The following is a 111573-nucleotide window of genomic DNA, read 5'->3' as shown; positions in this document are numbered from 1 at the left end:
TCGGGCGGAGTGACGATCGAATTGTGAACCGTGCACTTGCGCGCGACGGCCAGGAGCGCGTCGCGCCGAGCGGGCGGAAGGTCCGTGGCCAGCCGGATGGTGAGGCTGATGCGGTCGACCCGGGCGGGCTTGGTCGCGAGCCGGAAGGATGCGTCGACGGCCAGGCCGGTGGTATCGAGCTGGTGCCGGTGCAGATAGCGGCGGGCGTAGAAGGCGACGCACGTGGCCAGCGACGCGACGAAGAGCTCGGTCGGCGTCGGGGCGGTGTCCTCGCCGCCGGCGCCGACTGGTTGGTCGACCGACAGCACGTGGTCCCGGACATGGATCTCGAATCTGTCGCCGGTTCGGTGGTGGACCTTGAGCACGGACGGGGCGTCGTCCGTCGCGACCGCGGTGCCGTGCCGGCGTCGTAGCCAGCGGAGGTGCTCATGGTCGCCGAGCAGGTCGAGGCGACGCCACAGGATGCCTGTCGGCACGGCTTGGGACGCGTAGGCAAGGCTCGCCATGCGCTGCCGGTGCCGGTCGACACGAAGCACCAGATCTATCTCGGCGGGTTCGTGTCCGGTGAAGCCGATACCGAACTCCTCATTGAGGTGCTGGGCCACCGTGCCGGGCACCGTCCATCCGAGGACAGGTAGATCGGCACGCCGCGCGGCGGCCAGCGCGGCGGCGGTGGCGGCCACGTGGTCGGGATGTCCGCTGACGCCGGACGGGTCGAAGACGACCAGGCCATCCGCTGGTGACGCCTCGAGCCGGGCGAGTACGTCGCCTGCCAGCGTCATCATCTCCACCCCGCCCAGCCCGCCGTCGGGATGGTCGAGCAGTACCGCCGAGTCGACCCCGAGAGCTTTGGCCGCGAGCTGCAGTTCGGCAGTCCGCAGTGCACGGAGGTCTCCCGATGCGCCCAGTTTCGGGGCCGTTCCGTGGGTCAGGCACAGGACGGAGACCCGGGCGCCGGCGCGGCCGAAGCCGTCGAGGATCGCGCCCAGTCCGAACGCCTCGTCATCGGGATGGGCGACCACCGCCAGCACGGAGGACCACCCAGGCAACGTGCCGGCCCGGTGAACGGCCGTTTCGACATCAGTCATCGTCTACCTCCACAGTCTCGGCAACTCGCCACCGGACTCGTCATCCGTCACGGATCGACGTCAGGGCAGCTGTACGTAGCCGTGTTGCATCTTCCAGAGGAAGTACTTCTCGAAGCCGAGCTTCATCAGGTGGGCCTGCGGCCCGGGGATCAGGACGCCGTGCTTGCGCGGCGGCAGCATCTTGTCGGCCAGGATGACGACGCCGTTGTTGCCCGCGTCCAGCACGCAGACGGCCCGGATGTCACCGAAGGCCTTCTCGTGGGCCGGCTGCTCGCCCCGGATCTGGGCGGCGATGTTGGCGGCGGCGATGTGGGCCATCGTCTCGGTCGGGAAGCCGGTCTTCGGGACACCGACGGGGGTCGGCGTGTGCCAGGGCGCCTCGACCGCCGCGGCCACGCCGACCGCGTAGATGTCGTCGTACTTCTCGGTCTGGTAGGTGTCCCTGACCGCGACGAAGCCCTTCTCGTCGGCCAGTCCGTTGGCCGCGCTCAGGTATCGCTGCCCGAGGAACGGCGGGACGACCATGCTGAACCGGAAGGGCAGCTTCTCGCCGTCGGCCAGCACCATCGCGCCCTGGTCGATGTGGTCGATACCCACCGAGACGCGGGCGTCGATGCCCTCCTTCTTGAGGAACGTCCCCAGCAGCTTCTCGCCGTGTGGCAGGCCACCGATGCCGAAATGGCCGAGGAAGGGTTCCGAGGTCACATAGGTGAGCTTGACCTGCTTGTGCAGCCCGGCCTTGCGCAGCTGGTGAGCCGTGTTGAACAGGAACTCGTACGCGGCGCCGAAGCAGCCCGCTCCCTGGGACGCGGCGACGACGATGTCACCGGGGTGATCCAGGAACCGGCGCCAGGCGACGGCCGTCCGCTCGGCGGCAGGGAGCGTGGTGATCGTGTTGGCGTTCTCCCTGAATCCGGGAACGACGTCGTTCTTGTTGCGGTACCCCGTTGCGATGACGAGGTAGTCGTAGCGCAGCTCCCGGCCGTCGTCGGTGGTGACCTTCTTCGCGACCGGGTCCAGCTTGGTGGCCGCCGCGTGGATGAACTCGATGCCGCGGTGGTACAGGGTCGGCTCCACCAGGAAGGTGATGTCGTTGCTGTCCCGCTTGCCGAACGGCAGCCAGATCAGGCTGGGATTGAAGAGGAAGTGGTCGCTGGCCGAGACCACTCTCACGTCTACGTCTCCGTGCAACTCGTGGCGGACGGCCAGCGCTGCGGTCATCCCTGCGAAGTTGGCGCCCAGGACCACTACCTTCTTGCGCATTGCAGCCTCCTCGGTCGGCATCCCCTAGTTCGGGTCTACCGGCCGGGTGCCCACGTCAAGAGAGTCGTGCGACCCGGCACGGAGGGCCAGAGGTCCCCACGTACCGGTGTCGCCCGACCGGCGGACCGCGGGTCCGATCGGTACAGGTCCTAAGACTCTGTGGCGGCGTCCCGCATCGGCTGTCCACTGAACGCGTGTGGGCGTCCCGGTGTTTCGTCCACGGCGAACCGTCACGAGGCAGTAGAAGGAGGACCGGATGCGCGAGGTGCTCGTCGTCGACGACGAGCCGGAGATCCGCCGGGTGCTGCGGGGCTACCTGGAGGCCGAGGGCTTCCGGGTCGTCGAGGCTGCCACTGGCACCGACGCCGTGCATTGTGTACGCCACCGAGAGCCTGCCGTGGTCCTGCTGGACGTCATGCTGCCCGACCTGGACGGTCTGGAGGTACTTCGCCGGATCCGGACGTTCAGCCAGGTGTTCGTTTTGCTCGTCACCGCCCGGACCGAGGAGGTCGACAAGCTGGTCGGTCTCGGCCTGGGTGCCGACGACTACATCACGAAGCCGTTCAGCCCGCGTGAGGTCACGGCTCGGGTGAAGACCGTACTTCGGCGGAGCCGGACCGCTGCGGACGAGGACCGGCACGTCTTCCCTGGGCTCACCGTGGATCTGGCCCGTCGTGAGGTGACGGTCCAGGATCAACCGGTCCAGCTGACCACACTCGAATTCGATCTGCTCGTCGCACTCGCGGAATCACCCGGCCGCGTGTTCTCCCGTCGCCAACTGCTTGAACGGGTATGGGGGTACGACTTCTACGGCGACGAGCGGGTGGTCGATGTGCACATCCGCAACCTGCGTCAGCAGTTGCACGACGACGCGGCCCGGCCGGGCATCATCGGCACGGTCCGCGGGATCGGCTACAAGTTCCTTCCGGGTCCGGTATGAACCGGCTGTCGGTCCGCTTGTTCGTCTCGCACCTGGCGGTCGCGGTCATCGGTGCGGTGTCGACGTACGCCGTGGTCCGTCTGCTGGCGCCGGCGTTCTTCGATTCCGGCATGAGAATGATGGGTCGCGCCGGCGGGCAGCCGGGTGAGCTCCGGGCGACGTTCGTGTCGGCCGTGAACAGGTCGCTGGTGGCCGGCCTGGTGCTCAGCGCGGTGGTCGCGGGAGCGGCTGCCGCCCTGGCCGCACGCCGGTTGCTCAGCCCGTTGCGGGCGGTCCGGGCGGCCACCCGGCGGCTGGCGGACGGTCACTACGACGAACAGGTGGCGCTACCCAGGGAGGCCGAGCTCGCCGACCTCGTCCAGGACGTGAACGACCTGGCGGGACGGCTCGCGGACACCGAGGGACGCCGGGTTCGGTTGATCTCCGACGTCGCGCACGAACTCCGTACTCCGCTGACGGTCGTCGACGGGTACGTCGAGGGCATGGTCGACGGGGTGTTTCCACTGACCGTGGAGACGCTGCAGCCGGTGATGACCGAACTGCATCGCCTGCGGCGGCTCACCGACGACCTGAGCACACTGTCGCGAGCGGAGGAGAAGCTGCTGGATCTACGGGCCCGGGCGGTCGATCTCTCGGCGCTGGTGGAGCAATCCGCCGAGCACTTGCGCCCGCAGTTCGACGAAGCCTGCGTCCGGCTCGTCGTGACCGGCGATCCGGATCGGGTCCGCGTCTGGGGCGATCCGGACCGCCTGGCGCAGGTGGTGACGAACCTGCTGGGCAACGCGTTGCGGGCGGCCCGGTCAGGCGGCACCGTCGAGGTTCGCACAGGACAGCAGGACGGCCTGGCCAAGGTCTGGGTGATCGACGACGGCGAGGGTTTGGCGCGCGACGACTTGGAGCGTGTCTTCGAGCGGTTCTACCGGGTACCGAACCGCTCTGGTGACCACGGGGGCGGTCCTGGTTCTGGGATCGGGCTGACCATCGCGCGCGGAATCGCCCGGGCTCACGGCGGTGACATCACGGCTTCCTCACCTGGGCTCGGTGCGGGAGCGACCTTCACGGTGACACTGCCCGCGACCGCAGCCCGGCCGGATGAATCGTTACCGGAACATTCCTCCGTGACCCATCGGCCCTGATCCGTTCCGCCGCCCGTGATCGCCGAAACCGGACCCGTCATCGGTGCCCCGGCCTCGGTCGTCGAGGTCCCACATGGTGCCCATCCGCGGACATCCGGTCCCTGACACGTCACCTTCGGACACTGCGGTGAAGGCGGACAGATGGTGTCTGGAGGCGGCCAGCAGATGCGTGTAGAGCCATTCGACGTCGGCTGGGTTGTCCTTGGCGGCCAGCCGCTCCAGGTCCGCGATGTCCCGCGTCTCGAGGGCGATCGCGGCCTTCAGCGCCTCGTCGGAGGACTTCAGGCCCTGGGCCTTCCAGCCGTCGTACAGTCTCTGGATCGTCGCGTCGGTGTAGACGCCGGCGGCCTTGCCGGCTGACGGGTCCTGGACGTCGTACCGAACGAGGACGTTGCCGACCGCATCGAAATGCCGCTGCTCGCTGCGGCTGATGGTCTCGAAGATCGGCACCGCTTCGTACCGATCGGCGAGCAGCCGGTAGAGATCGAGGGCCATCCGCTCCTCGTCGCGGGTGAAGCGCAGATCCTGCTGTTGTTGCGGTGTGACGGTTGGTACGCCGACGTCGGCGGTCGGCGACCGCCCCACCGCGATCGCGGCGAGACCACCACCGAACAGGATCACGACTGCGCTCGTGGTAGCGAGGATCATCTTGCGCCAGGTACTCATGTTCGCGGCCTCCTCAGGTATCCACACCTTCAGTGGACCTCCGCGGTATGAAGGAACCGCGTCGCCGTTCGTGAAGTTGCCGTGACGGCCGTCGGAGCCGCGAGGACCGGCTCCGACGGATCAGCCAGGTCGGCTGTTCGTCCCGGCCGTGTGTCAGCGGCCGAAGAGCCGGGAGAACCAGCCGCCTTGGCGCTCGGACTTGGGGTGGCCGGGGCACCCCTGGTCGGAGGGGACGATCGCTTTGACCTGGGCGATGTGCTGGCCGCAGCCTGCCCAGGTGGTCTTGGCGCAGGTCTTGCAGGTGACGGGTCGGCACATGGTTGGTACTCCTTTTGCTGGGCCTGGAATCGGCGGTTGAGATCAGACGAGGGCGGGGATCGCCCGGGTCGCGGTGTAGATCGCGACGACGAGGACGAGCACGGTAAAGGCTGCGGACAAGCGGGCAGTGCCGACCCTCGCGGTCAGGCGAGCGCCGACGACGGCCGCGGTGGCCGCGACTGCGGTGAGCATGAGCACGACTCCCCAGTCGGGGCTGGTGCCGGATCCGGCGCGGGCAGTCAGGGCCGCGGCACTGGTGATGGTGATGACGACCAGGGAGGTCCCGGCCGCGTACCGGATCGGCAGACCGAGAGCGAGCAGGAGCGCCGGTACGACGAGGAAGCCGCCGCCGACACCGAGGAACCCGGTCAGCAACCCGACCGCCGTGGCGGTGACGAGGACTTTGAGCGCTCTCGGACAGGCGCAGGCAAAGGTGGGGGTGAAGGTGATGATCGGATCATCGAGGGCCGGTGGGCTCACGAGCCGGGGGTTGCGGGCATGGCGCAGTTGACGCCACGTCATCAGACCGCCGACGACGAGCATGAGAACGGCGAAGCAGGCCATCAGTACCGCCGGTGGGACCCGGGTCGAGGCCTGAGCGCCGAGCACCGCGCCGCCGATCGCCACGAGTCCGAAGGCGATGCCGCGTCCTGGCAGGACGTTGCCTGAGCGATAGGCGGCGATCGCGCCGATGAGCGAGGTGACGCCGACCACGACCAGAGAGCCGGCGGTGGCCTGGACGGCGGACTGGCCGAGCAGGTACACCAGCACCGGTACGGCGAGAATCGAGCCGCCGCCACCGAGCGCGCCCAGGCTGAGCCCGATCAGCGCACCGGCGACGATGGCGAGAAGGATCGTCACTGCTCGGTCATGCCTGCGGTCCGACGACGTCGAGCCCGGTCTTCGCGGCGTTCTCGAACTCGTCGTCGACAGCGACCGGTCTGCGGCCGGCTGCGTCCAGGAAGGACGCGGCGATCGAGGCGCGGTAACCGGCCGCGCAATGCACCCAGATCTCACCGAGCGGCACCTCGGCCAGCCGTCGCGGCAGCTCGTGGATCGGGATGTTCACCGCGTCGCGGATCCGGGCCGACTCGTGCTCGTCGGTGCGGCGGACGTCCAGGACGACCACCTCGCGATGGTGGAGAACCTGCGCGAGATCGGCGAAAGAAGCGGTCGGGAAGGACACGGGAGCGCCGGTACTCCAGTTCTCCGGCCCTCCGGTGGCGTGCGCCGCGGGGCGGTCGATCCCGATCCGGACGAGCTCGCGCTGCGCCTGCGCGACATCCTCGGCCGTGCGGCCCAGCAGCGTCACCGGCGTACCCCAGTCGATGAGCCAGCCGACGTACGTCGAGAACGCGCCGTCGAGACCGAAGTTGAGGGTGCCGGGAGCGTGGCCGGCCGCGAACGCGGTGCGGTTGCGCAGATCGACGACCCACTCGCCGGCCTCGATGCGGCGGCGTAGCTCGGTGGCGTCGGCCCTCTCGGGCAAGGTCAGGTCGGGCGCACTCGGCCCGGCCGAGTTGGCGGGGGCCATGTGCACGTAGTACGCGGGCCAGGCGTTCAGTCCGGCGAGCAGGTCACGGACGTAGCTCTCCTCGTCCTGGGTCAGCACCGGATTGGCTCGCTTCTCCTGCCCGATCGTCGACGACGTTGCCTCGGACTGGGTCGCGGAGCAGAAGGACCCGAATCCGTGGGTCGGGTAGACCTCGGTGCCGTCGGGCACGGTGTCCGCGAGCTTGTGCGCGGAGGCGTGCTGGTGGCGCACCAGAGCGTCGGTGTGGTCGGGGCCGAGCAGATCGGGCCGCCCGGTCGCGCCGTACAGCAGGGATCCGCCGGTGAAGACCGCGACCGGCTCGTCGACGTCGGTCAGCGCGTACGACAGGTGGGTGAAGGTGTGGCCAGGGGTGTGGATGACGCGCACCCGCATCCGGTCGCCGATCCCGACGACGTCGCCGTCGTGGATCGGGGTGCGATCGAAGGAGACCTTGTCGTCGGCGTTGACCAGGTACTCCGCCCCGGTCGCCTGGGCCAGCGCGAGGCCGCCGGTGACGTAGTCGTTGTGGATATGCGTCTCGAAGACGTGAGTCAGCCGGACCTTCTCGGCCTGGACGAGCTCCAGGACCCGGTCGAGGTCGCGCTGCGGGTCGATGACGAAGGCCACCTCACCGTCGTGGACGAGATAACTGCGATCACCCAGCGAGGGGGTGTCGATGACGCGAATGGTCAGGCCGGCGCCGGCGTGGCCGGGTGTTGCGATGCGTGTGCTGGGCTCTGTCATCGTGGCCTCACTTGTAGGTCTCTCGCCCGGACCGGGTCCAGGCGGACGTGCCGCCGGCGACGTTGTGGGCGTCGAAACCGGCCGCGACCAATACGTCGGTCATCGCCGACGAGCGGTTGCCGGTGGCGCAGACGACGTAGACCGGTGCCGAGCGGTCGAGCTCGTCGAGGCGGCCGGTCAGCCGGCCCATCGGAATGTTGATCGCGCCGGGGATGTGGCCGCCGGCGAACTCACGGGGCTCCCGGACGTCCACGACAGTGGCGCCGGAGTCCAGCGCGGCGGCGAGCCGGGCGGTGTCGATCTCCCGCATCAGCGGTTCCTTCCTCAGACTGCAGTGCTCTAACAGCATCCCCCCGGGGGGATATAAATCAACATAACACATCCCCCCGGGGGGATATACTGTTTGACCGGAAGACCAGCTGAGAAGGAAGTCGCCGGTGAGCCGCTCGGCCCGATCGCCGCCGACGCGCGCGAAGGCCTGACCGCGGCCTCGGCCGCCCTCGATGAGACAGAAGGAAACTGATGGAACTCGACCCGACCGACATCAAGCCGATCATCACCCGGATGAAGCGCGCCCACGGGCACCTCGGCAGTGTGATCCGGATGATGGAGGAGGGGGCGGACTGCGAGTCGGTCCTCACCCAGCTCGCCGCCGTGAACAAGGCGCTCGCGCGTGCCGGGTTCGCCGTCGTCGCGACCGGTCTGCAGCACTGCCTCACCGACGAGGACAGCGATGTCGACGTCGCCAAGATGGAGAAGCTCTTCCTCGCCCTGGCCTGACCGCCGCGCCGGCCCGGCCGAATCCGTTGCCTCAGGCTACTAATTTGGTTGCCTGGTGCAATCGATAGAGAGGTGGCGTGACAGTTCGTGTACGGATTGTCACGGGATACTCACTGTTTGTTTGCGGGTGCGTGCAGATGTTCTGGGTGACCTAGCGGTCGATGGAGTGGACGCCGGAGTCTCTGTGGAGGAAGAGACATCGGGAAAACCACTGACGACGTGATCGCGCGGATACCTACCGGGACTGCGTGGGCCGGTCGACTACGGAGGTTCCGGACGCGTGCTCGAGACCTATCGCGGTATTCCGCACCTGCTGGACACCTGGGTCGTGCTGACCGGGATGGCGATTCCGATCGCCATCTCGTCGGTGCGCCGGCCCGGTGATCTCGTCCCCCGGGTCGCGGCGCTGCTGATGCCCGCCGCCTTCGCGCTGATCCTCGCGGCGACGCTCAGCCCGACCAGCCACCGATTACCCGGGATCGGTACCTGCGGGACGCACCTGACCACCACCGGCGGGCTCACCTCGCTGCAAGGGCTGCTCAATGTTCTGCTGTTCATCCCGGCCGCCGGGCTGCTGACTCTGGCGAGCGGCCGGCCCGCGGACGGGATCGCGGCAGGGATCGGGATGTCCGCGGCCGTTGAGGCGATCCAGGCGCTGATCCCGCCGCTCGGCCGCTCGTGTCAGCTGCACGACCTGATCGCGAACACCCTCGGCGCCTTCGCCGGCGTCGGCCTGGCCGCCGGTCTGCAGGTCGCATTGCAGGCCGCCACTCGCCCGATCACCCTGACGAACCCGGGGTACGTCGTGGAGCACAGCGCGATGCTGGTCAGACGCCCGGCAGCCCGCCACCGCCGAGCCGAACTGGCCCCCGCGCTGGCCAAGGCCCGACCGGTCGCCAGGGCGCGATGAGTCGAATAGTTATCCACAGGTTGTGGGTAAACCGGGGGATGACGGGTCATAACCCTGGAGATATCCACAGGCTGCGACCAGCGCCGGCCCCTGGAGGTGGCGTGGATCACTCGGGTCAGGGGCGCACCTCCAACCCGAGGGAGGTGGTGATGACGATCGCCTGGGGTAGGTCGACGATCGCGTCCTTGAGCGTGACGCTGAGTGGATCGAGCGTCGAGAGGTCGGATCCGCGCAGGTCCGCGCCGGTGAAGTCGGCGCGTTGCATCGAGGCGCCGGACAGGTCGACGTTCCGCAGTACCGACTTGCCGGCTCGCAGACCGGTGAGATCGGCCTCGCGCAGCTTCGTCCCGCTGAGCTCGACGCCGGTCAGGTTCGCCCCGGGCAGGCCGACGAACGACCAGTCGCCGCCCTCGACCTTCATCAGGTTGTAAGTGCAGTCGTCGAACATGCTGCCCATCAACTTGCACCTCGTGAAGGTGCTGTCGAAGAACGAGCACCGGACGAAGGTGCAGTTCACGAACGCCGCCTCATGGTGCACCGACGCGTTGAACCGGACCCCGCGGAACACGCACTCCTCGAACACCCCGCGATGGTTGTTCACCTCGGTCAGGTCCGAGTCGACGAACAGCACCCGGCTGTACGTCTGCCCGGACGGATCGGCGTCGTCCCAGTCGCGGATGGTCGATTCGGTCTTGGGCGCCGACCGGCCACCCATGCGCTCTGCCATGACACTCCCCTTGGTTTCCCAGCAGTTTGCCTCGGACCACCGACAAAGTTCAGACCAGCCAGGAGGATGGACGATGTGAGCGGATCAGAGCGAGTGATGGTGTTCGGCGCCGGCGGCTTCCTGGGGAGCGCGATCTGCCGGTTGCTGGCGGAGCGCGGGATCGAGCATCGCGGGTTCACGCGGTCGACCGGCGATCCGCATCGGCGCTTCGACCTGGCCAGCGGGCACTGCTATGCGCTGGACACCCAGCTCGGTGCGTACAAGCCGACGGTGATCGTCAACGCCGCGGCCGCCACCCATGGCGATGTCCTCGAGCTCACCCGCGGCAACGTCGTCGCGGTCCAGTCGCTGCTCTCCTCGATGAACGGGCACGCGAGCAATGCGCGCTTCGTCCAGATCGGTTCGGCCGCGGAGTACGGCGGTGCGCCGCGCGGTACGAGCCAGGGCGAGCAGACGGAGCTCCGGCCGGGAGCGGCGTACGGGTTCACGAAGCTGGCCGGTTCCGAGCTGGTACTCCGTGCGCAGCGCAACGGCGCCGACGCCGTCGTGTTGCGGTCCTTCAACATCACCGGGCCGGGGTCGCCGCCGAGCACCCTGTTCGGGCGGGTACTGCGACAGCTCGGTACGACCGACACGATCCAGCTCGGGTCGCTCGAGGCGTGGCGGGACTATGTCGACGTACGGGATGTCGCCGAGGCCGTGCTGGCGGTCGCGACGGCGGAGGGCAAGCTGCCGCCGGTACTCAACGTCGGCTCCGGCAAGGCGACGCTGGCGCGCGACGCGATCAACAAGCTGATCGAGGTCAGCGGCACCAGGACGAAGATCGTCGAGGGTGAGGCGCATGCCGGCCACGCGGGCTCCCCCGCCGATGCGGTCGCCTGGCAGCAGGCCGACACCAGCTTGATCAGCAAACACCTCGGCTGGTCCAGCAAGATCCCGCTGGACCAGTCCCTCACCGACACCTGGACCGCCCGCCCCCGAGAATGAGGTTGTGGATATCTGGTCGGTTTGTGAGCCGGCGCCGGATCGGGTGGGGCCGAACGAGGATCTGGTGGTGAGTGGGCCGGACTTCGTGGTGGTGCTGGATGGCGCGACCGCTCCGAAGGGGATCGAGTCGGGGTGTGTGCACTCGGTGGCCTGGCTGGTTGCTCGGTTGGGGACACAGTTGGCGCTCCCCCTGCTCGGGCGGTCGGAGGCGCCGCTCGCCGATCTGCTCGCGGACGCGATCACGGCAGCGCGAGGTGAGCATGCGGACACGTGCGATCTGGCCAACCCCGAGAGTCCGTCATCGACCGTCGCGATGGTGCGGGTGGGTGACGAGCAGGTCGAGCATCTCGTGCTGGCCGACTCCCCGATCGTGCTACGCGCTCCCGATCGGCAGGTGACGGTCGTCGCCGACAACCGGGTCGACCTGCTGCCGGAGTACACGTTCGAGGCCGTACGCCGGTTGCGCAATCAGCCGGGTGGGTTCTGGGTCGCCAGCACCGAACCCAAAGCGGCGTACGAAGCAGTCGCCGGTACTACCGAACGCACAGCCATCGAGCTGATCGCCCTGCTCACCGACGGCGCCTCCCGCTACTCCGAGCGCTACGGCCACCCCTGGGAAGACCTGGTCGACACCCTCGCGACAGCGGGCCCCCAAACCCTGATCGACAAGGTCAGACGCTACGACGCCGATGCCCCCGCCGGCACCTTCCGCGGCAAACGCCACGACGACGCAACCGCCGTCCTCTGCCGGCTGCTACGGCGGAGGTGAAGGTCAGGGCTGCCGGGGCGATGGCGCGTAGGGCGTGGAGGACGACGGCGGATACGGCGCCGGCGACGACGGCGGGTAGGGCGCGTACGACGGGAAGTCTGGTGGGCGGGGAGCGTATTGCGGGGGGCCGGGCGGGGTGTCGGTGAGCGGGGGTGCCATCCGCTCGTCCTGCCAGGCGTTGGTGCGGAACATCAGCCGGACGATCGCGACCCCTGCGACAGCGAGCAGGACCGCGGCGACGGTGAAGGCGATATTCACGCCGAGGGCGGTCCGGACCATGAAGCTCTGCAGGTCGTAGATGTCCACATAGTCACCGGTCGCGTCGGCGAGCTCCTTGCGATGGACCAGCCGCACCACCCAGACGACGAAGCTGACCAGTGCGAACCCACTCCCGCCGACGATGATCAGCCAGAACGTCGTCCACGCGGCCCACCAGCCGTAGAGCAACCCCCGCGACGACTTCGCCTGACCGGGCCGGCCCGGCGGTTCGCTGGCGCGAATCACGTCCTCGACCACCTGCAGCGGATACCAGAACTGGACGATCGGGCAGATCCAGCTGCCGATCACCCACCCCTGCTCGCGCCGATGCACGCCGTCGCCGAGCCGCTTCGCTCCTTGATAGGTGACACCGCCGGACGGCGCGAACACCTCTGTGTTCTCCCGTGCCCTCCACAGCCAGATCACGAAGAAGACGCCGGTCGCCGGCACCAGCAGGCTGATGAGGTCGAGCAACGGCCCGGCATTGCCGATCGATTCCACCCCGCGAGCGAGCTCGTCCTCGGACAGCAGCCCATACACGAGCCGCTTCACCTCGTCGTACGAACGCCACATCAGCACGGCCTGCAGGATGGCGACGAGCGTGGTCAGCACCATCAGGACGAGAAACACCACGGTGATCTGCCGTAGTGGCTTGTACGTCCGCACCGACATCCCCAGATACGGCGCCGGGTGATAGCCGGGCGGCCCCGGATACGGCTGACTCACCGACCTCACCTCCCCACAGACAAGTTAACCCGCTCGCAGGACCGCAGAGGAGTTGTCCACAGGGCCAAAAGCGGCAAACCTCAAACCGCTGCGAACGCCTCCCGAGCCGCCGGCAGCGCCAGCGCCCGATCTGTCGCGGACAACCCGATCCGGGTCCGCCGGTCGAGCAGGTCGTCCTCGGTGAGTGCCCCTTCATGCCGTACTGCGAAACGCAGCTCCGCGTGCGTCGTCGCCAGCCCCGGCGCGATCGGCGCGAGCAGCCCCGGCTCGACCGCGATCACGTCCGTCGCCTCCACGCCGTACCGCTCGACGAAGCGCGCAGGCGCCCGCACCGCCGCCAGTTGCACCCGGCTCGCGGCCCCCACCAGCGGAAGCCGATGTGTCAGACATGGCCGCCGCACCTCGACGCCAGATTGATCCAGTGCAGTGTCGAGCGTGTCCTGCGCCATCCGCCGGTACGTCGTGAGCTTGCCGCCCACGATCGTCACCACCCCGTCGGGACTCGTGATCACCGCATGCCGCCGCGAGATGTCCGCCGTCTTGTCCAGCCCCTTGTGATGACCGGTGTCGAGCAGCGGCCGAAGACCCGCGTAGCTGCCGAGCAGGTCGTCACGCGTCAGTGGGACCCGCACAGCCGTGCTGATCGTCGACAGCAGGAAGTCGATCTCGGCCTCCGTTGCACGTGGAACATCGCTCACCGGACCAGGCGCCTCTTCATCCGTCAGCCCGACGTAGACGCGACCATCAGGTGCGGGGATCGCCATCACGACCCGCCGCAACTCCCCCGGCACCGGCACGGTCAGTACTGCGGACAGCCCGCCGAACGCGGATTGCGGCAGCACCAGGTGCGTCCCCCGGCTCGGCCGCAGTTTGATGCCCGAGGCAACTTGATCGGCCCAGATACCGGTCGCGTTGACGACGATGCCGGCGTCGAGGTCGATCCGCCGGCCGGACAGCTGATCCACCAGCACCGCTCCCCGACCGGTCACCTGTTCGGCGGCGCAGTGCGTGATGATGCGGGCTCCGTACGACGCTGCGGTGCGCGCGATCGCGACCACGAGTCGCGCGTCGTCATAGAGCTGGCCGTCCCAGGTGAGGAAGCCGCCGCGGAGACCCTGCGGGCGGACGGTTGGCGCGTACCGCAGTACCTCGGCTGAACTCACCCGGCGGGAGTGCGGCAGGTAGTCGTCGCTGGTGCGGGCGAAGGTGCGGAGTACGTCGCCGCCGAGGAATGCGCTGCGCAGCAAGGCCGCCTGGGCGAGACGCGCCTCCGGAAACCAGGGTGCGACCTGCGGCACCGGATGGACGAGATGAGGTGCGGTCGTCTTCATCAGGATGCCGCGCTCGACTGCGCTCTCGTAGGCGATGCCGACATGTCCGGAGGCGAGGTAGCGGAGGCCGCCGTGGACGAGCTTCGAGCTCCAGCGGCTGGTACCGAAGGCGAGGTCGTGCTTCTCGACCAGCGCGACGGTGAGACCGCGGGCGGCCGCGTCGAGAGCGACGCCGGTGCCGGTGACGCCGCCACCGATCACGAGGACATCGACCCGGCCGGTCGTGTCGAGCCACTCGAGCTCGCGAGTCCGCCGGGCCGCGTTGAGGCTGGCGTTGCCGACCGCGATCATGGCGTCAGATACCTGGTGAGCATCACCCGCAGCTCCTCGTTGAGCTCGGGGTACTCCTTCGGCTCGGCGAGCACCGGTCCGGAGACCGCGGAGGCGAGCGAGACCAGGATGATCTGCCGGGACAGCCAGTCGGAGTCGCCGTCGCGGATCGAACCGTCGGCCTGACCGGACTCGATGCCGGCCTTCACCAGCGCGAGGTGCGCGACGGTGCTGCTGCCGCGTCGCTCCAGCAGGTACGGCGTGAGGAACTCCGGGTCGAGCTCGATGATCTTGCGCATCAGTGGGTGGGTGCGGGTCTTGGCGACCACCTCGACGACGCCCTCGACCAGGCGGGAGCGGCCGTCGACGGCGTCGGGCTGGAAGGCGGAGACGAGCGCTGTCGTCCACTCGCGGGTCATCAGGGCGGCGACCACCGCCTGTACGTTCGGCCAGCGGCGGTACAGGGTGGCGCGGGAGACCTCCGCGTGGCGGGCGATGTCAGCCATCGTCATCCGGCGCATGCCGATCGCGAGCAGCAGCTCGTACGCCGCGTCCAGGATCCGCTCCTCGCCGATCGCGTTCGCCGGCGTCGGGCGCGACGATCCGGTGGAGCTGGAGGAGGTATCCGATTCGCTGCTACGCTGAGACATCACACGTCAGAGTGTATCAGCGACTTCGCCGACTGCAAGAGCCCGCAGTCCCTCCGCGACGCTACCTCCGAACACCACAGATGGGGAGCCACCATGACCGAGTCCGACCTCCCGGTGGCCAACCTCACCCCCGGCCGCTGGGGCGACCCCACCCAAGCCGTCGAACTCCCCGCCGCAGCACTCGAGGCACTCAAACACCTAGGAGTCCGCCGCCCGACGCCGCACGGCGCGGTTGGAGAGAGCGGCTCGGCTGCACCGGAGGGGGCGGGCAAGGCTGGCGGGCCTGGTGGAGCGGGCGATGCCGGCGGGCCACTGGCTGAGGCGGTCTCACCCACCACGGCCAGCGCTTCGGGCGAGGGGGCGGTGTCCGCCGTCGGGTCCGGTGCGGTGGGTGGAGGGCGGGAGCTTGGTGGGGAAGGGCTGGCAGTGCTGGTGGGCGTGCTGGGGCCTGAGCATGTGCTGACTGACTTCGAGAGTCGGTGGGCGCACACCAGGGGGTACTCGACTCCTGATCTGCTGCGGCATCGCATGGGTGACACGACCGACATGCCGGCCGCAGTTGTCTACCCAGGGTCGCATGAGGAGGTGCAGCGTCTCTTGGGTGTTTGCTCGGAGCAGGGCATCGCGGTGGTGCCGTATGCGGGTGGGACTTCTGTGGTGGGTGGGTTGGCGCCGCAGGGGACTGCGTTTGTGGCGGTTGATTTACGGCGGCTCGACAAGCTGGTGGAGATCGATGAGGTGTCCAGGACGGCGCGCATCGAGGCTGGGGTGAGGGGGACGGCGGCTGAGGCTCTGCTTGCCGAGCGGGGGTACACGCTGGGGCACTTTCCGCAGTCGTACGAAGGCGCGAGTATCGGTGGGTATGCGGCGACTCGGTCAAGTGGGCAGGCGTCGGCGGGGTACGGGCGGTTCGATCAGATGGTCGTGGGGCTGACCGTGGCTACTCCGCGCGGGACGATCGAGCTGGGGCGGGCGCCGATGTCGGCGGCTGGGCCGGATCTTCGGCAGCTCTTTCTTGGGTCGGAAGGGGCGTTGGGGATTATCACCAGCGTCGTGGTGAGGGTTCGGCCTCGTCCGACGGAGCGGTCGTTCGAGGGGTGGCGGTTCGCATCATTCGACGAAGGGCTCACCGCGATTCGCCGGGTGGCTCAGGATGGGCCGGTGCCGACGGTGTTGCGGCTGTCCGATGAGGCTGAGACGGCGATCAACCTGGCCGACCCCAACGTGCTCGGCGGCGGCTCCGGTGGAGTGCTCGCGATCGTCGGCTTCGAGGGCGCCCGTACGCCGGTACGCCGCGCCGAACTCGCCGAGGTCCTCACGGCCGCCGGCGGCACGTACCTCGGTGAGGGACCCGGTGACACCTGGCGCCAAGGACGGTACCGGGCCCCGTATCTCCGCGACCCCCTCCTCGACGAAGGCGCGCTGGTCGAGACGCTCGAGACGGCCGGCTTCTGGTCGACACTCCCCGCGCTGAAAGCCGGTGTGACCGAGGCGCTGGTCAACGAGCTGACCGCCCAAGGCACCCCGCCGATCGTGCTCTGCCACGTATCGCATGTCTACGAGACCGGCGCCTCGCTGTACTTCACCGTCATCTCCGCCCAGACCGGCGACCCGGTCGCACAGTGGCGCCGGGCGAAGATCGCGGCCAACGACGCGATCGCCAAGGCGGGCGCCACGATCACCCATCACCACGCCGTTGGCACTGATCACCGCGACGCCTACGCTGCCGAGATCGGCCCGCTCGCGGTCGAGACGCTGCAAGCGGTCAAGCGCGTCCTCGACCCGAACAACATCCTCAGCCCCGGCATCCTGATCCCGCCCAGCTGACCCGCCCGCGGAACCCCAAGCTGAGCTGTGTCGGAAATTTGCAATAGGTAGTCGAACTATTGCGTAACGTTAGCTCCTTCCTTAAGGTGTGGCGCACATTGCCCTCCGGCCGGTCTGACCGGTCCGCCCCCAAGGAAGGCGCAACTCATGCCTGCACGCCCAAAACCCACCCGACTGGCCGTGATGGCAGTCGCCGCCGGTGCAGTCGTCGCCGGCGCAGGACTCTCTGCGATCCCGGCCCAATCAGCCCAAGCAACCCAAGCCGCCCCGGCCGCGATCCAGGCGGCCGGCGCCTCCCTCCCGTTCACCATCCTCGAAGCGGAGAGCTCGGCAACCAACGGCAGCAAGATCGGCCCGAGCTACAGCCAGGGCACCCTCGCCGCCGAGGCCTCCAACCGCCAAGCGGTCACCCTCAACGGCGGCCAGTACGTCGAGTTCACCGCCCCCGGCACCACCAACGCGATCAACGTCGCCTACTCGATCCCGGACGGCCGTACCGGCACCTTGTCGGTCTACGTCAACGGCCAGAAGCTCAGCCAGCAATTGCAGGTGACTTCGAAGTACAGCTACGTCGACACCGGCTGGATCGTCGGGTCGCGGACCCACAAGCTGTACGACCACGCGCGGCTGCAACTCGGTCAGACCGTCAACGCCGGCGCCAAGATCAAGCTGCAGGTCGACGGTGAGAACACCGCCGGGCCGTACACGATCGACGACGTCGAGTTCGAGAACGTGGCCGGTCCTGCCGGTCAGCCTGGTGGCTCGATCTCGATCACCGACCGCGGCGCCGACGGAAGCGGCACCAACGACTCGACCGGCGCCATCCAGTCAGCCATCGACAGCGCCCGCGGTTCTGGTGGAACCGTGTGGATCCCGGCCGGCCGGTTCAAGGTCGGTGGCACGATCAACCCCGACGGCGTGACCATCCGCGGCGCCGGCCGCTGGCACTCGACCCTGCTCAGCAGTCACCTGATCGACCGCACCAACGGCGGCGGCAACGTGAAGCTGTACGACTTCGCGGTGATCGGCGAGGTGACCGAGCGGAACGACAGTTCGCCGGACAACTTCGTCAACGGCCAGCTCGGCCCGAACTCGATCGTCTCCGGGCTCTGGCTGCAGCACCTCAAGGTCGGCCTGTGGCTGACCGGCAACAACGACAACCTGGTGGTCGAGAACAACCGGTTCTACGACATGACCGCCGACGGCCTGAACCTGAACGGCACCGCGTACAACGTGCAGGTGCGGAACAACTTCCTCCGCAACCAGGGCGACGACGCGCTGGCGATGTGGTCGCTGCACGCGGCGAACCGGAACAGCACCTTCGCCAACAACACCATCGTGCAGCCGAACCTGGCGAACGGCATCGCGATCTACGGCGGTACCGACCTGACGGTCCGGGACAACCTGATCTCCGACACCAACGCGCTCGGCGGCGGGATCGCGATCTCGAACCAGTCGTTCGGCTCGCCGTTCTACCCGCTGGCCGGAACGATCACGGTCTCCGGCAACACGCTGGTCCGCACCGGCGCGATGAACCCGAACTGGGGTCAGAACCACCCGCACGGCGCGATCCGGGTGGACGCGTACGACACCCAGATCAACGCCCAGGTCCGATTCACCAACAACCGCTTGGTGGCCAGCCCCTGGTCGGCGTACCAGTTCGTCGATGGCGGTGGCGCCGGACGGGCGGTGCAGAACGTCAGTGTGGACGGCGGCTCGATCGAAGGCGCCGGTACCTTCGCCTTCCAGGCCGAGACGACCGGATCCGCCACGATCAGCAACGTCGCGGCCAGCGGTATCGGCCGGGCCGGCGTCTACAACTGCGCCTACCCGAGTGGCTCGTTCGCGCTGAACCGTGGCTCCGGCAACAGTGGCTGGGACTCGACCTGGAGCGGCTGCAACTGGGTTGAGCCGGGCAGCGGTACCGATCCGGGGCAGCCGACCGGAAACCTGGCCGTGGGCAAGTCGGTGACAGCGACCAGTACCAACCAGAACTACGTCGCGAGCAACACCGTCGACGGCAACTCGGGCAGCTACTGGGAGAGCGCCAACAACAGCTGGCCGCAGTCGCTGACCGTCGACCTGGGGAGCAAGCAGAACATCAAGCGACTGGTACTGAAGCTACCGCCGGGTTGGGGTACGCGGACCCAGACCATCGCCGTGCTGGGCAGCACCAACAACTCCACCTACGACCAACTCGCCGCGGCGGCCGGCCGGACCTTCGACCCAGCCTCCGGCAACGCGGCCACGATCACCCTGCCGTCGACGGTGAACACGCGCTGGGTACGCCTCACCATCACCACCAACAACGGCTGGCCGGCGGCCCAACTGTCGGAGTACGAGGTCTACGCCAGCTAGCAATCTTCCCGCTTACGTCCGAAGAAGTGGTGGGACGTCAGCTCACTTCTTCGGACGTAGGCGGTGTGGAGGTGTTGACCTCAAGTGAGCTTGAGGTATGAGGGTGACGGGCATGACCAACGTATCTCTGACTCGTCCTGTTGCTCTCATCACCGGCGCCAGCGCGGGGCTCGGCCTCGCGCTGGCGCATGGTCTGGCCGACCGTGGCTGGGCCCTGATCATCAACGCCCGGGGCGCCGATGCGCTCAAGAACGCGGCCGACGAGCTGGCCGCCAAGACCGACGTGGTGCCGCTGGCCGGCGACGTCACCGATGCCGAGCATCGGGCCGACCTGGTCGATGCGGTCGGCGAGCTCGGCCGGCTCGATCTCCTGGTCAACAACGCGAGCTACCTCGGCGCGAGCCCGCTGCAACGGATGGCGGGGACCGATCTCGACGAGTTGCGGCGCGTGTACGAGGTCGACGTGATCGCGCCGATCGCGTTGAGCCAGGCGTTGCTGCCGGAGTTGTCGGCGGCGGCCGGGATCGTCATCAACATCAGCTCGGACGCCGCGGTCGAGGCATACGAAGGGTGGGGTGGCTACGGGTCGGCCAAGGCGGCGCTGGATCACGCGAGCGCAGTACTGGCCGCAGAGCATCCGGGGCTGGCTGTGTACGCGGTGGATCCGGGTGATCTGCGGACGGCGATGCACCAGGCGGCCTTTCCCGGGGAAGACATTTCTGATCGGGCCGAGCCTGCGAGCGTCGTACCGGCGTTTCTGCAGTTGCTGGACAGCAGGCCGGCGAGTGGTCGCTACCGGGCTGCTGAGTTCGCGCCGGCGGTGACTTCGTGAGAGTCCATCCACAGACGAGGTTCACGCTTCCCGACGAGTTGAACGCGGTCGAGCCACCGGAAGCGCGCGGGCTCGCAAGAGATCAGGTGAAGCTGCTGGTCGCGGAGGGGTCGACCGTCACGCACACCAGGTTCGACCGGATCGGTGAGCACCTGCGGCCCGGCGATCTCCTGCTGGTCAACACCTCGGGGACGCTGGGCGCCGCGGTCGACGGTACCTGGATCACCGGCTCGGGCGTCGCTCCTGTGGTCGTGCACTTCTCGACTGCGCTGGACGACGGCACCTGGGTCGTCGAGCTGCGCAACGGTGGCCTGCCGATGTTCGGCGGCGCGGCAGGCGACCGGGTGGAGATGCCAGAGGGAGTATTGACGCTGCTGGAGCCGTACGAGCCGAGCGGTCAACGGTTGTGGAAGGCCAAGCCGCCAGTGGCCGACGTGGTCAACTACCTGTGGCGGAACGGGCGGCCGATCACCTACAAGTACGTCGGGAAGCAGTGGCCGCTCGCGCTCTACCAGACGGTGTTCGCGAACCAGCCTGGCTCGGCGGAGATGCCTAGTGCGGGCAGGCCGTTCAGCTTCGAGCTGGTGAGTCAGCTGGCGGCTACCGGAGTACTGATCGCTCCGATCCTGCTGCACTGTGGGGTGTCGTCACTGGAGAGCCATGAGCCGCCGCTGCCCGAGCGGTTCGAGGTCACCGAGCACACTGCCCGGCTGGTGAACTGGGTGAAGGCCAACGGCGGCAGGGTGATCGCAGTCGGTACCACGGCGGTCCGTGCGATCGAATCGGCCGCACAGCCCGGCGGTGTGGTCGCAGCGAGGGGCTGGACCGACCTAGTGCTCGGGCCTGATCACCCGGCGACCGTGGTGGACGGGCTGATCACCGGCATGCATGCGCCGGAGGCCTCGCACCTGCTGTTGCTGGAATCGGTGGTCGGGGGCGACGTCGTGCAGCGTGCTTACGACGCCGCCCTCGAACACTCCTACCTGTGGCACGAATTCGGCGACGTCAGCCTTTTGCTCCGTCAGTGAGCTCGGTGGCAGCCGCCTCGGATTCAGCCGGCTCCGAGGCTTCGAAGTCGGCAGTGGTGAGAGGTGGACCGGTCGGCGCCGGGGTGGTCTCGTTCCCGGGCCGGGCCCGCTTGTCGACCGCCCGCGGGCTCACCTCGGCCGCCATCCGCTGTTGTTGGGCATCATGAATGTCCTTACCTGCAAGGTCCCCCGTTGGGACTTCACTCCTTTGACGAGTGATCAGTGCCCAATGTCATGCGCCGAAGCGAAATTGTGGCCTAGGCCTTTATTAGTTCGTCTTTCAACCGTCGCCGGCCGGGCGCCACAACCGTGCAGGAAGGTATGGACGCCGCTGGTCACCGTCGCACGGATCTCGTCCGTCGTCAGCCGGCTTCGCCGGTACGCCGTACCGCCGCCGGAGATCAGCAGCGAGAAGTGCAGGGCCGCCCGCATCGGGTCCTCGAAGTCCAGCAGTCCTTCGTCGGCGAGCGTGTTGAACCGATCGGCCAACGCTCGGTGGACGGCGAGCGGGCCGGTCTGCTGCCAGGCGTCGATCGCCTCCTCGGGGATGTGGCCGGCATCGGCGTCGACCTGGCGGACCAGCGCGGCGTGCTCGGCGTAGTCCGGCATCGGGGTTCGCCAGGCGATGCCGAACTCGACCAGGTCCGCCTCGAGGTCGGTGATCCTGCGCAGGTACCGATCGACGATCTGCAGTTGCGCGGCCGCGACCCGCTCGGCGCTGTCCTGGATCACGGCGCGGAACAGTCCGGCCTTGTCCTGGAAATGGTTGTAGATCGTCCGCGTCGAGACCTGCGCCTCGGCGGCGATCACGTCGATGCTCGCCCGGGCGTAGCCGTCCCGCGCGAACACGGTCAGCGCGCCCGCGAGCACTGCTTGCCGCTTGTCCATGGGAGTCAGCCTCTGGTCGGTGCAACGTTCGTTGTACAACTACAACGACCGTTGCACCTCCGGGTCATGACAACCAGGTCAGCGTGGTCGGCAGCGCCTCGGCCAGCGGAGGGAGGTGCGGGTGCCACTTGAGCTCCCACTCGAGGGACAGCCAGTAGTCAGTGCCCTCAAGGGTCTGCAGGAGGTCGGCGATCGGGTAATCGCCCGCGCCGATCGGCACCGGCCGGTAGCCCTGGGTCGAGTCCTCGTCCTTGATCTGGATGAAGTCGATCCAGGGTTTCAGCAAGTCGAAGGCCTCGGCCGGAGTCTCGCCGTGGCTCCAGGTGTGGGCGCTGTCCCAGATCACCTTGGCGTTGTGGCCAGGCGCCTCGGCGTCGAGGAGCCGGCAGAGCCGGGCCATCTTGCGGCCGGCCGAGTGCGAGTCGTGCGTCTCGAGCAAGATCCGCGAGTCCTTGGGGGCGGACGTCACGCGATCCAGCGCGCGGATCTCGCCGGCACTCGGACCATGCGAGGCGTCGGTGTCGTCGCCGGCGTCCTCTGGGTCATCGCCGGGGAAGACCCGGACACCGCGGGCGCCAAGATCCGCCGCCAGTTCGAGATGGGCTTCGAGGGGTTGGTCCTCGACCGCGCAGAGCTTCACGTAGCTGTTGACGGCGAGGATCTCCAGCCCGGCGTCCTCGATCCGGGTCCGCAGTTCCCGCCGCTCGGCCGTGGTCAGCCCGAGATGGGTGAACTCGTCGTCGGCCGTCCGGAGCTCCAGCCCGGCAATATTGTTGCCTTTGGCAAGCGATAGGACCTGGTCGAGGGGCTCGCCGGGGCACCCGAGGGTGGAGAAGCCGAGCGGGTGCACTCAGACCCAGCGCCGGCGCGGGTGGGTGCGGGGCGCCGTGGTCTCCGAGTCGTCCTGCTCCGGAGCGGCCGGAGTGGTCGGTGCTGCCGGAGTGGTCGGTGCTGCGGGCGCCTCGTACGAGTACGGGGACGACTGCTGGTAGTCCGTGGCCGGCTGGTCGGAGTAGCTCGTGCTGTAGTCCGACGTGTAGTCGCTGGAGTAGCTCTCCTGCGAGTACGTCGGGCTGTAGGTGCTGTCGTAGCTCGAGCTGCTGTAGTCCGTGGCCGGTGCCGTGTAGGAGGTCTCAGGGGCCGGCGTGTACGAGTCGTAGCCCGTGTTCGAGCTGTATGCGTCGTACGAGGACTCCGACGAGTAGCTGTCGTAGCTCGTGTTGCTGGTGTAGTCCGAGGTGTACGTCGGCTCCGGTGTCGTCGGCTCGGTGTAGGACGAGTAGTTCGACGAGTAGTCCGAGGTGTACGACGTGTCGTACTCCGGGGTGCTGATCGGGGCCGCCGGGGCTTCGTACGGCGCGTAGGTCGGGTCGGGCGTGTACGTCGGAGCCGTGTAGCTGGTCTCCGGGGTGTACGACGGCTCGGGACCGAACGACGGCACGCTCGGGAGCGGCTTCGACGGGGTCAGGTAGTCGTCCTGCGCGGGCAGCGACGGGGCTGCCTGGTAGTAGCTGTCCGAGTCGGACACAGCGGCCTGGACCGTCGACGGGCTGTCGACCGCGACCCGAGCGGCCCTGCGACCAGCGCGCGCAACAGGCGCGGGCTCAGGCTCGGGTGCGGGCTCTGTGGAGGTCAGGTAGTCAGAGGTGCTGGTGCTCTCGTACGAGTAGGGCTGGGAGTACGAGCTCGACCAGGACGGCTCCTCGGTGCTGCGGGCGGCCGGCTGGTACGCGTACGGATCGGGCTGCGGCGGGGCGACGGTCTCGGCCTGCCAGCTCGGCAGTGGCGCGGAGAGCAGGTCGTTGCTCGGGGCCGGCGTGTACGGGTTGGTGGGGGTCGACCAGGTCGGCGTCTCCAGCCCGGAGGCGGTCTGCTGGTACGACGGCAGGGCCTCGATCACCTGGCCGGTGTCCTCGCGCCAGCTCTCGATCGGGTTGAACTGCTCGGTGGCCGGGCCCGCGTCGTCCCAGGACTGTGCGGCCGGGGTCTCGGCGACCGGTGCGAACGGGCTCCACTTCGGAGCCTCCTCGGCGGCCGGCGCGCTGGCGGCGATGGCCAGCGCCGGCTGGCGCTGCTCGATCCGCGGCGCCGCGATCGGCTCGGAGATCGCGGGCTGCTCGGAGGTGTCGTCGTCGGCGGCGACCCGGTACGACGGAACGGCCACCAGCTTCGGCTCGCGCTGGTCCCACCAGGGCATCCACTCGCGGGTGGTCTGCATGGTGTTGATCTTGCGGATGATCAGCGTCGCGGCGACGGCGGAGACCGCGGTCAGGATCAGCGACGCGGTCCCGGCCAGCGCGATCCCGCGCAGCGACCCGACGGTCGCCTCCATCCACATCAGCGCCCGGCGGATCACCACGTCGAACACGAGAGCGCCGACCCAGGCGACCCACCACACGTTCGTGAGGAGGGGCTTCCTGAGCCGGCGCAGGTCGTCGGCGTACACCGGAGTCTTCGGATCGCTGGCCAGCCAGATGTCGTCGACGATCTGTTTGGGATAGATCAGGTTCGGGCCGGGGCAGAACCAGCTGGCCAGCACCCAGCCGTGGCTGCGGCGATGATCGGCCTGGCAGAAGACCTCGGAGTTGACCCGCACCCGCCACAGCCAGATCACGAAGACCACGGCGGCGGCGACGGAGATGATGACGTTCGGGATCGAGGTGATCCGGGAGATGCTGTCGGCGCGGTTCAGGTCCGCGTCGTCGACGTTGGGGCCGCCACCGAGGTAGCTGTGCACGACGCCGTAGGTGTTCCAGTCGGACCACGTACAGAGCAGATGAGTGACCGTGGACGCACCGAGCAGACCGATCGCGATCTTGCCGACCGTACCGACCTGCTGGAACTCCTCGGCGGCATGTGGCTGCCACTCATCTTTGTCTTCAACAGCAGAAAGAACTGCTCGTTGCGGGTGGCTCACGTCGTGCGTCCCTCGCGTTGCTGGAACTCCGTCTGTTCGGCGTCTCGGTCGAATCCTGCCCCCGCGTGACCGAGCCACATTGATACCACGAAGTAAGTACGCCTGTGGAGTCGATGCCAGCACGGAGGGTATCGACTTAACACGGTCTTTTCGTACGCCCATCACCACTTGTAACGAGGTACTCGACCGTGTGTAACGGTTTGGTTTACAGCGCAGGAGGTTGGTACCCCCGGTCGACCGGGTATCCGGCCTGGTCCTGGGCCCACCACGGGGTCCACGGCCGGCGTAGCTGGAGTTCGTTGACGCGCTGAATCAACATCACTGCGAGTACTGCCGCGGCGGTCGTGCTGACCGCGGAAATGCCGGACATCACAGCATTCGTCCGAAGTTCGGAGAGCTGCGGTGCACCGTCCAGCACACTGCGCTGAGCGAGGTTGTCGAGGACCAGTCCGACCACCCAGGTGATCCACCAGGCCCAGACCAGCCGGGTGCCGGGGATGCCGCGCAGTGTCGCGATCCCGGTCGGGGTGCGCGGGTCGCTGGCGGCGACGATGTCGTCGACGACCTGCTTGGGGTACCAGAGGTTCACCACCGGGCAGATCCAGCTGCCGAGCACCCAGCCGCGGGAGTACCGGTGCTCGCCGCGGCAGAACATCTCCGCGTTCCAGCGGACCCGCCACAGCCAGATGATGAAGACCGCGGCGGCCGCGAACAGAGCCAGTGCGGCGACGATGCCGAGCGAGCCGGAGATCAGATCGGCCTGGGCGAACTTGTCGTCGTCGTCGGGATAGCGCTCGAGGGTGCGGTAGGAGTACCAGTCGGACCACGCGGTGGCCCAGCCCAGCACGGTGACCACGCCGATCAGCACGGAGGCGGCCAGGCCCATCGCCTCCTCGGAGCTGAACCAGCGGTCCATCGGCGGCTGACCGGTCACGTACACCTCCTCGGGATCGGCGAGCCATCAGAAATAGCACACAGACAGTGATCGGGCGAGAACCTTGCGTGCGGCATCGATGGTGTCGTCGCGCGAAATTCCTCCTGCCGGACCGGGGAAAAGTGTCGGTGCCTGGGTGGACGATATGACCATGCGCTGGTCTGTGTTCGATTCGCCCATCGGAGAGCTGTCGGTCGCCGTCGACGACGACGGTCTGTGCCGGCTGCGGTTCGGCGCCATCGAGCTCGGCCCGGACCGGGTCCGCGACGACCTGCTGATCGCCGCCGAGGAGCAGTTGAAGGCGTACTTCGCCGGCGAGCTGACCCAGTTCGACCTGCCGCTGTCCGTGCGCGGTGGGTCGCAGTTCGAGCGCGCGGTCTGGGAGCGGCTCAAGCAGATCCCGTACGGCGAGATGCAGACCTACGGCGATGTCGCCAAGGCCGTCGGTGATCCCGGGGCGGCGCGGGCCGTCGGGGTCGCCTGCAACCGCAACCCGATCGCGGTGATCGTGCCCTGCCACCGGGTGGTCGGCGCCGGCGGCAAGATGGTCGGCTTCGGCGGCGGCATCCCGTTGAAGCGCCATCTGCTCGAGCTCGAGGCACGGGTGACGATCGAAACGCAATGGCTCTGAACACTCTGTGAAGAAGTTCGGGCCGGAATGTAAAGAAGTTTCCGACCGGCCGTTGCGATGGCAGGTATCGGGCACTCAAGCGCTAATGTCGCGTTGTGCGATCGCGCTGACACAGTTCGATCGGACGTTTGACCAAGAGCTCCGGTCTGTATGCCGATGCCGCGGTCGCATCCTGGTTCCGCCCCGACCTGCCCGGAGACGAAGAGATGACGCAGCCCAGCTCGGCGCCGCATGACGACCTGAGCCAGTTGATGGACAAGAGCGCCGAAGAGTGGTCGGCGCCGGAGATCCAGGACGCGGCCCGGACGGCCATGCAGTTGCACGCACCGGATCGCGAACCGCTGACCTGGATCAAACGGTTCGGCGTACTGCCCTGGCTGCATCGCAACGAGGCCGTCTGCCGCGAGTGCGGCGGCAACTACCCGTGCATCACCCACCGCTATGCGACCCAGCTGCTCTCGGCCGGCCGCGTCCACATCGCCGGCGGCCGCCGCGACGACGAGCCCGACGAAACGCTGAACTAGCCGGCCGCTGAACCAGCCGGTCGCAGAACGGACGAAGGCCGCGATCTCCACCTGGGGATCGCGGCCTTCGCCGTTGCGGTGTCGAGGTGGTTCAGGAGTCGGTCGGCTTCGAGTCCGTCGACTTCCGCGGGGTGCTGGTCTTCTTCGCGGCGCCGTTCGACGCGGCCTTCGGAGCTTCGTCGGCCTCGGCCTTCGCATCCTCGGTCTTCGCGTCCTCGGTCTTGCCGTTGGCGGACGTGGTGTCCGTCTTGGCCTCCGCCTTCGGCGCGGCAGCGGCCGGCTTGTCGGTGGCCGGCTTGTCAGCTGCCGGGCGCGACGTCGTCCCGGCCGGGGCCGAGCTGTAGTCGCGGCCGCTGGTCGGGGTCGACTGCCAGGCCGGCTCCGGCGGGGTGAGCAGCTTCTTCACGGCAGCGGCGGCGAGTGCCCCGAAGCCGAGGAACAGCACCACCTTGCGCAGCTTGTGGCTCTTCTTTGGTACGTCGATCTCACCCTTGAGTGCGGCGGCCGTCGCCTTGCCCCGGCGCGAACTCTCCTCGATGACCGGCTCGGCCGCGGCGGCCAGCGTCGCCAGGGCGGCGGTCACCTTCGGCAGTACGTCGTCGTTGAACCGCTCGCGGGCCCGCTCGGCCGCGTGCTCGGTGGCCGGTCCGACCCGGCTCAGCGCGTCGTCGATCACGGGTCCGGCCTTCTCCACCGCGGCATGCGCGACGGCGGCGCCCCGCTCGACCGCCTTCTCGGCGTACGGCGACACCTTCTCCCGTGCGGTGCCAACACTGTCCCGTGCGGTGCCCACGGCTGACTCGGCCAGCGGACGGACCTTGTCCTTCGCGGTCTCGACCCGGCCCTTGGACTTCAACAAACCCACGGTTCCTCCATGGACGCTTCGATTCGACTTCTGGACAGATCCGGCTTCTTCTGCATCGTACGACGTACCCAGCCGATAAACCCTCCGGCCACACCCTGAGATCACCCCGGGGCACGTCGATGCGGCCCGAACTTGTGGCGCATGACAGGATCGATGCCGTAAGCCGTAACCGATGAGGAGTATCTCGTGGCCGAAGAACTGTTCGCGACGCTGCAGACGACGAAGGGCGACGTCGTCATCAAGCTGTTCCCCGATCACGCGCCCAAGACGGTGCAGAACTTCGTCGGCCTCGCCGAGGGCACGAAGGAGTGGACCGACCCGACGACGGGTCAAGCCAGCACCGCGCGCTTCTACGACGGCCTCGGCTTCCACCGGGTCATCGACGGGTTCATGATCCAGGGCGGCTGCCCGCTCGGCACCGGCACCGGTTCGCCGGGCTACAGCTTCGACGACGAGATCCACCCGGAGCTGCAGTTCGACCGCCCGTACCTGCTGGCGATGGCGAACGCGGGCATCCAGTTCGGCAAGGGCACCAACGGGTCGCAGTTCTTCGTGACCGTGGTCCCGACCCCGCACCTGAACCGCAAGCACACCATCTTCGGCGAGGTCGCCGACGACGACTCGAAGAAGGTCGTGGACGCGATCGCCACCGCGGCGACCACGGCCGGCGACCGGCCGGTCGAGCCGATCGTGATCAACAGCGTCAAGATCGAGCGCAAGACCGTCTGATCCACCGCGCGATCCCGGCTGCCGGCGACGGTGGCCGGGTTCTCGCACCCCTTTTTGCACCAACCGTCCGACTGCGGAGGACCAGGGCGTGACCGAGACCGTCTGCTACCGGCACCCGGATCGGCCTGCGGGGGTCCGTTGCCAGCGCTGCGACCGGCCGATCTGCCCGGCCTGCATGAACAGCGCCGCCGTCGGCTTCCAGTGCCCGTCGTGTTTCAACGAGGGCGTGAAGTCGATCCCGCGCACCCGGACCTCGCTGGGCGGCGTCGCGCGCGGCAACAGCCCGTACGTGACCTGGACGATGATCGCGCTCAACGTGCTGGTCTTCATCGCGGTCCGCAGCGGCAGCCCGAAGCTGCTCAACGATCTCGTGATGGTCCCCGTGCTGGTGGACTCCGAGCCGTGGCGCTTGCTCACCTCGGCCTTCACCCACGTGCAGATCTTCCACATCTTCTCGAACCTGTTCATGCTCTGGCAGGTCGGCCCGATCCTCGAACAGATGATGGGCCAGGTCCGGTACGCCGTGCTGTACCTGCTCTCCGCATTGGGTGGCGGCGTCGCCGTCTGGCTGCTCGGCTCCCCCGGCGGCGCGACCCTGGGTGCGTCCGGCGCGGTCCTCGGCCTGGTCGGCGCGTTGCTGGTGATCAGCAAGGCCCGCGGCATGGACGTCACCTGGATCATCGCGTACGTCGCGATCACCGCGGTCATCTCGTTCGCCGTCCCGAACATCTCCTGGGAAGGCCACCTCGGCGGCTTCGTCACCGGCGCTGCCGTCGCCTGGCTCTTCCTCCAGGACACCAAGCGCCGCCGCAGCAAAGTCAATCGCTGACTCCCCCCACCCCGCTACCCCGACCCCGCCCTACCCCGACCCCGCCCTGCCCCGGCCCGTCTTGCCCCGGCCCGTCTTGCCCCGGCCCGTCTTGCCCCGGCCCGCCCCACCATCTGAGGGGTTAACCCCGCAGATGGTGGGTTGCCTCGCCGCATTCTCGGGGGGCAACCCACCATCTCAGGGGATAACCCCTGAGCTGGTTAGTGAAGGCGCGACGGTGGTCGAACAATCGGTCAGTGGCCGGTGCGGTGTGCCCGAAGGGGGTGACTCAACCGGTTTGGGGAGGGTTGAGGCCGGACCTGGGGGTTGGTGGAGCCGTCAGGTAGCGGGTGATGGTCGGGCCGAGCCAGGCGACCGCCTCCTCGCGAGTCAGGTTCGCGACCGGCGGTAGCGCGAGGATGTACCGGCAAAGCGCAAAGCCGAGCGCCTGGGTGGCGACGAGTCCCGCGCGCGTCGCTGCACTGGCCGTGGGCACCGGGGTGGTGGGGTCGCCGAGTTGCGCTCCGCCGACGGGGTTGCCGAGGTGAGATCCGGGGCCTGGTCGGTGCGCGTCGCCTCCGCCGGGCGGAGTGCTCAGGTGCATGATCGCTGGGCCGAGTTGGTCGGCGAAGAGCTGGCGCATGCGGTCGGCGGCTGCTTCGTTGGTGACGCTGGCGCGGAGTAGGGCCTTGAGGGACTCGTCGTCCTCCCAGCGGTCGAGGAAGTGGTTGGTGAGTGCTGCCCCGATCTCTTCCCGCGGAACCTTGCTCAGATCGGGCAGCCGCAGGTCGAATTCGGCAGCGGCCGCGAAGAGCTTCTCCTTGTTCCCGAAGTACCGCATCACCATCGCGGGATCGATCGCCGCGTCGGCCGCGATCGCCCGGATCGTCGCCCGCTCGTAGCCGTCCGCCGCGAACCGCTCCCGCGCCGCCGCCAGGATGACCCCCCGGGTCCGATCCGCCGACCGCTTCCCATCGCTCATCCTCACACCGTAGGTCAACAGGTGTTGACTTGGCCAGCTCGTGCGATCGTGAGAGGTGGGGAGGGGGCCGGGATGGGCGCCGACGTGATCGTGGTGGGAGGTGGCACAGCGGGGTGCGTGCTGGCGGCCCGGCTGAGCGAGGACGAGGCGTGTTCGGTGGTACTGGTCGAGTCCGGGCCGGACTATCCGACCCTGGACGAGTTGCCGGCCGATGTCGCCGACGCTTCCGAGCCGACGGTGGGCCACGACTGGGGGTACCAGGCCGAGGCCGACAGTCTGGACCGGCGCATCTCACTTCCGCGAGCCCGGCTGATCGGCGGCTGTTCGGCCACCAACGGCTGCTTCGCACTGCGCGGCGCGCCGGCTGACTACGACCGCTGGCACGAGTTGGGAAACCCCGGCTGGAGCTTCGCCGAGGTACTGCCGTTCTTCCGGCGGTTGGAGTCCGACCTGGACTTCGCCGATCAGTGGCATGGGGCCGACGGCCCGATCCCGATCCGCCGCCACCCCGTCGACGAACTCAACCCGATCCAGCGGGCCTTCATCGATGCCGCGGTCCAGGCCGGACACCCGTACGTCGCGGACCACAACCGGCCAGGCGCGCTCGGGGTCGGACCGACACCACGCAACGTCCGCGACGGCCTGCGGATGAGCACTGCCGTCGCCTACCTCTCGGCCGCCCGGCATCGCCCGAATCTCACGATCCGCTCCGGCGTGACGATCGGATGGGTGCGGATCGCCGACGGAGTCGCTGTCGGCGTACGGTCTACAACCGGCGAACTGGTCGAGGCCGACCGGGTCGTTCTGGCGGCCGGCAGCTACGCCAGTCCGGCGATTCTGGCCCGCTCGGGCATCGGGTCCGCGGCTCGGCTGTCCCGTCTCGGCATCGATGTCGTGGCTGATCTTCCGGCGGTCGGTGAGCACCTGATCGACCACCCGATCGTCGCGGTCGACCTACCCACCAGACCCGCCGACGGTCCGCGGTTCCAGGCGATCGCCACCCTGGCCCCGACGTCCGCAAGTCCGCCGGACCTGCATCTGTTCACCGCAGGACCGTTCCCTGTCGAGCGCGACGTCAGCGAGGCCGGCGCGGTGTTCGGCATCGTCGCCGGGCTGATCGCGCCGCGGTCGCGGGGATCGGTACGCCTCCGGAGCGCCGACCCCGACGATCCACCGCTCATCGACGTCGCCCATCTCCGCCACCCCGATGACCTCGCCCGGATGGTCGAGGCGATCGTCGAGGCCCGGCGGATCGCCCGCACCGAGCCGCTCGCCGCCCTCGTCACCGGCGCCGAGCTGGCGCCCGGACCGACCGTTGCCGACGACGACCACACCGCGATCGCCGACTCCGTCCGCGCCCGCGTCGCGTCGTACCACCACCCGGTCGGCACCTGCCGGATGGGTCCCGACCCTGACCACGACGCGGTGGTGGACGCCCAGGGCCGCGTCTACGGCGTCGACCGCCTCTGGGTTGCCGACGCCTCGGTGATGCCGGCCATCCCCGCCGCCGGCACCAATCTCCCCACCATCATGCTCGCCGAGCGAATCTCCACCTGGCTGCGTACTCCGTCTGGAACACCGTAGGTCAACGAGTGTTGACTTGGCTGGTTCACCCTGCCTACAGTGAAGTCAACAAGCGTTGGCCAACAGGCGTTGACCGGGAAGGGGTGGTCGGGATGATTCCGGAGAAGACCGAGGTGCTGGTGGTGGGGGCCGGGCCGGTGGGGCTGGCGGTGGCGGTCTCGCTGGCCGGGCACGGTCGGCAGGTGACGGTGGTCGATCGGCAGGCGGCGGGAGCGAACACCTCGCGTGCCTCCGTGGTGCACCCGCGGACGCTGGAGTTGCTGGAGCGGATCGGGGTCAGCGAGCGGCTGACCGAGCTCGGCATCCACGTCGAGCAGTTCAACATCGCCGACGGCGACCGGACTCTCGTCCCGGTCCGCTTCGACAGGCTGCCGACGGAGTACCCGTACGTCCTGATGATCCCGCAGAACGTCACCGAGCAGGTCCTGCTCGAGCGGCTGGCTGAGCTCGGTGGCACGGTCCATCGTCCGTACGTCGCTACCGGGGTACAGCAGAGCGTGGACGGTGCCGAGGTCTTGTTGGAGTCGGGTGAGGTGATCAAGGCGCAGTACGTCGTGGCCGCCGATGGGATGAACAGCCGGATGCGTGATCTGGCCGGGCTCGGATTCGACGGTGCTGAGGCGTTGCCGCTGAACTTCACGCTGGTGGATGTGCGCGTGGAGAGTGGGCTGCCGGCTGACGAAGTACTGCTGTACTTCTCGAAGCCGGGCATGCTGGTGGCGGCGCCGTTGCCGGATGGGACTTTTCGGTTGGTTGCTGAGGTCGAGGAGGCGCCGGAGCATCCGGATGTCGCCTATGCGCAGCGGTTGCTCAACGCTCGCGGGCCGCAGGAGGAGAGCGCGAGGGTGACCGAGGTGGTCTGGGGTTCGCGCTTCCGGATCCATGAGCGGGTGGCCGATCGGTATCGCGAAGGGCGGGTCGTACTGGCCGGCGACGCGGCCCACACCCACAGCCCAGCAGGCGGCCAAGGTATGAACCTCGGCCTCCGCGACGCCGTCGTCCTGGGCGATGCCCTCGCCGACGCCCTGACCACCGGCGACGAATCCAAGCTCGACGACTACGCCAAAGCCAGCCGCGAAGAAGCAGTCCGGGTAGTAGCACTCGCCCACCGCCTGACCCGCCTGGCAACAGCACCGACAGCGCTGAGGCCGGCCCGCAATGCCGGGCTTCATCTTCTTTCTCATCTTCCGAAGTTCCGTCGTGGTCTCGCCGAGCAACTGGCCGCCATCGGTCATCGCTGAGGGTTTCCCCGCTCTCTTACCGGAACTGCTTCCGCCCGCACCTTCCTCAGCCCTACCCTCCAGTTACCGATTGCAACAACCTCACTACTGGAGGTCACCGTGTTCCATCCCGCCCGATGGCACCGACTTGTCCCCCTCGCGATCGCGGCTGCCGTGGTCGTCGGCGCCGGTAGCCATGTCCAGGCTGTCGCGCCACCCGACCGCAAGGTGCAGGCCTACGAGAAGGCCGAGCTGATCCAGCTGCTCCGGATCAACACCCCGACGATGGCCGATCGCAAGCGACTGAACACCCTGGATCTCGACCTGGCCGAGTCGGCAGGCAAGAACTACGTCGACGTGGTTGCCTATGGCAACCAGGATCGGCGGCTGCTGAAGCTGGCCGGCTTCACCTGGTCGGTGCTCGAGGACGATCTGGTCGGCGCCGACCAGGAACGCGAGCGCGCGGACGCGGCGTACGCGAAGGCGGTGAAGACGCGCGCCATCCTCGCCACCTTGCCGAGCGGGCGTACGGCGTACCGGCAACTGGCCGACTACAACAACGACCTGGCCTCGCTGGCGTCGCAGTACCCGACGAAGGTCAAGCCGATCACGCTGAAGAACACCTCGCTGGAAGGCCGTACGGTCCGCGGCATCGAGATCAGCCGCGACGTCAACGTGAGCAACGGCAAGCCGGTGTTCATCATGATGGGCCTGCACCACGCACGCGAGTGGCCGTCGGGTGAGCTGACGATGGAGTTCGCCTACGACCTGCTGAAGAACGACGGTGTGGTGCCGCGGATCACCAACATCCTGGACAAGGCGCGGATCGTCATCGTCCCGGTGGTGAACCCCGACGGCTTCAACCTGAGCCGCACCCTCGGCTACGAGATGAAGCGGAAGAACTGCCGCGTCACCAACGGCCAGATCCCGACCACCGGCCAATGCGCGCAGTCGTCCAACCAGTCGCGCGGCACCGACCTGAACCGCAACTACGCCGGCTTCTGGGGCGGCCCGGGCGCGTCGACCAGCCTCACCTCGGAGACGTACCGGGGTGCGAGCGCCTTCAGTGAGCCGGAGTCACGCAACATCCAGTCGCTCGTCTCGTCGTACCAGGCGACGACCCTGATCACGAACCACACCTACTCCAACCTGGTACTACGTGAGCCCGGGTACGCCGGTGCCGGCAACACCCCGGACGAGGCGCTCTACAAGTCGCTCGGCGACCAGATGGCGGCCCAGAACGGCTACGACAGCCAATTCGGCTACGAGCTCTACGACACCACCGGTACCACCGAAGACTGGTCGTACTACGCGACCGGCGGACTCGGCTTCACCTTCGAGCACGGCGCGAGCAGCTTCCACCCGGCGTTCAGCAACATCGCCAACTTCTATTTCGGCTCGGGAAGCACTGCAGGCAAGGGAAACCGCGAGGCCTACCTGATCGCTGCCGAGAGCACGATCAACCCGGCCCGGCACTCGATCATCACCGGTACCGGCCCGGCCGGTGCGGTCCTGCGGCTGAAGAAGTCGTTCAACACCAAGACCTGGAACGGCACTCTCATCCCGGACGTGCTCGACACCACGATGACGGTGCCGGCGAGTGGCACGTACACGTACCACGCCAACCCGTCGACGCGGCCGATCACCGTCCAGCAAGGCGGTACGGAGTCGTGGACGCTGACCTGTGAGCGCCCGACCGGTCAGGTGCTGGAGACCCGCGCGATCACAGTGGCCCGGGGAGCGTCCGTCACGGCGAACCTCACCACCTGCGCGGCGGCCTTCTAGCCGGCGGTCGACTCGCGAATCTGCAAGGTGTAGGGAACGGTGAGGTCGCGGCGGTCGACCTCACCGGTTCCCGCGATCCGGTCCAGCAGCAGCGCTACGGCGTTCTCGGCGAGCCAGTCCTTGTCCGCCGAGATCGTCGTCAGCGACGGTGAGTGGTAACGGCCGTCCTCGATGTCGTCGAAGCCGACCACCGCGACGTCCCCGGGCACCGACAGCCCGGCGTCGGCGAGCGAGCGCAAGGCGCCGAGCGCGAGCGAATCGTTGAAGCAGAACACGGCATCAGGCCGGTCGGGCAGCGCGAGCAGTTCGCGCATCGCCGCGGCGCCGTCCTCCCGGTGGTACCCCGTGCCGGCCAGCTCCAGCGCGGGATCGAGCGGCAGGCCCGCGGCCTTCAGCGCCTTGCGGTAGCCCTTCCGCCGTACGGCGCCCGTCCCCGCGCCGCCGCCGACCCCGATCGCGGCGATCCGGCGGCGGCCGATCGAGATCAAGTGCGTGGTTGCGTCGAAGGACGCCTGGACCGAGTCGACCGCGACGTGGTCGAGGGTGCCGCCCGCATGGCGCTCGCCGAGCAGGACGAGCGGTTTCGCGTTCGCGGCGAGCTCGATCTTGGCCGGGGCGGTGGTGATCGGCGAGAAGATGATGCCGTCGATCAGTTGGCCGCGCATACCGTCGAGGACCAGTTTCTCGGCGGCTGGTTCGCCCTCGGTCTGGTCGATCAGGACGGTGATGCCACGCTTCTTGGCCGCCCGGCTGATGGCGGCGCCCAGCTCAGCGAAGTACGGGGAGGCCATCTCCGGGATGGCCAGCGCGATGAAGTCGGAGCGGCCCTTGCGCAGCGAGCGGGCGCTGACGTTCGGGGTGTAGTCGAGTGCCTCGATCGCGGCCTCGACCTTGGCCCGGGTCTGCGCGGTGATGTGCGGGTAGTCGTTGATGACGTTGGAGACCGTCTTCACCGACACCCCGGCGCGTGCCGCCACATCGCTCAGCCTGGTCGCCATCCGTCATCCCTTCGCCCAACTGTTGCCTGAGTGTGCCATGGCCTCGGACGGCCAGCCCTTTACAGCGGATGTCAATCGTTGTAAAAACTCAGGTTAATCGATGTAAAGATCTCTCTGGAGGATCTGTGGCTCGTCTTGCGGTCGACCCCGCGTTCGTTGTCGGTGCCCTGGACCGGCGGCTGTTCGGCTCGTTCGTCGAGCACATGGGGCGCTGTGTCTACACCGGGATCTATGAGCCCGGCCATGCCAGCGCGGACCCGGACGGGTTCCGCGAGGACGTGCTCGCGCTGGTGCGCGAGCTGGGCGTGACCGCGGTCCGCTACCCGGGCGGGAACTTCGTCTCCAACTACCGCTGGGAGGACGGCGTCGGCCCGAAGGACCAGCGGCCGCGCCGGCTCGATCTCGCCTGGCGTGCGGTCGAGCCGAACCAGTTCGGCACCGATGAGTTCGTCGCCTGGTCCCGCAAGGCAGGCGTCGACCCGATCTGGGCGGTCAACCTCGGCACTCGCGGCATCGCCGAGGCGGTCGAGCTGCTCGAGTACTGCAACCTCCCAGCCGGTACGGCGACTGCCGACCGCCGCGTGGCCAACGGTGCTCCCGAGCCGCACGGCATCAAGGTGTGGTGCCTGGGCAACGAGATGGACGGCCCCTGGCAGATCGGCCACAAGACCGCCGAGGAGTACGCCCGGCTGGCCGAGGAGACCGCGAACGCGATGCGCCGGGTCGATCCAGGCATCGAGTTCGTCGCCTGTGGATCGAGCAACCGGCACATGCCGACCTTCGGTGACTGGGAACGCACCGTGCTGGAGCGCACCTACGACCTGGTCGACCACATCAGCCTGCACGTGTACTACGAGCCGAAGGACGGCGACCAGCAGAGCTTCCTCGCGGCCGCCGAGGACATGGACCGGTTCATCGACTCGGTCGTCGCGACCGCGGACCACGTGAAGGCGCTCAAGCGCAGCGACAAGGAGATCACCTTGTCGTTCGACGAGTGGAACGTCTGGTACCAGGCGCGCTTCCCCGGCGAGCTCGGGCTGGACGTCCGCGAGGTCGGCCCGCTGATCGAGGACACCTACACCGTCGACGACGCGGTGGTGGTCGGCAGCCTGCTGATCACCCTGCTCCGGCACGCCGACCGGGTGAAGATCGCTTGCCTGGCGCAACTGGTCAATGTGATCGGCCCGATCCGGACCGAGCCGGACGGCCGCGCCTGGCGGCAGTCGACCTTCCACCCGTTCGCGCTGACCGCGAAGCACGCGGGTTCGACGGTACTCCGCACAGAGGTGGCCGGCCCGGACATCGAAACGGCGGCGTACGGGCGGGTACCGGCTCTGTGGAGCACAGCGACGTACGAGGAGTCCACCGGCGAGGTGGTGCTCTTCGTGGTGAATCGAAGCGAGACCGACAAGGTCGACCTGGAGGTGCCACTGCAGCCCGGTCTGCGAGTGGTCGAGCACCTCGCCCTGTACGACGACGACCGGAGTGCGGTCAACACCGCCGAGGACCCCGACCGGGTGGTGCCGCGACGCGTCGACGGCACCGAGGTCATCAACGACAGCTGTACGGCCACGTTGCCCCCTGCGTCGTGGCACATGATCAGGCTCTCCCCTGGAGGTACACGGTGAACACCATCAACCGGCGAATGATGCTGGGCGGAATCGGCGCGCTGGGGGCGGCCGGCGTCCTGACCGCCTGCGGTTCCGGCTCGGCGGGCAAGCCCGGCGCGGCCGCGCCCGCGACCGGCGACGGCGGCGCGAAGGGGTACGAAGGCCCGAACGTCGAGCTCGACTTCTGGAACGGGTTCACCGGTGGTGACGGCCCGTTCATGCGCAAGATCGTCGACGCCTTCAACGCCGAGCACGCGAACATCAAGGTCAAGATGACCGTGATGCAGTGGGCCGACTACTACACCAAGCTGCCCACCGCCGTCAGCAGCGGCCGGGGTCCCGCGGTCGCGATCATGCACGTCGACTCGCTCGCCACCAACGCCGCCCGCAACGTGATCGAGCCGCTCGACGACGTGGCGAAGGCGCTGGACCTCAAGCAGGAGGACTTCGCCGATGTCGTGTGGAAGGCCGGTGAGTACAACGGGAAGCGGTACGGCATCCCGCTGGACATGCACCCGCTGGGCTTCTTCTACAACAAGACACTGATGTCGCAGGCCGGTCTGGATCCGGCCAAGCCGCCCGCGACCGCGGACGAGTACATGGCCGCGCTGGAGGCCCTGAAGGGCAAGGGGATCCAGGGGCACTGGGCGACGCCGTTCCAGTTCACCGGCGTGATGAGCGTGCAGTCGCTGCTCTGGCAGTTCGGCGGCGAGCTGTTCAACGCTGACTCGAGCAAGACCACCTGGGCCGAGGAGCCCGGCGTCAAGGCGCTGACCTGGTTCACCGACCTGGTGAAGAAGGGCTACAGCCCGAAGAACGTCGCGCAGGACGCGGACAACATCGCGGTGATGAACGGCAAGAACGCGTTCGTCTGGAACGGCATCTGGAACATCAACACCTTCAAGGAGAAGAAGGGCCTGGAGTGGGGGGTCGCGGCGATCCCGAACATCGGCGGCAAGCCGGCCGCCTGGTCCGGCTCGCACCAGTTCTGCCTGCCGAAGCTGAAGACGCCCGACGCCAACAAGTCCACGGCGGCCCGGGTCTTCGTGAACTACGTCAGCCAGAAGTCCATCGAGTGGGCGAAGGGCGGTCAGGTACCGGCCCGCAAGCAGGTCCGCGAATCGGCCGAGTTCAAGGCGCTGCCCGAGCAGTCCGCGCTCGCGACCCAGGTCAACGACCTGCACTTCCCGCCACCGGTGCCGGGCATCGGCGACGCGCTGGCTGAGCTCAACAAGGCGGTCAACGAGGCCGTACTGCTGAAGACCGAGCCGGCCAAGGCGTTGTCGGACGCGGCCGGCCGCTCCGACAAGATCCTGGAGGCCAACCGCAAGAAGTACGGGGCATGAGGGGATACGGCCGGGCTACGCCGTACCTCTTCCTGGCGCCGTATCTCGCGCTGTTCTTGTTGTTCGTCGTCGGTCCGGCGATCTTCGGCCTGTGGATGAGCCTGCACGACTGGGACTTCCAGTTGCCGGGCAAGCCGTTCGTCGGGTTGCAGAACTACAAGGACCTGTTCGACTCGCAGTCGACCACCGCCGAGCCGTTCTGGCACGGGATGCGGGCGACGGCGATCTTCACGCTCGCGTCGGTGCCGTTCCTGGTGACGTTGCCGCTCGGGCTGGCGGTCGTGCTCAATCGGCGGTTCCCCGGCCGGACGTTCTTCCGGGCGGTGTTCTTCGCGCCGTACGTGCTCGGAGTCGCCGTGGTCGGGCTGATGTTCCGGTACATCCTGGACACCAGCTTCGGCGTGCTGAACGCGTTCCTCGGCCTGTTCGGGATCGGCGAGATCGGCTGGACCACCGAGCAGCCGTGGGCGTTCGCGTCGCTGGTCGGGATGACGGTGTGGTGGACGATCGGCTTCAACGCGATCATCTACCTGGCCGGTCTGCAGGACATCCCGGCCGACCAGTACGAGGCCGCGGAACTCGACGGAGCCAACCGCTGGCAGGCGTTCCGGCACATCACCGTGCCGGGACTGCGGCCGGTCGTCACGTTCGTCGTCACGATCACGATCCTTGCCTCCGCCAACATGTTCGGGCAGGCCCTGTTGGTGACGCAGGGCGGTCCGGGTGACACCACCCGGACCGCGTTGATGGTGATCGCGGACACCGGGCTGGCGCAGTTCCGGATGGGCCAGGCGACGGCGATGAGCTACGTGCTCGCGGCCTGTCTGGCGATCGTCTCGCTGATCAACTTCGCGCTGCTGAGGGAGAAGAAGTCATGAGGCGGCGCAGGTCCCCCGGTTTCTGGGTACTGATCGGGCTGCTGACACTGGTGTTCGTCGCGCCCCTGCTGTGGATGCTGCTCACTTCTTTCAAGACGATCGGTGAGTCCCAGCAAGCTCCGCCGACGATCATCCCGACGGACCCGACCGGGCGCGCGTACGGCGAGGTCCTCACGACCGGTGGGCAGAACCCGGTACTGCGCTGGTTCATCAACTCGCTCGTCGCGGCGACTCTGCATTCCGGGCTGGTCGTGCTGGTCGCGTCGATGGCCGGCTACGCGCTGGCCCGGATGGAGTTCCGCTTCAAGAAGCCCATCTTCGCCGTCATCCTGGCGACCCTGTTCGTGCCGGGTTTCGTCTTCCTGATGCCGAACTACCTGCTGATGGACAAGCTGGCCTGGCTGGACACGCTCTGGGCGCTCGTCGTCCCGGGCGCGGCAGGCGCCTTCGGGGTGTTCTTCATGCGGCAGTTCTTCCTCGCGCTGCCGCGTGAACTCGAGGAGGTGGCGATGATCGACGGCGCGAACGCCTGGACGGTCTTCACCCGGATCATCCTGCCGAACGCGAAACCCGCGCTGGCCACGCTGACCGTGCTGTCCTTCCTGGCCAACTGGAACGACTTCATCTGGCCGCTCTACGTGCTCTTCTCGCCCGAGCGGCTGACCCTGCCGGCCGGGCTGAAGCTGCTGCAGGGCGCCTACACCACCGACTATCCGGTGATCCTGACCGGCGCGACCGTCGCGTCCGTCCCGGTCCTGATCCTCTACGTCTTCGTCCAGCGCTACGTCATCGAAGGTGTCGCCCGCAGCGGCATCAAAGGCTGACTTCCACCAGAGGGGAACCCCGCCCGTGCCTCCTAGACGCTTGTTCGCAGCGGCGCTCGCTGTCGCCGCGGTTGCCACCGGTACCACGGCCGCCGTCGCCGCACCCCCGCCCGCTCCCGTGACCACGCTCAACGACATCTCGAAGCCCTTCGCCGACACGTTCGCCGACCCGTCGATCATCCAGGGCCGCGACGGCTACTGGTACGCGTACGCCACCTCCGACCCACTCGTCGCCAACGGCCCGTTCGGCCTGATGCACATGGCCAGGACCAAGGACTTCGGCTCCTGGGAGTACCTCGGCACCGTCTTCAACGACAGCACCAAACCGGCCTGGGCCGCACCTGGCTCGTTCTTCTGGGCGCCGGACATCCGGTACTTCGGCGGCCGGTACGTCATGTACTTCACCGTCACCGACACGCTCGCCAACCCGGGTGGCGATCCGGGGATCGGCGTGGCCACCGCCCCGACTCCCGCCGGTCCCTGGACTGCCACCGACGGCCCGGTCGTCGCGCCCAAGCCGGACGGCAACGGCGGCTACTTCGGCACCATCGACCCGGCGATGCTCACCGCGGCCGACGGCAAGCGCTACCTCTACACGGGTGGCTTCTACGGCGGACTCTCCGTCACCGAGCTCACCCCCGACGGGCTGCACTCGGTCGGTACACCCACCCAGGTGACCGTCGGCGACCGCTACGAGGGCTCGTACGTCGTCTACCGCGACGGCTGGTACTACCTGATGGGCTCGTCCAGCAACTGCTGCGCCGGCCCGACCACCGGGTACTCCGTCTTCGCCGGCCGCTCCAAGTCGCCGCGCGGCCCGTTCCTGGACGCCGACGGGGTGTCGATGAACGAGTCGCGAGTCGGCGGCACGACCGTGATCACCCAGAACGGCAACAAGTGGATCGGTCCGGGCCATCACGCCTTCATCACCGACGCGGCCGGGCAGGACCACATCGTCTACCACGCGATCGACCGCGGTACGCCGTGGCTGACCGACCCGTTCGGGATCAACCGCCGCCCGATGCTGATCGACGACATCGACTGGATCGACGGCTGGCCGCGCACGCGGGCCGGTGCCGGTCCGTCCGACACCCCGCAGCCTGCTCCGACGACGGGCTCGGCGCTGGGGATCGACTCCACCGACCCGGCGGGCGGTCTTCGGGGTGCGACCAAGCTGGCTGGTGACTCGCTTGGTGGGCCTACTGCATCCATCCGTGGGGCTGCGACGACGCGGCAGTCCGCGCGCGCTGGCTCGGTGCGGGTTGAGGCCAACGTGAAGCTCGGCAACAGCTTCACCACCGTGGTGGGCGGCGGGGCCGTCGTGGTCACGGTTGGCGCGAGCAAGGTCAGCATCGTGGCCGGCGGGCGTACCACGAGTGCTCCGTTGCCTGCGGACTTCGATCGGTCGCAGTGGAACAACCTTGTCGTGGAGGTCTCCGGGAGCAGGGTGACCGCGCGGGTGAACGACGCCGGGCTCGGCGACCTCTACGCGGAGGCGCAACTCGGCGTACGGGGGTTGAAGGTTCGATCGGCGCCCGTCAGTTGGCTGGGGACGGCGGAGGTCGACAACCTGACTGTCCGTTCGGTGGCGCAGCCAGTACGCCGCGCTGCCGCGGTACCGGTTGCTGGGAAGCTACTCGCAGCCGACGAGTTCAACGGAGCGCTCGGCGATCAGTGGTCGTGGGTGCGGCCGGACGCGCGTGCCATTGTTGCTAATGGCAACTTGTCGTGGCCGTTGCAGAACACCGATCTGGTCGGCGGCGGCAACAACGCCGGGCTGCTCTTCCACCAGACGCCGGCCGGGGACAGCTGGATCGCGGAGACGAAGCTGCATCTCGACCTCGGCGAGGGCGACATCCGCAACTACCAGCAGGCCGGGATGATCGCGTATCTGAACGACGACAACTTCGCCCGGCTCGGGGACGTGTCGATCTGGCGGACGCGGCAGACCGAGTTCGGCCGCGAGCTGGTGGCACGGCCGTCCGACGGCGCGACCAGCTACGGCGGCGCGGCGATCGGGCGATCGGCGCCGACCATGTGGATGCGGCTTGCCTATCACCGCAATGCGGCTGGGGAGCACGTGTACCGGGCGGGGACCAGTGCTGACGGGAAGGAGTGGACCTGGGGCGCGTCCTGGGTGCTGCCGGCCGGGGTGACGCCGAAGCTGGGGCTGTACGCGCATGGCGACCAGACCGGGTCCAACCCGCCGCCGGTGGCCACGTTCGACTACCTGCGGTTCTACGCGAGCAAGTGATGTCGCGCTGGCCGGGGTTGCTGCTGCTGGTCGTACTGGCGGCGGGGTGCAGCAACCCCGGCAGTGCCACTTCTTCCGAAGGGACGACGATGGGCTTCACCAACCCGGTGTACGACGGCAACTTCGCGGATCCGCAGGTGATCGCGGTCGGCTCGGAGTACTACGCGTTCGCGACGAACGGGCCACTGGGCAACATTCAGACGCTGACCTCGTCCGACCTGGTCGATTGGGAGCAGGTGGGCGATGCGTTGCCGTCGCTGCCGGGTTGGACGTCACCTGGGAAGGTCTGGGCGCCGGAGGTCGCAGTACAGGGAACTGATCGTTTCGTCATGTATTACACGACTTCTGACGATGCGTCCGGTCGGCAGTGCGTGGGCGTCGCGGTGGCACCAACGGCCAAAGGTCCATATGTCGACAAATCGAGTAAACCGTTGATCTGTCAGGTGGACGAGGGTGGATCGATCGACGCGAGCCCGTTCCAGGACTCGTCCGGGCAGCGCTGGCTGTACTGGAAGAACGACGGCAACGCGATCGGCGTCGACACCTGGATCTACGTCTCCAAGCTCTCGCCCGACGGGCTGACGCTGGTCGGCGAGACGACTCGGCTGATCAAGCAGACGCTGCCGTGGGAGGGCAACCTGGTCGAGGCTCCGTATGTTGTCGAGCGCAACGGCAAGTTCCATCTCTTCTACTCGGCCAACGCCTACGACAAGGCGGAGTACGCCGTCGGCCACGCCCTCTGCGAAACGCCCGCCGGCCCGTGCGTGAAGTTCGGTGATCCCATCCTCACCACCTCATCCGATGCCGCCGGCCCCGGTCACAACATGGTCCTGGTCAAGGACGACCGCTACTGGTTCGTCTACCACGCCTGGGATCCGGCGCTCGTCGGCGTCGACCCGCCCGGCCGGACGATGTGGCTGTCCGAGCTCACCTGGAACGGTGACCAACCTGTCGTCCAGCCGCCACAGAAACGCAATCCACAGACGCCCTAACCTTTCTGGTCCGCACCGCATCTAGAGGTATGAAAGCGATAGACGCGATGACGACCTCCAAGGGGACGAAACTGTGACTGGACGAAAGCTCTTCCGTACCGGGCTGGCGCTGGCCGGCGTAGCCGCGCTGGCCACCGCGGCGCTGGCGGCACCCGCGCAGGCATCGACGACGGCCGCGACCGGCACGACCGCGGCCTGCGTGCTGAGCGCCGGGGCCGTCACCGCGGCCGGTGCGCAGACCACCAGTTCGGTCGGCGGCACGCCACCGGTCAAGAGCCAGACCGTCAACACCCATGGGGTGTACCAGCCTGGCAAGGTGCGTGTCGCCTCCACCTTCATCCGAGAGCCGAACGTCTCGGGCGCAGACATCTCCGGCTTCGTGCTGCAGGGCGACAGCCTCTACCGGAGCGTCTTCGGGCTGGACGGCACCAATGAGATCGACCCCACGTACCCGTCCAGGTTGACCCGAGTCGGCGGCGGTTGGAGCAACTACACCGTGCTGGAGGTCTCGGAGTACAAGTTCGAGCGCGACATGGCGTACGGGCTGCGCAAAGACGGCACGCTGTTCCGCTGGAACTACACGACCGGGTCCTGGCGCTCGACCGGTTCCGCGCCGGGCTTCGGATCGGTCAAGTCGATGGCGCTGATCGGCAAGACCGCCACGTACGACATGTTCCTGGCGAACCTCACCGGCGGCGCGCTCTACTCGATCAAGATCCCGACCGCGGCGCCGATGAAGCCGGTTGTCACCAAGATCCGGCCGTCGGGCTGGGGCGGCTTCGAGAAGCTGATCGCCAACAAGTGCGGCGCCTCCGGCACCCTCCTGCTCGGCATCGACAAGGACGCCAAGGCAGGCTTCACCTACGCCGTCTCCCACGCCAACGGCGCCGCCACGGTCATTCAGAACCTCGGCAAGGTCAACAGCACCTTCCCCGACGCGGTGAACTTCCGCTGGGGCGTCGTCCCGGACCTGGACCCGCTCACCGGCGGCTGAGCACCTGTCGCCGCAGCTGCACCATCGGGCAGCGTTTCTAACCTTCGTTGTCGGCATCGCATCTAGCCGTATGAAAGCGATGGATGCGATGCCGACCTCCAAGGGGACGAGACTGTGACTGGACGAAGACTTTTCCGTACCGGGCTGGCGCTGGCCGGTGCGGCCGCGTTGACCACCGCGGCGCTGGCCGCACCCACACAGGCGGCGACAACCTCCACGACGGGCACGACCGAGGCCTGCGTGATGACCACCGGGGCCATCACCGCAGCCGGTGCACAGAGCATCAGCTTCGTCCGTGGCACGCCGCCGGTGAAGAGTCACTGGCTCGACACCAACGGGCTGTTCCAGCCGGGCAAGGTGCGCGTCACCGCCCAGTTCGTCCGGGAGCCGAACGCCATCGGTGCCGATATCTACGGCGACGTCATCGAGGGCGACAGCCTCTACTCGGTCGCCTTCGGAGTGGGCGACCACGGTGAGCTCGATCCGGACTGGCCGCCGGCGAGGAGGCGGGTCGGTGGTGGTTGGAGCACCTACAGGGCGCTCGAGGTCTCGGAGTACGAGGTCGTGAAGGACCGGGTCTATCGCAGCACGGCATACGGGCTGCGCAACGACGGCACGCTGTTCCGCTGGAACACCTCGGACGGGTCCTGGCGCAGGACCGGTTCCGCGCCGGGCTTCGGGTCGGTCAAGTCGATGGCGCTGATCGGCAAGACCGCGACCTCTGACACGTTCCTGGCCAACCTCAGCGGTGGTGCTCTGTACACGATCAAGATCCCGCTCAGCACGCCGATGAAGCCGGTTGTCACCAAGGTCCGGCCGTCGGGCTGGGGCGGTTTCGAGAAGCTGATTGCCGACAAGTGCGGCAACTCGGGCACCCTCCTGCTGGCCATCGACAACGACACCAAGTCCGGCTACACCTACGCCATGTCGCACGCCAACGGCGCGGCCACGGTCATCCAGAACCTCGGCAAGGTCAACAGCACCTTCCCCGACGCGGTGAACTTCCGCTGGGCCAACATCCCCCGGGGCGATCCCCTCAACGGCGGCTGAGGACTTCGCAGAGGATCGTCAGGGCCTGGTGGAAGTTTTCGTCGGTGGGGGTGGCGTAGCCGATCACCAGGCCTGGGGGGCCGGAGATGGAGCGGCGGTAGTCGGACAGGGGCGCGACGACTACCCCGGCTGCCCTGGCCGCCGCGGCGATGGCCAGGTCGTCTGCTCCTGGGGGGAGGAGCAGGGTGATGTGGAGGCCCGCGTCCTGGCCGATGATCTGGCCATATGGCTCCAGGACGGCGCAGGTGTGGTTGCGGCGTTCGGAGTACAGGCGTTTCGATCGGCGGATGACCTGGTCGAGGTAGCCGTCGCGGAGCATGGCCAGGAAGGCGACCTGGATCGGCCACGCGGGCCAGTCGCTGGCTTCCTCCCGGTACGCCGACAGCCGGTCGACCGTCTCGGCGGAGGCGACCAGCCAGCCGAGTCGCAGCGACGGGCTGATCAGCTTCGACAGGGTGCCCAGGTGGACCACCCGATCGAGGTCGAGCTGGGCGAGTGCGGGCAGCGGCGCGACGTCGTACCGGAACTCGCTGTCGTAGTCGTCCTCGATCAGCGTCGCCCCGGTCCGCCGGGCCCACCGGATCAACTCGTTGCGCCGGGCAACGGGTAGCCGGCCGCCGAGCGGGTACTGATGCGACGGCGTGACGTAGACGGCCGCCAGGTCCGAGTCGAGCTCGGAGACCACCAGGCCGTCTTCGTCGACCGGGATGTCGACCACCTCGAGCCCGTGCTGCCGCGCGGTGATCGCCGCGCTGAGGTAGCCCGGGTCCTCGACGGCGAACCGTTCACCGGGCCGGCCGCGAACGGTCAGCAAGAGGTGGAGCCCATGCATGGTGCCGTTGGTGATCATCACGTTCTCAGGTCCGCAGGAGATGCCGCGGACGCGACCGACGTGCTCGACCAGCGCGGCCCGCAGGTCTGGCAGGCCTGCTGGGTGGTCGTAGCCACGGGCAGGTGGTTGCGCCGCCACCTCCCGCCAGGCGCGCTTCCAGCCGGCGTCGGACGTCGGGCCGACGTACGGGATGCCGGGGCGGAGCGTGAGGAGCTCCTCGTCGGCAGGCCGGGTCGGCCGCGCCCGCGGACGTCGTACCGGCTGCAGCGGTACTACGTCTGCCACGTAGGTCCCCGACCCGGTACGCCCCGCTATCCACCCCTCGGCGTGCAGCTGGTCGTAGGCCGCCTGCGCCACCGAACGCGACACGGAAAGGTCCTTTGCCAGGTCCCGGGTCGACGGCAGCCGATGACCTGCCTGCAGGCGCCCGTCGCGGATGGCCGCGCGGAACTGCTCGGCCAACTGCAGGTGCAGCGGGCCGGTGCCGTCGCGGCTCAGCACGAGCGGGAGCGAGCTCTGCAAGTGGACTACCTGACTCGGGCGGGAATGGACCGTGCCAGCATGCCACTGAGCCGCCAAGCTGGAAACATGACCACCACACCGCTCTCCCCGACAACCCGGACGAAGCTGCGCCGGGAGAAGGAACGCGCCGCGACCGAACGCAGCGCTCTGCGTGAAGTCCTGCTCGACGGCATGTTCTGCCACCTCGGCGTCGTCGTCGACGGAACGCCGCTCGTCCTGCCCACCGCCTACGGGGTCGATTTCGACGCCGGCGCCGACGGCACCCTCTACCTGCACGGCTCGGTGGCCGCTCGCAGCGTGGTCGCCTCGCCGGACCAGACGATCTGCGTCACGATCACCCACACCGACGGCCTAGTGCTCGCCCGGTCCGCCTTCCACCACTCGGTGAACTACCGCTCGGCGGTCATCTTCGGCGTCCCCCGGCTGCTCACCGACGCCGACGAGAAGCTGCACGGGCTGAACCGGATCGTCGACCACCTGGTCCCCGGCCGCTCCACCGAGGTCCGCCCGCCGAATCGCAAGGAGCTGGCCAAGACCTCGGTGCTGGCGCTCTCCCTCACCGAGGCCTCGGTCAAGTCCCGCTCCGGCGCGGCGAACGACGACGAGGAAGACCTCGACCTCCCGCACTGGACCGGTTTGATCCCGCTCCGCGTGGTGGCCGGCCCGCCGATCACCAACCCGGACTGCAACGTGATGGTCCCCCGCCACATCGACTCCCGAGCCAACAACCTCGGCGCCGCGGCCCTCATCTGAGCCTTTACGGGCTGAGCGGCCGCAGCTTCCGCCGGACGACGCGGCTGGTGACCGGGCCGAGGTTGTCCAGCTCGGTCAGCAGGGTCTCGGTCAGTACTGCGAGCTGCTCGAGCGACCCCAGCGCGCGGGTGGCGCCGGCGGGGTCGATCCCATCGAGCAGCTCGATGCCGACGAATCCCGCCGAGATCGCCCTGGCCAGCCCGCCCAGATCGACCAGCGGGAGCAACGGGCTGCCGGCGAGCACCCGCTGCAGCGTCTTCTCCACCTCGACCACCCAGAGGTTGATCGCATCGGCGACCGCTGCGGCGACGACCTCGTTGCCGCGCGCACCGGCCAGCAACTGAGCCAGTACTGCGACGTTGCCCTCAGCATGCTCCGTGACGTGCACCCGGCGGCCGACCGTGAGCAGCTCGGCGAACGTACTCGCCTTGTCGAACTCGTCCCGGTACAGCGCGACCCGCTGCTCGGTACTGGTCCGGCAGGCCTCGGCGATCAGGTCGTTGACCGTGCCGAAGTGGTAGAAGACCAGCGCCTGGTTCTGGCCTGCGGCCGCGGCGATGTGCCGGGCGGACGCGCCTGCGAAGCCGAGCTCACCGATGGTCTGCAGCGCAGCGTTCAGCAGACCAGCCCTGGTGTCCTTCGCCATCACGTCTCCTTCGCCGTCGGCAGTTGCCGCGGTCCACCACCCATCCCGTCGACCAGCAACTGCAGCATCGGACGGACCACCGGCAACCTGATCGACCAGCCTAGATACGCCCATCCCGGACCACTGTGCTCCAGCCCACGGGCCACAGCAGCCAGACCGCTGGCGTGCAGGTCGTCCGGTCCCACGTACAGAGCCCGGCGCAGCCCCGCCACCGTATATCCCTCGGCAGCACGGATGGTGAGGTCCCGTGGGTTGGTGCACTCAACTAGAGCCCTCGTCTGCCGGCAAATGATGCAGGTGTCCGATAGATAGAGCGCGGCCGGTTCTGCCGCGTAGGGCGTGCGCCTGAATCGCCACGGTTTCACTTCAGCGTCATAGGCCAGCCACTGCTGTCCCAAGCGGTTTGCCAGGTCCGTGCGTTCGTGGGGGTCCGCTACGAAGCAGCTGAACGCCACTGCCCCAACAGTTGCCGCAGCCAAGGACCAGCTGTGGGTTCCTACGGCCAGCAGCGCCAGCACGAGTACTGCGGAGATCTGCATCGGGTTGGCCACGTAGGCATAGGGACCCGTGGTGACGAGGTCACTCGGTGGGTCCCACGGGTACGGCGTACCGCGGCCCCGGCTGGCGAACTCCGTCATCGCGGACAAGGCCGGTACTGCGGCCAGCGCCATCAACTGCACGACGGTCGAGCTCCGCCACAGCGGGTCGTCGACCAGGTGACTCCAGCTGCCGTCGCCACGGGCCATCACCGCCGACGGGAGTAGCCAGAGGGCCAGCCCGGTGAAGGTGAACAGTTGCAGGAGTACTCGACCTGTGAGCTGCCGCTGGTCGATGGTCCACCTGCCCAGGAGCAAGGCGGGTGGCACTCCGAGCAGGAGGGCGAGCAGTTCGCCGTACAGCCAGTGGTGGTTCAGCTGGGCGAGGCTGTCGAGCCGAGGCATGAATAGGAGGTCCAGCCAGCCGCAGGCGAGCAGGACGGTCCAGATGGGCAGTCGGCGGCGCAGTAGTAGCGGCACCGGTCCCCAGAGGACGGCCCAGCCGAGCCAGAGATCCAAAGGGATGCCCAGGAAGAGTCCGTCGGCCACGGTGTACCGCCACCACCCGGCGGCCATCGCAACCTTGTTGGCCAGACCTATGGCGACGAAGGCCGTCAGGAACGACAGCAGGACCGCACCGGCCGTCCTCCGGTCCGGCCGCCGCCACAGGGCGAGGGCGAGCCCGGCCGGGACGACCAGGCAGAGCCCGCGCACCAAAGCAGTCATTCTGCACGCAGCCCGAGCGAGTCGGCGAAGTGGTCGAGGCCGGCGCCTACCATCGCGCTCTCGATCGGCCCGAAGTACCAGCTCGGGTCGAGGCGCCGGGTGAACGAGAGCTCCAGCTTCACCGCCGTGTCGCCATCGGCCTGCGGAGTCAGCCGGACGACTGCTCGTTGCCAGCTGAGCCAGCGCTGCGTCTTCGACTGGTCCGAGACGACCTTGAACTCGATCCGCTGACTGTCGCGGGCGCTGACCTCGGTGACGATCGGGCCGCCCGCCATCGTGAAGGTCCACCTGGTCCCGACAGCGAGCCCGTCGCCGCTCGAGGCGGTCGGGGTCGGATACCCGCTGAACCGGAGCAGGAACGGTCTGCGCGCCGAGAAGTCCGGTCCACGCTGCAAGCTCTGCTCGACCTGCTGCGGAGACATCGCGACCACCCGCTCAGTCGTCACAGTCTGGACGGGGTCGACCCGATAGGCGGTCCCTTCGAGACTGGCCAGCAGCAGGAGCGGTACGACGGCGAGCGCCGCGCGCCGCCTTTCGTCCAACCGGCGGGCCTGCCGAACGACCTCGGCGACCAGGTGCCCGACGCCGTACACGAGTGGCGAGGCCATCAGCACACAGGCGGCGCCCTCATGCAGGAAGGCCGACGTGATCAGCAGGCCGAAGGTGACGACCCGGAAGGTCAACCCGTGCAGGCTCTTGGCCGGTGGCGACAAGGCGATGATCACCGCCAGAGCCAGCGGCACCCCGACGAAGAGGGCGGCGGTGTCCAGGTGACCGGACCGGATGAGCAGAAACGGGGCGGTCACTCCGGTGAACGCGACGATGGCGAGCGCGGCAACGCGACCGCCCCAGCTCCTCGGTGGAGGAGCCGGGGCCGGTTCGGGCGCCGGGTACGGCGGTTGGGGGTCGGGCGGGTCTGCAGGCTCGACGGGCGTCATGCTCGCCAGCATAGACCCAGTTTTGAGCGGTCGCTCAAAACATTCGATTTCAGGCGGCGGTGCCCTTGTTGTAGCTCTTCTGGGCCCAGAAGTAGCCGACCAGCGCGATGGCGACGCACCAGGCAACGGCCAGCCAGCCGGTGCCGCTGTCCATCGGCATTCCGAGGAGCAGGTGGCGGAGGGTGTCGATCACGGCGGTGAACGGCTGGTACTCGGCGAACCAGCGGATGCCGCTCGGCATCGCGTCCAGTGGGATGAAGGTGTTGCTGAGGAAGGGCAGCAGCAGGCTGATCGGCAGCACGATGTTGCTCGCGCCCTCGGCGGTCTTGCTGGTCAGGCCCAGCGCGATCGCGAACCAGGTCAGTGCGACGGTCAGCGCGATCAGCAGCCCGGCGGCCAGCAGCCAGTCGACGACCGACGCGTTCGGGCGGAACCCGATCAGGACGGCGAAGCCGACCACCAGGACCAGGCTGACGATCGTCAGGATCACGTTGCCCAGCACATGCCCGGTCAGCACCGCCGGCCGGAAGATCGCCATCGTCCGGAACCGGGCGACGATGCCGTCGGACACGTCCATCGCGGCGCCGACCGCGGGGGACATCGTCCCGGACGCGATCGACATCAGCAGGATGCCGGGAGTGAGGAAGTCGATGTAGTCGAAGCCGCTGCCGCCGCCGATCCCGGCCGAGAAGGTCTTGCCGAAGACCAGGCCGAACAGCAGCATCATGATGACCGGCATCCCGAGGGCGCCCAGCGACAGACCGGGGTAGCGCTGGGCGTGCCGCAGGTTGCGGCGCAACATCGTGGCGGTGTCGGCCAAGGGGTGGCTCACGGTGCTCATTTGCTGCTCACTTTCTGGGCGTCAGTGCTGGTGGAGGGGCTGGTAGAGGCGCTGGTCGGTTGGCCGGTGACCGCGAAGAACACGTCATCCAGGTCAGGGGTGTGGACGGTCAGTTCGTCGACCTCGAGGGAGGCTTCGTCGAGGCGGGCCAGCAGCGAGCGCAGGGCCTGCACGCTGCCGTCGTTCGGCACCTGGAGGACCAGTGCCTCGTCGTCGCGAGTGCTTGCCTGCAGTACCTGAGCAGCGAGCGCGAATTCGTCGGGCGCGTTGAACCGGAGCCGGACGTGGCCTCCCGGTGCCAGCCGCTTGAGCTGCTCCGGGGTGCCCTGGGCAACCAGCTTGCCGTGGTCCAGTACTGCGATCTGGTCGGCGAGTTGGTCTGCCTCCTCCAGGTACTGCGTGGTGAGGAGGACCGTGACGCCACCGGCGACGAGCTCGCGGATGATCTGCCACATGTTGTGCCGGCTGCGCGGGTCCAGTCCGGTCGTCGGCTCGTCGAGGAAGATGATCCGCGGGTTGCCGACCAGCGTCATCGCCAGATCGAGCCGGCGCTTCATGCCGCCGGAGTACGTCATCGCGGGCTTCTTCCCGGCCTCGAGCAGGTCGAACTGTTCGAGCAGCTCGGCTGCCCGGCGGCGTCCTTCGGTCCGGCCGAGGTGGTACAGGTCGGCCATCATGATCAGGTTCTCGGCGCCGGTCAGCAGGCCGTCGACCGCGGAGAACTGGCCGGTGACGCCGATCGCCGCCCGGACCGACTCGGGGTCGGCGGTCAGGTCGTGCCCGGCGACCCGGATCCGGCCGGCGTCGGCGGTGATCAGGGTGGACAGGATCTGCACCACCGTGGTCTTGCCGGCGCCGTTCGGGCCGAGCAGGGAAAAGATGGTGCCTTCGGCAACATTCAGGTCGATGCCGTCGAGCACGAGATGGTCGCCGTAGGCCTTGCGCAGACCGGTGACGTCGAGCGCCAGGGATGAGCTGTTCATGGGTCCTCGCTTGTTTTCGGGCAGGGTGAACCTGACCCAGGTGGCTTGAGAGTGTGGGAGGAGGAGATTCAGGGCGTGCGGAACCAGCCGGCCGGCCCAGGGACCGCCGCTCTGCGGGAGTGCTTCAGTTGGAGTGGGTGCCGCGGATCAGATGTCGAGGTCCTCCACGGTCGGCTGTTCGGCCGCGTCCTCGACCAGGGTGTAGAGGTCGGCCGGGATCAGGTCCCGGAGCTCTTCCACCGTTTCCACGATGTGCAGCGTCGACTCGCCCTGGGCCATGCTCCAGGTCTGGTTGCTGCTGAAACTGCCGATCCAGCTGCGCCAGCCGGTGGAGTCCTGCTCGTCGCCGTTGACCGTGGTCGTGTGGTCGTACAGGTTGCTCCGGTCGGCGTGCAGGACGAACTTCCCGGTCCGGCTCCGGTAGACCTTGAAGGCCTCGTAGCCGTTCTTGTTGGAGCGGCCGCCCTCGGCCAGCAGGACGCCGGAGAACCGCTGCTTGCGGCCCGTCCCGCGCCCGACCCGGACGGTGATCTCGTCGAAGCCCTCGAGTCGGCCCTCCTCCATCTCGACGAACCGCCGGAGCGCGGTCGAGATGGCTTGGGACAGGTTGCCGGCGAGTTCCTGGGCCCGCTTGTAGAGCGCCAGGTCGTCGTCGGAAACGTAGATCGTCTTGTTCGGCATGGGGTATCTCCTCCTACGTAGAACTATACGCACATCTCTACGTAGACGTCTACATATATGGCAAGATCACCGCTTTGGAGACTCCTGAGGACCGCTACGACCGCCTGACCGACCGCGTGTCCGCCCTGTACGACGAGGGCCTGCAGCCGGTCGCCCTGGATCTACTGGACGCCGCCGACCCGGACCTTGCGCCGTGGGCCGCCGAGCTCGCCCACCTGCGCGCCTGCCTGCTCGGCTCTCTCCACGAGACGACCGAAGCGCTCACGACCCTCCAGCAAGCGAGCGCCAACGGAGCCTGGTGGGCCGAGGAGATCCTCACCGAGGACGATGACCTGGCCGCCCTCCAATACCTACCGGCCTTCCAGCAGCTCGTCGCCACCTCCCGCACCCGCCGCGTCGTAGCGGAAGACCCACCGCTAATCCGTCTCCCGGAACCGACCGGCTCCGCCCAGGCGATGGGCCGCGGCCAATCGGCCGCGCCCGGACAGGCGAGTTGGTCCTGCGGGGTCGTGGTGGCTCTGCATGGAGCAGGGCAGCGAGCTGGGCATGCGATGCGGGACTGGGCGGGGGTGCTTGAGCTCGGCTACGCGTTGGTCGGCGTGGAGTCCTCGCAGCTGATGTCGCCGATGTACCGCACCTGGCCGGACCCTGCGGAGTCGGCGAAGGACATCGCTCGCGCGGTCGACCAGCTCCCCACGGAGCTGCAGGGACTCCCGCTGATCGCGGCCGGCTTCTCCGCCGGTGGCCGGGTGGTGCTCAACTGGGCGGCCGGGGCCGATCCGGTGCCGGCGGCCGGTGCCGTAGTACTGGCTCCCGCTCTGCGCGGCGTACCGCAGACGGCGAAGAACGCCTTGTCACCGGCGAGCGTCCTGATCGGCACCGCCGACGACCTGCTGGAGGTTGTGGACGACGCCGAGGGGCAGCTGACCGCGCTGGGCTTCACCATCGACCGCTTGCCGGGCCTCGGGCACGAATTTCCCCAGGACCTCGCACGACGCCTCGAGGAGTTGCTCCCCAGCTGTGGATAAGCCGGTGATCAAACCTTCTTTATCCACAGATTTCGGCGATTTTCCCCCAGATCCGGCCCGAACCCGGGGAAAACCTGGGGAAAAATCGGCTGAAAGCTGTGCACAGCTGGGGATACCCATGTGGATAACCACAGCTCTGTAATTCGTCCGGACAGCAGAATCCCAGCCGGTTGCGCCCGATCGCCGGCTGGGATCCGCGAAGGTCAGACGGCGACTAGATCCACTGGGTGGAGACGACGAAACCGCCCGCGATCAGGCCCATGCCGATCAGCAGGTTCCAGTTGTTCAGGTCGCGCATCACCGGGATGTCCTGGCCCGCCACGTAGAAGACGACCAGCCAGGCGAGTCCGAGCAGCCAGCACCCCAGCATCAGCGGGGCGACCCACACCCGGCTGGTGGTACGCGGCTTCTTCGGAGTCTTCTCCACCTTCACCTTGTCGGTGGCGGACTTCTTGGTCTTGCGACTGCTCGACTCGGGCACGACTCGACTCCTCGTAACGGACACCTACTGCGGACACATAAGCTAGCTCTGGCCTCGGTTAGCGTAGTGCAGACGAGAGCAAGGGGATCACGGGTGAGCAAGCTGCGGCGTTTTTCGCTCTGGCGCGCGAGTGCGCCGGTGGCGTTGCTGTGTGCCGGGTTGCTCTTCGCGACCAGCGCAACGAACGCCCGCGGTACCGATCTGCGTCCCAGTCGTAACACTACGCTCGCGGGCCTGGTCGAGGAACAGAGCCGGCGCAGCGCCAGCCTGACCCGGCAGCACGCGGCGCTGACCCAGGACATCGAGAAGCTGCAGGCTCAACAGGGCTCGATCGAGCCCAAACTGGCCAAGCAGCTGAAGGACCTGTCCGACGAGGTCGGCACCACGCCGGTCACCGGGGCAGGCCTCACCGTCACGCTCAAGGACGCCCCGCCCGAGGTGGTCAAGGACAACCCGGACGTGGACGCTGACTGGCTGGTGATCCACCAGCAGGACATCCAGGCCGTGGTGAACGCGCTCTGGGTCGGCGGCGCCGACGCGATCTCGATCCAGAACCACCGGGTGATCTCCACCACGGGCATCAAGTGCGTCGGCAACTCGGTCGTCCTGCACGGCGTGCCCTACCTGCCGCCGTACCGGATCACCGCGATCGGCGACCGCAAGAAGCTGCAGCAGGCGCTGGACGACTCGAAGTACATCGAGAACCTGCAGGACTACGTGGTCCGGTTCCAGCTCGGCTACGAGGTGAAGAACGAGTCCTCGATCGCGATGCCGGCCTACGAGGGCACGCTGGAGCTGCAGAGCGCGACCGTGCCGGGCTTCGAGAAGTCGCCGACCACGAGTCCCTCGGCGACCGGCTGAGCAAGGCCGTGCTTCGGGCGGTCTGTGACAATGGTCCGCATGCCGCGGATCCTCGTCGTCGACAACTACGACTCCTTCGTCTACAACCTCGTCCAGTACCTGCAGCAGTTGCAGGCCGACACGACCGTGCTGCGCAACGACGAGGTCACCCCTGACCAGGTCTCGGAGTACGACGGCGTCCTGCTCTCCCCCGGCCCCGGTACGCCGGAAGAGGCCGGCGCCTGCGTCGACATCGTCAAGGAGAAGGGCGGCGAGGTGCCGATCTTCGGCGTCTGCCTCGGGCTACAGGCGATCGGGGTCGCGTACGGCGGAGTGGTCGGCCGCGCCGACGAGCTGCTGCACGGCAAGACCAGTCAGGTCTTCCACGAGGGCGCCGGCGTGCTCGCCGGACTCCCGTCGCCGTTCACCGCGACCCGGTACCACTCGCTCGCGATCGCCCAGGACAGCGTGCCGGACGTGCTGCAGGTGACCGCCCGGACCGAGGCCGGCGTGATCATGGCCGCGCGGCACCGCGACCTGCCCGTCGAGGGCGTCCAGTTCCACCCCGAGTCGGTGCTGACCGAGGGCGGCCACCGAATGCTCGCCAACTGGCTCCAGATCTGCGGCGACCCCAACGCAGTCGCGCGCTCAGCCGGCATGGCCCCCGTCGTCAGCTAGCCCCGCCCGCACGCGGTCGCACGCCCGGCCCGCGCTGCGCCACCCGGCCAGGGCTGCGGCCCCCGGCCCGGGCTGCGCCAGCCGCCCCCCCCGGACCCGATGCTCCGGCTCCCTTCTCCTTTGTTCTGCTGTTACGGGTCAGCCGTTGCCCTGGCCGCCGCCACCGCCACCGCCGGGGATGATCGGCGTTTCGGTGTTGCCCGGGTCGGTCGGATCGGTGCTCGGCGGGGTCGGCGGGGCCTTCACGGCGATCGACAGGGTCACCTTGGTGCCCTCCTTGACCTTCGAGTTCGCGGCCACGCTCTGCTTGGTGACCGTGCCCTCGGGCGCGGTCGGGTTGGTGTCGTCGTTGACGTACCCGACGGTCAGACCCAGCGCCTTGAGCTGCGCGGTGGCGTCGTCCTTGCTCAGCGTGGTGACGTCGGGCACGGTGACCTCGACCTGGCCGGACGAGATGGTCAGGGTGAACTTGGTGCCCTTGGCGTACTGGCCGTCCTGGCCCGGGTCGATCGAGAGCACGGTGCCCTTGGGGGCCTCGTTGTCGACCTCTTTGGACTTCGACGCGACCTTGAACTGGCCGGCCGCGTTCTCCAGCGCCTTGCGCGCGTCGTCCTCCAACTTGCCGACCACGTCCGGTACGGCGAAGGTGTCGCGTCCGGCCGACACCACCAGCGCCACCGACGCGCCCTTGTCCAGCTTGGTGCCCGCCGGCGGGTCCTGGCTGATGACCGTGCTCTTGCCGACCGTGTTGCTGGCCTGAGAGGTCTGGGTGTACTTCAGTCCCTGGTCGGTCAGCGTCTGGATGGCCTCGGTCACCGAGAGACCCTCGACCTTCGGTACCTCGACCTGCTCCACGGGCTGACTGGAGTTGGTGGTCGGGCCGGCGCCACCGGTGTTGTTCTTGTCGCCCATGTTGGTGATGATCGCGTAGGCGCCGACGGCGATCGCCACGATCGCCAGGCCCAGCAGGAAGTACGCGAGCCCCCGGTTGCGACGGGCTCGCGCGGTCTCCGCCTCGTCGTCGCCGTTGTCGGGCGGGAGCAGGTCGTGCGTCTGCGGCTGGTAGGCCTGGGTGGCGGCAGCCGGCGCGACCTGGGTCGGCGCCATCGCACGCGTCTCGGCGACGGCCGCCATCGGCGCGGTCACCTGCTGGCCGGCTAGTACCCGGTGGATGTCCTGGCGCATCTCGTTGGCGCTCTGGTACCGGTGCTCGCGGTTCTTCGTCAGCGCCTTCAGGACGACGGCGTCGACCTCCGGCGGGATGTCCGGGTCGAAGGACGACGGTGGCAGCGGCTCTTCCCGGACGTGCTGGTAGGCCACCGACACCGGCGACTCACCGACGAAGGGCGGCCGGCCGACGAGCAGTTCGTACAACAGGCAGCCGGTCGAGTACAGGTCGGAGCGGGCGTCCACGGTCTCGCCGCGGGCCTGCTCGGGCGACAGGTACTGCGCGGTGCCGATCACGGCCGCCGTCTGGGTCATCGTGGACGAGGTGTCCGCGACGGCCCGGGCGATGCCGAAGTCCATCACCTTGACCTGGCCCTGCGGGGTCAGCATCACGTTGCCGGGCTTGATGTCGCGGTGCACGATGCCGGCCCGGTGGCTGTAGTCGAGCGCCTCGAGTACACCGGAGGTGATCTCCAGAGCGCGCTCGGGCATGATCTTGCGGCCCTCGCGGATCAGGTCGCGCAGCGTCTTCCCGGTCACCAGCTCCATCACGATGTACGGAATGGTGATGCCGGAGCCGTTCGGGTCCGGCTCCTCGCCGGTGTCGTAGACCGACACGATGGTGGGGTGGTTCAGCGAGGCGGCCGACTGGGCCTCCCGCCGGAACCGCGCCTGGAAGGTGGCGTCGCTGGCCAGGTCGACCCGCAGCCGCTTGATCGCGACGGCGCGGCCCAGACGGTTGTCGATGCCCCTTCGGACGTCTGCCATCCCCCCTCGACCGAGCGGTTCGCCTTCTTCGTAGCGCCCGCCGACGAGACGTGCCTGCGATGTCATTACTCTGCCTTCCAACCTGCGCGGATCGAACTCGGCCAAATCTTCAAAGTGCCCACGGTAGCCCGGACCATCCACCGGCTGTCGTCGGCCGGACGCTCTGTCACCGGGTTATATCGCATCGTCGTCACCGGCCGAGCACCGCTTCCATCATCTTCTTGGCGACCGGCGCGGCCAGCTTGCCGCCGGCGATGTCGTCGCGGCCGACGCCGACCGCGTCCTCGATGATCACCGCGACCGCGATCTGCGGGTCGTTGGCCGGCGCGAAGGCGGTGAACCAGGCGTACGGCGGCCGGTCCTTCGCGCTCTGCGCCGTACCGGTCTTGCCGGCCACGTCGATGCCGCTGATCTGGCCGGGCTTGCCGGTGCCGTTCTTGACGACGTTCACCATCATCGCGGTCAGCTCGCCGGCGACCTCCGGGGTGACCGCCTGGTGCAGCTCCTCGGGCTTGGTCTCCTCGACCGTCTTCAGGTCCGGGGTCCGGACGTTCTGGACCAGGTACGGCTTCATCACGGTGCCCTTGTTGGCGATCCCGGCCGCCACCATCGCCATCTGCAGCGGGGTGGCTCGGACGTCGAACTGGCCGATCGCGGACTGCGCGACCTGCGGCGCGTTCGGGTCGCCGGGGAACTGGCTGGCGGCCGCGCCCAGCTCGGGCAGCTGCCGCTCGCCGAAGCCGAACTTCTCGGCCTGCTCGCGCAGCGCGTCCGCGCCGAGGTCGAGACCGACCGAGGCGAAGGCGGTGTTGCAGGACAGCGCCAGCGCGACCGTCAGGGTGGCGTTGTCGCTGCCGCCGCAGTTGCGGCCGTTCTCGTTCGGCAGCGGGGTCGTGGTCTGCGGCAGCGGCAGGCTGGCCGGCGAGTTCACCTTGGTGTCCGCCTTGTACCGGCCAGTCGACAGCGCGGCCGCCAGGGTGACCAGCTTGAAGGTCGACCCCGGCGGGTAGACCTCCTTGATCGCCCGGTTCGACATCGGCTTGTTGGCGCTCGCGTTCAGCGCCTTCCAGGCGTCGCTGGCCTTGTTCAGATCGTGCGAGGCGAGCAGGTTCGGGTCGTACGACGGCTTGCTGACCAGGGCGAGGATCTTGCCGGTCTTCGGCTCGATCGCGACCGCCGCGCCCTTGTTGTTGCCGAGTGCCGTGTACGCCGCCTGCTGGGCGGCCGCGTTCAGGGTCAGGCTGACGCTCGCGCCCTGCTGTCCCTTGTCGGTCAGCACGTCGACGAACCGGCGGAAGGCCAGCGACGGGTCGGACCCGTTCAGCTCGCTGTTCTGGTTGAGCTCGATCCCGCCCCGGCCGAACTGGAAGGAGTAGTACCCGGTGACCGGCGCGTAGAGCGGGCCGTTGGAGTAGGTGCGCTGGTACTTGTACTGGTCGTTGCTCTCCACGCTGCGCGCGATCAGCGTGTTGCCGATCAGGATCGGGCCGCGGTTGACCGAGAACTGCTCGTTGCGGACCCGGCGGTTGTCGTTGCGGCCGTTCAGCTCGCCTGCGCGGAAGGCCTGCAGATAGGTCGAGTTGGCGATCAGGGCGAGCATCAGGATGATCGCCGCAACGGCCAGTCGTCGGATCGCTGAGTTCACTGCTTCTGCACCGCCATGGCGATCGTTTCGTCGGAGACCGGCGCCGCAGGGGTCTGCGGCCGCCGGGCCTGGTCACTGATCCGCAGCAGCAGCGCCACGATCGCCCAGTTGGCGACCAGCGACGTACCACCCAGGGCCATGAACGGCGTGGCCAGACCGGTCAGCGGGATCAGCCCGGTGACACCGCCGACGATCACGAACACCTGCAGCGCGAACGACATCGCCAGACCGGTCGCGATCAGCTTGCCGAAGATGTCCCGGCAGCCGAGCGCGGTGCGCAGGCCGCGCTCGATGATGAGGGTGTAGATCAGCAGGATCGCGATCAGGCCGGTCAGGCCCAGCTCCTCGGCGAACGAGGAGATGATCATGTCGCTGTTGCCGTAGAGGGTCCACTCCGGATGGCCCTGGCCGAGCCCGCGGCCGAGGATGCCGCCCCAGGCCTGGCCGAGCAGGCCGCCGGCGATCTGCCCGCCGTCGATCGAGAACGGGTCCAGCCAGTCGGTGATCCGTTCGTGCACGTGCCCGAAGGCCGTGTACGCGAAGAAGGCGCCGCCGGCGAACAGCAGGCCGCCGATGATCAGCCAGCCGGCCCGCTCGGTGGCGACGTACAGCAGGAACAGGAACAGGCCGAAGAACAGCAGCGACGAGCCGAGGTCGTTCTCGAAGACCAGAACGCCCAGGCTGACCACCCAGGCGATGCCGATCGGCCCGAGGTCACGGGCGCGCGGCAGGTCGAGGCCCAGGAACCTGTGCCCGGCCAGCGTCAGGACGTCGCGCTTCACCACCAGGTAGCCGGCGAAGAAGACGACCAGGCACAGCTTGGCGAACTCACCGGGCTGGAAGGACATCCCGGCCAGGTGGATCCAGATCCGGGCGCCGTTCAGGTTGACGCCGAGACCGGGGATCAGCGGCAGGACCAGCAGCACCAGACCGGCCAGGCCGGCCGTGTAGGTGAGGGCCTGCAGCCGCCGGTGGTCGCGGATCACCAGGACGACGACGAGGAAGAGGACTACCCCGACAGCCGTCCAGGTGATCTGCTGCGGGGCCGCGGCCGCCTTGGGGTCCAGGCCCCGGGCCAGCCGGTCCGCGGCGATACCGAGGTCGATGCGGTGGATCATGGCGACGCCGAGCCCGTTCAGCAGCACTGCGCAGGGCAGGAGCACCGGGTCGGCGTACGGAGCGCGGTAGCGCAGGGCCAAGTGGGCGATCAGGGCGAGCAGGCCGATGCCGGCCGCGTAGTACCCGGTGCTGGCCGGGACTGCGTCCTGCACGGTGAGGCCGATGTTGACGTAGGCGGCCACCGAGACGCCGACCGCCAGGATGAGCAGCATCAGCTCCACCCCGCGCCGGGTACGCGGAATGATCTGGATGACGGAAGTCGAAGCGATACTCATCTGACGCCGTCACAGTCGTCGGGGTTGACCGTGCCGTTGCTCGGGGTGGAGACCGGCGTGGAGGCCGGAGTCGAGACAGGCGTGGTCGCCGGCGGCTTGGGCGGCGTAGAGACCGGCGTACTGGGCTTCGTAGTGGGCTTCACGGTGGGCTTCGGGGTGGTGGTCGGCTTGGGCTTGGCCGCGCACTCGTCGGCCGCATGCTGCAGCTCGGTGACGATCTGGCGGGCCGCGGCCAGGTTGTCGGCCTGGATCGTGCCCTCGACCTGCTCCCGGCTGTACGTCGGGAGCTTGTCGACCAGCAGCGTCTGCTTCTCGAAGACGGACGACAGGTCGAGTCCGGGGACGACCTCGTCGACGCCCTTGAAGATCGCCACGTAGTCGCCGTCGGTACCGACGTAGTACTGCTTCTGGGTCCAGTTGTAGGCGAACCATCCGCCACCACCGATCAACCCGAGGATGACGACCACCACTGCGAGCCGCCGCAGCCAGAGGAAGCGCTTGGGCGCCTGCGGTGCGTACCGGAGCTCCTCCGGGTCGAGGCCACGACCGCCGCCGCCTGCTCCGCCGTCACCGTCGCCCTGGGCGCGCATGGTCGCGGTGGCCGGACCGGTCCCGCCCTGGGCGAGCTCGGCCGCGGCACCGACCAGCTGGGGCTGGGTGCCGCTCGCGGGCTCCGTCTCGACCACATCGGCTACGACACAGGTGATGTTGTCGTTGGATCCCGCCTCGAGCGCGTGGGTGATCAGCTCGACCACCACGGAGTCCGGCGTACCTTCGGCCATCGACGTGGCGATGACCTGCTCGCTCACATAGTCGGGCAGGCCGTCGCTGCACAGCATCAGCCGGTCGCCGGCCTGGACGTCGAGGATCTCCAGGTCCGGATCCGAGTCGGGGCGGCCGTCGAGCACACGGAGGATCAGGTTGCGGTGCGGGTGGGTGAAGGCCTCTTCCTTGGAGATCCGGCCCTCGTCCACCAGCGACTGGACGAACGTGTGGTCGTGGCTGAGCTGGTAGAGCAGCCCGTCGCGCATCCGGTAGGCGCGCGAGTCGCCGAGATGGGCGAGCCCGAGCTGCTGGCCGTCGAAGAGCAGTGCGGTGACGGTCGAGCCCATGCCCTCGCGCTCGGGGTCCTCCTCGACCAGCTCGGACAGCCGCTCGTTGGCCCGGTGGACGGCGCCCGCGAGCGCCTCCATCATGTCGGGGCCGGTGATCCCGGGCTTGTCCAGCCGGCGGATCACCTGGACGGCGGCCGAGCTCGCGACCTCGCCGGCCGCGGCGCCGCCCATCCCGTCGGCGAGCAGCAGCAGGTGCGGACCGGCGTACGCCGAGTCCTCGTTGTTGCGGCGGACCCGGCCGACATCGGACAGTGCGGCGTAGTCGAGCGATAGCGTCATGACCGGCGACCTACTTCGCGATGTTCAGCGTCGTGCGACCGATCCGGATGGAACCGCCGATCTCAGCCGGAACCGGACGGGTCACCCGCTGGCCGTCCAGGTACGTGCCGTTGGTGGAGCCGAGATCCTCCACCCACCATTCGCCCTCGGACAGGAACAACCGGGAGTGCCGGGTGGACGAGTAGTCGTCGTCGAGCCGGATCTGGCAGTCCGAGCCGCGGCCGATCACGACCGGGTCCTCGACCAGGGTCGCGCCGACCCCGGCCTGCGGGCCGTCGGCGATGGTGACCGAACCGGGCAGGCCCTTGCGCTTCTTCACCGGCTTGGCCGGCTTCGGGGTCCGGCCGTTCGGCTGCGGCGACGACGCGGGCGCGATCGCCCGGGCGTCGACCTTGGCGCCGAACAGGTCGGAGCGGATCACGGACAGCACCGCGAGGACGAACATCCACAACAGGGCCAGGAACCCCAGTTTGATCAGGGTCAGCGTCAGTTCCGACATGGAAGTTCCGTCACCACCCGCTGCTAGGCGGCTGGGCGATCGGCTCGTCCGCTAGGCGCAGCGTCATGGTGGTGTTCCCGATCCTCACGGTCGATCCGTCGGTCAGTTCGGCCTCGGCGGCCCGGCGTCCGTTGACCAGGGTGCCGTTGGTCGACCCGAGGTCGACCAGGACCACCCTGACACCTCCGGGGCCTTCCGGCATAAGCCGGATCTCCGCATGCCGCCGGGAGACGCCCGGATCGTTGATCTGGATGTCCGCGTCGGTCCCCCGGCCGAGCACGACGCCCGGCGGGTTGATCGGCCGGCGACGGCCGTTCACCTCGAGCATCACCTGCGGGTGGCCGCGGCGCACCGGCGGCGGGCCGGGCGGCGGCTGCACGGGCGCGCTCTGCAGCACGGTCGCGTTCGGATCCGGGGCCGGCTGGTACGACGGCTGCGGCGGGGGCTGCGGCGACCGTTGCTGGTTGCCGTGGGTGGCGCTGACGACGCGGAACTTCCCGGTCGGCAGGTCGTCTTCCTGGGTCAACTCGATCTCGATCGGTCCGGAGAAGGTGTAGCGCTGGATGTCCGCGTGGTCGCGGAGTTCGTTGGCGAGCTCGTGGTTGAGCGTGCGGCCGTAGGCGTTCAGCCGCTCGAAGTCGCCCGGTCCGAGCTCGATGGTGAAGTGGTTCGGCACCAGCCGGCGGTCCCTGGACAGGATCCGCGCGGTGTTGTCGATCTCACGCTTGAGGGCCGCGGCCAGCTCGATCGGCTCCACGTCTCCCTTGAACGCGCGCGCGAAGACACCACTCACGATGCCCTCGAGGCGTCGCTCGAAGCGCTGCAGCGGTCGCACGCGTCCTCCTCCACGGTCGGTCGTCGGGTGGACCCAACGATCGTGCTTGCCGTACGGCACCTTCAAGAGGCTCGCCGTACCCCGTGCCCACCGGTGCGTGGGTGGACACACTGGTACGACGATCGATCGTATCGGCAGGTTCGACCGAACCCGCAATGTCAGAGTCTGCCTGAGGCCGTGCTAGTGTTTTCTCTCGGTCGCAGATGGCAGTTTTATCAGCCCGAAGTGACCAGCGCGCGAGTGGCGGAATAGGCAGACGCGCACGGTTCAGGTCCGTGTGCCCGAAAGGGTGTGGGGGTTCAACTCCCCCCTCGCGCACAGCAACTCCCGGTCAGATCACTGATCGGGAGTTTTTGTTTCCCCAGGACGTTCCGGCCGTTGCTTTCCTGCGGCATGCATCACACTCGGCGTTCGGTCAGCGGTTCCACAGGCCGTACGTTCTCAGCACGGTGAGGACCTGGGTTTCGAGGTAGCGGGCGTCGGGGGCGTCCGGGGTGACTGACCAGGCGACCTCGAGGTCGAGGCGGAGGACGGCTTCGCGGGCCCAGTCCTGGGCGGTCTTCGGGCCGTGCCGGCGGAGGTCGTCGAGTTGCTGCTCCAGCCAGGCGGGGTCGGCCAGGGCGCGGTCGAGGGCTTCCTCGCCGAAGCCGCTGATCGCTCCACGGCCGTTGCGATAGACGGTGAGGCGGCCGTAGAGGCCTTGGGGGCGGCCACTCGCTGCTCTTTCGCCGGCCATTCCGACGTACCGGATGATCGCGGTCAGTGGTTCGCGGAGGAGGTAGACGCCGGGCTCGCGGGGTGCGGAGGGGATCGCCTGCTCGAAGGGCATCCAGTCGGACCATTCGGCCAGGTCGCGGACTTCGGCGTACCGGTCTCTCAGTACGTGGTCGTGGACGTCGGACCAGCTCATGGCCCGAGCATGCCTGCCGCCGCCGACATTCCGGACAGCTTCGTGACGGTCGCCGCGTCCGGGCGGGATTGTCGGTCCGGGATGGGACCGTGGGGCGATGACGGGGATTCGTATTGCTGTTGCCGAGCCGATGATCACCAAGGATCCAGCGGAGAACGGCGCCAAGGTCCGGGAGCTCATGAAGGTCGCCGCCGGGCACAAGGCGCGGCTGATCCAGTTTCCGGAAGGTCAGTTGTCGGGGTTTCCGAACGAGCAGTTCCAGGACTGGTCCGAGGTCGACTGGCCGCTGGTCCGCGACGAGCTGGACAAGATCCAGAAGCTCGCCGCCCGGCTGAAGCTCTGGGTCGTGCTCGGTTCCGCCCATCCGCTGACCCCGCCGAACCGGCCGCACAACAGCCTGTACGTGATTTCCGACCAGGGCCGGATCGTGGACCGCTACGACAAGCGCTACTGCTCGAACACCGAACTGACCCGCTACTTCAGCCCCGGCTTCGAGCCGATCGTCTTCGACGTCGACGGCTACCGGTTCGGCTGCGCGCTCTGCGTCGAGGTCAACTTCCCCGCCCTCTTCAGCCACTACGAACGCCTCGGCGTGGAGTGCCTGCTCCTCTCGGCGTACCCAGCCGACGCGATCTTCGAGGTCAAGGCCCGCGCCCACGCCGCGATCAACAACTACTGGATCGCGATGTCCCTCCCCGCCCAGACCGCCGACCTGATGCCGTCGGGCCTGATTGCCCCCGACGGCACCTACGTAGCCACCGTCACCCCACCCGCCGAACTCACCATCGCCACCATCGACCGCGACGACCCCACCTACGAGATCCCCTTGACCAAACTCCGCCCCTGGCGAGCCCTGGCCCGCAAGGGCGACATCTACTCAGCCCGCCGGGTAGTCGGAGACCCCCGCTCCACCAACCACACCATCAGCTAGCTCGTACTACGGCCCAGGTACGTGACCGCGTCGACGTCGGGGACGGGGATGTGGTGGAAGTCGAGGCGGTCGTAGAAGGCTCGCGCTGGGGTGTTGGTGGTGAGCATCGTCAAGTGGACGGCTGGGATGTTTGCGGCGGCCAGGGCTTTGAGGAGGGTGGCCATCAGAGCTCGGCCGTGGCCGGCGCCTTGGTAGGCGGGAAGTAGGTCTATGTGGAGATGGGCGGGGTAGGCGGCTACCTCGGGGATGACCAGGCGTTCGGGGTTGTGGAGGAGGCTGATCATTTGCTCGGTGGGGGTGGTGGGCGGCTCGGTGAGGGGTGGGTAGCGGTCGGCTACTCGAGGGAGCCATTCGGTGCGGAGGCGGCTGGCGAAGGTGGGGGTGTCGGGGGCGGCCAGGACGTAGCCGACGGGGTGGTCGGCGTCGGTGAGGACGAAGGCGTAGTCCGGTTCCAGGTCGGCGTACGGGAAGGCGAAGAGGGTCGGCATCAGGTCGAGGTCCGGGTAGAGGGATCGGGAGTCGCCGCCGTTGTCGGCGGTGCGGACGCAGATGTCGGCGACGGCGTCCCGATCGCTCGGGCGGTACGGCCGGATCTCAGGCATGGACCCCTCCAACAGGCTTGAGAGCGCACTTGAGAGCGCTCCCACACGGTAGTCGACCGGGGCCTGGGGGCCTAGAGGGCGGCCGTCAGCGGAGCTTCAGGCGGGCGAGTAGACGGTGTGCCGGGGCCCGGTGGCGGCCTGCGAGCGGCCGGGCGGGGGCCGGGTTTCCGGAATGTCGTGGCGCGCCGCGGTGAGGCGTGGTGGTGTTGGTGCCCAGGAATGTGCCGAGCAGGGTCCAGCCGGCGAGTACCGCGGCAGCAACCAGGCCGGCGAGGCCGGCGTAGTCCGTCCAGTTCATGGTGATCTCTCTCGATGGCGGCTCGGGCGGGAGGTCCGCGATTGCGTCTTTCACCGGTAGTGACGCCATGACCTGGATTTCGTGACGGCAGTTCGGTGCCACGATTAGGTGGAGTTTCGAGGAGGTGGGCACGATGCACGACGGATCGTTGCTGGACGCCGAGGAGGAGCAGGCGTACCGGCTGCTGGTCGGCCTGTCCGTGGCGCGGTCGGCGGAGCTCGCCGAGGTGGCCAAGCTGCCGCAGCACGAGGCGGCCGAGGTGCTGCAGCGACTGCAGGCGAAGGGTCTGGTCGCGGCCCAGCCGGGTGAGGATCCCGTCTTCCGGCCGCTAGCTCCCGACGTGGCGCTCGGTACAACGTTGTTACGGCGGCAGGAGTCGCTGGAGTCGGCCCGGAAGACGGTGGCGTCGCTGAGCGAGGAGTTCCGCGCCAGCGCCAGCCGCCGGGACGCGCACCACCTGGTCGAGGTGATCGTCGGCGCGAACGTACTACGGGACCGCCTCCGCGATCTGCAGCAGTCTGCCCGCACGGAGATCCTCTGGTTCTGCCGTGCCAACCCACTGGCGATGCAGGGCGCGGAGAACACGGAAGAGTACGGCGCGCTCAGCCGGGGCGTCCGCTACCGGGCGATCTACGAGCGAGCGCTGCTGGAGACGCCGGGAGAGCTGGACAGCATCGCCGAGGGCGTGAGCTGGGGTGAGGAGGCCCGGGCGCTGCCGACACTCCCCGTACGGCTGGCGATCGTGGACCGAGCTACTGCGGTCTGCCCGCTGGTGCGGGACGAGGAGGCGGGCATTGGCGAGCCCACGGCCGCAGTGATCGGCAGGGGTCAGCTACTGGATGCTCTGCTCGCTCTGTTCGAGAGCCACTGGGAGGCGGCGACTCCGGTGCGGCTGCAGTCCGGCGAGGCGCAGGATCCGGAGGGCCTGGACGACAACGAGCGGTTCCTGCTGTCGCTGCTCGTTGCGGGAGTACCGGACAAGTCCATCGCGTCCCAGCTCGGCATCAGCCGCCGGACAGTGCAGCGCCGCCTCGACCGTCTGATGTCTCTGGCCGGCGTAGATACCCGCACTGGCCTTGCCTTCCAGGCAGCCCGCCGCAACTGGCTTTAGGACTGTAGCCGGGGCCCCGCCCTGAGACCCCGGCTACAGCGATCTACTTGAGCCCGTAGGCCCTGATGACGGTCTGGGTCACCTTGTTGCCGGCGCTGTCACCAGCAACGACCTTCAGCGACACAGTCCCCTTGCCTGCCGGTACTACGGCCACGTAGCGACCCAGTGCTCCGACTGTGACGACCCGTCGCCACGTCTTGCCCTCATCGAAGGACACCGACGCCTGCAGCGATGTCGACCGCGCCGCAGCCGCACCCGCCTGCTGCTTGACGCTGAACCCGATCACGTGCGGCCGACCGGCCACCCGTCCAGTCAGATCGACCGGTACGTCGTATCCGACCTGCAGCAACGACAGCGGCACAGCCTTGTCCGCAGGAGCCTGCTTGGACCGGAAGTCCCAGACGGTGTTGGTGCTGGTTCCCCAGTTCCACTCCCCCTCCGTGTCCTTCCGCTCGGTCGACAGCTCCAGCTTGTACGCCGCGTCGCCGCCGCTCGTGATCACGTCCTCCCACGCATCCGGCAGCTCAGCCACCACAGCACCGTCACGGGTCAGTACCGCCGAAGCAGAGGTGGTCTCCCCGACGGTGTAGTGCCCGTCGGCGTCCACGAAGGACGGCACCCGCAGCGACAACCGGTCACCCGTCCGGGTGGAGACGACGCCAGGAGCAGCAGCCGGCCGTACCACCGGGCCGAACCAGGTCTCGCTGGACGTACCCGGCTTGTAGCTACGCGGCAGCGACGCCATCCCGCCCTGCAGCGGGTTCATGTCGTCCCAGGTGAAGAGGTGGTGCACCCGGTGCTGCCAGAGCGAGTCACCGGTGGTCACCCACTCCTCCCGGACCTTCGGCGTCTCGACGAAGCGCTGGGAGTCGTTCCAGGAGTACTCCTGCCACGGGCGCCAGCCGAACCGCTGCTCCTTGGCCCAGTTGAAGCCACCGTTGTCGGCGTACGAGGTGGTCACCCGGGCGCTGTTGGCCGCGGTCACCTTGTAGTCGATCTTGGCGGGGATCGAGCCGTTCGACACCTGCTGCACGTCGTACAGGTAAGGGCTCGAGGTGGTCAGCGTCAGGTCGACCGTCGCGTGGCCCTTGCGGATCCGGTCGAACAGCTTCTGGCCGTCGTTGCTACCGGTCACGAGCGCCACGATCGGCTCCCGGTCGCCGGTCGGCTTCCAGACCGTCCACGCCGACCAATCCGCAGGCCGGACCAGGATGATGCCCGCGGCACCGGCCTTGGCGGCCGCCTCGATCTGGGCCTTTTCGTCACCGTCTTCGGCCGTCTTGATCACGGCGATCGCGCCCTTGACGCCGCGCAGATCAGCGCCCGGCGCGACCAGCGCGAACTTCTTCTTGCCCTCGAACGACGGCGACTGGTGCAACAGGTTGATGTCGAGCGGTCCGCTGATGCCCGGGATCGACGTCTGCACCAGCGGCGCGACCAGCTGCCAGCGCGACGAGAACTCGAAGCTGCCACCGGCGACCGGCTTGGTCGGCGTCACCAGCACCTGCTTGACCGTGCTGAAGTGCATTACGCCGTGGCTGATGCTGCGGCCGTTCGGGTAGACGCGGTGCACGTAGTAGCTGAGGATCGCCTGCTGCTCGGACGGCTTGGGCGTCGAGATCGTGATCGGCACTGCCTTGCGGGCGTCGATGACGATCTCGGTGTCCTTGGTGATCGAGATGTTCGGGTCGGTGAAGAGGCTGACCTTCTCGTCCTGCACGCTGTAGTCCTCGACCAGCGAGTGCAGCAGGTAGGTGCCCTCCTCGACCTCGGCCGTGTACTCCTCGCCGTCGCCGATCCACGCGAGCACGTCGGACCGCGAGTTGTCCCCGAACAGGCTGATCACCGGTACGCCGGTGGGCTTGCCGTCGAGTCCAACGGCGCGCAGCTTCACCTTGTGCTGCGGCCCGGCCTTGAGCGTGCCGACCGCCGTGTGGGTGACGACGCCGTTCGGGCCGGTGGCAACGACCCAGCCGCTGTAGAGGCCGCGACCGAGCTTCGCCGAATCGAGAGCCAGCGGTACGTCGACGCTGCCGCCGGCCGGCACGGTGACGGTGCTCGGCACCGAGAACGCCTGGGTCTCAGGCGTCTTCGAGTCGAGGTTGTCCACATCCACCGCCAGCGACAAGGTCACCGGAGCGGCCGTGTCGTTGCGGTAGGTGATCGTCTTGCTCGACCCCGCGCTGACCAGCCCGAAGTCGGCCGTCGCGGTCGCGTAGACCTTCTGCGCGACGGCGCGGGCCACGTCCACCCGGCCGGAGCCCTGGGCGTAGACGCTCAGGTCCTGGTTCGTCTTGGCCGTGCTGACCAGCGCGTTCTTGAGCTGGTCCGCCTTCCAGTCCGGGTGCGCCTGGGCGAGCAGCGCGGCCGAGCCGGCGACGTGCGGGGTCGCCATCGACGTACCGGAGGCTGCTGTGTAGAGGTCGTCGATCGGCTGGCCCATGATCGTTCCGGCCGCGCGGGCGGCGACGATGTCGACGCCGGGGGCGGTGATCTCGGGCTTCAGGCCGTTGTCGCCGAGTCGCGGTCCGCGGCTGGAGAAGTCGGCCAGCTGGTCGTTGCGGTCGACGGCGCCGACGGTGAGCGCGGACTGCGCAGTACCGGGGGTGCCGATGGACTGGTCGGCGCCGTCGTTGCCGGCGGCCACCACGAACAGGGTCCCGCTCGAGGCGGTGATCCGGTCGACTGCCTGGCTGAGCGGGTCGGAGCCGTCGGTGGGGCCGCCACCGAGGCTCATGTTGACGACCTTGGCGCCGGACGCCGCGGCCCACTCCATGCCGGCGATGATCGACGAGTCGTAGCCGTAGCCGTCGTCGCCGAGCACCTTGCCGATCAGCAGGTCGGCCTTCGGCGCTACGCCCTTGCGAGTGCCGCCTGCGCCCATGCCGGTACCGGCGATCGTCGCGGCGACGTGGGTGCCGTGGCCGAAGTGGTCCGCCGGGCCGGTGGGGCTGCCGGAGAAGTCCTCGGCCTCCTTGACCTTGCCCTGCAGGTCGGGGTGGTTCGCGTCGATACCGGTGTCCAGTACGGCGACCTTGACGCCGCTGCCCTCGAAGCCGGCTTGCCACGCGGCGGGTGCGCCGATCTGCGGCACGCTCTTGTCGAGGCTCGCGCGGACCCTGCCGTCGAGCCAGATCTTCGAGATGCCGCGGCTGAGCGCGCGGGCGTTCCCGGTCGGGTCGAGCGACTTCCAGAGCGCGGGCAGCTCGTCCTTGTCGGCGCGGACGGCTGCGGCGCCGATCGAGTCGAGGGTGCGGGTGGTCGTCGTACCGGTGAGCGACTGGGCACGGGCGGCGGACGGGTCGGCGTACCGGACGATCAGCGGCAGTGTGGTCGCTGCGGAGTCGCCGAAGCCGTCGGTGACCAGCTCGTCGACGTCGAACAGGTTGGCGTCGAGCACGCCGGTCGAGATGTAGGGGACGGCGTCGCTCGGTAGTACTCGCAGGCCGCCGTCGACCTCGATGGTGTGGAAGGCGATTCGCTCGCGTCCCGGTGCGGGGCGAACGGTGGCGGCCTTCTTGCCGCCGCCTGCGTCGGTGAGCTCGACGACATCACCGGTGATCAGGGTGATGACCTTCGCACCCGGTACGCCGGTGGCGCGCGGCGTACTCGGAGTAGTTGGAGGCGGCGCGGCACCGGCGGGGATGACCGCGGCGACGCTGAGCGCCAGGACTGCCGCCAGGGTGACGGCGGGCTTGCGTGGGGAGGACATGGGCAGATCTCCTCTTCGAGAGGCGTAGGGGGCAGGGCACCTCTTTCGAGCGAGTCTGCAACGGGAACCCGGGCCTGCGCCCTGTCCATGGCTGCCGTAGCTGCGACATGGCGCAACCGCGCCACCTCGGCGAATTCCAGGCGAACGGCGGGCTACTCGCCGATCTTCTTCGACCGGAGCACGATCTTGCTGTCGACCGAGGCGGTCGTGCCGCCCTCCGGCGACTGGCTGACGACGACCCAGTTGCGGTCGTTGATCAGCAGCCGTCCCTTGCCGCTGGCGTCCTCTTCGGTCAGGTAGTAGAAGCCAGCCGCCTGCATCGTGTCCTGGGCCAGCTGATGGTTGAGCCCGACCACAGCCGGTACCACCGCAGCGCGCGCCGTCTGCGGCGGAGTCGGCGGCCGCGTGGGCGTCCGGGATGCCGTCGGCTGCGCTGGTTGACTGGCGGTGACCGTGACGGTCGCCGCCGGGCGAGGCTCTTGAGAGACACCACAGGCCGCGGTCAGCAACAGCAGCGGTGCGCACCAGGCGAATCTCATCGGCGTCCCCTCTCAGTTCGAGGTTACTGCCCGCAACGGACAGTTAACGGGACACGCGTCGCGACAAGGTGCAGCCGTCGCCCGACGGGTGCAGGATCTGGCTATGACGGCACAGCAGCTGGTGCGCAGGTGGGCCTGGGTTGGCACGTTCGTGATCGGCAGCGGGCTCTACCTGCTCGTCCTCGCGGTGCTGACGGACACCGGCAACCCGAACCTCTTTCCCACGATGATCCTGCTCGGGGCGCTCGTCGTACCGCTCACGTTCGTCATGTTCGCGGCCGGCCGCTCCGGTCGCTGGCTGATCGACGGGCCGACCCTGGGCGGCTCGCTGCTCTTCGGTGGTGTCGTCGGCGTGGTGGTCGCGGGTCTGCTCGAGTACGACGCGATGCGCAAGCTCGGCGCGCTCCCGATGCTGGGCGTCGGCCTGATCGAGGAGGCGGCCAAGCTGGTCGTGCCGGCCATCCTGGTGCTGTTCTTCGGGCATCGGTATCGCCACTCGATCGGTGGAGGCATCGTGATCGGGGTCGCGGTCGGTACCGGGTTCGCCGTGCTGGAGACGATGGGCTACGCCTTCGTCGCGCTGCTCCAGTCGGGCGGCAATGTGGGTGCTGCCGAGCAGTCCCTCTTCATCCGCGGTCTGCTGTCGCCCGCCGGTCACGCCTCCTGGACCGGGATCACCTGCTGGGGTCTGTGGCGCTTCGCCGTCGCGCCGAGCGGCAAGCGATTCCTCGGCTTCCTCGGCATGTACGCCGTGGCCGTCGCGCTGCACACCACCTGGGACGGCATCGGCGGCCGGGTCACCTACGCGATCGTCGGCGTGATCAGCATCGGCCTCCTGCTCGTCGGCCTCCGCCGGGCCCAGCGCGACGACTCCCGCGTTCCCGCGCTGACCTGATTGGACAGTTTGTCCATGCTGGACGTACTGTCCAGGCATGGCTCATCACCTCGCCCCGATCTGCGACGCGATCACGCGTCTGCTGTCGCCGCATGCCGAGGTCGTGCTGCATGACCCGGTGACGGACGAGGTGATCGGGATCTGGAACTCGTTCTCCGAGCGCTCGGTCGGGGATCCGTCGCTGCTCGGTGAGCTGGACGAGCAGACCACCACCGGCCCGGACGTCTACGGGCCGTATCCGAAGTCGCTGGCCGATGGGCGGCGGCTGTCCAGCGTCAGCGCCGTACTACGGGACGCCGCAGGCGACCCCGAGGCCGTGCTGTGCATCAACGTCGACCGGACCGCCTTCGAGGAGGCGAGCCGGATGCTGGCCGCCTTCGCGTCGCCGGTCGTCGGGCAGCCGCGGGCGCTGTTCGAGCACGACTGGTCCGAGGCGCTGAACGAGATCATCGCCGACCACCTCCGGCGTCGCGGCACCACCGTCGACCGGCTGACCCGGGACGACCGGCTGGAGTTGCTCGCGAAGCTCGACAAGACGGGCGTGCTCAGCCAGCGCCGCGGCGTACCCGCCGTTGCCCGTGCGTTGCGGATCTCGCGGTCCGCCCTCTATCAGCTGCTCGGTCAAGTGCGTAAGGAGCCGATCGATGCCGACCCTTCCTGACTTCAAGCTGGAGACGTACTTCTCGCGGTGGGAGTTCAGCGCTCGCTATCACCTGACTGCGTCGGACGCGCAGACGATGGCGGTGTCTTCGTTGCTCGAGCTTGCTGACGAGGACGGCCGGCGGCGGTGGGAGACGTTGGCGCTGGGGTATACCGAGACGCGTGGGTTGCCGGCCTTGCGGGAGGAGATCGCGGGGACGTACGACGTCGTCGTACCGGAGGATGTGCTGTGTTTCGCCGGGGCTGAGGAAGCCATCTATCTGGCGATGCATGCGTTGCTGGAGCCCGGTGACCACGCGGTGGTGCTGACGCCGAACTACCAAGCTGCCGAGACGATCCCGCTGTCCTTGGGTGAGGTCACCGGAGTCGCATTAGTTGCTGAGAGCAACTGGTCGCTCGATGTCGACGCGATCGAGGCTGCGCTCCGGCCGAACACCAAGCTGGTGTCGGTGAACTTCCCGAACAACCCGACCGGCGCGGTGCCGGAGCTCGATGCCTGGCTGCGGTTGGTGCGGTTGTGTGACGAGCGCGGGATCACGCTGTTCAGCGACGAGGTGTATCGCGGTCTCGAGCTCGACCGGCCGTCGTTGCCGCAGGCTGCGGACCTGTCGGAGACCGCGCTGTCGTTGAACGTGATGTCGAAGGCGTACGGCCTGCCCGGCCTGCGGATCGGCTGGATCGCCTGCCGGGATCGCGCTCTGCTGGACAAGCTCGAGCGGGCCAAGCACTACACCTCGATCTGCAACTCCGCGCCGAGTGAGATCCTCGCGCTGATCGGGCTCCGCGCCCGCGATCGATTGCTCGAACGCAACCGCGGCATCGTCGCGGCCAACCTTCCTTTGTTCGAGGAGTTCTTCAGCAACTACCCCGACCTCTTCGAGTTCGCCCGGCCGCAAGGTGGTTGCGTCTGCTATCCGCGCTACCTCGGGGCGGACGGCGTCGAGGCGATGTGCACCGACCTGGTCGAGCAAGCCGGCGTCCTGCTCCTGCCGTCGAGCATCTACCGCTCAGAGCTGACCGAGACGCCGACCGACCGCTTCCGGATCGGCGTCGGCCGACTCGCCCCCGAGGAAGCCCTCGCCGAATGGTCAACCTGGCTGGACAAACGCCGATGAACGCTCTGCCCGTTCTCGGACTGGCTGAGATCAGTGCGATCGCGACACCCGAGGTGATCTTCGGTGCTGTCAAGGAAGCATTGATCGCCCATGCCGAAGGTCGGACGCAAGTGCCTCCACCGATGGTGCTGGAGTTCCCGGACCACGCCGGCGACTGCCACGTGAAGGCAGGTCACGTCGCCGGATCACCGCACTTCGCGGTGAAGATCGCCAACACCTTCGCCTCGGTCAACAACGGTCTGATCCTCGCCATCGACGCGACCACCGGCGCACCAGCCGCGGTGCTCGCCGACGAAGGCAAGCTCACCGCCTGGCGCACAGCCGCCGCCGGCGCCCTGATCACCCATGCCCTCACTCCACCCCACATCGACGAGGTCGCCGTCCTGGGCACCGGCGAACAGGCCTTCCTCCAGGTCACCTGGCTCCGCAAACTCCGCCCGATCAACCGCGTTCACGTCTGGGGCCGCCGCCCCGAGGCGGCCGACCGCCTCTGCCAAGCCTTCGAAGACGAAGGCCTCACCGCCCACCCCGACGCGCTGGAAGCCGGCGCCGCCTGCGTCATCACCACCACAGCCGCCAGATCCCCGCTACCTCTAGAGGCCTTCCGCAACGCCGTCCACGTCACCGGTATGGGCACCGACATGCCCGGCAAACACGAACTCCCCACCGAGCTCTTCGCAGACGCCCTGATAGCCACCGACGACCACGCCCAATGCCTCCACCACGGCGACTTCGGCAACGCCGTCCGAGCCGGCGTGATCGCCTCCGACGCGGACCTCCCGGTGGGCGCGTTCCTCGACACCGCCGCCGGCGTGCTCCCCGGCCCGGTCCAGAGCGACGGCCCGCGCCCCGGCCAGAGCGACGGCCCGCGCCCCGGCCAGAGCGACGGCCCCCGCCCCGGCCAGAGCGTCGGCCCCCGCCCCGGCTTCAGAGGCGACACGCCCAACCCCCACCCCCGCTCGATTGCCGACCTCACCGGCGTCGGCGCGACCGACGCGGCGGTGGCTTCCGCGGTGGTTTCGAGCGGGCTGGGAAATCGATTTCGACCGTAGTCGAATAGGTCTGGCCGGGAGGCCGAAGGTCTGCGAGGTTCGTAGGCGACCAGTGACACGTCGTCACCGCCCCTCATGACCACTGGAAGGCCAGACCATGAAACGACGGACATTTCTCGGCAGCATCGCCGCGACCGGAGTCGGCGCCGCCATCGCCCCAGGGCTGATCGCACCCGCCACCGCACAAGCCGCCACCTGGAAGAAGCGCGTGACCGGTGCCGACCTCGACACCAACAGCCGCTGGCAGGTGGCCGGCACCGACCTCGGCATCCCGTACGTGCTTGAGAACGGCTCGATCGGCTACCTCTTCGGCGACACCTTCAACACCCCCTGGCCTGAGCAGCCCAACAACGACTGGCGCTCCCCGGTCATGCTGCGTTCAGCCATCCACCCAGGCGCGGCCGGCGGCATCGTCTTCGACAGCGCCGCCAAGGTGGCCGGCAACGGCCGCGCGCCCGAGATCATGCACAACGGTCACAACGGGATCGGCATCGACGGCCTCTGGGAGGTCACGGTGATCCCGAACGACGGCATCAGCTTCCCCGAGACCGGCCGCCAGCTCGTCTCGTACATGAGCATCGAGAACTGGAACTCGGCCGGCCCGAACGGCCCGCAGTGGAAGTCCCGGTACGCCGGACTCGCCTACACCGACAACGGCAACGACTTCGTCCGTACCAACCTGAAGTGGTTCAACAGCGGCGACAACCTCGACCCGTTCCAGATGTGGACCATGCAGCGCGACGGCGACTGGGTCTACGTGTTCTCGGTCCGCTCCGGTCGCCAGGACGGCCCGATGATGCTGCGCCGCGTCCCCTGGGAGCGGATGTTCTCCCCCGAGGCCTACGAAGGCTGGGGCTGGAACGGCAGCAACTGGGGCTGGGGCCGGCCGTGCTCGCCGATCCTCAACGGCCGCTTCGGCGAACCGTCGGTCCGCCGGCTCGAGGACGGCACCTGGGCGATGGCCTACCTCAACTGTGCCACCGGCAACATCGTCACCCGGACCGCGGCGGGCCCGGACCAGGTCTGGACCGGCGAGAAGGTCCAGGTCACCTTCGCCCAGGAGCCGGCCCTGTACGGCGGATTCATCCATCCGTGGTCGACCAAGGCGGCCAACGGCCTGCACCTGATGGTCTCGAAATGGACCCGCGATCCGGCCGGACACAGCACCGCCTACCACGTCAGCCAGTACGCCGGAAGCCTCTGACAGCAGTTAGCTCCAACTAAACTGGTCCGGTAAACGCTTTACCACCCGCGAAATTGGTCTGTTGCGTATTTTGCAACGTGTAATGCGGTAAGCGCTCGGAAACGGCGGGTTTCGGCAAGGTTGCCGCGAGAGTGCGCTCTCACGACTTAGTAACGGATACTACTGAACTATTGACTGGTCAGCAGCCACTAGGCAATTCTCTACGCCACTGAACGACAGGTTCATACCAGTCAGCCGGAGGCCGATCCGGCTACTTCGCCAGAGGTGATCCGATGAAGTTCCGTTCCCTTGCCGTCGCCGCAGTCGCGGCTCTATCCCTGACCGCGCTCGCCGCGTGTGGAAGCTCGGACGACAAGCAAGACACCGCCGCCGACTCCGGCCCGAAGACCATCGACGTCTGGCTGATGAAGGGCAGCGTCTCCGACGACTTCCTGAAGCGGTTCGAGGCCGGCTTCGCCGCCGACCACCCGGACATCAAGGCCAACGTCCAGATCCAGGAATGGAACGGCATCGGCCCGAAGATCATCGGCGCGCTGGCCAGCAAGGACGCGCCGGACGTGATCGAGGTCGGCAACACCCAGGTCGCGCAGTACTCGGCCAGCGGTGGCGTCAAGGACCTGACCGACAAGAAGGCCGACCTCAAGGGCGACGACTGGATCGAGGGCCTGGCCGGACCGGGCCTGTACGAGGGCAAGCAGTTCGGCATTCCGTACTACGCCGCCAACCGCGTGGTCCTCTACCGCAAGGACCTCTTCCAGGCGGCCGGTATCACCACCCCGCCGAAGACCCGCGAGGAGTGGCTGGCCGACACCGCGAAGGTCAACACCGGCGGCAACCAGGGCATCTACCTGCCCGGCCAGAACTTCTACGTCCTGTCCGGCTTCATCTGGGACGAGGGCGGCGACCTCGCGGTCAAGGAAGGCGACCAGTGGAAGGGCGCGCTGGAGACCCCCGAGGCACTCAAGGGGATGGACTTCTACAAGCAGATCCAGGCGCTCGGCAAGGGCCCGAAGGACTCTGACGAGGCCAAGCCGACCCAGACCGACGTGTTCGCGCAGGGCAAGGTCGCGCAGATGATCGCCGTTCCGGGTGCCGCCGAGCTGATCGCCCAGGCGAACCCGGCGCTGAAGGACAAGATCGGCTTCTTCCCGATCCCGGGCAAGACCGCCGACAAGCCGGGCGCCGTCTTCACCGGTGGCTCCGACCTGATCATCCCGGAGGCCGCGGCCGAGCAGGATGCCGCCTACACCTTCATCAAGGAACTGGCCGGCGAGAAGTGGCAGACCGACCTGGCCAAGACGATGAAGTACGTGCCGAACCGGACCAGCCTCGCGTCGGCGGTCGGCTCGGACGAGGGCGTGGCGGCGATGGCGGCCGGCGCGGCCAACGGCAAGGCCACCCCGAACTCCCCGAACTGGGCCGCGGTCGAGGCGAAGAACCCGATCAAGGAGTACCAGACCAAGGTGCTGACCGGCGGTGACCCGGCCGCCGCGGCCAAGGCCGCCGACGAGATCATCACCCAGGCCCTGAACGCCAAGTAGAACTATGGCTGTGGCTGAGAAGACCACCACAGCAGCCCCCGCCCCCGAGCCCGGTACGCCGGTCTCGGTCCGGCGGGGGCGACCCCTGTGGGAACGCCTCCTCCCGTACCTGCTGGTCGCGCCGACGGTCGTCGGTACGGCGTACCTGCTGGTCTACCCGCTGGTCCGCAACCTGCTGATCTCGTTCCAGAAGTTCGGCATCGCGCAGCTGATCCGTGGCGGCGCCGAGTTCGTCGGGTTCGACAACTACTCGAAGATCCTGAACGACGACAAGTTCTGGGGCGTCGTCGGCCGGACCTTCGTGTTCACCGCGGTCAACGTCGGCCTGATCATGGTGCTGGCCACCTTGGTGGCGCTGCTGATCGGTGCCCTGGGCAAGTGGATGCGGTTCGCCGTGATGGGCGGCCTCGTAGTCGCCTGGGCGATCCCGGTGATCGCGGCGACGACCGTGTTCCAGTGGCTGTTCCAGTCCCAGCTCGGCGTCGTGAACTGGGTGCTGGTCGCGCTCGGGTTCGAGCAGTTCGACGGCAAGGCCTGGTTCGCGGACGGCAACTCGACGTTCGCGATCGTGGTGCTGCTGATCGTCTGGCAGTCGGTGCCGTTCGCGGCGCTGACCCTGTACGCCGCGATGACGTCGGTACCGAAGGAACTGCACGAGGCGGCCCAGATCGACGGGGCCGGCGCGGTCAAGACCTTCTGGCTGATCACCTTCCCGATCCTGCGGCCGATGTTCGGGCTGATCCTGTGCCTGGAGGTGATCTGGGTGTTCAAGTGCTTCGTCCAGATCTGGGCGATCAGCCAGGGCGGTCCGGGCGACGCGCTGCTGACGCTGCCCGTCTACGCGTACCAGATCGCCACCGTGCTGAACCGGTACGACCTGGGCGCGGCGATCTCGATGGTCACGGTGCTGATCCTGGCCGTCGTGCTGCTGGCCTACTTCCGGCAGATGTTCAAGGAGGAGGGCGAACTGTGAGAACCAGCCTCAGCCGCAAGCTCACCCTGAACGTGATCGCTCTCGGCGTCCTGCTGTTCTCGATCTTCCCGGTCTACTGGATGGTGCTGACCGCCTTCAAGCCGACCAAGGAGATCCAGGCCGAGACGCCGTCGTTCTTCCCGACCCACGTCACCTTCGCGCACTTCAGCACGGCCGTGCACGCGGACGGCTTCTGGACCTTCTGGCGCAACAGCGGGTTGGTCGCGATCAGCGCCGTCCTGCTGTCGCTGGTGGTCGCCTGCGGCGCGGCGTACGCCGTCGGCCGGATGAAGTGGAAGGGGCGGCAGGGGTTCATCCTGATGGTGTTCATCGCCCAGATGACCCCCTGGGAGGCACTGCTGATCCCGATGTACGTGATCGCCCGCGACACGGACATGCTGGACAAGCTGCCGATCCTGACGCTGATCTACTTCATGATGACGCTGCCGTTCACGATCGTGACGTTGCGCGGATTCCTGAAGGGCATCCCGGTCGAGCTGGAGGAGGCCGCCCGGGTGGACGGCTGCAACCAGTTCGAGGCGTTCCGGCGGGTCGTCTTCCCGTTGCTCGCGCCGGGTCTGCTGTCGACGTCGTTGTTCGGCTTCATCACGGCGTGGAACGAGTTCGCCTTCGCCAACCTGCTGATCATCAAGAACCAGGACCAGCGCACGCTGCCGGTCTGGCTCTCGTCGTTCAGCAACACGTTCGGTACCGACTGGGGCGCGACGATGGCCGCCGCGACCCTGTTCATGCTGCCCGTGCTGCTGATCTTCCTGGTCCTGCAGGGCCGCGTCACCACCGGCGTGGCCGCGGGCGCCGTGAAGGGCTAATCCACTTCAGGGAACGACAGCCGCGTCGTGATCCGGTACCGGTCTCCTCGATAGATGGAGCGGGTGTACTCGATCACGGCGCGGTCCGCGTTCCGGGTGACGCGCTCGAAGAGCAGTGCCGGCGCGTGCAGCGGTACTCCGAGCAGCGCGGCCTCCTGCGCATCCGTGACGGTCGGCTCCGCCGTCTGGACGGCGCTCCTCGCGGCGACCTGGTACCGCGTCCGCAGCAGCCCGTACAGCGACCCGATCTCGAAGTCGCGGCCGGTGATACCGGGGACGAAGGCGACCGGGATCCGGATCCGCTCGATGCACATCGGCGCCTCGTCGACGATCCGCAGCCGGACCACCGAGACGAGCTGGTCACCCGGTGAGATCTCCATCCGCTGACCGATCCGGGCGCCGGCCGGTTCGAGGTCGAAGCTGATCAGCTTGCTCTGCCACGGCGTCCCCTCGGCCGGCGGCACCTGGAAGTCGCCCTCGGCGGTCGGCTCGAGCGCCTGGTGGATCTTGCGCGAGCTGATGAACGTGCCGCGCCCGTGCTCGCGGACGACCAGCCCGTCGCGGGCCAGATCGTCGAGTGCCGCCCGGAGCGTCGGGCGGGAGACGCCGAGCGACTCGCTCAGACTCCGCTCGGACGGCAGCGGCTCACCGGGGTTGCGGAGCTGGATGAGCCGCAGCAGCTCATCCCTCGCCTCGGTCTTTCTCATGCTCCGGAGCTTACCAGTGGTAAAGCTGTGAGAGCGGATTCACTCCGTGATTCAGGGTTGACTTTACCAATTGGATAGACCACCGTACGAAGGGTTCTCTCCGCCCCGAGATGAAGGTGTGTGAATCCATGACTCGATCTCGCAAGCTCCGCGTGACCGCGACAGCCGTCGTACTGGCCGCTCTTGCCGCGGCCGGCGCCAGTACCACCGCCAGTGCACGCACCGGCCCCGAGCAGTACCGCAAGCCGGCGTGTGGCGCGTTCTTCGACGACTTCAACTACAGCTCCCGGACCGATCCGAACTTCACCGGCCACGACTGGAGTGTCCGGACCGGCGGAGGTGGCCCGGGCATCGAGGGCACCTGGACCGCGAGCAACGTGACCTTCCCGGTTGTTGACGGGCAGAAGTCCCTGCAGCTCCGCGCCGCGACCAACGGCACGGTCAGCGGCACCACCCAGTCGCAGGTGCAGCAGAACCAGGAGCGGTTCTTCGAGGGCACCTACGCGACCCGGTTCAAGTTCAGCGACACCCCGGTCAGCGGCGCCGACGGCGATCACGTCAACCAGACCTTCTACACGATCTCGCCGCTCGACTACGACTGGGAGCCGACGTACAGCGAGCTCGACATCTCGGAGTACCTGCCGAACGGCGGCTGGGGCGAGGCCGGCCCGGTCGACTTCATCACCAGCTGGAACACGTACCAGGTCGACCCGTTCGACGGCTGGCGGATCAGCGCCGCGCGCCGGTTCAGCCACGCCGGCTGGCACACGCTGGTCGCCACGGTCGGCGGCGGCCACGTGAAGTACTACATCGACGGCAGCCTCGCCGCGGACCACACCACGGACGGCAACGGTCACTCGGTCTACCCGCGGCGGCCGATGACGCTGAACTACAACGAGTGGTTCATCGACCTGGACGGGCACAGCGGCAGTACCAGCGCCTACGTGCAGTCGGCTGACTGGGTTTACTACGCCAAGAACGAAGTACTGTCGCCGTCGACGGCCACCGCGCGGGTCAACTCCTACCGCTCGGCCGGGACGACGCATGCGGACACGATCAGCTGCTGAAACAGTGACCCGTCAGTAGCGTGAGACAGCCTCCACGACCCATGGACTTTCCGTTCGGACCTGAGTACGGTCCGTAGCGGCGTCCGCACCACGCCCCCGTCGGAGAAGGACCTCACGGTCCTCCTCCCAACCGACGGTGAGGTGCCGCCCGCCAGTGGTGCCTCACTGGTGGATGGGCAAGCAGCCCGTGGCAGCAGCTACGAGCTGATGGGGGCCCGTACACCTAGGTGGGGCGGTGAGCGCGAGCGCTCCCGCCCCACCGACTCAATTCTTCTCGGGTTCACCCCCAACGCGGCATCGCCCCTGTTCGTCTTGATGATTGACAGGGAAGGGTGGTGCGCATGGCTGACTGGGAATCCGCGTTCGGCGAGTTGCTGCAGGCTCGTGGTGGCGCGTTGCGTTCCTACGCCTATCTGCTGACCGGCGATACCGCGTCCGCGGGCGATCTGGTCCAGGACGCGTTGCTGCGGGTCTTCAGCCGGCTCAGGGTCGGCAATGACGTGGCGCAACTCGAGGGGTACGTCCGGCGGGCGATCCTCAACCAGTACGTCGACGGCCGCCGGCGGGCCAAGCTGTGGCGGCAAGCCCAGCACCTGCTGGTGAATCCGCCGGTGCACGAGGATGCCGACGTCGGAATCGCCGACGAGGTACGCCGGGCGCTGTCGACGCTCTCGCCAAAGCAGCGGGCCTGCGTCGTCCTGCGCTACTACGAGGACCTGACCGTGCTCGACATCGCGGACCAGCTCGGCTGCTCCGAGGGCACCGTCAAGCGCCACCTGTCCGACGCCCGGACGAAGCTGGCCAGCCAGCTCGGCACGACCGAGGAGAGCATGAGATGACCTCCCGAGACTTGAAAGACCTACTCCAGACCCTGGCCTCGGACGGCACCGACCGGGTGCCCGTTGACGAGCAGACCCTGATCCCCCGCATCCGCTCCCGCCGCCGCCGTCGCACCGGGATAGCAGCAGCCGTCGCCGCGTCGACCGCGGTAGTAGTCGCAGCGGGCGCGTACGCAGTACTGCCTGGTGCTGATCAGGAGCAGCCGCCTGCCGCAGCTCCTCCGGTGCCGACGGTGACCCTCAAGCCTCATCAAGAGAACGGGTTCGTCTGCGGAAGCCGTCTCACTGCTCCGATCGCCGGCGATCCGACGTTGGGTCTGGCGGTCACCCAGCAGACCGTCACACCGGACGCCAACGGGGTCATGGCCTCGATCAACGTCGAGTTGATCAACTCGGCCGCCGCGCCGGTGAACCTGTCGGGTAGCCCGGCCGGAGCGAGTCTCGTCGTCGTCAAGGACGGGATCGTGGTGGCTACCCCGCTCGCCGAGCGGGCCATCGCCAAGCGGTGGAAGTTCGGTCCGAACGAAACCGTGACCGTGAAGACGTTCCTGAGCATCCGTCAGTGCACGACAGACGGGCAGCAGGGGACTGTCCCGCTCGAGCCCGGGTCCTATCAGCTCTATGCGACGAAGAGTTTCAAGGAGATCAGCGAGCTCCCCAAGCTCCCCGACATAGTGATCGCCGGCGGGCCGTGGACGATTGAGCTGAAGTAGCCGACATCCGGGGTTTGCCGGATTGTCGGACAAGTTTTGCCGGGGTTTGACGTTCGAACAGGGGCGGTCGGGGGCAGACTGATCTGCGATGCAGTGGTTCCCAACCGCCCCTGGGAGATTGCCGTGACTGCCCAACGTCTTCTTCGTCCTGCCGTGGTGATCGGCGCGCTGCTGGCGCTGGTCGGCTTCGGTGTCACCCCGTCGACCGCCGCGACGACGGCCACCCTCACCGTGAGTGCTGCGATCGGGCAGCAGAACGGGTCGGTCGGCACCGTCGTCGGCTATGTGGTCGGGCAGCCGACTGCCGCCAATACGGTGATCCGGAGCGGCTACACCGCCGACACCGCGCTCGCGCTGGCCGATTCGGCTTCGACGACCTCGACCGGGTCGATGCTCTACGTGCAGATCCCGAGCGGTTTCAGGGCGCAGTACGGGCTGAAGACCAACCCGGGATTGCTCGGCGCGCAGATCACCGTCACCGGGACGCTGACGCCGTACTTCACACCGCATGCGGGGTTGAAGGATCCGACGGCGTTCAGCGGTGGTGGCGGTTCGGACCCTGGTGATCCGGGTGACCCTGGCGACTACTACGCGGCTGCCTCCGGCAAGACCGGCGCTGCGTTGAAGTCGGCGCTGCATACGATCATCTCGAGTCAGACCAAGCTCACGTACGACCAGGTCTGGAACGCTTTGAAGGACACCGACCAGGATCCCGCCAACTCCAACAACGTGATCCTGCTGTACTCCGGTCGCTCGCAGGCCAAGAGCACCAACGGCGGTGGGGTCAACGACTGGAACCGTGAACACGTCTGGGCCAAGTCGCACGGTGACTTCGGTACGGCGACCGGTCCGGGGACGGATGTGCACCACCTGCGTCCCGAGGACGTGTCGGTGAACTCGGCACGAGGCAACCTCGACTTCGACAACGGCGGCTCGGCGGTCACCGAGTGCCCCGGGTGTACGGCCGACAGCGACTCGTTCGCGCCGCGGGCCGCAGTACGGGGTGATGTCGCGCGGATGATCTTCTACATGGCGGTCCGCTACGAAGGTGACGACGGCTGGCCGAACCTGGAGCCGAACAACTCGGTGAACAACGGCACCGCGCCGTACATCGGCAAGCTCACCGTGCTGAAGGCCTGGAGCGCCGCCGACCCGCCGGACGCGTTCGAGAAGCGCCGCAACCAGGTCATCTACGACACCTGGCAGCACAACCGCAACCCGTTCATCGACCACCCCGAATGGGTCAGCTCGATCTGGCCGTAGGCCGGCTCGTCGTAGGTTGGTCGGTATGAGCCCCTCAGTACCGCGCTTCCACCTGGCCATGCCGGTCGACGATCTAGCAGCCGCCGCGGAGTTCTACGGCTCCGTGGTCGGCTGCGAACGCGGCCGCAGCTCCGACACCTGGATCGACTGGAACCTCCGCGGCCACCAGTTCGTCACGCACCTGGCCCCGACGCGGGCCGAGGCGATCCACAACCCCGTAGACGGCCACGACGTCCCCGTCCCCCACTTCGGCCTGATCCTCGAGATCCCGGACTTCCACGCGTTGGCCGACCGCTTCCGCGCCGCCAACACCTCCTTCGTCATCGAGCCGTACCTCCGCTTCGAAGGCAAACCCGGCGAACAATGGACCATGTTCCTCCACGACCCCGCCGGCAACGCCCTGGAGTTCAAGGCTTTCGCCAACGACGAAGACGTCTTCGCCACCTAACCCGACGCCGAGCAAACCCCACGCCGGCGCCTCCGTTCGCCTCTACGTCGCTCCCACGGCGCTGAGCTCCCGCCCACCCTGGCGCGCGGGCTGCTCCGCACGCCCGCTTGGCGAGTGCGAGCCGTCGTCGACACAGCTGTTGTTGCGGCGCGGGTGCCGTGTGCCCGACTGGCGGCCGGGCGGACCGGCCTGCGTCCAAGTACCGAACACCTACTGTGCCCTCGAGTGCAACCGCCCTACAACGGCGGTTGCACCCAACTGGTTGCGGACCGTTGGCTCATCGTCTCTGCTCGTCGACGAGGTTGCTCAGCGGGCTGTCCGTGGCCGTTTGTGTCGGGGCGGTCTGCTTGTGGCGGCTCGGTGGCTTCACCTTGCCCTCGGCAACCAAGTCGTCGAGGCTGCTCGCCAGCCGGAGCGGCACAAGCCGAGCGACCGGCTTGCCGTGGCGGGTGATGGTGAAGCTGCGCCCTTGGCTCACGTCCTCGAGGTAGCGCCCAAGCCCGTTACGTAGTTGCTGGTGGCCGACCGTATCCATCGGATCTCCTTTTCGCTGGTGACTCGAGCCTAAGAAGGCCAGCGCGTGCGGGCGAGGGCAGATCGCAGGGCAGTGTCGGGCAGTGAGATGGCCGGGCCCGGGGCTGGTGAGCGGCTGCTGGCTGTGTCGTCGCCAGAGCCAGCCGTGGGTTTGCGGGCGCATCGAGTCGGGGCAGCGGTTCGCGGCGAAGCGGGACCTGCCCGGGCACCCCGCAGCGGGCCGATGACAGCCAGGCCGCCAGTTGCTACACACGGCAGCCACCCCGCAACACCTGCAGGTCCACACAGGGCCCGGCGACCGCCGGCGTGGGGTTTTGCTCGGGCTTGTTGATACAGCTTTCGGTGAATACATCATCTGATGTACTGTCTGGGCGTGGACACGATCAGTCGGGGTGAGGTGTTGGCTCGGTTCGGGCATGCGTTGTCGGATCCGACCAGGACTCAGGTGATGCTTGTTCTCAGCGAAGGGGCCAGCTATCCGGCTGATCTGGCTGAGCGGATCGGGGTCAGCCGGCAGTCGCTGTCCAATCATTTGGCTTGCCTGCGCGGGTGTGGGCTGGTGGTGGCGGAGCCCGAAGGACGCCGGACTCGGTACGAATTGGCCGATCCGTCGCTCGGCACCGCTCTCGCTCAACTTCTCAACGTGGTTCTGGCAGTGGACCCCGCCTGCTGCCGGCCCGACGCGACGGGTGAGTGCCGATGACTGAAGCAACAAACAGCCCTCGCCAACTCCCCATCGCCATCGGTGAGCCACGGCTCCTCCCGCTCACCAGTCCGCTGCAGAAGGTGCAACCGTCGGCAGACGAGGTTGCCAGGCGTCGGCGATTGGGGCGGCGTGCACAGATACTGGCCGGGACGAGTGTTGGCTACAACGTGGTTGAGGCTGCGGTGGCTATCGCGGCCGGCACCGTGTCCGGGTCGGTGGCGCTGGTGGGGTTCGGGTTGGACTCCATCGTCGAGGTGGCCAGCGGGCTGATCATCTTGTGGCAGTTCCGGAGTCCGATGCCGGAGACGCGGGAGCGCCGGGCGTTGCGGCTGATCGCGTTGTCGTTCTTCGGGTTGGCGCTCTACGTCTCGTTCGAGTCCGTACGGTCCCTTGTCACCGGTTCGGCGCCCGACGCGTCCGGCGTCGGCATCGGGTTGGCGATCGCGTCGCTGATCGTCATGCCGGTGCTGTCGGCCGCGCAACGGCGTACGGGCAAAGCACTGCAATCCAACTCAGTAGTTGCCGACGGCACCCAAACCCTGCTCTGCACCTATCTGTCAGCCGTGCTCCTGGTCGGCCTCGTGCTCAACGCGACGCTCGGCTGGTCCTGGGCGGACCCGATCGCCGGCCTCGTCATCGCCGCGATCGCCCTTCGCGAAGGAATCCAAGCCTGGCAAGGAAAAGGCTGCTGCGCCCCCACCAACGCAGGAGCCCACGCCTGCGAAGACGGCTGCTGCTGACTATCCGTTCACCCGGAACGTCGTGTTGCCGACCTGTCGAGTCGAGGTGACCCGGCCTGGTACGTGCTGACCGGGCGCGGGAGTGATCGCGGGTCCCGGCGTACCGGGCAACGCAACCCCAGCATGGGCAGCCGACTGCCCGACGCGTGTCTGGACCCAGTCCTGCAAACCAGGATCAGCCAGCGACAACCGTGAACCGCTGTCCCGCACCATCCCGCGAGCGACCAGCCCCTGCCGAGCCGCATCCACCTCTTGCCACTTGCCCGGCCCGGCTGCCTGCGTCTCGCCCTGCATCGCCAACCCCCGCGGTCCCCGCACAGCGACCTTCGCCAGCAAATCCTTCTCCGCCGGCGAACAGGAATTCCAAGCAGCCTGGTAGAACACCCGAGCCTGATCGTTCACCCGAGCCGTCGCCGCCTTCGCCACGTCAGCAGTGATCCCGTACGGCGGCCGCGCGAACTCCAGTGCCGTCTCCGACAAATCACGCAACCGGCTCGGATTGCCATTGGCCGACTTGAGCAGCTGCTCCACTGCCTCCGGCTGATACGGGATTCCGGCCCGGCGCAACGGCTCGGTGACGCTCGGCCGCAGCTCGTCGGCACTCAGCGGCCCACACTCCCGTACGTCGAAACGCCCCGTCACCCCAGTAGCGACCCCAGACATCCCGCCCGACGCAGCCATCAGCCGAGTAGCAGCCATCTCGCCTCCCGCCCCCACGAGATAAACGCGCTGCCCCTGCCGCTCCAGATGCGCCGACAACTCCGTCAACGCCGCCAGATCCCGATCGGACGCGACGTCGAGGTTGTCGACCATCAGCATCACCGGCTGACCCTTCTTGGCGGCCAGCTCGCCCAGGTTGCCGGCGAGCTGATTGAGCGTGCTGCCGACCCCGTCCTTGCCGGGCGCCTCCCATTGCTTCTTGACCACCGCCTGGACCGGCGCGACCCCGAAGCGGAGTTCGGCGCCGCGTTGCTCGCTGCGGCTGCGCTGGGTCAGGTCCCGAAGCGTCTTCTTCAGCTTGCGCAGCGCGAAGTACCCGTGCTGTTTGCGAAGCCCGCCGAGGTCCTCGCTGACCGCGCGCACGAACCGGTTCTCCAACGGCTCCCGCGGCGACGCGTCGACCCGGACCGCGATCCAGCCGTTGCGTTGCGCGAAGGCCTGCGCTCGATCCAGCTCCAGGCTCTTACCCATCCCAGGTGCGCCGGTGAACAGCACCGAATTGCCCTCGGGCTCCCGCCGGTCGAGCGAGATCGGCCGGCCCAGCCGATCGGTCCGGGTCACCATGTACGCCGGGCGCCGGGGCGTGCCGAAGACGCGACTCATCCCCCCACCCAACGCCGCGCAACCAGCCGGGACGAGATCACCAGATGAACATCCGGGCGGTCGCCGTTGAACCCCTCAGAACACTTGATGCGCCACGCGCCGGAAAAGTTGCGACAAATAGCTGGTCAATTTGTTCCCAAAAGAAAGAGCCCGGATAATTCACCAGGCCCTGTGAACTTTGCAATCTCCGTGTCATTCTGCGCAAATGAACAGATGGTCGGCGCGGTTTTGCGTGGTAATAGCGGGAATGGTCTCGATGCTGGTGGCGGCGCCGGCCGGAGCCGCGCCCCAGGTGGCGCAGTCACCGGATCCGAAGCTGACCGTCACGGACGTGGTCCTCGGCCGGACGTCGGTCGCCGTCTCCGGCCTCAACCGGGTCGCCGTGCCGGTGACGGTCAAGGCGGGCTACAACTCCGACGACCCGAGCGACGCCGGCACGCTGCTCAACGTGTTCCTGAAGCGAACCGCTGGAATCGGTGCGGTCCCGCTGATGATCGCCGGTCACCTGACCCGGACGGCCGGAACGCTGAAGAACGGCACCTGGACCGGCACGGTCGACGTGCCCTCGACCGCGAACGGGACCTTCCAGGTGGTCGGCGTGCTCCCCGGCGCAACCCTCGACGGCTCGGACGGCAGCATGACCAGTGAGACGCCCTTCAACGGCCCGAGTATCGCGGTCACCGGACTGCACCAGCCGAAGCTCGGCGTCTCGGTGATCCCGCGGGTGGTGCCGTTCGGCTCAGGCTTCGCGGTGAAGGCTGCCATCTACGACTCCACCACCGGCAAGCCCTACGCCAGCCGGATCCTGCTCCAGATCCAGAACGACAACCTGTGCATCGAGTACGACGCCGGCTCGAAGTACACCGACCGCTCCGGCATCCTGCTGGCGTCCTTCCCGGCCGCCGCCGCTGACTACCTGACCTGTGTCCGGGTGCGAGGCAAGTACTTCGACACCCTCGGGACCGGCTGGTTCGTACTCCGCCCCGGCATCGTCAGCGCGACGCCGTCGAAGACCAGCGCCGGGATCGGGACCATCGTCCCGGTCAACGGCTCGGTGCGCGGCGCTCCGGCCGGCTGCCCGGTCGTCCTGCAACGCCTGTACGCCGGGGCGCACTGGCGCGGCGTAAGCGCGGCAACTGTCCGCGCCAGCGGCCGGTTCACGGTCAACGCTCAACCGCCGTACGCCGGAAACGTCAGCTACCGGGTGTCCTTGCCGACCTGCGACAGATTCCAGGCCGGAGTCAGCAAAACCTTCGTCATCAGGGGAATCTAATGCGCAGTAGAAGTACTGGGGTGGTGATCGCGGCGCTCGCCGTGATCGCCTCGACGATGGTCGCGGCACCAGCGGCCCAAGCAATGCCCCCGGACCCGGACCTGTCGGTCACCAGCGTGACGCTGGGGAGAACGTCGGTCGCGGTCTCGGGGATGAACATGTATCCGGTCGCAGTGACGCTCAAGGCCAGCTATCCGCCCAGCAGCCCACCGACCGCCCACAAGGTGCTCGCCGTCATCCTCGAGCGCTCGGGCGGTGTCGGGCCGATCAATCTGATCGTCGCCGGCAACCTGGTGCGGACCGTCGGTACGGCGCAGAACGGCACCTGGACCGGCAATCTCAACGTCCCGTCGACGGCCAATGGGACCTTCAAGGTCAGCGGCGTGGTCGAGGGAGACAGCTACACCGGCGACGACGGCAGCAAGCCCGGTCCGACGCCGTTCGCCGGGCCGAGTCTCGCGATCCGTGGCGTCCACATCCCGAAGATCGGTGTCTCGGTGGTGCCGCGGGTAGTGCCGTTCAACGCGGCGTACCAGGTCAGGGCCGCGATCTACGACTCCGCGACCGGCAAGGCCTACGGGACCCGCATCCTGCTGCAGGTGGTCCGGTCCAACCTCTGCGCCGAGTACGACGCCGGATCCAAGTACACCAACACGGCCGGCCTCCTCGTCACGAACTTCCCGGGCGCCGGCGGAGACGTCAACCACTGCGTCCGGGTCCGCGGCCCGTACGTGGACCAACTGGCCTTCCGCTTCTACCCGCTCCGGCCGGGCATCGTCTCAGCCGCGCCGGCGAAGCCGAGTGCGCCCGCCGGCCAGGTCGTGCTCGTCAACGGCTCCGTCAAAGGCGGGTACTTCCCGGTGCCACGCCCGGTGACGCTGCAGCGCCTCTACAGCACCGGATGGCGCGGGGTCAGCAGCTCGACGGTTCGCCAGAGCGGCCGGATCACGCTCACGGCGCAGCCGCCGTCCGTCGGAAACTTCACTTACCGGGTGTATCTGCCGACCTTCCAGCACTACCAGGCCGGAGCCGGCAAGACCTTCGTGATCCGCGGGACCTGAGGGCGTTGGGCGGAGTGAGTTAGCCTAACTTAGGTATGCCTAACTCATTCCGCCCGACCGTCGAGAGGACCGTGCTCGCGTGAGTACCCCCGCACCCCGTAACCGCCGCGCCAAGCTGGGGGTCGTCCTCAGGACCGAGCGCGTCACCCCGCACATGATCAGGGTGGTGCTGAGCTGCGACGAGTTCGTCGACAACGGCACCACCGACCACTACGTCAAGCTTCTCTTCCTGCAGCCGGGCGTGGAGTATCCGGAACCGCTCGACATGGGCGAGGTCCGGGAGAAGCTGCCGTCCGAGCACTGGCCGACGATGCGGACCTACACCGTTCGCGCGTGGGACGAGTCCACCAAGGAACTGACGATCGACTTCGTCCACCACGGTGACGAGGGTGTCGCCGGTCCGTGGGCCGCGGCGGCTCAGCCCGGCGACAAGCTCTGGTTCAACGGTCCCGGTGGTGCGTACGCGCCGCAGGAGACGGCCGCCTGGCACCTGCTGGTCGGCGACGAGAGCGCGTTGCCGGCGATCGGGGCTGCCATCGAGGGTCTCCCGCCGGGCGCGCACGCGAAGGTGTTCGTCGAGGTCGAGGACGAGACCGAGGAGCAGAAGTTCAGCGGCTCCGGCGAGGTCGAGCTGACCTACCTGCATCGCGCCGGCATGACCGGCGAACGCGGTGACGGCCTGGTCGAGCTGGTCGAGGCGCTGGAGTTCCCGGCCGGCGACGTACAGGTGTTCGTGCACGGCGAGGCCGGCTTCGTACTGCGGTTGCGCAAGCATCTCTTCGGCGAGCGTTGTCTCGCGCGCGACCAGGTCTCGCTGTCGGGATACTGGCGGCTCGGCAAGAACGAGGACGGCTGGCAGGCCGAGAAGGCCGACACCGCCCGCAAGGAACGCGAAGCGGCCGGCAACTGATCAACAGCCCGGATGATTCCAAGCTCCTCTGGTGTTGTCGCCTTCGGGGGACAACTTCAGAGGAGCAGATGTGAAGATCGGCATCATCGGCAGCGGCAACATCGGTGGCACCCTGACCCGGCGGCTGAGCGCCCTCGGCCATGACGTCTCGGTGGCGAACTCGCGCGGACCCGAGTCCCTGCGCGACCTCGCCGCGGAGACGGGCGCGACCCCGGTCGAGGTGAGCGAGGCCGCCAGCGGCGCGGAGCTCGTCGTCGTGACGATTCCCGAGGGCAAGGTGCCGGCGCTGCCGGCCGGGCTGTTCGACGGTGCGGCCGACGGGTTCGTGGTCGTTGACACAGGCAACTACTACCCGCAGCGCGACGGCCGGATCGCGGGCATCGAGGACGAGGGGCTGACCGAGAGCGGCTGGGTCGCCCAGCAGCTCGGGCAGCCGGTGGTCAAGGCCTTCAACAACATCATGGCCCAGCACCTGCTGGAGAACGGTGTCCCCGCCGGTACGCCGGGCCGGATCGCGCTCCCGGTGGCCGCCGACGACCAGCAGGCGAAGGAGAAGGTGTTCCGCCTGATCGACGAACTCGGCTTCGACGCCGTCGACACCGGCACCCTCGCCGACTCCTGGCGCCAGCAGCCCGGCTCCCCGGTCTACGTAGCCGACGCCGACGCCGACGGAGTCCGCAAACTCCTGGCCGAAGCAACCCCCGACCGCCAGGACGCCTTCAAGGGCTGACCCGGCACCACCCGCCGCGCCGGGGCACCCGGCTTGCCCCACCCACCGGGCGCCCGCCCACGGCGCGCCCGCCCACGGCGCGGCCGCGGGGGTTAGTGCGTGCGGGCGGTGGCGATGCGGCGTTCGAGGATTTCGGCGATGGCCGGCGCCTCGTTCTGCGGGAGTACCCAGTCCTCGCCCTGCGCTTGCAAGATGAGCGCAGGGCCCGGGCTGCTCGCGGGTGCGAGCTTCATCGCCACCGGATACTTGAGCCGCTCGGAGCCCGACAGCGTCACCGCGTACACGCCCGTCAGCGCGGTGAGCGGGTAGGACTTCTCCCGTACGGTGCTCTCCCCGTCGAGCGTCTGCAACACCATCTGCTCGTGCAAGGTGACCTGCTCGGCGCCGATCGACATCCGCAGCCGGGTCAGCCCGCGCATCCGGAAGCTCAGCTCGTACTCCGAATCCGCCAGCTCCGGAATCGCCGGCATCATCAGAACCCGGAACCCGTACCGCCCGAAGCCCGTACCGACGATGGCGCCGGCGACCGTGATGGGCAGTGCCCACGCCGTCAGCCCGTCGGCGCCGAGCACCTTCGCGTCGAACGCCGTCAGCAGCGCCGCCACCCCACCGAGCAGGAATCCGGCCCGGGGCCACCGCACGGGGCGATACCGGCTCTTCGCCCGCCACCGCCATCCAGCGGCGAGCACCGCGACCGGAACCAGCGCCGCCGCCCACTTCGCCGGACCCTCATCGGAGGCGGCGCTGACCCACAGGACCAGCGCGAGGAAGATCAGCGGGATGCCGACGTAGATGAACGACACGACCCGTTGCGCCTGCCGCTGCCTTGCCTCCAGTGAGCTCACCTGGAAAACCCAAGCACAGCGGACGCCAGACGCCTAAAGTTGCCGGGGATGACCGCGCTCTTCGAAGTACCGGCCCCGCTGTTCAAGACGCTCTCCGACCAGCTGCCGTGGCTCGACGCCGCGCCCACGCTGGCCGCGGAGTACCTCGACCGCTGGAACCTTCGCCTCGACGGCAAGCCGCTGCACGGAATGGCCTCGATCGTCCTGCCGGTCGTCCGGACAGCCGACGCAACCCCGGCGATGCTCAAGCTCCAGCCCTTCACCGACGAGAACAAGGGCGAGGCCCTCGGCCTCAAGACGTGGAGCACCGACGACGTCGTCGAGGTCCTCGACGATGACCCGGCAACCGCCACGATCCTCCTCGAGCGACTCGAACCGCGTTCGCTCGCCGACGTCCCCGACGACACCGAGGCGACGAGGATCCTGGCCGAGCTGCTCGCCCGGCTGTCCGTAGTACCGGCTCCACCCGGTCTGCGACGACTCGAGGACATCGTCACCGAGATGCTCGCCGACGCGACCCGACTGATCCCGCGCCTGGCCGACCCCGACCAACAGTCGCTCGTACGCCGGTACGCCGCACAAGCCGCCGAATTGGTGCAGGACCCAGGCGACCGACTCCTCCACTGGGACCTCCACTACGAGAACGTGCTCGCCGCCCACCGCAAACCCTGGCTGGTGATCGATCCGAAGCCGCTGGCCGGCGACCCGGGCTTCGAGATCCTGCCCGTCCTGCACAACCGCTGGGACGACCTGGTAGCCACCGGTGACCTCCACCGGGCGATCCACCGGCGCTTCGACCTGATGCTCGACGTCACGGGCATCGACCGCGAGCGGGCGGTCGGCTGGACGAGGGTCCGGATCCTGCAGAACGTGCTCTGGGACCTCGACGATCCCGAGGACGAGCGCGAGGACAAGATCGATCCGCACCAGCTGGAGATCGCCAGAGCCCTTGACCCTGCCGACCTGATTACATAGTTACATGACTACACCAACTGTGTATGAGTGGGCAGGCGGCGCGGAGGCGTTCCGCCGGCTGACCGACGTGTTCTACGACGAGGTGGCGAAGGATCCGATCCTCGCCCCCGTCTTCGCGCACATGAGCGACCAGCACAAGGAGCACGTAGCGATCTGGCTCGGCGAGGTGTTCGGCGGCCCGAGCCGGTACACCGACGAGCTCGGCGGCTACCCCGCGATGCTCGGCCACCACCTGAATCTCGGCCTGACCGAGGAGCAGCGCTCCCGCTGGGCCGCCCTGATCGCCGCCAGCGCCGACCCGGCCGGCCTCCCGAACGACCCGGAGTTCCGCTCGGCCTTCGTCGCATACATCGAGTGGGGCACCCGCATCGCTCTAGCCAACTCGCAGCCCGGCGCAACCCCGCCCCCGAAGGCCCCGGTCCCACACTGGGGTTGGGGTGAAGCACCGCCGTACCAGCCGTGATAGTTGTGACGTAACCGGTGCCGCGAGGGGCTTTCGCCGCAGTGACGCCGGGGTAAGACCTGGTAAAGGTTGCAGTGTCAGACACCCGTCGGGGGAAACCGGGAACCAGGGCTTCGATATTGTCGGCGGTTCACGACGAACCCGGTGGCCGGGATGCGAGGGTGAACCATAGTGACCGCTCAGCTCGAGTACCCCGACTTGCAGGACAGCGAGGCGCTGCTGTCGATCCAGGGTCTGTGGAAGGTGTTCGGGCCGAAGGCGGCCCGGGTGCCCCGCCGGCCGGAACTGGCGGCGCTCAGTCGCGCCCAGCTGCTCGACCGGACCGGCTGTACGGCGGCCGTCCGCGACCTGAGCTTCGACGTCGCCCCTGGTGAGGTGTTCGTCGTGATGGGCTTGTCGGGCTCCGGCAAGTCGACGCTGGTCCGCTGCCTGACCCGGCTGATCGAGCCGACCGCCGGCAGCATCTTCTTCGAGGGCGAGGACCTGCGCGCCGCCGACGAGAAGCGACTGCGGACGCTGCGCCGGAGCAAGTTCTCGATGGTCTTCCAGCACTTCGGCCTGCTCCCGCACCGCAAGGTGATCGACAACGTCTCGTACGGGCTCGAGGTCCGCGGCGAGAGCAAGCCGGACCGCAAGCGCCGCGCCCAGGAGGTCATCGACCTGGTCGGCCTCCGCGGCAACGAGAACCTGTACCCCGAACAGCTCTCCGGCGGCATGCAGCAGCGCGTCGGCCTGGCCCGCGCGCTCGCCTGCGACCCGGACGTCCTGCTCTTCGACGAGCCGTTCTCCGCGCTCGACCCGCTGATCCGCCGGGAGATGCAGACCGAGGTCGTCCGGCTGCACCGCGAGGTCGGCAAGACGATGGTCTTCATCACCCACGACCTGAACGAGGCGCTGAAGCTCGGCGACCGGATCCTGCTGATGCGTGACGGCGAAGCGGTCCAGCTCGGCACCGGTGACGAGCTCGTCGGGGCGCCGGCCGACGACTACGTGCGCGACTTCGTCCGCGACATCCCGCGGGCCGACGTCCTCACCCTGCGCTGGATCGTCCGCCAGCCGCGTCCGGACGAGGAGCTGTCCGCGCTGGAGCTGGGCCCGGACGTCCTGGTCCGCGAGGCGACCCGGCAGGTGCTCGAGTCCTCGCTCCCGGTCAAGGTGGTCGCCGACGGGCAGTTGCTCGGCGTGATCGGCGACGAGGAGATCCTGACCGTCGTCGCGGACCGGGAAACTCACTCCTCACCCGCGCGCGCCTGACATGGCCTCCATCACCGGCTCGGTTCACATCGAGGTCAAACGGCCCCGGCGCTCTGTCATCGTCGGGGTGCTGCTGGTCGTCTGGGTCGCCGCCTGGTTCGTGCTCAAGGGCATCAACACGCTGGCGCTCGGCGGGCAGGAGACGACCGGGCTGCACCGCTGGCTGACCGAGCACCGCGACTTCATGGGTAGCGGCAACGCGGTCCTCGACGGGATCCGGGTCGCCGTCGACCAACTCGTCGTCCTGCTGCAGGCGGTCATCTCGCAACCGTCGTACGGGCGGCCCGTGCCGGTCATCGGGTGGCTGGGGGTCGTGGCTGTTTCGGCGTACCTGGCCTGGGCCTTCGGCAACTGGAAAGTCGCGCTGCTGACCGCGGGCGGGCTGACCTTCCTCGGGCTGCAGGGGTTGTGGCAGGAGAGCATGGACACGCTCTCGCTGACCATCGCCGCCGTCCTGCTCGCGCTGCTGGTCGGCATCCCGCTCGGTATCTGGGCAGGCCTGTCGAATCGGGTGTTCAAGGTCGCGACGCTGATCCTCGACCTGATGCAGACCCTGCCGACCTTCGTGTACCTCGCGCCGCTGACCCTCTTCTTCGCGATCGGCCCGGCCGCCGCGACGATCGCGACGCTGATCTACGCCGCGCCGCCGGTGGTCCGGCTGACCGCGCACGCGATCCGCTCGGTGCCGCGCGAGAGTGTCGAGGCGGCGCGCTCGCTCGGCTCGTCGGGCGGGCAGACGCTGGTCAAGGTGCTGCTGCCGATGTCGCGCAGCACGGTCGTCGTCGGCATCAACCAGACGATCATGGCCGCGCTGTCGATGGTGACGGTGGCCGCGCTGATCGACGCGCCCGGCCTCGGCCAGACGGTGCTGAAGGCGCTGCAGACGCTCGACGTCGGGGTCGCGTTCAACGCCGGGCTGGCGATCGTCGTACTGGCCATCGTGCTCGACCGGGTGACCACGGCGGCCGGCGACCGGCCATGGCGTACCGCGAGCCTGCGGCGCAAGGTGCTGCTCGGCGCCGGCGCAGCGGCTGTGTTGGTGGCGGTCTGGTTCTCGCGTACCTACGTGTGGGCGGCCGAGTTCCCGACCGGTGCGAATGTCGGCTCGAAGATCGCGGTCGCGGCGACCGACGTGACCACCTGGGTGCAGGACGTCTTCGGCGGGTTCACGTACGGGGTCCGCGACGCGGTGACGAAGGGCGTGCTCAACCCGTTCGAGGGGTTGCTCACTGAGTCGCCCTGGTGGCTCGTGGCGGCGGTTGTCGTCGCGCTGGCCGCGTTGCTGGGGAGCTGGCGGGGCGCAGTACCGGCTGCTGTGTGCCTGGGTCTGCTGGTGGCGACCGGGGTGTGGCACGACAGCATGGTCACGCTGGCGTCGACGCTGCTCGCGACCGTCGTGGTCGTTGCCGTCGGGCTCGGGCTCGGGGTGTGGACGGGGCGTAATCACCGTGCGGACAGCTGGCTGCGGCCTGTGCTGGACGCCGGCCAGACGATGCCGCCGTTCGTTTACCTCGTACCTTTCCTGGCGCTGTTCGGGACCAGCCGGTTCACCGCGATCGCGGCGGCCGTGGTCTTCGCCGTACCGGTCACCACCAAGATCGTTGCCGATGGCATCCGCGCGGTGCCGGTCGCGACGGTCGAGGCGGCCAACTCGGTCGGGTCGAGCACGTGGCAGGTGATCAGCAAGGTGCAGTTGCCGGTGGCCCGCCGGGCGATCACGCTGGCGGTCAACCAGGGCCTGATCTACGTGCTCTCGATGGTCGTCGTCGGCGGTCTCGTCGGCGCCGGCGCACTCGGGTACGACGTCGCCGCCGGTTTCGCCCAGAGCGAGCTGTACGGCAAGGGACTCGCCGCCGGGCTGGCTATCGTGCTGCTCGGCGTGATGCTCGACCGGATCACGCAGGCCGCGGCCCGGCGGACCCGGAAGTACAAGGGAAGATCTAGAGGAGACAACCTGTGGTGACCAACAAGCTCCGTACTGCTGGAGTGCTGACCGCCTTGGCGCTGGCCCTGACTGCCTGTGGCGGTGCGAAGGTCGGATCCGACAAGCCGGCCGCCGGCAGCAGTGGCAAGGAGTGCGGCACCTTCAACCTGACCGTCAGCCCGTGGGTCGGGTACGAGGCGAACGCGGCCGTCGTCGCCTACGTCGCGACCAAGGAGCTCGGCTGCAAGGTGGTGAAGAAGAACCTCAAGGAAGAGATCGCCTGGCAGGGGTTCAGCACCGGCGAGGTCGACGTGAACCTGGAGAACTGGGGGCACGAGGACCTGAAGAAGAAGTACATCGAGACCGACAAGGTCGCGGTCGAGGCCGGGTCCACCGGGGTCAAAGGCGTGATCGGCTGGTACGTGCCGCCGTGGATGGCGGCCAAGTACCCCGACATCACCGACTCGAAGAACCTGAACAAGTACGCCGACCTGTTCAAGACCTCGGAGTCCGGCGGCAAGGGCCAGTTGCTGGACGGCGATCCGTCGTACGTGACGAACGACGAGGCGCTGGTGAAGAACCTGAACCTCGACTACAAGGTGGTGCAGAGCGGCAGCGAGACCGCGCTGATCCAGGCCTTCCGCGACGCCGAGAAGAACAAGAAGCCGCTGCTCGCCTACTTCTACGAGCCGCAGTGGTTCTTCAACGAGGTCAAGCTGGTGAAGATCAACCTGCCGGCGTACAAGGCCGGGTGTGACGCGGTTCCGGCGAAGGTCGCCTGCGACTACCCGCCGTACGACCTGGACAAGATCGTGTCGAAGAAGTTCGCCGACTCGGGCAGCCCGGCGTACGAGCTGGTGAAGAAGTTCAGCTGGACCAACGACGACCAGAACGTGGTGGCGAAGTACATCGCCGAGGACAAGCTGACCCCGGACGCGGCGGCCGAGAAGTGGGTCAAGGACAACCAGTCGAAGGTCGACGCCTGGCTGGGTAAGTAGTCTCCGCTTTCCTTCCTTCCCCCGAGATCAGAAGATTTTCGGGCCGGGAGTCAGGATTCCGGCCGGGTCTGTTGTCCGCTTGAGTTCTTGAAGGTGGGGCCAGCGGTCGCCGTAGTGGTCGGCCCAGTCGGCCTGGCTGAAGGGGACCGACTCGATCGGGTACCGCGTGCCGCCGAGCGCGCGGGCCCGGTCGTACAGGCGGCGGTTGCGGGCGAGCATCTCGTCGGCGAACTCCGCGCCGGGCTGTCCGGCCGTCATGACGGTGAAGAGGTAGACCCACTCGCTGTCGTCCTGGGGCAGGCGCAGCGACGGGCGGGTGAGCTTGGCGCGGCGGTGCGCATAGAGCAGGACGAAGCCGCCGATGCCGATGTCCACCGGGGTCAGGCTCTGCACGACCTCGGTGACGTAGTGCTCGACGGATTCCTCGGGCAGCCAGAGGGTGAGCCAGGGTTTGGCCAGGTGGTCCCAGTCGAGCGCTTCGCGGAGTTGTTCGACCGCGTCGTCGATCCGGGTGACGTGCGGGAGGAAGTCGTTGTGGGTGAGCGTGGTTTCGGTGGGTGTCAGCTCTCGTAGTACGTGCTGGTCGTCCGGCGGCTCGGCGGTCTGATGGAACGTGAAGGCGCTGAGCTGCTGGATCTCGCCGAACTCGCCGTACAACTCGCTCACCTCGGACCGGTGGAGCAGAGTCCGGAAATCCCGCAGAAGCTCCCGTATGTCCGCATAGGCGAGCGTGTATCCCCGAACCCGCTCCGGAGCGGCCACCAGCCGAACAGTCGCCTTGGTGATGATCCCGAACTGCCCCACGCCGGCCAGCACAGCCTCGAACAGCTCTTTGTCGTGCTCCGCCGAACACACCCGCCGCTCGCCGGTGCCGGTGACCACCTCCAGCTCGATCACCGAGTCGACCTGGCCGCCCGACTGGATCGCCGGTGGGATCCCACCCAGCGAGAGCGTCCCGCCGAAGGTCAACCCGAGGAACCCGGTGAGTGCCGGCGGAGTCAGGCCTTTCGCATGCGCGGCGTCGGTGAGCTGCAGCCAGTCGGCGCCGGCATCGACGACCGCGTAGTCGTCGCCGATCTCATGGATGGTGTTGAGCGAGGTCATGTCGATCAACACGCCGTCGGTGAGCCCCTGGCCGTCGGTGGTGTTGGCGAGGCCGCGGGCGGCGACCGGAATGCCGTCCTGTGCGCAGCGCCGGACGATCTCCTGGATGTCCTCGACCGAGGCCGGTCTGAGCACACCTTGCGGCACCTTCGTCCGGTACCTCCCCGCGTCCTCCGACACCCGCTCGCGGCTGGCACGGTCGACCAGGTACTCACCCTGCAAGGGGACCTCCGGCGTACAGGTTGAAGGGTGGTTGAGCTAGTTCGGGGCTACCGGCAATTATCACGCGGCGCGCGAGCAACGCCGACGACACGCCGGAAATGTGGCCGGACCGGGTAGCGTCGGTTCCATGATCATCGTGACAGCTGCACTGAAGGGCGGGGTAGGTAAGACAACCACGTCGGTGTATTTGGCCGCGCTGGCATCTTCCAACCGTCGCACAGCCACCCTCATCGACGCCGACCCGCAGGGGAGCGCCGCGGACTGGATCGCCGATTCCGACGACGAGCACCTGGCCAGGATCGAGATCTCCGAGGCGCCGACCGAGCGACTCCTGACGAAGGCGCTGGACCGGGTGCCACCGGAAGGCATCGGGGTGGTGGACATGCCCCCCTCCCACGAACGCCTCCTCAACAAGGCGCTCGAACGGGCCCGCATGGTAGTCATCCCCACCCGGGTCGGCGGCGTGGAAACCCCACGGGTGAAGGCAGTCCTGGAGCTGGTTCCCAAGGAAATCCCGGTCGGCCTGGTGATCTGCTCGGCCCGCACCTACACCCGCAGCTACCAAGAGGCGATGCAGCAGTACGCCGAGGAGAACATCCCCGTCTGGGGCACCATCCCCGAACGGGTCTCCATCACCGCCGGCCCCACCGGACCCCTGGCCGAAGACGGCCTGGAGTCCTACCGCAAGGTCTGGCGAAAAATCCTAGCCGCCGCCCGCAGCTAGCCACACCTTCGACCGGGGAGGTAACTACCCCCGGCAAGGGCTAAAAACTGCCCCAACCCTCGCCGAAAGCTCAGCGGGTGAGGGGTGGTTCGCCTCGGACGTAGGAGCGGATGACCGTGGCGGCAGCGCCTCGGGCCCAGTCGTCGAAGGTGTGGGAGCGGAGCATCAGGCGGCAGTCGCCGGCGGCACCGAAGGCGTGGTCGGCGAAGGCCTGGCGCATGCGCTGGTCGTAGAGGTCGTAGTCGGCGACGCCCTCGCCGGCGATGACGACCAGTTCGGGGCCGACCAGGTTGACCATCGCGGCCAGGGCCGAGCCGATGACCTCGCCGGCCCGGTCGAAGGCCTCGCGGGCGTGCTCGTCGCCGTCGTGGGCCAGCTCGATGGCGCCGGACAGGTCCAGGTCCGGCTGGCCAGTGGTTTCCCGTACCCGGGCCAGAATCGCGTCCGACGACGCGACCGTCTCCACGCAACCCCGTCGTCCACAAGTACACACGAGTTCCCCGGGCGCCAACGGCAGATGCCCGAGCTCACCCGACACCCCATGCGCCCCCGACACCACCTCGCCGTTGATGTAGAGCCCGCACCCGACCCCAGACCCGATCGTCACAACAGCGAACGAGTCGGCATCCACACCGACCCCGAACCAGTGCTCAGCCACCGTCAGTGCCCGCACGTCGTTCGACACCACGACCGGCACCTTCAACTGCTCCGACAGCAGCGCAGCGAGCGGCACATCGCGCCATCCCATGAACGGCGAGTCCCGCACCACCCCGTGCAACGCGTCGACATCCCCCGAGACCGCGACCCCGATCCCGATCAGCGGCCCCGCGGGATCAGCCGGATCGTCGAGCGTCTCGATCAGCTCCTTGGCCAGCTCGGCCAGCCGCTTGATCACCGACTCCGCCGACGTGTCGGTCACCTGCTGGTGACGTACCGCCCGGATCCCCGCCCGGAAGTCCGTCGTCACGCCGATCAGGTCCGTCGGCGTCACCTTCAGCCCGATCACCGAGATGCTGTCCGGTACCACCGTCAGCGGGCTCACCGGCCGCCCGATCCCCAGCTCCACCCGCCCCACGTCGTCGACCGGCACGGCGACCGGCTGATCGGTCACGAACCCCGCCTCGATCAGCGGCGCGACGGCCTTGGTGACGGCGGCTTGGGAGAGTCCGGTACGCCGGGCGATCTCGACCCGCGGGATCGGTCCCTGGGTCAGAATCCTGGTCAGCACCTCGACCCCCGCCGGAGTAGCGAGAGGCAGCGGGCGGTTCGGGCGCAACGGCACAGGACCAAACTACCGGCGTCGGGAGCCTTTCATCGCTCCGGGCGCACCTCCGACCGCAAAACAGTGCAAAGACTGCCTCGCCGCCCGGAGGATCACCGCCGCTCCGGTTTAGCCTCGAGCGAGGGGAAAAGCTACCGGGGGCGACCGGAAAGAGGTTGGTGAATGCCCGACCCGACGAGCCAGGACCCCGTCGTGGCTCCCGGTGTCGACGCCACCAAACCGAGTGTCGCGCGGGTGTACGACGCGTTCCTCGGCGGCAAGGACAACTACGAGTGCGACCGCGCCGTCGTCCGGCAGATCCTCGAGATCGCCCCCGAACTGCCCGACTGGACCCGGGAGAACCGCCGCTGGCTCGCCCGTGTCGTCGAGTGGCTGACCCGCGAGGCGCGGCTGACCCAGTTCCTCGACCTCGGCTCCGGCCTGCCGACCGCGCAGAACACCCACCAGCTCGCCCAGCAGATCAACCCCGCCGCCAAGGTCGTGTACGTCGACAACGACCCGGCCGTGATCGCCCACGGCCGCGCCCTGCTCCTCGACAACGACAACACCTTCTTCGTACCGGCCGACTTCACCGAGCCGGAGAAGCTGCTCGCCGACCCGATCGTCACCGGCAACCTCGACCCCGGCCGCCCGATCGGGATGATCCAGGCGCTCGTCCTGCATCACCTCGAGGACTACGACCAGACCCGCGAACTCGTCCGTACGTACGTCGAAGCGCTCCCATCCGGCTCGTTCCTGGCGATCAGCCACGCCTGCAACCCACGCGACGGCAGCGAAGCGGCGCGCCTGTCGACGGACCTCGAAGCGAAATTCCACGAGCGGTTCCCGTCCCTGCGCTTCCGCACTCCCGCCGAGATCACCGCGTTCTTCGACGGCCTGGAGCTCCTCGATCCCGGCGTCGTCCGCCTCTACGACTGGTGGCCGCCGGGCGTCGTCCTCGAAGAGAGCCCGGCCGCCGGCCTCCGCGCAGGCGCCGGCCAGATCCTGTACTGCGGCCTCGCGCGCAAGCCCTAATCCGGCAGGGGCGACTTGTCGACATTCATCGCAGCCTCGAGCGTGGGCGACGCCAACGCCCACCGAATCGTCCGGGTCAGCCCCTCCCCAGCGGCCCGCACCACAGTCCCCTCAGCCAGCGGCAAGAACGGCAACCGCAACGGCCACCGAGTCCACCACGGCAACAGCCCGACCGCCGCAGCAGTCAGAACGGCGTACGCAGGCCGCGCAGCGAGTGGCACCGGCGGATGCACCAGGATGAAGCGAGCCGCCTGCCGCGCTTCCGTCGTACCGCGCAACTCCGGCCGGTACTCCTCCAGCATCTGCCGCAGTTCCACCTGAGTGGTCGGCGGCTCCACCACGCCCAGTGCCCGAGCAACCCGAGCCGTGTCCTCGATGTACCCATCACTCTCAGCACTGTCGAGCGGCGCTGCGCCGTACTGCCGATAAGCGGCCAGGAAGCTATCCACCTCAGCAAGGTGCACCCACTTGAGCAAGTGCGGGTCGGACGCCCGGTACCGAACACCATCGGGGCTAGACCCGCGCACACGCGAGTGCACCCCGCGTACCCGAGCCACCGCCTCCTCCGCGTCAGCACTAGCCCCGTACGTCGTGATGGCAAGGAAGTAGCTGGTCCGCTGTAGCCGTCCCCACGGGTCACCGCGATAGCCCGAGTGAGCCGACACCGCCGCCATGGCCAACGGATGCAGCGACTGCAGCAGCAGTGCCCGCAACCCACCCGCGAACATCGACGCATCCCCGTGCACCCGCCGAATCGGCCGATCCGGCGCAAACCACCGAGGACCCGGGGTGTCATGCACCCGCGCCCGCTCAGCCAGGGGATCCGGCCCGGCCACCTTCGTCAGGATCATCCGGGCAAGCCCGTCCCTCAACGGGTTGAACAGGTTCTCCTGCGGAGTGGTGGACATACTCCCAGTCTGCCCACCACTCCAAGCCCCCGACCATCAGTGAGAGACGTCGACGAACACCGGGTTCGTGTACAGCCAGGTGTCGAGCCACGGGTCGCCGTCACCGTTCGGGTGCTGGATCGGCCCGGCTGGGTCGATCTTGCGGCCCAGGTAGCCGGGACCGTTCCGCCTGCCGTCACTACCGCGCAGGCGGATGTAGTGCGACCGCTCTGCCCGGCCCAGCGGGATGCGCAGCGTGTAGGTACCGGTCTTCCGGTGTACGTCGATCTGCTCGACCACTCGCGTGTCCGGTGCCCGCCAGTTGTCCTTGTCCGGCGCCATACCGGTCACCACACCCCGGATGACGTCCAGGTGAGCCAGCTGCGGCACCAGACCGTGGAAGTTCGGCCGGGTCGCAGTGGTCACCGTGACCCGCAGCTCCAGCCGCTCACTGCGGCGTACCTTCAACCGCCCGCCCAGCGTGACCCCGCGATGCGACGAGCCGGCCGGAGCCACCCGTACGTCGATCCCGTCGACCAGCTGCCCGTGGTCCACCCACACCCGGCCGGCCCGCAGTCCAGCCATCACGTCCAGGTAGCCGTACTTCGTCACGCCCACATGCGTCCGGCTGAACTGACCCGGCCAGAAGTCGCTACCGGCCTGCGGAGTACCCGCATCGGTCGGGGACGGCTTCCACCCGAGCGAGTCGAAGTTCTGCCCGGGCGGGAACACCCCATCCGTCCAGGTGTCCCAGATCGTCCGGTGGTTGTCGCTGTTCGAGGTGATCGAGAACAGCTTGCCCTCGGCGAGCAGGGCATCCCAGAGGCCACCCACTGTCGCCGTCGCCCAGTCGAAGCCGCCGTAGGTCCGGTAGGCGTCGTTCGGGTACCCCGGGAAGCTGCCGTTGCCCGGGTTGTTCACGTACTCACCGCGCTGCGAGTTGGTCGTCCCGCGGAAGGCCACCCAGGCGGGATCGGCGTCGCCCTGCGAACCCGGCGCACCCTCCATGCCGATCATCACGCCGCTGTCCCGCCAGGCCCTGAGCTCGTGCGGCGAGTCGATGCCCAGCCGCAGTGGGTGGTTGGCCAGCACGAGTACGTCGTCGACGAACCCGCTCTGCTTCTGCGCGGCCAGCCATTGCAGCGCCTTGAGCGCGTGCGCCTCGTTCTCAGGAGTGTCGGCGGAGCGGCCAGTCAGCTTGCCGTCGTACTCGCGTTCGAACTGCTGGAGCAGCGCGACGTTGTTCGGCCCCGGCGCGACCAGCACCGTGCCGTGCTCCGCCGCCGGGATGTACCACTCGAGGCCCTGGAAGATCAGCATCCGCGGGTTCTCGGCCCGCGCCTTCAGCACCTCGACGTTCTCCGCGGCCGCGCCCTTGTCCGCGTGCCCGAAGTTGCTGTGCTCGGTGAACGCCATCCAGTCCAGCCCGAACTGCGCCCCACGCTGCGCGTGCTGGGTGAAGTCGTACTTCGCGTCATGGCTGTACCGCGTGTGCACGTGATGGTCGCCGACCAGATAGACCAGCTCCGGGTCCCCAGACGAAGTACTGGCCGCCGCCTCACCGGCTCCCGCGACCCCACTGATCCCGGCTGCGGCGAACCCCGCACCCAGCAGCCCGGCGCCCCGGATCAACCCACGGCGCGACACCCCCTGCGGATCGAGTGCCTCTTCGGGAACGTCGGGATCGGCCCACTCGGGGACTTGCTGCTCGGTCATGGCGGGAACCTTTCTTGTGCTGACAAGTCACTGTCAAGGCCCGCGATGACGCGAAGATGTGCACCGGATGAACTGTCGCCGCACATACCGATGGTTGTCATATACCGATGAACTGACTATGGTGATCGGCATGCCTTCCACCGAGATGCGCGAGCCGACGTTCCTCGTCCTGGCCGCGCTGGCCGACGGCCGCAAACACGGCTATGCCGTGATCACCGAGGTGACCGGCCTGTCCAGCGGCCGCGTCACCCTCCGCCCAGGCACTCTGTACGCCGCCCTGGACCGCCTCTGTGATGAGGGCCTGGTCCGCCCGGCCGGCGAGGAGATCGTCGACGGCCGCCTCCGCCGGTACTACGAGCTGACCGACTCCGGCGCCGAGGCGCTGGCCACCGAGGCCTCCCGCCTCCAGTCGAACGCCGCCCAGGCGATCAGCCGCCTCCGCCTCCGCCCGAGCGGGGGTGCCGCATGAGCACGTTGTACAGGGGAGTGCTCAGCTGCTACCCCCGCTGGTGGCGTGAACGGCACGGCGAGGAGGCACTCGGCCTGCTCATCGACTCCGCCGAGGCTCGCGGTCGTACCGACCTCAGAGACCTGCTCAACCTGGCGGCTCATGCTGCCCGGGTCCGGCTGACCCAGTCGGGTCCGCCCACTCTGGTCCAGGGCATCCGCAACCGTGTGTCGGTGATCGCTGCGACCTTGCTCGCGGCGATCGGCAGTACCTTCCTGATCTTCGGTGAGTGGGCGCCCTGGGATCCGCAGACCAGCATGGGAGGTTCGCCGGTCGCCAACGTGACCACCGGATCGATCTGCTTCCTCGCCGGGCTGCTCGCCGCGATCACGATGGTCTTCGACCGCCCGGTCGCCGCACGCTGGTTGGCGGCAACCAGCGCGGTGAGCGCGCTCGCCGTCATGTTCCCGCCGCTCGAGCAGTTGGCCGAGTCGTTCGGCTTCACCCGTCCCCCAGGCACGATCTTGCTGTTCACCGCCGTGATCGCAACCCTCGCCGCCGCCGGCGTCCCAACAAGGTCCATGACTTCTCGTGGCCGATTCGCTGTGCTGGTGGCGTGCCCTTCCATGGGCGCGGTGCTGGTGACGGCTCTGTCGCTCTACCCCGACAACTGGTTCTTCTACCGGCTGCCCGACCAGCAGTCGCTGCGGATCGGCCTAGGAGTCCTGCTCGGCACGGCGTTGATCGTGATCGCCATCGTCCTGCTGCTCGCCGGTCACCGCGCCTGGGGAGCGGCACTCGCCATCAACTCGGTGCCGTGGCTGCTGATGTTCTACCTCGACCCACTGGGGAGTGGGACCTGGGCGTCCAGCGGCCCACTGGGAGTGGTCAGCTCCATGCCGCTCGGCGGTCTCGGCGTACTGCTCTTGGTGATGCTCGCAGCTTTGGCAGCCGGACTGATCGCCGTCCGGATCAACCGCCGGCCTCAGCCGGCCGCGAACTCCGTGGCCAGCAGCGAGTAGAGCAGTGAGTCGCGCCAGTCGCCGTTGGTGAAGACGTGGTGCCGGATCCGGCCCTCGTAGCTGAAGCCGAGGCGCTTGACCACCGCGATCGAGGCCAGGTTGTCCGGGCCGATCGCGGCGCTGACCCGATGCAGCTCGAGCGGCCCGAAGGCGAACTTCAGCATCGCCCGGGCCGCCTCGGTGGCGTAGCCGTGACCCCAGTGGTCCGCGGCGATCGCATAGCCGAGGTGCGCTGCCCGTACTCCGGTGGGCCCGAGCCGGGCGAAGCCGATCATCCTGTCGTCGTCGAGGCGGGTGACGGCGAGCAGGTAGTCGGGCCGCTCGGGCTGCTGGGACCGCTCGACGATCGCGGTCAGCGTCGTGGCTGCCGCCGCGCGGTCCCGGCTGTCGAACGACAGCCAGTTGGTCACCCGATCGTCACCGACGATGGCCAGATAGGCATCCAGATCGTCAAGCACGAACTCGCGCAGCTTGAGGCCATCGCCGGTGAGCGGATCCATCCCGCCTGCTACCGCGGGAAGGTCTGCATCGGCGTCCGGGTGAACATCTCGATCTCTTCCTGCAGTTCGCGGGCGTCGTCGCCGTGCCCGGACTGCCGCAGGGCCTGGTGCACCCGGCGGGCCGAGTGCACGACACCGTTGATCCGGCGCTCGGCCGGCAGGCCGAGCACCGGCGCGAGCGCGTCGGCGGCGCCTTCCAGTTCACCGCTCGCGATCCGGGTGATGGCCATGGCGGCGTGGCTGCCGGCGGCGTCGCCGAAGGCCCACTCGGGGTGCGATTGGTCGTTGTAGGCGTCTACTGCCTGCCGGGAGTACTGCTCGGCGGTCTCCCGCTCGCCCGGAAGCCAGGCCAGCGCGTCGGCCGCGTAGTACAGCTGGCGGTTGCGGCCGAACGTGCACAGGCCGCCCATCTCGTCGAGCTCGTCGGCCTGGACCGTGCCCCACGCGTTCTCCGCGCGGACCAGGGCGGCCCGGGCGGCGTCCGCGTTGCCCAGTGCGGCCCAGGCGCGGGCCTCGCTCACCGGGAGCCAGACACCCGTGGTGCTGTTGGCCTGCTCGGCATACCCGGCGCCCAGCTGGGCATACCGGACCGAGTCGTGCGGGTTGCCGGCCCAGTAGGAGACCAACGACTGCAGTCCACGGACCCAGGCGCGCAGCCCGTGGTGGTCGGCGTTGTCGGCGCACAGGAAGGCGGTCCTGGCCTGGGTCAGCGCGGCGTGCGGGTTGCCGAGGTCGTGTGACGCCTTGGCGAGGAGGCCACCGGTCACGCCGCCGAGGAAGTACAGCTGCCGCAGGTGTTCCGGACGCTGCCGGCTCTCCAGCAACGCGAAGACCAGGTCCTGCGTCTCGACCAGCTGGCCGAGGATTTCCGGCAGCGGGCGCTGCGGGTAGGCCTTCGCGACGTGTCTCACGTCGTCGTACACCTGTTCCATGGCCTCGCTTCCGAGACCGGTCTGGGCCGCGAGGGCAAAAGCCCGCGCACGGCTGGCAGCCATGTCGAGTACCTCCATCTCATTACCTGTCGTGATCCGTCCACCCGCCGCAGGCGCCGGCACCACCTGGGCGGCCTGCTCGGGGACGTACGGAGCGAGGAGTTCCTCGACCGGCTTGCCGAACATGCGTTGCAGGGTGCGCCGGGTCTGTGGAGTGGTCCCTGCTCGCTCGCCCGATGCGAGGCGCCGCAGGTGCCGCTCGGTGATGGTTCCACCCAGCTCGACGAACTCGGCGACGATCTCGGAGTAGGTCTGGTTCCGGCGCTGGATCAGGTGCGCCAGGACCGTCTTTGGCGTATACCTACCCGCCATCGTTCCTCCCGTTCACGTCAGATAAGACGTTGTCTCGACTCGTGCCCCACTACAAGGTGCAGTCACCCAGATGTCCGCCAGAGGTCCGGGAGAGGTCCGGCAAAGGTCCTCTCCAGGTCCTAGAGCGGTCACGGTCGGTCTGTGCACCATTACTGCCATGACAACCAGTAAGTCCAACTGGTTGCAAGGGCTGAGAGTTACGGGGTGAGCAAGCAGTGACTGTTGCGGAAATGACGTCGAGGCAGCACCGGCGCCGAGTGCGGGTCTGGTTCGGTGAGCATGTGATCGCGCAGTACGTGGCAGAAGCACCGTTGGCAGCGCGCTACGAGCAGGCGATGCGGCGCCGTTTCGCCGGTCTCAAGGTCACCAACGACCTGCTCGGCCCGCAGCAGGAAACCGACATCTAACACCAAATTCTTCCGGGTCCTCCTCAGACCCGGAGCTGCTCCTGGGGTCTCCTCACGTCCAGGGTCAGCGTTCGAAGGTCCGGGGCACTCCTCAGCTCCGGACGAAACCATAGGTGCGGTCCGGGGCATCCTCAGCTCCGGACCGCACCGCCCACCAGCCCGGCTGGGCTGGCGGCTGAGTCCCTGTATCGCCGCCGCCCAGCCGTTCCAAACCACCTCCTGGCCGACACCTCGGGCCGGGCGGGGCAAGTGGCTCCTGACACCTCACCAGGAGCCACACTCCGAGGTGGCCGGATCCGCTGTGTGACCGCCGCGCCTGGGCGGTCACACAGCGGAACCATTTGCGGGCCGGTGGCCGAGATTGACCGCCATCCGGCGCAGGACGTCGAGCGTCTGCAGATACTCCGCGTCGACGATCCCGTTGGTGATCCGCCGCCGCTGCGCCTGGACCTTCTCGTTCAGTTGCGCGTGTGCCGCCACTCCGGCCGGCGTCAGTCCGTCGTCGTCGAGCCAGCCGCGCTCCGTCAGCGGACCTGTCAACGATGCCAGCTCGGCCGGATCGCCGGACAGGAACGGCGCCAGCGCGACCGCGACCGGCGCCTCGCCCTGGACGGCGTTCAGGATCTGCCATTGGCGCCGGCTCACGCCGTCGGCCGCGAGGACCTGCTCGAAGGACTGCTCGAGCAGCCGGTCCACTTCCTTCAGCCACCATCCGATAGGCTTGTTGTCATCTGACATGTGCATGTCAATGAGCATATATCTTGGAGGGCTGATGGTCGACCCCGTCGCCGAGGTCGAGGCCGCGATGGTGGCGATCCGGCGCCGCCAGACGAAGCGGATGTTCGCCCGCGCGGCCGGCGTCGCCGACGACTCGGGCCAGCAGGTGATCGACGCGATCGAGGCAGCCGGCCCCGACCCCTTGGGCGTGAACGGCATCGCCGAGGCCCTCGGTGTCGACCAGCCGCGCGCCAGCAAACTCGTCGCCGCCGCGGTCGCCGCAGGCCTGGTACGCCGCGAAGCCGATCAACTGGACGGTCGACGAACCAACCTCGTCCTCACCCAGGCGGGCCACGACCGCCTATCCGCAGTCCACGCCATCCGCCGCACCCGCTTCGCCGAAGCAATGACCGACTGGCCGGACTCAGACAAAGAAACCTTCGCCATCCTCCTCACCCGCTTCGTCGCAGCCCTCAACCGCAGCTAGCCGCCGAACCACCGCCGCGCTCCCGCCACGGCCCCGCCACGCTCCCGCCACGGCCCCGCCACGGCCCCGCCGCGCTCCCGCCACGGCCCCGCCGCGCTCCCGGCGCAGCCCCCGGCGCGGCCCCGGCTCAGCCGGTCGTTGCGACGTAGACCGCGAACGGTGCGTCCGGGTGGACGCCCTCCCGGCCCTCGACCAGGCCATCGGTCCGGATCTCACCCGCGTACGTCATCCCCAACCGCTCCATCACCGCGCGGGACGCGGAGTTGATCCGCTCGGTGAACGCGATCACCGCCCGAGCCCCCAGCACACCGAAGGCGTAGTCGAGCCCCGCCCGACCGAGCTCGGTAGCAAAGCCTTGGCCACGGGCAGAGCCCACCAAAGCCCACCCAAGCTCCAACCGATCAGCAACCCAAGCACCCCCGAGCCCACCCCCGACCCACTCCCCAACGAC

At 68.3% G+C, this 111573-nt stretch carries 110 protein-coding genes and 1 tRNA gene (1 of these 111 only partly in view); 62 read left to right on the top strand and 49 right to left on the bottom strand.

Annotation, left to right across the window (positions count from 1 at the left end):
• Nucleotides 1–1088: the 5' portion of a PIG-L family deacetylase gene (locus ABD768_RS21460; protein ID WP_344843246.1), read on the bottom strand. The gene continues 28 nt to the left of window position 1, outside the view; the window shows 1088 of its 1116 coding nt (coding positions 1–1088); the start codon lies at nucleotides 1086–1088; its stop codon lies off the left edge, out of view.
• A 60-nt stretch (nucleotides 1089–1148) separates the two neighbouring features.
• Nucleotides 1149–2351, bottom strand: a complete 1203-nt coding sequence (locus tag ABD768_RS21455) for an NAD(P)/FAD-dependent oxidoreductase (RefSeq protein WP_344843242.1) — start codon at nucleotides 2349–2351, stop codon at nucleotides 1149–1151.
• Between the two features lie 256 nt (nucleotides 2352–2607).
• On the opposite strand from ABD768_RS21455, the gene ABD768_RS21450 reads away from it, so the two are divergent.
• Both ABD768_RS21450 and ABD768_RS21445 read left to right on the top strand, forming a co-directional pair.
• Complete coding sequence (locus ABD768_RS21450) at nucleotides 2608–3291, top strand: response regulator transcription factor (protein ID WP_344843240.1); 684 nt, start codon at nucleotides 2608–2610, stop codon at nucleotides 3289–3291.
• On the top strand, nucleotides 3288–4427 hold the full coding sequence (locus tag ABD768_RS21445; RefSeq protein WP_344843238.1) for a sensor histidine kinase: 1140 nt from the start codon (nucleotides 3288–3290) through the stop codon (nucleotides 4425–4427). The genes ABD768_RS21450 and ABD768_RS21445 overlap by 4 nt, the downstream gene beginning before the upstream one ends.
• Here the strand turns inward: ABD768_RS21445 and ABD768_RS21440 are convergent.
• From ABD768_RS21440 to ABD768_RS21420, 5 genes are all read right to left on the bottom strand, one after another.
• A complete protein-coding gene (locus ABD768_RS21440; RefSeq protein WP_344843236.1) occupies nucleotides 4392–5093 on the bottom strand; it encodes a DUF2202 domain-containing protein in 702 nt (233 codons plus the stop codon). The genes ABD768_RS21445 and ABD768_RS21440 overlap by 36 nt on opposite strands.
• A gap of 153 nt (nucleotides 5094–5246) precedes the next feature.
• Nucleotides 5247–5411 carry a hypothetical protein gene (locus tag ABD768_RS21435; protein ID WP_344843234.1) on the bottom strand — a complete coding sequence of 55 codons (165 nt, stop codon included), beginning with the start codon at nucleotides 5409–5411 and terminating at the stop codon, nucleotides 5247–5249.
• Nucleotides 5412–5453: 42 nt separating this feature from the next.
• On the bottom strand, nucleotides 5454–6272 hold the full coding sequence (locus tag ABD768_RS21430) for a TSUP family transporter (RefSeq protein ID WP_344843231.1): 819 nt from the start codon (nucleotides 6270–6272) through the stop codon (nucleotides 5454–5456).
• Nucleotides 6273–6279: 7 nt separating this feature from the next.
• Nucleotides 6280–7689: an MBL fold metallo-hydrolase gene (locus tag ABD768_RS21425; protein WP_344843228.1), complete on the bottom strand. Its 1410-nt coding sequence runs from the start codon at nucleotides 7687–7689 to the stop codon at nucleotides 6280–6282.
• A 7-nt stretch (nucleotides 7690–7696) separates the two neighbouring features.
• Nucleotides 7697–7999: a rhodanese-like domain-containing protein gene (locus tag ABD768_RS21420; RefSeq protein WP_344843225.1), complete on the bottom strand. Its 303-nt coding sequence runs from the start codon at nucleotides 7997–7999 to the stop codon at nucleotides 7697–7699.
• 212 nt (nucleotides 8000–8211) lie between these two features.
• On the opposite strand from ABD768_RS21420, the gene ABD768_RS21415 reads away from it, so the two are divergent.
• Both ABD768_RS21415 and ABD768_RS21410 read left to right on the top strand, forming a co-directional pair.
• Nucleotides 8212–8469 (top strand): metal-sensitive transcriptional regulator, encoded by a 258-nt coding sequence (locus tag ABD768_RS21415; protein WP_344843222.1) that lies wholly within the window; start codon nucleotides 8212–8214, stop codon nucleotides 8467–8469.
• Between the two features lie 280 nt (nucleotides 8470–8749).
• A complete protein-coding gene (locus ABD768_RS21410) occupies nucleotides 8750–9379 on the top strand; it encodes a VanZ family protein (RefSeq protein WP_344843220.1) in 630 nt (209 codons plus the stop codon).
• A gap of 115 nt (nucleotides 9380–9494) precedes the next feature.
• On the opposite strand, the gene ABD768_RS21405 is transcribed toward ABD768_RS21410, so the two are convergent.
• Nucleotides 9495–10106, bottom strand: coding sequence for a pentapeptide repeat-containing protein (locus ABD768_RS21405; RefSeq protein ID WP_344843218.1), 612 nt, complete (start codon nucleotides 10104–10106; stop codon nucleotides 9495–9497).
• Between the two features lie 75 nt (nucleotides 10107–10181).
• Here ABD768_RS21405 and ABD768_RS21400 point away from each other — a divergent pair, with 75 nt between their 5' ends.
• A complete protein-coding gene (locus tag ABD768_RS21400; RefSeq protein ID WP_344843215.1) occupies nucleotides 10182–11093 on the top strand; it encodes an NAD-dependent epimerase/dehydratase family protein in 912 nt (303 codons plus the stop codon).
• A gap of 4 nt (nucleotides 11094–11097) precedes the next feature.
• Nucleotides 11098–11862 (top strand): protein phosphatase 2C domain-containing protein, encoded by a 765-nt coding sequence (locus ABD768_RS21395; protein WP_344843212.1) that lies wholly within the window; start codon nucleotides 11098–11100, stop codon nucleotides 11860–11862.
• Between the two features lie 3 nt (nucleotides 11863–11865).
• On the opposite strand, the gene ABD768_RS21390 is transcribed toward ABD768_RS21395, so the two are convergent.
• From ABD768_RS21390 to ABD768_RS21380, 3 genes are all read right to left on the bottom strand, one after another.
• Complete coding sequence (locus ABD768_RS21390; RefSeq protein WP_344843210.1) at nucleotides 11866–12846, bottom strand: DUF4328 domain-containing protein; 981 nt, start codon at nucleotides 12844–12846, stop codon at nucleotides 11866–11868.
• Nucleotides 12847–12926: 80 nt separating this feature from the next.
• Nucleotides 12927–14468 (bottom strand): glycerol-3-phosphate dehydrogenase/oxidase, encoded by a 1542-nt coding sequence (locus ABD768_RS21385; RefSeq protein ID WP_344843207.1) that lies wholly within the window; start codon nucleotides 14466–14468, stop codon nucleotides 12927–12929.
• Nucleotides 14465–15097 carry a TetR/AcrR family transcriptional regulator gene (locus ABD768_RS21380; protein ID WP_344844012.1) on the bottom strand — a complete coding sequence of 211 codons (633 nt, stop codon included), beginning with the start codon at nucleotides 15095–15097 and terminating at the stop codon, nucleotides 14465–14467. The genes ABD768_RS21385 and ABD768_RS21380 overlap by 4 nt, the downstream gene beginning before the upstream one ends.
• Nucleotides 15098–15190: 93 nt before the next feature.
• Here ABD768_RS21380 and ABD768_RS21375 point away from each other — a divergent pair, with 93 nt between their 5' ends.
• The 4 genes from ABD768_RS21375 (at nucleotide 15191) to ABD768_RS21360 (ending at nucleotide 21142) form a co-directional block, all read left to right on the top strand.
• Complete coding sequence (locus ABD768_RS21375; protein WP_344843204.1) at nucleotides 15191–16924, top strand: FAD-binding oxidoreductase; 1734 nt, start codon at nucleotides 15191–15193, stop codon at nucleotides 16922–16924.
• A gap of 147 nt (nucleotides 16925–17071) precedes the next feature.
• Nucleotides 17072–19282 (top strand): discoidin domain-containing protein, encoded by a 2211-nt coding sequence (locus ABD768_RS21370; RefSeq protein ID WP_344843201.1) that lies wholly within the window; start codon nucleotides 17072–17074, stop codon nucleotides 19280–19282.
• 112 nt (nucleotides 19283–19394) lie between these two features.
• Nucleotides 19395–20114, top strand: a complete 720-nt coding sequence (locus ABD768_RS21365) for an SDR family NAD(P)-dependent oxidoreductase (RefSeq protein ID WP_344843198.1) — start codon at nucleotides 19395–19397, stop codon at nucleotides 20112–20114.
• Nucleotides 20111–21142 carry an S-adenosylmethionine:tRNA ribosyltransferase-isomerase gene (locus ABD768_RS21360; protein WP_344843195.1) on the top strand — a complete coding sequence of 344 codons (1032 nt, stop codon included), beginning with the start codon at nucleotides 20111–20113 and terminating at the stop codon, nucleotides 21140–21142. The genes ABD768_RS21365 and ABD768_RS21360 overlap by 4 nt, the downstream gene beginning before the upstream one ends.
• Before the next feature lie 219 nt (nucleotides 21143–21361).
• Here ABD768_RS21360 and ABD768_RS21355 read toward each other — a convergent pair whose 3' ends face one another.
• The 4 genes from ABD768_RS21355 to ABD768_RS21340 all read right to left on the bottom strand — a co-directional run bounded on the left by ABD768_RS21355 (nucleotide 21362) and on the right by ABD768_RS21340 (nucleotide 25881).
• Nucleotides 21362–22030 (bottom strand): TetR/AcrR family transcriptional regulator, encoded by a 669-nt coding sequence (locus ABD768_RS21355; RefSeq protein ID WP_344843192.1) that lies wholly within the window; start codon nucleotides 22028–22030, stop codon nucleotides 21362–21364.
• A gap of 64 nt (nucleotides 22031–22094) precedes the next feature.
• Nucleotides 22095–22880: a sugar phosphate isomerase/epimerase family protein gene (locus tag ABD768_RS21350; protein ID WP_344843190.1), complete on the bottom strand. Its 786-nt coding sequence runs from the start codon at nucleotides 22878–22880 to the stop codon at nucleotides 22095–22097.
• Nucleotides 22881–24947 carry a DUF4328 domain-containing protein gene (locus ABD768_RS21345; RefSeq protein WP_344843187.1) on the bottom strand — a complete coding sequence of 689 codons (2067 nt, stop codon included), beginning with the start codon at nucleotides 24945–24947 and terminating at the stop codon, nucleotides 22881–22883.
• Between the two features lie 205 nt (nucleotides 24948–25152).
• Entirely contained in the window at nucleotides 25153–25881 is a 729-nt protein-coding gene (locus tag ABD768_RS21340) for a DUF4328 domain-containing protein (RefSeq protein WP_343967866.1), read from the bottom strand.
• A 151-nt stretch (nucleotides 25882–26032) separates the two neighbouring features.
• On the opposite strand from ABD768_RS21340, the gene ABD768_RS21335 reads away from it, so the two are divergent.
• Nucleotides 26033–26512, top strand: coding sequence for a methylated-DNA--[protein]-cysteine S-methyltransferase (locus tag ABD768_RS21335; RefSeq protein ID WP_343967864.1), 480 nt, complete (start codon nucleotides 26033–26035; stop codon nucleotides 26510–26512).
• A gap of 128 nt (nucleotides 26513–26640) precedes the next feature.
• Nucleotides 26641–27036, top strand: coding sequence for a hypothetical protein (locus tag ABD768_RS21330; protein WP_344843183.1), 396 nt, complete (start codon nucleotides 26641–26643; stop codon nucleotides 27034–27036).
• 91 nt (nucleotides 27037–27127) lie between these two features.
• Here ABD768_RS21330 and ABD768_RS21325 read toward each other — a convergent pair whose 3' ends face one another.
• Nucleotides 27128–27901 carry a hypothetical protein gene (locus tag ABD768_RS21325; protein ID WP_344843181.1) on the bottom strand — a complete coding sequence of 258 codons (774 nt, stop codon included), beginning with the start codon at nucleotides 27899–27901 and terminating at the stop codon, nucleotides 27128–27130.
• Nucleotides 27902–28087: 186 nt separating this feature from the next.
• On the opposite strand from ABD768_RS21325, the gene ABD768_RS21320 reads away from it, so the two are divergent.
• Complete coding sequence (locus ABD768_RS21320) at nucleotides 28088–28630, top strand: peptidylprolyl isomerase (protein ID WP_425552080.1); 543 nt, start codon at nucleotides 28088–28090, stop codon at nucleotides 28628–28630.
• An 88-nt stretch (nucleotides 28631–28718) separates the two neighbouring features.
• Nucleotides 28719–29459 carry a rhomboid family intramembrane serine protease gene (locus ABD768_RS21315; RefSeq protein WP_343967858.1) on the top strand — a complete coding sequence of 247 codons (741 nt, stop codon included), beginning with the start codon at nucleotides 28719–28721 and terminating at the stop codon, nucleotides 29457–29459.
• A 268-nt stretch (nucleotides 29460–29727) separates the two neighbouring features.
• Here the strand turns inward: ABD768_RS21315 and ABD768_RS21310 are convergent, their stop codons facing one another.
• Nucleotides 29728–30420 (bottom strand): TetR/AcrR family transcriptional regulator, encoded by a 693-nt coding sequence (locus tag ABD768_RS21310; RefSeq protein WP_344843177.1) that lies wholly within the window; start codon nucleotides 30418–30420, stop codon nucleotides 29728–29730.
• Nucleotides 30421–30492: 72 nt separating this feature from the next.
• Between ABD768_RS21310 and mftG the strand changes: the two genes are divergently transcribed.
• From mftG to ABD768_RS21295, 3 genes are all read left to right on the top strand, one after another.
• On the top strand, nucleotides 30493–32004 hold the full coding sequence (gene mftG, locus ABD768_RS21305; protein WP_344843175.1) for a mycofactocin dehydrogenase MftG: 1512 nt from the start codon (nucleotides 30493–30495) through the stop codon (nucleotides 32002–32004).
• A 92-nt stretch (nucleotides 32005–32096) separates the two neighbouring features.
• Entirely contained in the window at nucleotides 32097–33245 is a 1149-nt protein-coding gene (locus tag ABD768_RS21300; RefSeq protein WP_344843172.1) for an FAD-dependent oxidoreductase, read from the top strand.
• A 99-nt stretch (nucleotides 33246–33344) separates the two neighbouring features.
• Nucleotides 33345–35009, top strand: coding sequence for a M14 family metallopeptidase (locus ABD768_RS21295; RefSeq protein ID WP_344843170.1), 1665 nt, complete (start codon nucleotides 33345–33347; stop codon nucleotides 35007–35009).
• Here the strand turns inward: ABD768_RS21295 and ABD768_RS21290 are convergent.
• Nucleotides 35006–36007, bottom strand: a complete 1002-nt coding sequence (locus ABD768_RS21290; RefSeq protein WP_344843168.1) for a LacI family DNA-binding transcriptional regulator — start codon at nucleotides 36005–36007, stop codon at nucleotides 35006–35008. The two genes, ABD768_RS21295 and ABD768_RS21290, sit on opposite strands and share 4 nt — an antisense overlap.
• A 125-nt stretch (nucleotides 36008–36132) precedes the next feature.
• Between ABD768_RS21290 and arfA the strand changes: the two genes are divergently transcribed.
• The 8 genes from arfA (at nucleotide 36133) to ABD768_RS21250 (ending at nucleotide 45955) form a co-directional block, all read left to right on the top strand.
• A complete protein-coding gene (arfA, locus tag ABD768_RS21285; RefSeq protein WP_344843166.1) occupies nucleotides 36133–37635 on the top strand; it encodes an arabinosylfuranosidase ArfA in 1503 nt (500 codons plus the stop codon).
• Nucleotides 37632–38963 (top strand): ABC transporter substrate-binding protein, encoded by a 1332-nt coding sequence (locus ABD768_RS21280; RefSeq protein WP_344843163.1) that lies wholly within the window; start codon nucleotides 37632–37634, stop codon nucleotides 38961–38963. Before arfA ends, ABD768_RS21280 begins: the two co-directional genes overlap by 4 nt.
• A complete protein-coding gene (locus ABD768_RS21275) occupies nucleotides 38960–39841 on the top strand; it encodes a carbohydrate ABC transporter permease (protein WP_343967841.1) in 882 nt (293 codons plus the stop codon). Before ABD768_RS21280 ends, ABD768_RS21275 begins: the two co-directional genes overlap by 4 nt.
• Nucleotides 39838–40665, top strand: a complete 828-nt coding sequence (locus ABD768_RS21270; protein ID WP_343967839.1) for a carbohydrate ABC transporter permease — start codon at nucleotides 39838–39840, stop codon at nucleotides 40663–40665. The genes ABD768_RS21275 and ABD768_RS21270 overlap by 4 nt, the downstream gene beginning before the upstream one ends.
• Before the next feature lie 25 nt (nucleotides 40666–40690).
• Complete coding sequence (locus ABD768_RS21265; RefSeq protein WP_344843161.1) at nucleotides 40691–42919, top strand: glycoside hydrolase family 43 protein; 2229 nt, start codon at nucleotides 40691–40693, stop codon at nucleotides 42917–42919.
• Nucleotides 42919–43911 carry a glycoside hydrolase family 43 protein gene (locus ABD768_RS21260; protein ID WP_344843159.1) on the top strand — a complete coding sequence of 331 codons (993 nt, stop codon included), beginning with the start codon at nucleotides 42919–42921 and terminating at the stop codon, nucleotides 43909–43911. Before ABD768_RS21265 ends, ABD768_RS21260 begins: the two co-directional genes overlap by 1 nt.
• A gap of 73 nt (nucleotides 43912–43984) precedes the next feature.
• The gene (locus ABD768_RS21255) at nucleotides 43985–44905 is read left to right on the top strand and encodes a hypothetical protein (RefSeq protein ID WP_344843157.1); all 921 of its coding nucleotides are present in this window, start codon (nucleotides 43985–43987) and stop codon (nucleotides 44903–44905) included.
• 114 nt (nucleotides 44906–45019) lie between these two features.
• On the top strand, nucleotides 45020–45955 hold the full coding sequence (locus tag ABD768_RS21250) for a hypothetical protein (protein ID WP_344843154.1): 936 nt from the start codon (nucleotides 45020–45022) through the stop codon (nucleotides 45953–45955).
• Here ABD768_RS21250 and pdxR read toward each other — a convergent pair.
• Nucleotides 45942–47309, bottom strand: coding sequence for a MocR-like pyridoxine biosynthesis transcription factor PdxR (gene pdxR, locus ABD768_RS21245; protein ID WP_344843152.1), 1368 nt, complete (start codon nucleotides 47307–47309; stop codon nucleotides 45942–45944). The two genes, ABD768_RS21250 and pdxR, sit on opposite strands and share 14 nt — an antisense overlap.
• A gap of 66 nt (nucleotides 47310–47375) precedes the next feature.
• Between pdxR and ABD768_RS21240 the strand changes: the two genes are divergently transcribed.
• Nucleotides 47376–48062 (top strand): pyridoxamine 5'-phosphate oxidase family protein, encoded by a 687-nt coding sequence (locus tag ABD768_RS21240; RefSeq protein WP_343967823.1) that lies wholly within the window; start codon nucleotides 47376–47378, stop codon nucleotides 48060–48062.
• 4 nt (nucleotides 48063–48066) lie between these two features.
• On the opposite strand, the gene ABD768_RS21235 is transcribed toward ABD768_RS21240, so the two are convergent.
• The 6 genes from ABD768_RS21235 to ABD768_RS21210 all read right to left on the bottom strand — a co-directional run bounded on the left by ABD768_RS21235 (nucleotide 48067) and on the right by ABD768_RS21210 (nucleotide 53413).
• Complete coding sequence (locus ABD768_RS21235; protein ID WP_344843149.1) at nucleotides 48067–48708, bottom strand: TetR/AcrR family transcriptional regulator; 642 nt, start codon at nucleotides 48706–48708, stop codon at nucleotides 48067–48069.
• Nucleotides 48708–49970 (bottom strand): methyltransferase family protein, encoded by a 1263-nt coding sequence (locus tag ABD768_RS21230; RefSeq protein WP_344843147.1) that lies wholly within the window; start codon nucleotides 49968–49970, stop codon nucleotides 48708–48710. The genes ABD768_RS21235 and ABD768_RS21230 overlap by 1 nt, the downstream gene beginning before the upstream one ends.
• Nucleotides 49967–50908: an SRPBCC family protein gene (locus ABD768_RS21225; RefSeq protein WP_344843144.1), complete on the bottom strand. Its 942-nt coding sequence runs from the start codon at nucleotides 50906–50908 to the stop codon at nucleotides 49967–49969. The genes ABD768_RS21230 and ABD768_RS21225 overlap by 4 nt, the downstream gene beginning before the upstream one ends.
• A 49-nt stretch (nucleotides 50909–50957) precedes the next feature.
• On the bottom strand, nucleotides 50958–51749 hold the full coding sequence (locus ABD768_RS21220; protein WP_343967816.1) for an ABC transporter permease: 792 nt from the start codon (nucleotides 51747–51749) through the stop codon (nucleotides 50958–50960).
• Nucleotides 51746–52732, bottom strand: a complete 987-nt coding sequence (locus ABD768_RS21215; RefSeq protein WP_344843142.1) for an ATP-binding cassette domain-containing protein — start codon at nucleotides 52730–52732, stop codon at nucleotides 51746–51748. The genes ABD768_RS21220 and ABD768_RS21215 overlap by 4 nt, the downstream gene beginning before the upstream one ends.
• 147 nt (nucleotides 52733–52879) lie before the next feature.
• A complete protein-coding gene (locus tag ABD768_RS21210) occupies nucleotides 52880–53413 on the bottom strand; it encodes an EXLDI protein (protein ID WP_344843139.1) in 534 nt (177 codons plus the stop codon).
• A gap of 74 nt (nucleotides 53414–53487) precedes the next feature.
• Here ABD768_RS21210 and ABD768_RS21205 point away from each other — a divergent pair, with 74 nt between their 5' ends.
• The gene (locus ABD768_RS21205) at nucleotides 53488–54441 is read left to right on the top strand and encodes an alpha/beta hydrolase (protein WP_344843137.1); all 954 of its coding nucleotides are present in this window, start codon (nucleotides 53488–53490) and stop codon (nucleotides 54439–54441) included.
• 214 nt (nucleotides 54442–54655) lie between these two features.
• Here the strand turns inward: ABD768_RS21205 and ABD768_RS21200 are convergent, their stop codons facing one another.
• Entirely contained in the window at nucleotides 54656–54922 is a 267-nt protein-coding gene (locus ABD768_RS21200) for a cell division protein CrgA (RefSeq protein ID WP_343967806.1), read from the bottom strand.
• Between the two features lie 93 nt (nucleotides 54923–55015).
• Here ABD768_RS21200 and ABD768_RS21195 point away from each other — a divergent pair, with 93 nt between their 5' ends.
• On the top strand, nucleotides 55016–55783 hold the full coding sequence (locus ABD768_RS21195) for a DUF881 domain-containing protein (protein WP_343967804.1): 768 nt from the start codon (nucleotides 55016–55018) through the stop codon (nucleotides 55781–55783).
• 39 nt (nucleotides 55784–55822) lie between these two features.
• Nucleotides 55823–56440, top strand: coding sequence for an aminodeoxychorismate/anthranilate synthase component II (locus ABD768_RS21190; protein ID WP_343967802.1), 618 nt, complete (start codon nucleotides 55823–55825; stop codon nucleotides 56438–56440).
• A 138-nt stretch (nucleotides 56441–56578) separates the two neighbouring features.
• On the opposite strand, the gene pknB is transcribed toward ABD768_RS21190, so the two are convergent.
• The 6 genes from pknB to ABD768_RS21160 all read right to left on the bottom strand — a co-directional run bounded on the left by pknB (nucleotide 56579) and on the right by ABD768_RS21160 (nucleotide 64142).
• Nucleotides 56579–58441: a Stk1 family PASTA domain-containing Ser/Thr kinase gene (pknB, locus tag ABD768_RS21185; RefSeq protein ID WP_344843134.1), complete on the bottom strand. Its 1863-nt coding sequence runs from the start codon at nucleotides 58439–58441 to the stop codon at nucleotides 56579–56581.
• Between the two features lie 124 nt (nucleotides 58442–58565).
• The gene (locus ABD768_RS21180) at nucleotides 58566–60020 is read right to left on the bottom strand and encodes a peptidoglycan D,D-transpeptidase FtsI family protein (protein ID WP_343967798.1); all 1455 of its coding nucleotides are present in this window, start codon (nucleotides 60018–60020) and stop codon (nucleotides 58566–58568) included.
• Complete coding sequence (locus ABD768_RS21175; RefSeq protein ID WP_343967796.1) at nucleotides 60017–61414, bottom strand: FtsW/RodA/SpoVE family cell cycle protein; 1398 nt, start codon at nucleotides 61412–61414, stop codon at nucleotides 60017–60019. Before ABD768_RS21175 ends, ABD768_RS21180 begins: the two co-directional genes overlap by 4 nt.
• A complete protein-coding gene (locus ABD768_RS21170; RefSeq protein ID WP_344843131.1) occupies nucleotides 61411–62808 on the bottom strand; it encodes a PP2C family protein-serine/threonine phosphatase in 1398 nt (465 codons plus the stop codon). The genes ABD768_RS21175 and ABD768_RS21170 overlap by 4 nt, the downstream gene beginning before the upstream one ends.
• Before the next feature lie 10 nt (nucleotides 62809–62818).
• Nucleotides 62819–63307, bottom strand: a complete 489-nt coding sequence (locus tag ABD768_RS21165; protein WP_343967792.1) for an FHA domain-containing protein FhaB/FipA — start codon at nucleotides 63305–63307, stop codon at nucleotides 62819–62821.
• A 10-nt stretch (nucleotides 63308–63317) separates the two neighbouring features.
• Nucleotides 63318–64142, bottom strand: coding sequence for an FHA domain-containing protein (locus ABD768_RS21160; RefSeq protein WP_343967790.1), 825 nt, complete (start codon nucleotides 64140–64142; stop codon nucleotides 63318–63320).
• A 234-nt stretch (nucleotides 64143–64376) separates the two neighbouring features.
• Between ABD768_RS21160 and ABD768_RS21155 the strand changes: the two genes are divergently transcribed.
• Nucleotides 64377–64460: transfer RNA gene (locus ABD768_RS21155), tRNA-Leu, on the top strand.
• A 97-nt stretch (nucleotides 64461–64557) separates the two neighbouring features.
• Here the strand turns inward: ABD768_RS21155 and ABD768_RS21150 are convergent.
• The gene (locus ABD768_RS21150; protein WP_344843128.1) at nucleotides 64558–65052 is read right to left on the bottom strand and encodes a hypothetical protein; all 495 of its coding nucleotides are present in this window, start codon (nucleotides 65050–65052) and stop codon (nucleotides 64558–64560) included.
• Between the two features lie 97 nt (nucleotides 65053–65149).
• Here ABD768_RS21150 and ABD768_RS21145 point away from each other — a divergent pair, with 97 nt between their 5' ends.
• Complete coding sequence (locus tag ABD768_RS21145) at nucleotides 65150–65983, top strand: carbon-nitrogen hydrolase family protein (protein ID WP_343967784.1); 834 nt, start codon at nucleotides 65150–65152, stop codon at nucleotides 65981–65983.
• On the opposite strand, the gene ABD768_RS21140 is transcribed toward ABD768_RS21145, so the two are convergent.
• Together ABD768_RS21140 and ABD768_RS21135 are read right to left on the bottom strand one after the other, a co-directional pair.
• Complete coding sequence (locus ABD768_RS21140; RefSeq protein WP_344843125.1) at nucleotides 65980–66585, bottom strand: GNAT family N-acetyltransferase; 606 nt, start codon at nucleotides 66583–66585, stop codon at nucleotides 65980–65982. The two genes, ABD768_RS21145 and ABD768_RS21140, sit on opposite strands and share 4 nt — an antisense overlap.
• 85 nt (nucleotides 66586–66670) lie before the next feature.
• Complete coding sequence (locus ABD768_RS21135; protein WP_343967781.1) at nucleotides 66671–66883, bottom strand: hypothetical protein; 213 nt, start codon at nucleotides 66881–66883, stop codon at nucleotides 66671–66673.
• Nucleotides 66884–67016: 133 nt separating this feature from the next.
• Here ABD768_RS21135 and ABD768_RS21130 point away from each other — a divergent pair, with 133 nt between their 5' ends.
• Nucleotides 67017–67994, top strand: coding sequence for a helix-turn-helix domain-containing protein (locus ABD768_RS21130; protein WP_343967779.1), 978 nt, complete (start codon nucleotides 67017–67019; stop codon nucleotides 67992–67994).
• 43 nt (nucleotides 67995–68037) lie between these two features.
• Here ABD768_RS21130 and ABD768_RS21125 read toward each other — a convergent pair whose 3' ends face one another.
• Nucleotides 68038–71706, bottom strand: coding sequence for a S8 family peptidase (locus ABD768_RS21125; RefSeq protein ID WP_344843122.1), 3669 nt, complete (start codon nucleotides 71704–71706; stop codon nucleotides 68038–68040).
• 152 nt (nucleotides 71707–71858) lie between these two features.
• Nucleotides 71859–72245: a PASTA domain-containing protein gene (locus tag ABD768_RS21120; RefSeq protein WP_343967775.1), complete on the bottom strand. Its 387-nt coding sequence runs from the start codon at nucleotides 72243–72245 to the stop codon at nucleotides 71859–71861.
• 103 nt (nucleotides 72246–72348) lie between these two features.
• Here ABD768_RS21120 and ABD768_RS21115 point away from each other — a divergent pair, with 103 nt between their 5' ends.
• From ABD768_RS21115 to ABD768_RS21080, 8 genes are all read left to right on the top strand, one after another.
• Entirely contained in the window at nucleotides 72349–73140 is a 792-nt protein-coding gene (locus tag ABD768_RS21115) for a PrsW family intramembrane metalloprotease (protein WP_344843118.1), read from the top strand.
• A 37-nt stretch (nucleotides 73141–73177) separates the two neighbouring features.
• Nucleotides 73178–73801: a helix-turn-helix transcriptional regulator gene (locus tag ABD768_RS21110; protein WP_344843116.1), complete on the top strand. Its 624-nt coding sequence runs from the start codon at nucleotides 73178–73180 to the stop codon at nucleotides 73799–73801.
• Entirely contained in the window at nucleotides 73785–74915 is a 1131-nt protein-coding gene (locus ABD768_RS21105; RefSeq protein ID WP_344843114.1) for an aminotransferase class I/II-fold pyridoxal phosphate-dependent enzyme, read from the top strand. Before ABD768_RS21110 ends, ABD768_RS21105 begins: the two co-directional genes overlap by 17 nt.
• On the top strand, nucleotides 74912–75967 hold the full coding sequence (locus tag ABD768_RS21100) for an ornithine cyclodeaminase family protein (RefSeq protein ID WP_344843111.1): 1056 nt from the start codon (nucleotides 74912–74914) through the stop codon (nucleotides 75965–75967). The genes ABD768_RS21105 and ABD768_RS21100 overlap by 4 nt, the downstream gene beginning before the upstream one ends.
• A 97-nt stretch (nucleotides 75968–76064) precedes the next feature.
• Entirely contained in the window at nucleotides 76065–77171 is a 1107-nt protein-coding gene (locus ABD768_RS21095) for a glycoside hydrolase family 183 protein (RefSeq protein WP_344843108.1), read from the top strand.
• 272 nt (nucleotides 77172–77443) lie between these two features.
• Nucleotides 77444–78712, top strand: a complete 1269-nt coding sequence (locus ABD768_RS21090; protein ID WP_343967763.1) for an extracellular solute-binding protein — start codon at nucleotides 77444–77446, stop codon at nucleotides 78710–78712.
• A 10-nt stretch (nucleotides 78713–78722) separates the two neighbouring features.
• A complete protein-coding gene (locus ABD768_RS21085; protein ID WP_425552079.1) occupies nucleotides 78723–79685 on the top strand; it encodes a carbohydrate ABC transporter permease in 963 nt (320 codons plus the stop codon).
• Nucleotides 79682–80515, top strand: a complete 834-nt coding sequence (locus ABD768_RS21080; protein ID WP_344843105.1) for a carbohydrate ABC transporter permease — start codon at nucleotides 79682–79684, stop codon at nucleotides 80513–80515. Before ABD768_RS21085 ends, ABD768_RS21080 begins: the two co-directional genes overlap by 4 nt.
• Here ABD768_RS21080 and ABD768_RS21075 read toward each other — a convergent pair.
• Complete coding sequence (locus ABD768_RS21075) at nucleotides 80512–81222, bottom strand: GntR family transcriptional regulator (protein ID WP_343967757.1); 711 nt, start codon at nucleotides 81220–81222, stop codon at nucleotides 80512–80514. The genes ABD768_RS21080 and ABD768_RS21075 overlap by 4 nt on opposite strands.
• A gap of 128 nt (nucleotides 81223–81350) precedes the next feature.
• Between ABD768_RS21075 and ABD768_RS21070 the strand changes: the two genes are divergently transcribed.
• The 5 genes from ABD768_RS21070 (at nucleotide 81351) to ABD768_RS21050 (ending at nucleotide 85552) form a co-directional block, all read left to right on the top strand.
• The gene (locus tag ABD768_RS21070) at nucleotides 81351–82289 is read left to right on the top strand and encodes a glycoside hydrolase family 16 protein (RefSeq protein WP_344843101.1); all 939 of its coding nucleotides are present in this window, start codon (nucleotides 81351–81353) and stop codon (nucleotides 82287–82289) included.
• A 341-nt stretch (nucleotides 82290–82630) separates the two neighbouring features.
• On the top strand, nucleotides 82631–83128 hold the full coding sequence (locus ABD768_RS21065; protein ID WP_344843098.1) for an RNA polymerase sigma factor: 498 nt from the start codon (nucleotides 82631–82633) through the stop codon (nucleotides 83126–83128).
• Nucleotides 83125–83841: a hypothetical protein gene (locus tag ABD768_RS21060; protein ID WP_344843096.1), complete on the top strand. Its 717-nt coding sequence runs from the start codon at nucleotides 83125–83127 to the stop codon at nucleotides 83839–83841. The genes ABD768_RS21065 and ABD768_RS21060 overlap by 4 nt, the downstream gene beginning before the upstream one ends.
• 123 nt (nucleotides 83842–83964) lie before the next feature.
• On the top strand, nucleotides 83965–85104 hold the full coding sequence (locus ABD768_RS21055) for an endonuclease (RefSeq protein ID WP_344843093.1): 1140 nt from the start codon (nucleotides 83965–83967) through the stop codon (nucleotides 85102–85104).
• Between the two features lie 25 nt (nucleotides 85105–85129).
• A complete protein-coding gene (locus ABD768_RS21050; RefSeq protein ID WP_344843090.1) occupies nucleotides 85130–85552 on the top strand; it encodes a VOC family protein in 423 nt (140 codons plus the stop codon).
• 277 nt (nucleotides 85553–85829) lie between these two features.
• Here ABD768_RS21050 and ABD768_RS21045 read toward each other — a convergent pair whose 3' ends face one another.
• On the bottom strand, nucleotides 85830–86087 hold the full coding sequence (locus ABD768_RS21045) for a type II toxin-antitoxin system Phd/YefM family antitoxin (protein ID WP_344843088.1): 258 nt from the start codon (nucleotides 86085–86087) through the stop codon (nucleotides 85830–85832).
• Between the two features lie 357 nt (nucleotides 86088–86444).
• On the opposite strand from ABD768_RS21045, the gene ABD768_RS21040 reads away from it, so the two are divergent.
• Together ABD768_RS21040 and ABD768_RS21035 are read left to right on the top strand one after the other, a co-directional pair.
• Nucleotides 86445–86789, top strand: a complete 345-nt coding sequence (locus ABD768_RS21040; protein WP_425552078.1) for an ArsR/SmtB family transcription factor — start codon at nucleotides 86445–86447, stop codon at nucleotides 86787–86789.
• Nucleotides 86786–87532, top strand: coding sequence for a cation diffusion facilitator family transporter (locus ABD768_RS21035; protein WP_344843086.1), 747 nt, complete (start codon nucleotides 86786–86788; stop codon nucleotides 87530–87532). Before ABD768_RS21040 ends, ABD768_RS21035 begins: the two co-directional genes overlap by 4 nt.
• Here the strand turns inward: ABD768_RS21035 and ABD768_RS21030 are convergent, their stop codons facing one another.
• The gene (locus ABD768_RS21030; protein WP_344843084.1) at nucleotides 87533–88855 is read right to left on the bottom strand and encodes an ATP-binding protein; all 1323 of its coding nucleotides are present in this window, start codon (nucleotides 88853–88855) and stop codon (nucleotides 87533–87535) included.
• Between the two features lie 205 nt (nucleotides 88856–89060).
• On the opposite strand from ABD768_RS21030, the gene ABD768_RS21025 reads away from it, so the two are divergent.
• From ABD768_RS21025 to ABD768_RS21010, 4 genes are all read left to right on the top strand, one after another.
• Nucleotides 89061–90128 carry a hypothetical protein gene (locus ABD768_RS21025; RefSeq protein WP_344843082.1) on the top strand — a complete coding sequence of 356 codons (1068 nt, stop codon included), beginning with the start codon at nucleotides 89061–89063 and terminating at the stop codon, nucleotides 90126–90128.
• Nucleotides 90128–91189 carry a hypothetical protein gene (locus ABD768_RS21020; RefSeq protein ID WP_344843080.1) on the top strand — a complete coding sequence of 354 codons (1062 nt, stop codon included), beginning with the start codon at nucleotides 90128–90130 and terminating at the stop codon, nucleotides 91187–91189. Before ABD768_RS21025 ends, ABD768_RS21020 begins: the two co-directional genes overlap by 1 nt.
• 79 nt (nucleotides 91190–91268) lie before the next feature.
• Nucleotides 91269–92099, top strand: coding sequence for a siderophore-interacting protein (locus tag ABD768_RS21015; RefSeq protein ID WP_344843077.1), 831 nt, complete (start codon nucleotides 91269–91271; stop codon nucleotides 92097–92099).
• Nucleotides 92100–92130: 31 nt separating this feature from the next.
• Nucleotides 92131–92829 carry an NADPH-dependent F420 reductase gene (locus ABD768_RS21010; RefSeq protein ID WP_425558442.1) on the top strand — a complete coding sequence of 233 codons (699 nt, stop codon included), beginning with the start codon at nucleotides 92131–92133 and terminating at the stop codon, nucleotides 92827–92829.
• A 92-nt stretch (nucleotides 92830–92921) separates the two neighbouring features.
• Here ABD768_RS21010 and ABD768_RS21005 read toward each other — a convergent pair whose 3' ends face one another.
• On the bottom strand, nucleotides 92922–93674 hold the full coding sequence (locus tag ABD768_RS21005) for a hypothetical protein (protein ID WP_344843070.1): 753 nt from the start codon (nucleotides 93672–93674) through the stop codon (nucleotides 92922–92924).
• Between the two features lie 48 nt (nucleotides 93675–93722).
• Between ABD768_RS21005 and ABD768_RS21000 the strand changes: the two genes are divergently transcribed.
• The 5 genes from ABD768_RS21000 (at nucleotide 93723) to ABD768_RS20980 (ending at nucleotide 99288) form a co-directional block, all read left to right on the top strand.
• Complete coding sequence (locus tag ABD768_RS21000; protein WP_344843067.1) at nucleotides 93723–94649, top strand: aminoglycoside phosphotransferase family protein; 927 nt, start codon at nucleotides 93723–93725, stop codon at nucleotides 94647–94649.
• A 4-nt stretch (nucleotides 94650–94653) separates the two neighbouring features.
• Nucleotides 94654–95112 carry a group II truncated hemoglobin gene (locus tag ABD768_RS20995; RefSeq protein WP_344843065.1) on the top strand — a complete coding sequence of 153 codons (459 nt, stop codon included), beginning with the start codon at nucleotides 94654–94656 and terminating at the stop codon, nucleotides 95110–95112.
• A 171-nt stretch (nucleotides 95113–95283) separates the two neighbouring features.
• Complete coding sequence (locus tag ABD768_RS20990) at nucleotides 95284–96366, top strand: quaternary amine ABC transporter ATP-binding protein (RefSeq protein ID WP_343967723.1); 1083 nt, start codon at nucleotides 95284–95286, stop codon at nucleotides 96364–96366.
• Nucleotide 96367: 1 nt separating this feature from the next.
• A complete protein-coding gene (locus tag ABD768_RS20985) occupies nucleotides 96368–98329 on the top strand; it encodes an ABC transporter permease subunit (RefSeq protein WP_344843063.1) in 1962 nt (653 codons plus the stop codon).
• Nucleotides 98326–99288: an ABC transporter substrate-binding protein gene (locus tag ABD768_RS20980; protein WP_343967720.1), complete on the top strand. Its 963-nt coding sequence runs from the start codon at nucleotides 98326–98328 to the stop codon at nucleotides 99286–99288. The genes ABD768_RS20985 and ABD768_RS20980 overlap by 4 nt, the downstream gene beginning before the upstream one ends.
• A 27-nt stretch (nucleotides 99289–99315) precedes the next feature.
• Here the strand turns inward: ABD768_RS20980 and ABD768_RS20975 are convergent, their stop codons facing one another.
• Entirely contained in the window at nucleotides 99316–100614 is a 1299-nt protein-coding gene (locus ABD768_RS20975) for an FAD-binding protein (protein WP_344843059.1), read from the bottom strand.
• A gap of 127 nt (nucleotides 100615–100741) precedes the next feature.
• Between ABD768_RS20975 and ABD768_RS20970 the strand changes: the two genes are divergently transcribed.
• Nucleotides 100742–101338, top strand: coding sequence for a ParA family protein (locus ABD768_RS20970; RefSeq protein ID WP_343967716.1), 597 nt, complete (start codon nucleotides 100742–100744; stop codon nucleotides 101336–101338).
• A 70-nt stretch (nucleotides 101339–101408) separates the two neighbouring features.
• Here the strand turns inward: ABD768_RS20970 and ABD768_RS20965 are convergent, their stop codons facing one another.
• On the bottom strand, nucleotides 101409–102620 hold the full coding sequence (locus ABD768_RS20965) for an ROK family transcriptional regulator (protein WP_343967714.1): 1212 nt from the start codon (nucleotides 102618–102620) through the stop codon (nucleotides 101409–101411).
• Nucleotides 102621–102782: 162 nt separating this feature from the next.
• Between ABD768_RS20965 and ABD768_RS20960 the strand changes: the two genes are divergently transcribed.
• Nucleotides 102783–103634, top strand: a complete 852-nt coding sequence (locus ABD768_RS20960; protein WP_344843055.1) for an SAM-dependent methyltransferase — start codon at nucleotides 102783–102785, stop codon at nucleotides 103632–103634.
• Here ABD768_RS20960 and ABD768_RS20955 read toward each other — a convergent pair.
• Complete coding sequence (locus ABD768_RS20955; RefSeq protein ID WP_344843052.1) at nucleotides 103631–104542, bottom strand: oxygenase MpaB family protein; 912 nt, start codon at nucleotides 104540–104542, stop codon at nucleotides 103631–103633. The genes ABD768_RS20960 and ABD768_RS20955 overlap by 4 nt on opposite strands.
• Nucleotides 104543–104578: 36 nt before the next feature.
• On the bottom strand, nucleotides 104579–106237 hold the full coding sequence (locus tag ABD768_RS20950; RefSeq protein WP_344843049.1) for a PHP domain-containing protein: 1659 nt from the start codon (nucleotides 106235–106237) through the stop codon (nucleotides 104579–104581).
• 130 nt (nucleotides 106238–106367) lie between these two features.
• On the opposite strand from ABD768_RS20950, the gene ABD768_RS20945 reads away from it, so the two are divergent.
• Together ABD768_RS20945 and ABD768_RS20940 are read left to right on the top strand one after the other, a co-directional pair.
• Nucleotides 106368–106706 carry a PadR family transcriptional regulator gene (locus ABD768_RS20945; RefSeq protein WP_343967706.1) on the top strand — a complete coding sequence of 113 codons (339 nt, stop codon included), beginning with the start codon at nucleotides 106368–106370 and terminating at the stop codon, nucleotides 106704–106706.
• Nucleotides 106703–107707 carry a hypothetical protein gene (locus ABD768_RS20940; protein WP_344843045.1) on the top strand — a complete coding sequence of 335 codons (1005 nt, stop codon included), beginning with the start codon at nucleotides 106703–106705 and terminating at the stop codon, nucleotides 107705–107707. Before ABD768_RS20945 ends, ABD768_RS20940 begins: the two co-directional genes overlap by 4 nt.
• Here the strand turns inward: ABD768_RS20940 and ABD768_RS20935 are convergent.
• Nucleotides 107671–108207 (bottom strand): GNAT family N-acetyltransferase, encoded by a 537-nt coding sequence (locus ABD768_RS20935; protein WP_344843042.1) that lies wholly within the window; start codon nucleotides 108205–108207, stop codon nucleotides 107671–107673. The two genes, ABD768_RS20940 and ABD768_RS20935, sit on opposite strands and share 37 nt — an antisense overlap.
• An 8-nt stretch (nucleotides 108208–108215) precedes the next feature.
• Nucleotides 108216–109511 carry an NsdA family TPR-like regulatory protein gene (locus tag ABD768_RS20930; protein ID WP_343967702.1) on the bottom strand — a complete coding sequence of 432 codons (1296 nt, stop codon included), beginning with the start codon at nucleotides 109509–109511 and terminating at the stop codon, nucleotides 108216–108218.
• Nucleotides 109512–109741: 230 nt separating this feature from the next.
• Here ABD768_RS20930 and ABD768_RS20925 point away from each other — a divergent pair, with 230 nt between their 5' ends.
• Nucleotides 109742–109918, top strand: a complete 177-nt coding sequence (locus ABD768_RS20925; protein WP_344843040.1) for a hypothetical protein — start codon at nucleotides 109742–109744, stop codon at nucleotides 109916–109918.
• A gap of 324 nt (nucleotides 109919–110242) precedes the next feature.
• Here the strand turns inward: ABD768_RS20925 and ABD768_RS20920 are convergent, their stop codons facing one another.
• Nucleotides 110243–110662 carry a MarR family winged helix-turn-helix transcriptional regulator gene (locus tag ABD768_RS20920; protein ID WP_344843037.1) on the bottom strand — a complete coding sequence of 140 codons (420 nt, stop codon included), beginning with the start codon at nucleotides 110660–110662 and terminating at the stop codon, nucleotides 110243–110245.
• A gap of 28 nt (nucleotides 110663–110690) precedes the next feature.
• On the opposite strand from ABD768_RS20920, the gene ABD768_RS20915 reads away from it, so the two are divergent.
• Nucleotides 110691–111122 carry a MarR family winged helix-turn-helix transcriptional regulator gene (locus ABD768_RS20915; RefSeq protein ID WP_344843034.1) on the top strand — a complete coding sequence of 144 codons (432 nt, stop codon included), beginning with the start codon at nucleotides 110691–110693 and terminating at the stop codon, nucleotides 111120–111122.
• A gap of 127 nt (nucleotides 111123–111249) precedes the next feature.
• Here ABD768_RS20915 and ABD768_RS20910 read toward each other — a convergent pair.
• Nucleotides 111250–111573: GNAT family N-acetyltransferase (locus ABD768_RS20910; protein ID WP_344843032.1), on the bottom strand; the 324-nt coding region annotated here is incomplete at its 5' end.

The sequence above is a fragment of the Kribbella ginsengisoli genome (assembly GCF_039537185.1).
GTDB lineage: Bacteria > Actinomycetota > Actinomycetes > Propionibacteriales > Kribbellaceae > Kribbella > Kribbella koreensis.
The sequence above is the reverse complement of the archived record's forward strand: the minus strand, read 5'-3'. Positions and strand labels throughout refer to the sequence as shown.

Coding starts and splice junctions, on each gene's coding strand:
- ABD768_RS21135 (WP_343967781.1), bottom strand. CDS start 66,883: ATGAACTGGACGGACTACGCCGGCCTCGCCGGCCTGGTTGCTGCCGCG.
- ABD768_RS20955 (WP_344843052.1), bottom strand. CDS start 104,542: ATGTCCACCACTCCGCAGGAGAACCTGTTCAACCCGTTGAGGGACGGG.
- ABD768_RS21110 (WP_344843116.1), top strand. CDS start 73,178: ATGGCTCATCACCTCGCCCCGATCTGCGACGCGATCACGCGTCTGCTG.
- ABD768_RS21060 (WP_344843096.1), top strand. CDS start 83,125: ATGACCTCCCGAGACTTGAAAGACCTACTCCAGACCCTGGCCTCGGAC.
- ABD768_RS21220 (WP_343967816.1), bottom strand. CDS start 51,749: ATGAGCACCGTGAGCCACCCCTTGGCCGACACCGCCACGATGTTGCGC.
- ABD768_RS21025 (WP_344843082.1), top strand. CDS start 89,061: ATGAACAGATGGTCGGCGCGGTTTTGCGTGGTAATAGCGGGAATGGTC.
- ABD768_RS21370 (WP_344843201.1), top strand. CDS start 17,072: ATGCCTGCACGCCCAAAACCCACCCGACTGGCCGTGATGGCAGTCGCC.
- ABD768_RS21380 (WP_344844012.1), bottom strand. CDS start 15,097: ATGTCTCAGCGTAGCAGCGAATCGGATACCTCCTCCAGCTCCACCGGA.
- ABD768_RS21065 (WP_344843098.1), top strand. CDS start 82,631: ATGGCTGACTGGGAATCCGCGTTCGGCGAGTTGCTGCAGGCTCGTGGT.
- ABD768_RS21260 (WP_344843159.1), top strand. CDS start 42,919: ATGTCGCGCTGGCCGGGGTTGCTGCTGCTGGTCGTACTGGCGGCGGGG.
- ABD768_RS21210 (WP_344843139.1), bottom strand. CDS start 53,413: ATGCCGAACAAGACGATCTACGTTTCCGACGACGACCTGGCGCTCTAC.
- ABD768_RS21335 (WP_343967864.1), top strand. CDS start 26,033: ATGCGCTGGTCTGTGTTCGATTCGCCCATCGGAGAGCTGTCGGTCGCC.
- ABD768_RS21215 (WP_344843142.1), bottom strand. CDS start 52,732: ATGAACAGCTCATCCCTGGCGCTCGACGTCACCGGTCTGCGCAAGGCC.
- ABD768_RS20960 (WP_344843055.1), top strand. CDS start 102,783: ATGCCCGACCCGACGAGCCAGGACCCCGTCGTGGCTCCCGGTGTCGAC.
- ABD768_RS20945 (WP_343967706.1), top strand. CDS start 106,368: ATGCCTTCCACCGAGATGCGCGAGCCGACGTTCCTCGTCCTGGCCGCG.
- pknB (WP_344843134.1), bottom strand. CDS start 58,441: ATGACATCGCAGGCACGTCTCGTCGGCGGGCGCTACGAAGAAGGCGAA.
- ABD768_RS20935 (WP_344843042.1), bottom strand. CDS start 108,207: ATGGATCCGCTCACCGGCGATGGCCTCAAGCTGCGCGAGTTCGTGCTT.
- ABD768_RS21235 (WP_344843149.1), bottom strand. CDS start 48,708: ATGGCGAAGGACACCAGGGCTGGTCTGCTGAACGCTGCGCTGCAGACC.
- ABD768_RS21145 (WP_343967784.1), top strand. CDS start 65,150: ATGACGGGGATTCGTATTGCTGTTGCCGAGCCGATGATCACCAAGGAT.
- ABD768_RS21300 (WP_344843172.1), top strand. CDS start 32,097: ATGATTCCGGAGAAGACCGAGGTGCTGGTGGTGGGGGCCGGGCCGGTG.
- ABD768_RS21375 (WP_344843204.1), top strand. CDS start 15,191: ATGACCGAGTCCGACCTCCCGGTGGCCAACCTCACCCCCGGCCGCTGG.
- ABD768_RS21035 (WP_344843086.1), top strand. CDS start 86,786: ATGACTGAAGCAACAAACAGCCCTCGCCAACTCCCCATCGCCATCGGT.
- ABD768_RS21275 (WP_343967841.1), top strand. CDS start 38,960: ATGAGGGGATACGGCCGGGCTACGCCGTACCTCTTCCTGGCGCCGTAT.
- ABD768_RS21115 (WP_344843118.1), top strand. CDS start 72,349: ATGACGGCACAGCAGCTGGTGCGCAGGTGGGCCTGGGTTGGCACGTTC.
- ABD768_RS21070 (WP_344843101.1), top strand. CDS start 81,351: ATGACTCGATCTCGCAAGCTCCGCGTGACCGCGACAGCCGTCGTACTG.
- ABD768_RS20970 (WP_343967716.1), top strand. CDS start 100,742: ATGATCATCGTGACAGCTGCACTGAAGGGCGGGGTAGGTAAGACAACC.
- ABD768_RS21425 (WP_344843228.1), bottom strand. CDS start 7,689: ATGACAGAGCCCAGCACACGCATCGCAACACCCGGCCACGCCGGCGCC.
- ABD768_RS21385 (WP_344843207.1), bottom strand. CDS start 14,468: ATGATCGCGGTCGGCAACGCCAGCCTCAACGCGGCCCGGCGGACTCGC.
- ABD768_RS21240 (WP_343967823.1), top strand. CDS start 47,376: ATGACCACCACACCGCTCTCCCCGACAACCCGGACGAAGCTGCGCCGG.
- ABD768_RS21355 (WP_344843192.1), bottom strand. CDS start 22,030: ATGGACAAGCGGCAAGCAGTGCTCGCGGGCGCGCTGACCGTGTTCGCG.
- ABD768_RS21105 (WP_344843114.1), top strand. CDS start 73,785: ATGCCGACCCTTCCTGACTTCAAGCTGGAGACGTACTTCTCGCGGTGG.
- ABD768_RS21090 (WP_343967763.1), top strand. CDS start 77,444: ATGAAGTTCCGTTCCCTTGCCGTCGCCGCAGTCGCGGCTCTATCCCTG.
- ABD768_RS20925 (WP_344843040.1), top strand. CDS start 109,742: ATGACGTCGAGGCAGCACCGGCGCCGAGTGCGGGTCTGGTTCGGTGAG.
- ABD768_RS21170 (WP_344843131.1), bottom strand. CDS start 62,808: ATGACGCTATCGCTCGACTACGCCGCACTGTCCGATGTCGGCCGGGTC.
- ABD768_RS21165 (WP_343967792.1), bottom strand. CDS start 63,307: ATGTCGGAACTGACGCTGACCCTGATCAAACTGGGGTTCCTGGCCCTG.
- ABD768_RS21225 (WP_344843144.1), bottom strand. CDS start 50,908: ATGACGCCCGTCGAGCCTGCAGACCCGCCCGACCCCCAACCGCCGTAC.
- ABD768_RS21075 (WP_343967757.1), bottom strand. CDS start 81,222: ATGAGAAAGACCGAGGCGAGGGATGAGCTGCTGCGGCTCATCCAGCTC.
- ABD768_RS21270 (WP_343967839.1), top strand. CDS start 39,838: ATGAGGCGGCGCAGGTCCCCCGGTTTCTGGGTACTGATCGGGCTGCTG.
- ABD768_RS20950 (WP_344843049.1), bottom strand. CDS start 106,237: ATGACCGAGCAGCAAGTCCCCGAGTGGGCCGATCCCGACGTTCCCGAA.
- ABD768_RS21020 (WP_344843080.1), top strand. CDS start 90,128: ATGCGCAGTAGAAGTACTGGGGTGGTGATCGCGGCGCTCGCCGTGATC.
- ABD768_RS21190 (WP_343967802.1), top strand. CDS start 55,823: ATGCCGCGGATCCTCGTCGTCGACAACTACGACTCCTTCGTCTACAAC.
- ABD768_RS21000 (WP_344843067.1), top strand. CDS start 93,723: ATGACCGCGCTCTTCGAAGTACCGGCCCCGCTGTTCAAGACGCTCTCC.
- ABD768_RS21040 (WP_425552078.1), top strand. CDS start 86,445: ATGTACTGTCTGGGCGTGGACACGATCAGTCGGGGTGAGGTGTTGGCT.
- ABD768_RS21095 (WP_344843108.1), top strand. CDS start 76,065: ATGAAACGACGGACATTTCTCGGCAGCATCGCCGCGACCGGAGTCGGC.
- ABD768_RS21405 (WP_344843218.1), bottom strand. CDS start 10,106: ATGGCAGAGCGCATGGGTGGCCGGTCGGCGCCCAAGACCGAATCGACC.
- ABD768_RS21140 (WP_344843125.1), bottom strand. CDS start 66,585: ATGCCTGAGATCCGGCCGTACCGCCCGAGCGATCGGGACGCCGTCGCC.
- ABD768_RS21045 (WP_344843088.1), bottom strand. CDS start 86,087: ATGGATACGGTCGGCCACCAGCAACTACGTAACGGGCTTGGGCGCTAC.
- ABD768_RS20930 (WP_343967702.1), bottom strand. CDS start 109,511: ATGGCGGGTAGGTATACGCCAAAGACGGTCCTGGCGCACCTGATCCAG.
- ABD768_RS21445 (WP_344843238.1), top strand. CDS start 3,288: ATGAACCGGCTGTCGGTCCGCTTGTTCGTCTCGCACCTGGCGGTCGCG.
- ABD768_RS21440 (WP_344843236.1), bottom strand. CDS start 5,093: ATGAGTACCTGGCGCAAGATGATCCTCGCTACCACGAGCGCAGTCGTG.
- ABD768_RS21365 (WP_344843198.1), top strand. CDS start 19,395: ATGACCAACGTATCTCTGACTCGTCCTGTTGCTCTCATCACCGGCGCC.
- ABD768_RS21130 (WP_343967779.1), top strand. CDS start 67,017: ATGCACGACGGATCGTTGCTGGACGCCGAGGAGGAGCAGGCGTACCGG.
- ABD768_RS21420 (WP_344843225.1), bottom strand. CDS start 7,999: ATGCGGGAGATCGACACCGCCCGGCTCGCCGCCGCGCTGGACTCCGGC.
- ABD768_RS21175 (WP_343967796.1), bottom strand. CDS start 61,414: ATGAGTATCGCTTCGACTTCCGTCATCCAGATCATTCCGCGTACCCGG.
- ABD768_RS21455 (WP_344843242.1), bottom strand. CDS start 2,351: ATGCGCAAGAAGGTAGTGGTCCTGGGCGCCAACTTCGCAGGGATGACC.
- ABD768_RS21030 (WP_344843084.1), bottom strand. CDS start 88,855: ATGAGTCGCGTCTTCGGCACGCCCCGGCGCCCGGCGTACATGGTGACC.
- ABD768_RS21125 (WP_344843122.1), bottom strand. CDS start 71,706: ATGTCCTCCCCACGCAAGCCCGCCGTCACCCTGGCGGCAGTCCTGGCG.
- ABD768_RS20920 (WP_344843037.1), bottom strand. CDS start 110,662: ATGCACATGTCAGATGACAACAAGCCTATCGGATGGTGGCTGAAGGAA.
- ABD768_RS21150 (WP_344843128.1), bottom strand. CDS start 65,052: ATGAGCTGGTCCGACGTCCACGACCACGTACTGAGAGACCGGTACGCC.
- ABD768_RS21435 (WP_344843234.1), bottom strand. CDS start 5,411: ATGTGCCGACCCGTCACCTGCAAGACCTGCGCCAAGACCACCTGGGCA.
- ABD768_RS21290 (WP_344843168.1), bottom strand. CDS start 36,007: ATGGCGACCAGGCTGAGCGATGTGGCGGCACGCGCCGGGGTGTCGGTG.
- ABD768_RS20940 (WP_344843045.1), top strand. CDS start 106,703: ATGAGCACGTTGTACAGGGGAGTGCTCAGCTGCTACCCCCGCTGGTGG.
- ABD768_RS21230 (WP_344843147.1), bottom strand. CDS start 49,970: ATGACTGCTTTGGTGCGCGGGCTCTGCCTGGTCGTCCCGGCCGGGCTC.
- ABD768_RS21120 (WP_343967775.1), bottom strand. CDS start 72,245: ATGAGATTCGCCTGGTGCGCACCGCTGCTGTTGCTGACCGCGGCCTGT.
- ABD768_RS21450 (WP_344843240.1), top strand. CDS start 2,608: ATGCGCGAGGTGCTCGTCGTCGACGACGAGCCGGAGATCCGCCGGGTG.
- ABD768_RS21310 (WP_344843177.1), bottom strand. CDS start 30,420: ATGAGCGATGGGAAGCGGTCGGCGGATCGGACCCGGGGGGTCATCCTG.
- ABD768_RS20985 (WP_344843063.1), top strand. CDS start 96,368: ATGGCCTCCATCACCGGCTCGGTTCACATCGAGGTCAAACGGCCCCGG.
- mftG (WP_344843175.1), top strand. CDS start 30,493: ATGGGCGCCGACGTGATCGTGGTGGGAGGTGGCACAGCGGGGTGCGTG.
- ABD768_RS21100 (WP_344843111.1), top strand. CDS start 74,912: ATGAACGCTCTGCCCGTTCTCGGACTGGCTGAGATCAGTGCGATCGCG.
- ABD768_RS20995 (WP_344843065.1), top strand. CDS start 94,654: ATGACTACACCAACTGTGTATGAGTGGGCAGGCGGCGCGGAGGCGTTC.
- ABD768_RS20915 (WP_344843034.1), top strand. CDS start 110,691: ATGGTCGACCCCGTCGCCGAGGTCGAGGCCGCGATGGTGGCGATCCGG.
- ABD768_RS21415 (WP_344843222.1), top strand. CDS start 8,212: ATGGAACTCGACCCGACCGACATCAAGCCGATCATCACCCGGATGAAG.
- ABD768_RS21050 (WP_344843090.1), top strand. CDS start 85,130: ATGAGCCCCTCAGTACCGCGCTTCCACCTGGCCATGCCGGTCGACGAT.